This is a genomic window from Nostoc sp. CHAB 5836, assembly GCF_020829445.1.
GTDB lineage: Bacteria > Cyanobacteriota > Cyanobacteriia > Cyanobacteriales > Nostocaceae > Nostoc.
Window position 1 is genome coordinate 1 of record NZ_JAIVFV010000006.1, and the last position, 89,004, is coordinate 89,004.

Below are 89,004 nucleotides of genomic sequence, written 5' to 3' on the forward strand. Positions count from 1 at the left end.
GTAGTTTATATTACTATACCTTGGGGTTCTGGTGGCTATGCTTTTTTTTTGCTGGTAACTATAAACAAGATTAATCATTTATTCGCGTAATACATACGCGAACACTTCTTTTTTGTCCAAAGTCCAATAATGTAAATGGGTACTGCTAATAAAACCTATAGTTTAGGGCGAAAAATTTATCGGTTTACTGCCAGCGTTACTGGAGTCATTGCCCTGTTAATAATCCTGTGGGGTTGTACTGCAAATGATTTTAACGCCGGAGCGATCGCCTGGAAAACTTATAGCAACACCCGTTATGGCTTTGAATTTCCATATCCAAGTAACTGGACTTCTTTAGCAGCCCCAGCAAACAATGATGGCATTACGTTTATTTCGCCACAGGATAACTCCGTGGAAATTCGGGGTTGGGCAAGTCAGGAGTTACTAAATGATCAAGAATCTGTGAAAAAGATAAAACCCAACTTTCAAACCGCCCAAGGAGTATCTGGAGTGATGGTTGTAGAGGTTGATCAAAAAGCAGGTTCGATGACACTGACACTAACTCAGAGTCAAGTGAAATACTATTTGCAGGGACGAAGCAAAAGCCAAAATTTTCAATACTACTATCGTTTGTTTTATTACATTGCCCAGCAGTATCGGATTTCAAAGTTTTAATAAGGCATTGGGCATTGAGCATTGGTTATCCTCCTCATCTCCCTCATCTCCCTCATCCCCCTCATCTCCCTCATTCCCCCATCTCCCCCATCCCCACTTACCCAAAATCCACATATCCGCCAGAATAATGATTAACAGGGTACAGAAACCTGATAGATTTAGCTATCAGCGAGTAAAAACTGGTGAAGATGAAAGTCCTGGTTATTGGTGGTGATGGATATTGCGGTTGGGCAACTGCTCTTTACCTTTCCAATCGAGGTTATGAAGTTGGAATTTTAGATAGCTTGGTGCGGCGGCACTGGGATAATGAACTAGGTGTCGAAACTCTCACTCCGATCGCACCAATTCAGCAACGTCTCCAGCGCTGGCAAGATTTGACGGGTAAATCGATCGACTTGTTCATCGGCGATATTACGAATTACGAGTTTCTCCAGAAAACATTACAGCAATTTCAGCCAAATGCCCTAGTGCATTTTGGTGAACAGCGTTCTGCCCCATTTTCCATGATTGACCGAGAACACGCAGTTCTTACCCAGGTCAATAATGTAGTTGGTACGTTGAACTTACTGTACGCCATGCGGGAAGATTTCCCCGACTGTCATTTGGTGAAGCTGGGGACAATGGGTGAATACGGTACACCCAACATTGATATAGAAGAAGGGTATATCACCATTGAACACAATGGACGCAAGGATACCCTACCTTATCCCAAGCAGCCCGGTTCAATGTACCATTTAAGCAAAGTTCATGATAGTCATAATATCCACTTTGCTTGCCGGATCTGGGGATTGCGGGCAACTGATTTAAATCAGGGTGTGGTTTATGGCGTTTTAACCGAAGAAACGGGGATGGACGAACTATTGATTAATCGGCTGGATTATGATGGTGTGTTTGGTACAGCACTAAACCGCTTTTGTATTCAAGCAGCGATCGCACATCCCCTCACCGTCTATGGTAAAGGCGGGCAAACTCGCGGATTTTTGGATATTCGGGATACAGTAAGATGTGTGGAGTTAGCGATCGCTAACCCTGCCGAGGCTGGTGAATTCCGCGTATTTAACCAATTTACCGAACAATTCAGCGTCGGCGACTTGGCATTGATGGTGAAAAAAGCTGGTAACGCTATGGGATTGAATGTAGAAATTAATCACTTAGATAATCCCAGAGTCGAGAAAGAAGAACATTATTTTAACGCTAAAAACACTAAATTGCTCGATTTAGGTTTAGAGCCTCACTTGCTCTCTGATTCTTTACTCGATTCTCTGTTAAACTTTGCCATTAAGTATCAGAAACGAGTTGATCACAAACAAATCCTGCCTAAAGTCTCTTGGCACAGAAATTAGGATAAACCCCAGTAAATAGTGGGTCTAAAACTGGTCGTCATATCTTAGCACAATATGACGACCAATCAGTTATTTTGACTGTGCAGAATTGATTACAGCACGGGAAACAGTTTAGTCTGTGTTTGATACCGAAACGCAACAAAAGCTGGGATTATCTGCTTGTACTGAATAGTTTTATATGAGAATTGCCCTATTCACCGAAACCTTTTTACCCAAGGTTGACGGCATTGTAACGCGCCTGCGTCATACTGTTGACCATCTACAGCGCAGTGGTAATCAAGTGTTGGTGATTGCCCCTGATGGAGGCATCACAGAACACAAAGGCGCTAAAGTTTACGGCGTTACTGGCTTTCCTCTGCCATTGTATCCAGAATTGAAAATGGCTCTTCCCCGCCCAGCCATTGGTTACGCCTTAGAAGAGTTTAAGCCTGATGTTATTCATGTGGTGAATCCAGCAGTTTTGGGTTTAGCTGGCATATTTTATAGCAAAATCCTCAAAATACCCTTAGTAGCGTCTTATCATACGCATTTGCCCCAATATCTCCAGCATTACGGCTTGGGGATGCTGGAAGGTTTTCTTTGGGAACTGCTGAAAGGCGCTCATAATCAAGCTGCTTTGAATCTGTGTACCTCCACAGCAATGATAGAGGAACTGACAGCACATGGTATTGAACGTGTAGATTTATGGCAGCGTGGGGTAGATACAGAATTATTCCACCCCGATTTAGCTAATGTAGAGATGCGATCGCGCCTATCGCAAAATCATCCAGAAAGTCCATTGCTACTTTACGTTGGGCGACTTTCTGCTGAAAAAGAAATTGAGCGCATCAAACCAATTTTAGAGGCGATTCCGGCAGCGCGGTTGGCATTAGTTGGGGATGGGCCCCACCGTCAAACATTGCAAAAGCACTTTGCTGGCACAAACACTTATTTTGTTGGGTATCTCATGGGGCAAGAGTTAGGTTCTGCCTTTGCTAGTGCTGATGCCTTTATGTTTCCTTCCCGTACAGAAACACTAGGTTTAGTACTACTAGAAGCGATGGCTGCTGGCTGTCCGGTAGTGGCAGCCCGTTCCGGGGGAATTCCTGATATTGTGACGGATGGGGTAAATGGATATCTTTTTGAGCCAACAGCAGATATTCAAGGGGCATTAGCTGCTACTGTTCGCCTCTTAGAACAAAAACAACAACGAGACATCATTCGTCAAAATGCTCGCCAGGAAGCAGAAAGTTGGGGTTGGGCAGCTGCTACTAGGCAGCTACAAGATTACTATCAAAAGGTGATATGTTCTCAACAGTTGGCAAAATAGGGAGATGAGGGAGATGAGGGAGATGAGGGAGATGAGGGAGATGAGGGAGATGAGAAGAATTAATAACCAATGCCCAATGCCCAATGCCTAATGCTCAATGCCCAATGCCCAAAATCTAAAATCTAAAATCTAAAATCTATAGGACTTACGCAATAACTCCCTGAAACTCTTATTTCTTTGTGTCCTTTGCGCCCTACCCTGCGGGAAGCCGCTTTGCGTCTATGCGGTTCGTTTTTTCATTACTTTGCGTAAGTCCTAATCTAAAATCTAAAATCTAAAATTACCATGACACTTCCCAATCCTGGCAGCGTCTTGGCTACATTAACTGAATTAACTCAAGTTAATCGTACTCACGCCCTACTACGTCGCGTAAAAGACTTATCTGTTAATGAATTTATTTGTTTACTCGACTTCATAACTGCTGAGTTCCAGCAATTTCTTAGAGCTATTGAATTGATCAATAATGAAGCTCTAGAAACTATGTTAGAGAAGGTACTAGAAGCTATCACACTCAAAATTGGTCAAATTCTTCAAGCAGAACACACGGCCATTTTTTTAGTTGACTATGACAAAGGTCAATTGTGGTCAAAAGTTCCTCAAGATAATACCCAAAAATTCTTAGAAATTCGTACTCCTATTACAGTAGGTATCCCTGGTCATGTTGCCAGTACAGGTCAATATCTAAATATATCTGAAACTTATACTCACCCTTTATTTAGCCCAGAACTTGAAAAACAAATGGGCTACAAAATCCGCAATATTTTATGTATGCCTGTTATCAGTAGCAAAAACCAGACTGTAGCGGTGGTGCAACTGGCTAATAAAACCGGGAATATTCCCTTTAATCATGATGATGAAGAACGTTTTCGAGACTTTGCTGCTTCTATTGGTATTATCCTGGAAAGCTGCCAATCTTTTTATGTAGCCGCTCGTAATCAAAGAGGAGCAACGGCTTTATTGCGAGCAACTCAGACACTAGGGCAAAGTCTGGATTTAGAAGCAACTTTGCAGATGGTCATGGAGCAAGCTCGAATTCTAATGCAAGCAGACCGCAGCACACTGTTTTTATATCGTAAAGAGATGAGCGAACTCTGGACGAAGGTGGCCGCTGCGGCGGATGGCACAAACTTAATAGAAATCCGCATTCCCGCTAACCGTGGTATTGCTGGATATGTAGCCTCCACTGGTGAAGCCTTAAATATCTCCGATGCCTATAAAGACCCCCGCTTTGACCCGACTACAGATAAAAAAACTGGCTATATAACTCGCAATATCCTATGTTTACCAGTATTTAATTCTGCAAATGAGTTGATTGGTGTCACGCAATTAATTAATAAGCAACAAAGCAGTTTTACGGCTTCTGATGAAGAGTTTATGCGGGCTTTTAATATCCAGGCAGGAATTGCCTTAGAAAATGCTCGCCTGTTTGAAAATGTGCTGTTAGAAAAACAGTATCAAAAAGACATTTTGCAAAGTTTGTCAGATGCTGTGATTTCTACAGATATGGCAGGACGGATTGTCACGATTAATGATGCGGCTCTGGAGTTGCTGGGTTGTCCGATAACAGATGCTAATAGCAAGAACAACAAGCTCTTGTGGGAACCAAATTTGATTGGTCGCCTAGTTTGGGAAGTTGTGCCAATTGAAAATCTTCAAATGCGACTAGAAGATAGTTTAAAAACGGGAGCTAAACATTATGTGCCAGAGCAAAGTTTGATGGTGGGAGTGTGCCAAGTTATGAGTGAGGAGTTAGAAATTCAAAGTGAGATTCAACAACGCCAGTCGCCTCAACGGGAGGAAAATATCTACACGCCTGGTTCCTCAATCTTAGCAGTGCGCGATCGCACTAACCCCGATGTTTTCATTCCCTGGAATCTACCCCTGACTCCCCAATCGGAATTTTTCACTGTTGATCAGGTGCGAAACTTAGAGCGCAGTATCAATCTCACTGTTAATCCTCTAACTAACCCAGAAGGCGATGTACGCGGTGGTTTGGTGGTGTTGGAAGACATCAGTCAGGAAAAACGGATGAGAACTACCATGTCCCGCTACCTAACACCCCATGTAGCTGAACAAGTGATGGCTTTGGGAGAAGATGGCTTAATGGTGGGTGAACGAAAGGAAGTAACCATCTTGTTTTCTGATATTCGGGGCTACACAACACTTACGGAAAATCTCGGTGCATCTGAGGTGGTATCGCTACTTAATCAGTATTTTGAAACAATGGTGGAGGCGGTTTTTAACTACGAAGGCACTCTCGATAAATTTATTGGTGATGCTTTAATGGCGGTATTTGGTGCGCCGTTACCACTTACAGAAAATCATGCTTGGAGGGCTGTACAGTCAGCGTTAGATATGCGAAGCCGCCTAGAGGAATTTAACCAACGGCAAATTATCCAGACCCAGCCACAAATTCATATTGGCATTGGCATTAGTTCTGGGGATGTGGTTTCAGGTAATATTGGTTCGCGCAAACGGATGGATTACACCGTAATTGGGGATAGCGTAAATTTGAGTTCGCGTTTAGAAGCAGTAACTAAAGAATATGGTTGTGATATTCTTTTAAGTGAATTTACTTATCAACTGTGCAGCGATCGCATTTGGGTGCGCCAATTAGATAAAATTCGTGTCAAAGGCAAACACCAGGCTGTGAATATCTACGAATTAATTGGCGATCGCAATACTCCCCTAGATGCCAAAATCCAAGAGTTTCTCTTTCACTATCATACTGGACGCTCGGCTTATTTATCCCGCAACTTCTCACAAGCGATCGCCTGTTTTAAAGCGGCCAAGTCCATCCAACCTCAAGACCAAGCTGTTATTCTACACTTAGAACGTGCGCGTAATTATCAACAAGCGCCGCCTCCAGATTCCTGGGATGGTGTCTGGACAACGGTTACTAAATAGTCATTTGTCATTTGTCATTTGTCATTTGTCATTTGTCATTTGTCACTTGTACTGCCCTTTTCTACGAGAGGCTGCGCCAACGACTACGCTCAGTAACCGCGAACGCGAGTGCGTCTCGCAGAGAAGTCGAAGTATTTGTCATTTGTTATTGGCTATGCTTGTTCTCCTTGTCCACCTCGTCTCTGTTATTTTTCCTTCAACCATGAGACTCCCTTTGATCGTCCTGAAACGGGTCTTCGCCGATTCTTAGCTCTTTTTTTGAGCGTTTCAACTGTTTCCATAGATCCTTTATTTGTTCGTAAGCTGCACCTGGAGGCAGTTTCCCACCTGTTTCTAGGTTGCAAATGTAGCTTACTCGTTGGGCAAATTCTTGCAGATTTGCATTAAAAACCAAGTTTTCTGGCTTTACCTGACCGTAGTAGCGACCACGAGGATAGAGAAAATCATCTTTGTTCACTATATTTGTTGTCCAATTTATCGAATAGAATTCACGAGTTAAGTAAGTCGGTGATAATAAATCAAACTAGGTTAAGTAATGTAAAAAATCTTGATATTAGTTTGTAGTGAGGGCTACCCTACGGGAACGCTCCGCGAACAGCCCTCAAATGAGGACTAAAGTCCTGACTACAAACCTTTAATTATTTACGCCGCTCTACTTAGGAGTCGGAATTCAGAATGAATTATGTAGGAAAAAGCGGATAGCGCAGCGTTAGCGAGTCATCGAGCGTCTGAATAATCGGCGTTTTTGCACCCCCACTAAATTGAAAATTTAGTGGTCTTCAATCAGTGGCGGGTCTGAATCCCCGACTGATAGCGCAGCGTTAGCGAGTCCGCGAGGGTCTTGATTCTGACTCCTAAATTCTTCAATTTCCTTCAGTTTGTTCATTTATTTTATCTTAATTTATGAATTTAGATTGTAATTAACTTCCGTGGAAACCCTGATTTACAAACGATTCAAACATACTTCATCTATGAAATACAGTTTCTTACTGGTAAATAATTACAATCTTTTTTGGTGAAAATACGTAGTACAATTAACATACACCAAAGCCAATTGTCCTCTGTTAAAAGTTAGAGGATGTTTTAAAAGTGGTTGGCTGTGATTTTAGGTACTTATTGATCCCCCCAACCCCCCTTAAAAAGGGGGGCAAAACCTTTCAAAGTCCCCCTTTTTAAGGGGGATTTAGGGGGATCTAGAACGTTTTGCTACCGATAAAAAGACTTTTAAAACATCCTTTTAGAGATTCAGTTGTCAGTCTTTGCTAACCAAATACATTGGTGCGAAAAAACTTAAGTATGTTACGAAGCATAAATAAGCTTAAAACCCTTACTAATGACGAATGACGAATGACAAATGACAGCCTTAGCCAGTTAACTTTAATTGCGCCGACCTACTTACTGATTCTGTTACTAACAAGAGGGCATTGGGCATGGGGCACAAGTGCGGTTTTCTGCCCAATTATCGGCAGCCCCGCTTCCTCTTCAATCATTAGTAATGGCTAATAGTTGATAACTAAAGATAAAATGGTGAAACCTCAAAGGACAATTTTTGTCCATCGCCTAGAACTTTACCTGTCACCATGTCTGTTAATTCCAAGTTATACGAAGGCAAAGCGAAAATTCTTTATACAACGGACGATCCCGAAGTCTTGCTAGCTGATTTTAAGGACGATGCCACAGCGTTTAACGCCCAAAAGCGTGGCAGTATCCAAGGTAAAGGAAAAATTAATTGTGGCATTTCCAGCCAACTTTTTAAACAGTTGGAGAAAAATGGTATAAAGACTCACTTTATCGACAGCCCTGCCCCGAATCAGATGCGGGTGAGGGCAGTAAAGATTTTACCCTTAGAAGTAGTTATCAGAAATATTGCTGCTGGCAGTCTGTGTCAGCAAACAGGATTACCAGTGGGTACAATTCTGAAACAGCCAATGGTTGAGTTTTATTACAAAAACGATCAGTTAGGAGATCCCTTGTTGACGCGCGATCGCCTGTACCTGCTAGAACTAGCTACTGCGGAACAAGTAGACGCAATTATACATCTAGCATTGCAAATCAACGAATTTCTCAATAAGTTCTGGCAAAGGTGTGGCATTACTCTAGTAGACTTCAAACTAGAGTTTGGTTTGGACTCACAACAGCAGTTGCTCTTGGCAGATGAGATTAGCCCCGACACCTGCCGTTTGTGGGATACCGCAGAAGAGGACTTAAATCGGCGGGTAATGGACAAAGACCGTTTTCGCCGAGACTTAGGAAATGTAGAGGATGCCTACCAGGAGGTTTTACAAAGAGTGCTAAAAGCGGTACAGAGTAATAACTAAATGGGCAAAAATCAATTAAACTCGTTTGGATTGTCATTTGTCATTTGTCAATAATGCTCAATGACTAATGACTAATTTGTGATGGTGTGTGGTCGTGAAGAGGAATTATAAGTAAAATGCGTTTATCTCCCGTATTGGTGGCAGCAGTAGCAATTGCAGTCCCTTTGGGCGGCTCATTGAGTGCAAATGCAGAAACCGCCAACAGTTCAAAACAGACAACAGAAGTTTTGACACTACAAACAAATCAGCAGCCAGAAAAGGACACTGGTCAGGGTAACTCTAGTAAAAGTCTAGAATCTCGACTTAAACCCACAGAGGTTACAGAGGGGGAACATCTACAACCTGGCGTTGTCAAAGTTTACTCTGCCAATCTAGCAGCGATACCTGGGTTGGGCTACGCGTACGCGGCCCCAGAGGTAATACTGCCAACCTCCACAACCCCAACAACTGCACAAACCCCTCAAATCAACCCCAACCCTACTCAACAACCGTCCCCCAGCCCAAATATTCCACCGCCAGCGAATCAGCAACCAACGCCTTCCCCAACTCTTGAGACAACTCCAGTTCCAGAGAATGTCAATCCACCGACAACGGAACCTTTATTACCCACAACTCCAGAACCATCAGCCGCTCCAGACCTTCCATTCCCAGATAGTCAACAACGAATACCTACCCCACGCCCAGGTGCTACTCCCAGTCCACAGAATGTTAACCCACCGACAACTCCGGGAAATACTCAACCCAACGCAGCCCCAGAAGCCAATGATCCTCGCGTACTGGTGTCGGAAGTAGTAGTTAGACCACAGGCTGGGCAACTATCACCAGAACTGGAAGACCAAGTTTATAGGGTAATTCGTACCCAACCAGGACGAACGACAACCCGCAGCCAACTGCAAGAAGATATTAACGCCATCTTTGGTACTGGCTTGTTCTCCAACGTCCAAGCAGCCCCAGAAGATACCCCCTTGGGAGTGCGGGTGAGCTTTGTTGTGCAGCCTAACCCCGTCCTGAGCAAAGTAGAAGTGCAAGCCAATCCTGGCACTGGTGTTGCTTCTGTACTACCAACTAATACTGTAGATCAAGTATTTCGCGAACAGTATGGCAAAATTCTCAACTTGCGTGACTTGCAAGAAGGTATCAAGCAGTTAAACAAACGGTATCAAGACCAAGGTTATGTACTAGCCAACGTGATTGGAGCGCCCCAAGTCTCTCAAAACGGGGTTGTTACCTTGCAAGTAGCAGAAGGTGTAGTAGAAAACATTAGAGTCCGGTTCCGCAATAAAGACGGTCAAGAGACAGACGAAAAGGGACAACCAATTCGCGGACGGACACAAGATTACATCATTACACGAGAATTGGAGTTGAAGCCAGGACAAGTATTCAATCGCAACACAGTGCAAAAAGACCTACAGCGCGTGTATGGACTGGGACTGTTTGAAGATGTAAATGTCTCCCTTGACCCTGGTACTGACCCCAGCAAGGTCGATGTAGTAGTGAATGTAGCTGAACGCAGCAGTGGTTCTATTGCGGCTGGCGCAGGGATTAGTTCTGCTAGCGGACTTTTTGGAACAGTAAGCTATCAACAGCAAAACCTGAACGGTCGGAACCAAAAACTGGGAGCAGAAGTGCAGGTAGGAGAACGGGAACTGCTGTTTGACGTGCGGTATACAGACCCCTGGATTGCGGGAGATCCCTACCGGACTTCCTACACAACCAATCTTTTTCGCCGCAGTTCCATTTCATTGATTTTTGATGGCAAAGACCAGGATATTAGAACCTTTGACCCAAATAATCTTACTAATACAGATTCTCAAGATCGCCCCCGCATTCTCCGTCTAGGTGGTGGTGTCACCTTTACCCGTCCTCTTTCTGCCAATCCTTACAAAACTTCCGTCTGGACTGCCTCAGCAGGTTTACAGTATCAACGAGTTTCCGCCCGTGATGGCGATGGCAATCTCAGAAAAACAGGAGCAGTGTTTGACGATAATGGGAACCGCACCAGCGAAGAAATTCCACTTACCTCATCTGGTTCAGGTGAAGATGATTTAGTACTATTGCAATTAGGGGCACAGCGCGACCTCCGTAATAACCCATTGCAACCCACTAGCGGTTCTTATCTTCGCTTCGGGGTAGACCAGTCAGTACCTGTGGGACAAGGCAATATTTTTCTTACCAGATTGCGTGGTAGCTACAGCCAATATTTACCCATCAAGCTTATTAGCCTCAGTAAGGGGGCACAAACTTTAGCATTTAACCTGCAAGCAGGAACCATCCTTGGTGACTTGCCTCCTTACGAAGCCTTTACCATCGGCGGTAGCAACTCCGTCCGGGGTTATGAAGAAGGAAGATTAGGTAGTGGACGCTCTTACGTGCAAGCATCAGTTGAGTATCGGTTTCCAGTTTTTTCAGTAGTCAGTGGCGCATTATTTTTTGATCTCGGCAGTGACCTAGGAACTAGTACCAGAGCGGCTGAAGTATTGAACAAAAATGGTAGTGGCTACGGTTATGGTCTTGGCGTTCGCGTCCAGTCTCCATTAGGGCCAATTCGTATTGACTACGGTATCAACGATGACGGTGATAGTCGGATTAATTTCGGTATTGGCGAAAGGTTTTAGTTTGTCATTAGTCATGAGTCATTGATCATTAGTGAATCACAAAGGACAAATGACAAATGACAATTAGCTTGCTAATTTTTACATTTACCTCAATACTGTTCCGATAAAGGGATTAATGACATTTTTAGGGGAATATCAGGGACTTTACCAAAACAGACGATGAACAATACTAAAGAAAATATATTGACTTTTCGGCTATGCAACAGCACACTCTAGCAGCCGAAATCACCCAAATAGGGGTGGGATTGCATAGCGGTGTGAATACCCAGGTGCGGATACTACCAGCTGAAACGGGAAGTGGACGCTACTTTGTGCGAGTGGATTTGCCGGATTTGCCGATCATTCCAGCCCAAGTTGCGGCAGTTAGCCACACTGTTCTCTCAACTCAGTTGGGCAAGGGTGAAGCTTATGTTCGCACGGTAGAGCATTTGTTGGCAGCGCTTTCGGGTATGGGCGTGGATAATGTCCGGATTGAAATTGATGGGTCAGAAGTCCCCCTTTTGGATGGTTCAGCAAGTGTGTGGACAGCCAACATTGCCCAAGTAGGCTTAATATCACAACCCGTTAACAACCAAGTTCCTTTGGCTGTTACAGAGCCAATATGGGTCTATCAAGGGGATGCCTTTGTATGTGCCCTCCCAGCACCAGAAACCCGCTTTAGTTACGGGATTGATTTTGATCTACCTGCCATTGGTAATCAATGGTATAGTTGGTCACTAACCACTGAACTAGAAAAAGCTTCTGCTAGCTTTGCGGCGGAAATTGCTCCTGCTCGTACTTTTGGGTTACTCCATCAAATTGAACACTTACAAAAAACAGGCTTAATTAAAGGTGGCACTTTGGATAATGCACTCGTTTGCGGGCCAGAAGGCTGGCTAAATCCACCATTGAGATTTGCAAATGAGCCAGTCCGTCATAAAATCTTGGATTTAGTAGGAGATTTAAGCTTACTAGGAACTTTTCCTCGTGCCCATTTCTTAGCGTATAAAGCCAGTCATAATTTACACATCCAACTGGCTCAGAAAATTTTAGATTTGGGATTTTAGATTTGGGATTTGCTCTAAAGTTTAAAATCCAGGATTATTAAAGCTTTCGATATACGCCTCCCTGCTAAACTTTCAGATAAAAAATTAACCACACGGCCAATGTCAATGGTTACCGAAGTGAATACCACAGATCCTACTGCACCTACATCTACCGAACAACAGGCCACAAATCAGACTACAATCACATCTGAGATTAAAACAACTTTCACATCTGAAGAAATTCAGGAATTGCTACCCCACCGCTACCCATTTTTACTTGTAGACAAAATAATTGACTACGTTCCAGGTAAAAAAGCTGTTGGCGTTAAAAATGTCACTATCAACGAACCCCATTTTCAAGGACATTTCCCCGGTCGTCCACTGATGCCAGGGGTGCTAATTGTCGAAGCAATGGCACAAGTTGGGGGCATTGTTTTAACTCAAATGTCTTCAGTAGAAGGCGGGCTGTTCGTCTTCGCTGGTATCGATAAAGTTCGCTTTCGCCGCCAGGTTGTACCGGGGGATCAACTAGTAATGACGGTGGAACTGTTATGGGTAAAACAACGTCGTTTCGGTAAGATGCAAGGTCGTGCCGAAGTTGACGGTCAACTTGCTTGTGAAGGGGAATTAATGTTTTCTCTAGTTAACTAAAAGTTTGCTTTCGTGGTATTGGCATAGCCGTGAAATGCCCTCACTGAATCCTAAAAAAGGATGAAAGTTAAAAAAAATCCACAACAGCATCTAATAATTTCTTGATTTTCGACGCCCTCTTTACGAGATGCTACTCGAACACACTTAACTTGCTTTGCCCGACACTTTCGTTCACTGAAATACTTCACGCTCTACCAGTCGCCTCGATGGGACGGTAGTCTGTACAACTCTCTTAACCAGAGTTAGACGCTGCCTCAGAAACCCTACCTGGCGCTGACTTATCAAGACAGTTCTGGAGATTCACCCTTGAAAACGCTAATTCATCCAACTGCTGTAATTGATCCGAAATCGGAACTCCACCATACAGTGCAAGTCGGTGCCTATGCTGTGATTGGAGCGCATGTCAAAGTGGGCCCTGAAACAATAATCGGCGCTCATGCAGTGCTAGAGGGGCCTTGTGAAATTGGGGCGCAAAATCAGATTTTTACAGGTGCAGCCATCGGTATGGAACCACAGGATCTCAAGTTTGTGGGAGAACCAACTTGGGTTAAAATTGGAGATAACAACTTAATTCGTGAGTACGTTACTATTAACCGCGCTACCGGTGCTGGTGAAGCAACGGTGATTGGCGATGGTAATTTGCTGATGGCTTATGTCCATGTAGCTCATAACTGCGTAATTGAAGACCAGGTAGTGATTGCTAACTCTGTAGCGTTGGCAGGTCATGTGCATATAGAGTCACGCGCTAGGCTAAGTGGAGTTTTAGGTGTGCATCAATTTGTGCATATTGGTAGACAGGCAATGGTCGGAGGCATGGCACGGATTGACCGAGATGTGGCCCCATATATGCTAGTAGAAGGAAATCCGGCGCGAGTGCGAACCCTCAACGTTGTGGGACTCAAACGGTCTGGTATGGACTCAGCAGATTTACTTGTGCTGAAAAAAGCCTTCCGCATTCTCTACCGTTCTGATTTGTCCTTTAAGGATGCCTTGGAAAAACTCGAACTGTTAGGGGATAGGGAACAGTTGCAGCATTTGCGACGCTTTCTGCTACTTTCTCAGATGCCGGGAAGGCGTGGCTTGATTCCCGGTAAAGGGAGAAAAGGCGTGAGTGATGAATCGTGAATTATTAAGTTAGGAGTTAGGAGTTAGGAGTTAGGAGTTGATCAATGAAATTTTTAACTCCTCACTGCTGACTCCTCACTGCTAACTATTTATTCCCTAACTTCTAACTTTAATTATCAAATTAAGTTATGAGTTATGAGTTGATCAATGAAATTTTTAACTCCTCACTGCTGACTCCTCACTGCTAACTATTTATTCTCTAACTTCTAACTTTAATTATCAAATTAAGTTATGAGTTATGAGTTGATCAATGAAATTTTTAACTCCTCACTGCTGACTCCTCACTGCTAACTATTTATTCCCTAACTTCTAACTTTAATTATGAAATTAAGTTATGAGTTGATCAATTAAATTTTGAACTCCTCACTCCTAACTCCTCACTCCTAACTATTTTAACTCCTCACTCCTAACTATTTAGTTTCTAACTTTAATTATAAAATGCGGATTTTTATCAGCACTGGTGAAGTCTCTGGCGATTTACAAGGGTCGCTGCTAATTACAGCACTGAAGCGTCAAGCTGTGGCGATTGGGTTGGAATTAGAGATTGTGGCGCTGGGTGGCGAAAAAATGGTGGAGGCTGGAGCAATTCTGCTGGGAAATACTAGTAGTATTGGCTCAATGGGTATTTTAGAAGGGCTACCTTATATCTTACCGACTCTCCAGGTGCAACGTCAGGCGATCGCTTCTCTAAAAGAAAATCCACCGGATTTAGTGGTGCTGATCGATTATATGACTCCCAATCTGGAAATTGGGACTTATATGAAACGGCAGTTACCAGATGTGCCTGTGGTGTATTACATTGCTCCCCAAGAGTGGGCTTGGTCATTAAGTTTACGCAGAACTAACCGGATTGTTGGTTTTACAGATAAGCTGTTGGCAATTTTCCCACAAGAAGCGCGTTATTTTCGCCAGCAAGGGGCAAAAGTTACTTGGGTAGGGCATCCTTTGATTGACCGAATGCAAGATGCTCCCAGTCGCCAAGCAGCGCGTGTGACACTGGGAATTGCACCAGAACAAATTGCGATCGCACTCCTCCCCGCTTCTCGCCGCCAAGAACTAAAATATCTTTTACCAATTATTTTTCAAGCTGCCCAAACTATTCAAGCTAAATTGCCGGAAGTTCATTTCTGGATTCCCCTGTCGCTGGAAGTCTATAGACAGCCAATTGAAGAAGCTGTTGAGCGTTACGGTTTACGGGCGACAGTTATATCAGGTCAACAAATGGAAGTTTTTGCTGCGGCTGATTTAGCCATCAGTAAATCTGGTACTGTCAATTTAGAACTTGCTCTGTTAAATGTGCCGCAAGTTGTAGTTTACCGCCTAAGTCGTCTGACTGCGTGGATAGCTCGTAAAATCCTCAAAGGTTCTATCAGCTTTGCATCGCCACCCAACTTAGTAGTGATGAAGCCGATTGTGCCAGAATTTTTACAAGAGCAAGCCACAGCAGAGAATATTACCCAAGCAGCGATGGAACTGCTACTCAATCCCAGTCGCAGAGACCAAACTTTGCTAGATTATGAAGAAATGCGGCAGAGTTTGGGAGAAGTTGGAGTGTGCGATCGCGCTGCTCAAGAAATTTTGCAAATGCGAGCAAATATATTGGGGTGTCATGGCTTATGAGATGAAAAAACAAAGGGCGATCGCAGTTGATTTGTTCGCTGGCGCGGGTGGTATGACTCTTGGCTTTGAACAAGCTGGTTTTGACGTGCTGGCCTCTGTGGAAATTGACCCGATCCACTGTGCAACACATGAGTTTAACTTCCCTTATTGCTCAGTGTTATGTCAAAGTGTTGTGGATACAACAGGGGAAGAAATTAGGAGTCGGTCTAAAATTGGCGATCGCGAAATTGATGTGGTAATTTGTGGCTCACCCTGTCAAGGATTTTCTCTAATTGGTAAACGGGTTGTTGACGATCCGCGAAATTCTTTAGTATTTCACTTTCATCGGCTGGTTTTTGAGCTAAAACCGAAATTCTTTGTCATGGAAAATGTTCGGGGAATCACAGTTGGCGAACATCAACAAATCCTCAAATCTTTAATTAGTCAATTTAAAATTTACGGTTATAAAGTAGAAGAGAATTACCAAATTCTCAACGCTGCAAATTACGGAGTACCACAGTCACGTGAGCGATTGTTCCTCATAGGTGCAAGAGAGGATGTAGAGTTACCAAAATATCCTCAGCCGATTACTAAACCAGCATTACCAAATAATTTAACTTCTAAAAAAATATCTAATATCCCATTGAGTCCTACAGTATGGGATGCAATTAAAGATTTACCTGAAATAGAAAAATATTCTGAGTTAGTAATAAGAGATTGGGTTATAGCAGAATACCAAAAGCCTAGTAACTATGCTCGTGTACTTCGCGGTCTTAAATACCTTAACGATGATTATTCTTATAAACGTGAATATGATTTGCGAATACTTTCTTCAAGTTTAAGAACAAAACATTCTGCTGAAACTATTCAACGTTTTCAGGAAACTCTACAAGGCGAGAGAGAAAAAATTAGTCGTTTTCATAAGCTACATCCTGCTAGTGTCTGCAATACTTTAAGAGCTGGAACAGACAAGTATAGGGGTTCTTTCACATCTCCTAGACCGATTCATCCATTTACGCCTCGTTGCATCACAGTCAGGGAAGCGGCGAGATTACATTCTTACCCCGATTGGTTTAGATTTCATGTAACTAAATGGCACGGTTTTCGGCAAGTTGGTAACTCTGTACCACCGCTACTAGCAAAGGCTGTGGCGGGTGAAATTATTCGTAGTTTGAATATTTCGCCTTTTAAACCGAGATTGCGATACAAGTTGGGAGATGAGAAGCTATTACAATTTAATATATCGCAAGCGACACAATATTATTACGGCGATTGTTAAGGAGAGCATCTCAATGAGTGTAAAAACACCCTTGCCCTGGCGAAGGTCATTCGCGGCTACACAAACTTTCGTCCGCCTACGCAAACTCAAAGAATTTGAAACCCAGGTCGGTGGGTTTTGTCTGTATAGCCCAATACAGTTCAGTATCGGGAGGGGAGTATTGGGCATTAGTCACTGTCAATGATTTTTGACTATTCCCCATTTCTCACTCCCCATTCTCTTACAGATTACTTTCAATCAACTGGCGGTATTCGCTCTTTTGCTTCACACCTTTAACTTCCTTCACCAGTTCCTTATTTTTGAACAATTGAACCGTTGGCGTTCCTGTCACACCAGCATTTTCAGCAATATCTCGGTCTTTGTCGATGTCAATTTCCACAAAGTGAATAATGCTTTCAAATTCATCCACTACTTTATTTAAAATTGGCTTCAGGGTATGACAAGGGCCACAACCAGGAGAGACGTATTTAACAAGGAGTAAGCGATCGCTTTCATGGAACAATTTCCGTAAAGCATAACCTCCCTCATGGCGCGTCCCATGTAAGTTAAATCCAGCTTCTTCCTCAGCTTCGGTCTTTTTGGCTGGCTGATGTTCTAATTCATTAACGGCTGTTTCTGGCTGTTGATGGAATTCTTGAATCAAGCCAGTAGATGACAACCAACGTTCTGCTAACATCGCCGCCATACAACCAGTACCCGCAGCCGTAATTGCTTGCCGAAATTCATGATCTTGGACGTCGCCAGCAGCAAAAACGCCTTCTATACTGGTTTCTACAGAACCATGTTTGGTGACAACGTAACCGATCTCATCGAGTTCTAGTTGCCCCTTAAATAAAGATGTATTGGGAGTGTGACCAACGGCATAGAATAAACCTTTAGCGTGCAGTTTGCTTTCTTCACCAGTTTTAGTATTGCGGATTTTCACCCCTTCCATGCGACCATTACCGAAGATATCCACGGCTTCTGTGTTCCAATGCACTTGGATTTTCGGGTTACTCAAAACGCGGTCTTGCATGGCTTTAGAAGCCCGCATTTTATCGGTGCGTACCAACATATTCACTTTAGAACCGTATTTGGTGAGGTAAATAGACTCTTCCGCCGCCGAGTCGCCAGCACCAATTACAGCCAATTCTGCGCCGTGAAAAATTGGTGTTGCACCATCGCAAATTGCACAAGCGGAAATACCCCGACTCCAAAATTCATGTTCGCTGGGTAAACCTAAACGCTTTGCTGTTGCACCAGTAGCAATAACGATGCTGTTGGTTTTTATTTCCCTTTCTTGCGATCGCACTGTAAATGGACGCTGACTCAAGTCAACTGACATAACATCTTCAGTATATAGTTCAGCCCCCCAGCGCTCCGCCTGAGCCTTCATCTGATCCATCAGTTCCGGCCCCGTAATCCCTTGGGGAAATCCTGGAAAGTTCTCAACTTCCGTCGTGGTCATTAGTTGTCCACCAGGTAATCCCCCGGCTTGGAAACCTTCAAATACAACGGGTTTTAGGTTAGCGCGTCCCGCATAGATGGCGGCTGTGTACCCTGCTGGCCCAGAACCGATAATTACCAAGTTTTCTACAGTTGGGTTAGTCATGCAAATATACAAACTCATAACGACTACGCTTAATATAGCATAACAAACTGTGATTGGGTATGCCAGATGGTAAGCGATGGGAAAACGCCTACGGTACTATGCCAGGGCTATTTCATTCTAGACATAAACTCTTCTTGGTAGCAAAACGTTTTAGATCCCCCTAAATCCCCCAATAAATTGGGGGACTTTGATTCTTCCCCCTTTTCAAGGGGGGTTAGGGGGGATCTAAAAGTGCAAAGATACAGCCAACCACTTTTAAAACATCCTGTTAACTGCTAGGACTGTTCTTGCAGATATTTCCTGATAGTTTCAGCATCTAGTTCTAAAAATTCTGCTATTTCTTGAATGCTCATACCTTTCTCAACACATTTCGGGACTAATTCTAATTTTGCTTCTAGTTTTGTCTTTGTTAAGATACTCTGGTACAATCGAGTTTTTGTGAATGGATCTAAATCAAGCATGGCTTCAATTTCCTCTAAAGTAAGATTGGGAAACTTATAAAATACAATAGCTTGGATAAATGCTAGCACTTTTTTTTGAAGATTTTCATCGAGTAAGTTTTCTTTAGCCTGATTGATTAGCTGCCGGGCTAAGGAAGTAGCTTTTGTAGGTGATTCTACAAATAGTTTGGCAATTCCTATCGCCAAGGAATCTTCAGCCCTAGTAGAAAGTTCATTTAGATAAATGCAGCGTAGATGTTGTTCTACTAAAGCCTGATAGCGTGGGTGAGGTGCGGTTTCATGAATGCGGCGATCGTAGATAACAATTGCGTACCAGTCTGAGTTTGCAGGTTTATATTGACGGAAGTAAACAAAAATTTCCCCAAAAAGTCGTTCGTAAAATTCTTCATCTTTGTAGGTTTGTAATTCCACAAAGTATAAAGGTTCATTTTCAAATCCCTTGATAGTAGCAAATAAGCCGTCTAAACGAAATGATTGTTGTTTTATTTCAGGTGCAATAAATGTGTAGATATTGGGATTAGTGTCAGGTTTTTCAATAAGTTCAAAAAATATTTGTGGCAGTTCCTTGATAAGTTCATAAAAAATTACATCTGTTTTCATTAATGCTACGAATTGCAAACTATACAGCCGTTTTTATTTGAATACAATACATTGTAGCTTTCGTAGGTTAGGGTACGTATGATAGATATAAAAGCGTTATTTAGTATATTATGTCCTTTGCAATTACCGATTTAGAGCAGCTACAAACCGAGCATCCAGAATGGCAGATGGAGTTGGTAGAGGGGAAAATCATAGTTATGGGGCCATCAGATTACGAGTCAGAGGAAATTGGCGCTCGTCTAATTACCTTCTTGAATAACTGGGTCATGTCACGCAAGCTAGGACGTATAACTGGTTCTAGCGCTGGGTTTATCCTGCCGAATATAGAAGAGGACGACTCAGAAAAAAGAAACCTTCGTGCCCCTGACGTGTCTTTTGTTAAGGCTGATCGGCTGAAGAAGACCAAGCGCGACTTTGTAGAGTTAGTTCCAGACCTAATGGTTGAGATTAAATCGAAAAGCGACAGAATTAAACCGCTTGAAGAGAAGATTCAGTTATTTTTGCAACTTGGGTCTACAGTCGGCATATTGATTGACCCTGACAAATTGACAGTAACGGTTTATCGAATAAACCAAGCTGCGGTGGTATTGCAGAATGGGGACACACTAACACTACCAGACTTGCTACCAGGTTGGGAATTGGCGGTATCAGAACTGTGGCCACCTGAATTTGAATAAGTTGCTCTGACTTGTGTGGAAAATTAGATTTTTCGTAGGTTAGCACAGTTGTGTTACCCCAGTGTGCATATCGTCCGAACTAAAACCACTATATTTGGTCATAAATTTTTTTTAGCTGGTGTGATAGGAAACTAATCGCCACTGGGTAAGTTACATATAGAACACACAAGCGCTTCCTATCCCCCGGAAAACACTTATGAAAACTGAATTGAAAGCAAAGTTTCTCCAACACATCCTCGGCAAAAAGAAGGAAAACGAAGGTTTTACACTTATTGAATTACTAGTAGTAATTATTATTATCGGGATTTTGTCAGCGATCGCACTACCTTCTTTCTTAAACCAAGCTAACAAAGGTAAGCAATCAGAAGCAAAACAGTACTCTGGTTCCATGAACCGCGCTCAACAAGCATATTTCCTAGAAAATGGTGAATTCACTACTGACTTGAATAAATTAGGGATGGGTATTAGAAGCCAAACAGAGAACTACAAATATGAAATTGGTAGTGCAACCACTAACAATGGCGTTGCTAACAATGGTATCTCTCTGAAAGCACCACTGAAATCTTATGTAGGTGTGGTAGCTTTATCTACACAACAATCTACCAGTGAAGCAACTACTTTGGCAGTTTTGTGTGAGTCTATTAACGTTGGTATTGGTACAAAACAGAACGCAGCATTTACTTCTACAACCCCACTAGAACCAGCTTGTCCGACAGGCTACGAACAACTTAAGTCTAAATAAAAATGCTTAGTTGTATCAACTTTGATTGAATATTTCATGAAGTGGGTAGTTTACACTACCCACTTTGATTTTATTTTAAATTCGCCTAATAATACTCTTCTTGCATTCCTCGCTATGATTTCTGTACAAATTCCTACTGATATCACCCTTTCAGAGCAGCAAGCTCAACAATATTTCATCAAAGGTAACTACAATTATGCTGCTAGATATTATGAGCAAGCTATTGAAGTAGAACCAGAAGTGAAAACCCACTACTGGAACTTAGGATTAATGCTGCTCTTGCAGGAGCAAGAAGCAGAAGCGCAGATGATTTGGATGCTGGGTATGGCTGAGGGAGAAGTCCAACAAGTTGAACAGTGGACAGTTGATTTGTTAGAGGTTCTGGAAACTGAGGCTGAACGCAGGGAAACGCTAACAGATTATTCAGTTTCTTGGGCAATTCGTCAACATATGCGGGAAATAAGTCCCACAGATGTTAATAATCTATTGTATTTAATTTATCTCGCTATCCAACTAGAAACATTTACGGGTGAGGAATTAAATTCTTTAGGCGTTATTGAGTTACTTCAGTCAGAAAAAATTGTAGATGTTCAACTATTATTACAAGTGTTTGAGAGTATTATCAATTTTGCTCCTTTGCATCACTCAGTTTTGGAGTTTACAGAAGCTTGTTTAGGTCATATTTGTGAACCTAAATCTTTTATTAATATTTTGATTCCAGCTACAGTTAAAATTGCTCAGTCAATGTGGGAACCACAAATTGCGGCACATCTAATTAAGTTAGGTTTAACACTGGAACCTAAAAATTTGGAGATTTTGCGGCATTTGACTGCTTTTTATCTCAAGGCTGGTGATTATACTCAGGGTATAGAAACAGCTAAGTTATGCTATTCCTTATCTACTACATTACTGGATCAAACATTTGCAACACATCTGCTACAACGAGGATTAATGGATGCTCCTGGTTATTGGCAGGAAGCTTGTGGAGTTTTGCAGGAGCAAGAAGATTTACTTAAATCTTTAATAGCAGAACATCCTACAAATATTGTAGCAGCTAGAGTTCTTCGTCTATTTAATACTAACTATTTTGCACCATACTTACAAGATGATCCTTATAAAAATAGACAAATTCAGAATGAAGTGGCACAACTTTGTCAACTTAATGTGCAAGAGTATGCCAACGAAATAATACAGAAGTATAAACAATCTAATTCACAAAAAATAAATAAGTCGATAAAAATTGGATATCTATCTCATTGTTTATCTAGGCATTCAGTGGGCTGGTTGGCGCGGTGGTTAATTCAGCATCATAACCACGATAAATTTGACATACATGGCTATTTTATAAATTATAAACAGAGAAACGATACGCTCCAGGAATGGTATGTTCACCAATTTAATCAAGCTTATAAAGGTGGAATTTATAGTGAAGATATCGCTGAACAAATTTACCAAGACAAAATTGATATCTTAATAGATTTAGATAGCATCACTCTAGATATAACTTGTGAAATCATGGCACTAAAACCTGCACCTGTACAAGCAACATGGTTAGGTTGGGATGCTTCAGGAATACCAACAGTTGATTACTTTATTGCTGATCCTTATGTTTTGCCAGATAATGCTCAAGAGTACTATATAGAGAAAATCTGGAGATTGCCTCAAACTTATATAGCAGTAGATGGTTTTGAGGTGGGTGTACCAACTCTACGGCGGGATTCTCTAGATATTCCTAATGATGCTGTCATCTATCTCAGCGCTCAGAGGGGATTTAAACGCCACCCTGATACAGCGCGATCGCAAATGAAAATTATCAAAGAAGTTCCCAATAGCTATTTTTTGATTAAAGGATTAGCCGATTCTGAAGCTGTGCAGAAATTTTTTATGCAGCTAGCAGAAGAAGAGGGTGTAGAATGTTCACGACTGCGTTTTGTACCCCAAGATTCCTCTGAAGCTGTCCACAGAGCAAATTTAGCGATCGCTGATGTCGTATTAGATACTTTTCCCTACAACGGAGCTACGACAACCCTAGAAACACTCTGGATGGGTATACCCCTAGTAACCAGAGTTGGACAGCAATTTGCGGCTCGTAATAGCTACACCATGATGATGAATGTAGGTGTCACAGAAGGTATCGCTTGGACTGATGAAGAATATCTAGAGTGGGGTGTGCGCTTGGGTAAAAATGAAGCTTTACGCCAGCAAGTGGCTTTGAAACTGAAAGCATCTCGACAAACATCACCCCTGTGGAATGGCAAGAAATTTACTCGTGAGATGGAGAAAGCTTACCAACAGATGTGGCAAAGGTATATTGAAAAAAAATAAGATCGTAGTGAGCGCTTGAGCGATCAAAATAACCTCTTACAGCAATTTCCAGGTAAATAAACCATACATTATCGTAAGGGCTTCAGCCCCTAAAATAGGGGTAAAGCCTTTACTATTAGTCTTTCTTCACTCTAATTACAAGCAGAAGCTATTGAGCAATTTTATTGCAGCACATATAGTTGATTACTCAAGCTATCAAGTTGACGAGATGCCAGCTTTTCTGCTTGTATTTGTGCTATTGCTTGTTCATCTTCGTATTGCAAAACAATTCGAGCATGAATACGAGGTAGCAAAGCTTCCCACTGAACATCAGCCAAATTTGTCACCAAAGAAATTTCTAACCCTTCAGTAATATCTAAATCTTCTTCCACCAAAAGATTCATTGCCACACTAGATAAAAATAGTTCAGCATCCTCAGCACGAATGTTACCAGTATTGATAAGTAGAGTAGTTTTTTCACTACTAATATGAGTTGCTAGCGCCCTCATCACTCGTTGCAATTCTAAACCGATTAATTCTTCTGGCTGTGACCAATCGGGAAAAATAATTACATTAATTTCTTTGAGATTTAAAAACAGAAGACTAGCATTAATCAAAGCATAACTTACAGTTTGCGCCATTTTTGACCATGAAAACTTTTTTGCCTGTGCCAAACCCGCAGCAATTAATGAGTTACGAATATTAGGCTTTTGCACATCGCAAAGTGCATTTGTAAGTTCATCTATATTACTATCATCAACATATATTGCTGATTCTCCTGCCACTTCTGGAATTGAAGCATTAGGACAAGTGATAACTGGACAACCGCAAGCCATTGCTTCAATAACAGGCATACCAAAACCTTCGTATTTAGAAGGATAAACCAGTGCCACAGCACCAGAATAAGCTGTTGCTAACTCTTCATCACTGAGTTGCAGTATATGAACAATACTACCTGATGTGTAGGCTCTAAACTCAGATGCTAATAAGCCACCGCTTCCTGTACAAACAATATCAAATCCATAGCTACTAGTAAGTTGTGAAAGAGCTTGGAAGAACAAAATACTATTCTTATAAGCACTCCCAACACCAACTAAAATAAAGTATGGTTTTGTAATACCGTATTTTAACTTGAAAGCATTAAATTCTTCAGATTTGCATGGTGAAAAAGTGCTTTTTACTCCACACTGAGCAACAGTAACAGACTCTATAGATATATGATTAAAATACTTTTTCAAGTCATGTGCTGTATGTTGGGAAATTGCTATGTAGGCTGATGCGTATTCGATACCATGATGTTTTTCTTGCCACATGGGATTATTCATATCCCATTCCATAACTTCTGGAATCATGTCATATGCCATGAATACAGAAGGCGTTATAGTCGGGGTAGTATAGTAAGAAGAGATAAACAAATTTGCACCTTCTTCATCACACACTTGCTGTAGTATTTCCTTATCAGCAACAGTGTCATTATAGTTATAGGGTAGTATATTACGATACCTAATACCGGGAATTTTGGGAGCAGTTCCAGCACGGTCAAGTACAACAATATGCTTTGCAAAACCATTATTAACCCATTCTTCTAATAAGGATTTCCAAACACGAGCAATACCAGTTTGGTAGAGTTGGAAGAAGACGGCATCAACTATGATTTTAAAATTTGAGCTTTCAGGTTGTGAGAATTGGTTGAGTGTACCAGAGTCTATATCTGTAGAATTCTTGATTAATTGTATTTTTCTACATCTGTTGACAGTGTGACAATCTAAAAATTTTGATTCTAATTGATTATTAATCCAATTTAATATTGTGTCAATTCGACATTCAAGTGTATGTTGTTGATAACATAGTTCGTGTCCTTTTTGAGCAATATTTTCAGTTAATTCAGCATTGTAAATCAGATAATCGATATTATTAAGTAAATCCTCTGGGTTGTCAGCGTCATAGTAGACAATATTTTCCCAATTTTTAAATAGAGCATTAGATTGTACACCCAAAATTTCATTTTGAAGCAACAAGCCACCACATGCCATTATTTCAAATGGACGAGATGTTAACGTCTGCGAATTTGATGGCAAGTTCAAAAGTATTTTATAAGAACTAAGTTCTTTGACATACTCTTGCAAAATCTCAATTTGCTGCTTTGAGTCATTGAGATTACTAGAAAAAATATCTATATTTTTAGATTGGCCTAATACTTCTATCAGCTTTTGCCGCTGCTTATAACTATTTTCAGTAAAGTAACGGGGCGCATTACCTCTAAATAATGCACGGTTTAATCTTTCTGAAAATTTCTGATGACTTCTCAAGTATTCAGTGTCAATAGCAAATGGTAGAAAAATTACAGGTAAAGATATACCTACTTGCTTTTGTAAAAAGTCAAGATCAGGTTCATGATGGCAAATTAAAGCATCCACACAAGGAACTATATTTGTAATCGCTTGGTGCATTTGGTACTGCCATGTACGAGTGTTTTGTACAACTTCTGCTGAGTAACACTCTTGAAGTAGTGCTATTTTAATTGTTTGAGATTGATGCCATCTTTCTTGCCATTTAATAGTTTTATGTAGTGGTTGAGAATGCCAGTCAAAACCAGGCATTAATATAATGTCTGCTTGTGGATTTTTGAGATATTCAAACAAGCCATCGTCATGTATTGGTTCTTCTGCTCCCCATCCTGCAATAGGTGTAAACACACGGTTCAACAAGCCTTCTCTCTCTAAAACATTTACCCAACCATGAGAACAAGACCATCCATGAATTCCTGTTGCTTGTAAAACCACATCTATGTGTAGATTATCATATCGATAATTGTTCATAATTAATCTCTCGATTCAGCTTAATTATTCTTAGATTGACTAATGCTTTAAATAGCTAGTTTAATATTTCAATTTTTCTTAACCTAGCTATAGATTAAATTGATCTAAAAGAAAATTTTTTAATTCTTGAACCTCTAACGCAAAAATCTTATCAGCCCCTACTTTGGTTATTATTTTTTCGTCTTGGCTTGACAAAATAATCCGTGCATGTAGTTTTTCTAAAATAACTTTCGATTGCCTTTCACTAAGATTACTTATCAAAGAAATTACTGGGTCGTGGTCTGTAATATCTAAATCACCTTGCTGGACTAAATTGAAAGTAACGTCAGATATAATAAAATTTGCGTCTTCATCAGAAGTACTGCTATTATATATTAACAGACATATATCAGAGCAATTATTGTTATTAATAACTGTTTTAATTATGTAAGTTAAATCTTCGTAGAGTAATTCTTCGGGTTGCTCCCAGTCGGGGAAAATAATTAAGTTAATGTCTTTGAAATTAAATTCTTCATATAAATCACCTTCATCTTTTTTAGAAACGCAAGCAACAAGCTGCTGTTTTTCAGTGGACAGTAAAAACGAGCCAAATAAATGTAGTAAAGGATTAGCTTCAGATATGGTTAATAAAGACGCTAGTGAAGCCATTACTTGAGAAGAGTTGCTGCACTTTAGCCCCTCTCGAATTAGAGCAATAGCAGCAGCTATATCTTGATTATCTAGCATCTGCCTTGCTCTACTCAAAGCATCAAATGCATAATACTCCCTAGCTTTGGCAGATAAATCAGCAGCAGTTTTTTCAGGTAAATAGAATTGGGAAATGTCTATAGCCTTACGCGTATCAGCAATATTTGTACCAGTTACGTTCAATCTAGAGGACTCTGAAGCAGAATGTAAACGGAAACATGCTAAAATTTGAGGCTCATACCAAATTGGGTAGTGTGCCGCGATTCGTTTCCACATCTCCCAATCAGCAGCAGAACCTGCTTCTGAACAAAATCCTCCTAATTCTTCATAGGTACTGCGCCTGACTACAATAGCGGGAAATTGAACGCGTTGCATTGTAGCGATTAACTCTAGCCAGTTAGAAAGGATACCGGATGTCTCCCTTTCTAGCAGAGACAAAAATAGCCAATTACTATTTTTATCTATATAACTGTGGCGGCAAAATGCTGCTCCAATACTAGTTTCTTTTTCTAAACTTGCTTGTAAACGATTATAAAACCCAGGCATGACTATATCATCTTGGTGTAATATATGAACCCAATAACCACGCGCACGTTGGATACAAGCATTCCAATTACCAATTAAGCCTAGATTTTTAGGTTGTCGATAAAAATCAACCCTGCCTTTACCTACCAGGTGAACAATTTCCTCTACATTACCTTCCGTAGAACAATCATCAACAACCTCGATTTGCATTAGCTCTGATGTTGGTGCTTGCTCTAGTACACTTTTTAGAGTGTGTTCTAAATATTTTATGTTGTTATATGCAGGAATCATTACAGACCACAATGGTCTATCAATCTCTGTAATTAATTTAGGGACAGATGAATAATCAATACGTTTAAAAGTTGAACTTTTCTCTACAAAACTACTGTCAACTTGTATTATTGAACTTGCTGTCTGAGCTACCTGCAACTGCCAGCTAAGTTGTTGTATTTGTTGATGTAGAGCTTGACTTAACTGTTTATAAAATTGTAATTCTGCAAAGGTTGCCTGACGAACGTTCTCTTGAGACTTTGAATGTTGTCTATACTCTAGGATTGGAAATGGTACTCGTAATGCATTCCATCCTGCCTTTACAATTCGTAAGAAAAGATTATAGTCCTCAGGTAAATTTGCCTGATCGATATAACCTCCAACTTCATCAAATGCTTGTCGCCTGTACATGGAAGAGCCATGTATAAAGTTAGCTTTTGTTAATAATTCGTGTTTGGCAGTATCATTGAAATCTGGAAAGTTAACTATAAAAAAACTATCCCCTTTGATAGAGCCGCGCTGATGTTCTGGGAAAGAATCGTATACTACCTTAGCTCTAGAACCAAACAAGGCAAAATCAGAGTAAACTATTGCTACATCCGAATATTCATCCAGAACAAGTGAAGTTTTTTCAATAAAATCACTTCTATATCTGTTATCAGCACCCAAAAATGTAATGTAATCTGAGTTAGTTAAGCTTATAGCTTTATTAAAGTGTTTTACAATGCCAAGATTTTCCTGATTTCTATTAACTTTAATTAGATGAGGATATTTACTACGATAAAATTCAGCTATTTCATATGTATTATCTTCAGATGCATCATCTGTAATGAGGATTTCATCAGGCATTCTAGTCTGACGTAATACTGACTCTATTGCCTCAACTAGGAATGAACCATAGTTATATGATGCAATAATAACACTGATGGTAGCCTTCTTAAATATAGTTTCATTAGTTACAGTTATCCGATTCAAACAATAAATATTTGTATCATTACCTTGATGACAAGATAATGCTCCTCTAAACCTTTTCTTAACCTCTTCAACAACTATTTGATTAAAGTTTCCATAGGGATAAGCAAACCAATTAAACCCTTTTGGATCTAATTTTTTCAAAACAAGGGGAACTTCCAATTCAAATATTATCTTTGAAATATCTTTCTCTTCTGTGAGATCTGGATGTGACTTGGTGTGCCATTGCAATCTACCATTCATATTAACCAGTAGCTCTAATTCCTCTAAAGTAACAAATTTGGATAAAGGTTCTGGCTGGTCAAAAGAATTATCTATGCCAATGTAATCACTTGATATAAACAATTCAAATCGATAGTTAAAATTGCGTAGTATAGGGACTGCGTAATCTAAAATATTTTTGTAAATTCCATCAAATGTAATGACAACCTGATTGGGATCTTTGGGATTATATTCATCTAAATAAACGACCTTTCTATATCTTAATTCGAGCATTTGTCTGTAGAATTCATCAACAAATACCCACCACATCGTCTGGCTATCTAAAAAAACTTTGTGATACATTAAAATAGTCATTTTATATAAATCTCCAATCTTTGAGTGTATTGTCTGTATTCAAATAAGTAGTATTCAAGCATTAAATAAGGAAAACGAGCTTTATACCACTCATCAATATGAGAGCATATAAGAATACCATTATCTACAATTAGTTGATCTAGAAGTAGATAAATGAGATTATGCGATTTACCAATATACTGAGAGTATAAAACACCTGTTATAACTATTAAATCATATTTTTCTTTTGTCTTTTGAGGAATATCAAAAATGGAAGATTGAATAAATTTAAGTTTACTAGTTTCGTAGGTTTTTGCTTGATGTATGGCATTAAATGAGATATCTACTCCCAGTACATTTTCCCCAGGTAAATCTCTTGTAATAAAACCATGTCCAGAACCTATATCAAGAACATTCTTATAATCTCTATGAGGAATTTCACTCAATATTATCTCTTTCCGTTTGTTGTCATCTGGAGTAGTTTCATACTGCCAGGGGTCAAACTGGTCATAAAAAATATCTATTTCCTTAATTGTTTGTAGCATTATCTTATTGTTTCACTCATTTAGGTAAAAAAATCACAAACAAATACCTTTAATAAGGCTTATAGAAATTGAATAACCTAAAATAGACTTGATTATTTAACTGCTTAATATTATCTCCCAAAAATTTTCTAACAATAGTTAATAAACGTGTATCTGTGCGGATAGCATTTAAGTACTTATTAATCAAAAAATGCCAAAAAATCAAAGTTGGAAACTGATGCTTACCGACTTTTTTACTTTCCAGGGCTTTATGAGGATAAGCTATATTTTCATGAATTTTTGCTAAGGACATGAAGGCGGCTGCCCTCATAAAATTTACCTGTTCCTGGTTAAAAACTTGTGGGATAATTGCCACACCATTTTTGTTATAATCCTCCTTGACATTCACACTATTTGTACCAAAATTACTAGTCTTATTTTTCCTCTTGCTTCTTAATCTGCTCTAATACAACTTTGTAATCTTGCCGATCAGGATGTAACCTCACTAGCTTCTCTAAAAGTTCCATAGCACCCTTGGTATCCTTCAATTTCAACCGCACCAAAGACAGTTTCTCTAAAGCAAGTTGGTTTTCTGGTTCCCGTTGTAAAACCAGCTCGTAACCTCGCACCTGTTGCTGTAATACTGACTCAGCAGAAGGAGACGCGATCGCTGACTTAGGTTGGCTAGCCTGTTGGATTGCTGGAATTACTGCAAACACCGTAGAACCAACAAAGGACACTAACGACACTATCGTTACAATCTTTTGTCGCCGTTCAATCTGCTTCTTACGGGTAATTACGTATTCTTCCCCGGAACCAGCCATACCTCACATACTTGCTGTGGTAAATACTTAGGTATCAGCAAGCCTCCCGTTCTGAGGATACCCATCTGCCCAACAGAAACTAACATCTTCGCTAGAAATTTTTTACACAAACTTCAAATGCTAACTCTCAAGACAAGGGAACTTTATGGTAAGCCCATGCTGTACCGACAATTTTGCCGTGCGATCGCCCCGATAATTTCAAAGCCAAACCCTCTCCTACCCCTAAACAGAGCCAACCCTCCAGATATGATTATTCTCTGAGTGAAATATTAAAGTTATATAAAGATTTGCAATTAATTTGCCTAACGCTAGATGTTTGCGATATTCTAAATAACGTTTAAAGAAACAGAAACAGTAGACATTTCTACTAAATTGCAAATTTTCCTGTCAGTCAAAAACTTTCAAACTAGCCCACATCCTAATGGGTTACTCAACAACCACACATATTTTTCGTGATTCAAACAAATAGTAGTCTTTAAAAAAAACACAGTCGGGCAGGACACCCACCTGACCATAACCTGGCCTAGCAGGAAACAATTGGAGTACTGCTTCATAAGTTCTGGAAAGATAATTTTTGCCAAAAGCCTACACCATATTGCTTGCAACCTGTGTATGAGTGTTATTGCAACTTCTGTGATGACTAATTATTTTGCTCGGCGTCCACAAGAGATATCTTACAAAAGATACTGTTGCACTCTTGTGTAAAAATGTTGAGGGTTAAAATAAAAAAGAAGACGGGAAAGGTTAAAGGTTGAAGGGGAAACATAACCATCCCTTACCCCTTCATTCCTTAACCCTTTCCCCAGAACCTTTGCCTGACTTCTGCAAAAAGTTTAAGGACTACTTGGTGGAATTGGAATTTTGTGGTGGTAATTACCGTACAAAAGCGAATTTACCAGTAATTTAGTAGAGTTTGTTATGGTATAGTAAGGAAGTTAAGACTAGCTTTACCAAAATTACACCACTCTACGACCCAGCAACAATTGCAGAATGGGAAGCAGTTTTAATTAAGCATTTACCAACAAATATCTCAATTCAATCGAGGTTATGACTCAGCAAGTGATTCACCCAATGGTGAAATTGCAGCGCAACGTGCAATCACTCATAGAATCGAATATTATCAAGCCAAGCGATAGCATCTGGAAAATCGCTTTGCTCTACGGTAATGAATGGCAGCACTGGAAACAGGAACTGCTCGACTTCGGATTTAGTATGCAAGATCCAGTTAGTGAATTGCTAGCTGTAGAAACTTGGGATGAGGAGTAGTAGTCTGTCAAGTTTCAATTGATGGGTAAGTAAGTTCGTAGTAAGGACTTTAGTCCTTATTTTCTAAGCACCCTTTGTGCTGACTACAAACCCTCAAAACTACGGCTATTTCATTCTCATCTAGCCCGCCTCAGAATGAATTCTGAGTCCAACAGCGAAACTCGTCTAAAGACGACTGAGAAAAGGTTACAGTCCGTTAAAACGGACTTTAGCTATAAGAGAGGAACTTCAGTTCCGGGTGGTTTATGTCCAATACGGTTCACTTAAGGCTAAAACTCTTTTTCGGTTCAATCGTTTTTGGATGGAACGAGGGGCAAAAAGACAGCGCTAACATCGGCAAGAAAAATAATCACTCATTTTATTCAGATACCAACAGCTAAACTCAAAGGACGTATCGCCCAACTATGCGAACAATACGGCATTGAATTTGTTGAAACAGAAGAAAGTTATACTTCTAAGACATCATTTCTCGATAATGATGTTCTGCCTACAATCGGTGAAAAACCCGACGGGTGGAAAAGTAGCGGAACTCGGATAACAAGAGGTCAATTTCAAACCTCAACTGGAATCAAAATAAATGCAGACTGCAATGGGGCAGTCAATATAATCAGAAAAGTAGCTGCGATATTTAAGTTTGACTTAAGTGGAGTAGGTAGAGGCATTTTAAGTATGCCTAAGAAAGTCTACTTGTGGACTCTTCAGAAATCCCCGCGTCTTCAGACCGGGGAAGCTTAACTACTCCCTAAACTTGGCAAGCAGCTAAGGCCGGAGCTAATTCCTTTGCAGTTTGATAGCGATCGCGCGGCAATGGTTCTGTAACGCGATCAATCACATCTCTTAATTGGGAACTAATAGTAGGAACTTTTGCCACATCAAACCTGAAGTTTCGTCCTCGTTGGCGGTAATACTTGAAAGGATTTTCGCCTGTGAGCAGAAAAATCAGCGTTGGCCCAATTGCATACAAATCAGATTGAGTCAAAGGTTGTCCGCGTTCTTGTTCAGGAGCGCAGTAACCTTCTGCACCAATTCGAGTACCGGGCGCTGTGCCAATTTCCTTAACTGCGCCAAAATCTAGCACTACTATGCGATTTACTGAACTTCGCACCATTAAGTTGGCGGGTTTAATGTCGCGGTGAATCAGTGGAGGTTCTTGGCTATGAAGATAGTCTAAGATATTGCAGGTTTGGATCATCCAAGCGATCGCTTGGTTTGGTGTCACTGGGCCAGTGGTATAGACACGTTTCTCTAAATCTTCTCCGTGGATTAGTTCCATTGCCAAGTATTTCTTGCCGTCTTCTACAAAGAAATCGTAATATTTGGGAATTCCAGGATGGTTAAGAGATTTGAGAGTGTACGCCTCCCGCTCAAATAACTCTTGAGCTTTGGCAATTCTCACCATATCAGCATTCATTTCCTTCAACACCAGCAGTTGTGAGATACCCGCAATCTGAGCAGCCGCATCCCAAGCGAGATAAGTAGTACCCATACCTCCCTGTCCGAGAGTTCGCAACACCTGATAATGGCGAATTGTCTGTTGCACTGAGAGAGGTTGACCGCAGTGGATACAAAATAGATTGTTCGGGGAATTGCCTTCGTGTGTGCAAGTAGAGGATGAATTTGCTCTACCTTGGGCTGAGTAGAGCGTCTGGGCGGCGTTTTCTTCTGTCCCTTGCATTTGCAAACCGGTTTCCAGTACTGTTATATCCTGAAGTTGGAATTGCAGTATTGGCCCTCCCTGTGCCAGTTGCAAAAGGGAGTTATCTGGTAACAGACTCTGAATTACCAGGATACCGTTGAGAAAAGTCCCATTTGTACCCTGACTAGTCAGTTGCCAAGCACCGCCATTGTTAGGGGAACCGACTTGTCTAAGTTCTAGATGATGCCGCGAAACTAAACTATCAGTTAAAACAACGTGATTATCTGCCGCTCGACCAATCCGAATTATGGAAGAGTTCTCAAAGCACCACTGCTGGAGGGGCGTTTTCTTTTGCGGTTCTAACAGGGTCAGACTAACCACAATGTAACCTAAAAGGTAAGAGGAACAGGGAGTGGGGAGTGCGCAGTGGGGAGTGGGGAGTGCGGAGTGGGGAGTGCAACTTATTCTTAAAACCCCACTTCCATTCCTCTCCCCGTTTCGGGGAGAGGCTTTGATTCTTGCTCCCCAACGCTACAAGGGTTGGGGTTGGGGGTTAGGTTTGAGAGTAAAGTTGCACATGGCGTAAAGTAGATATTAGGAAAATTATTTCTCACTCCTGATGCCCGATTACCGATTCTCAATTCTCCATTGCCCATGCCCCATTTATTTTTAACTTTCGAGATTTGGGCGGACTTTTGCCCGAATAAGTATACCAGTAATGTTGTCATGACCATTGTGTTGGTTCGCCAAATCAATTAAGTCTGTAATACCCTGTTCTAAGTTAATGCCAGAACTAAGTAAGGGTTCTAAGTGAGTCTGCCAATGGGTTTCTAGTAAATCATTATCTGACAGACCGTCCGATACCAACAGCATAAGAGTATCTTCATTGATCTGGAAAAAGTCTACATTGGGATCAATTGAGTTTTGATCACGAGGCCCCAAGGCTTGGGTAAGTTGGTAGGCATCCGGGCGGCCGTAAGCTATGCTTGCTTCTACTCCGCGCGTAATTTCCCGTTGCCCAACTTCGTGATCTACTGTGACTTGTTCTAGTCCCCGCTTACGTGTCAAGCGATAGAGACGGCTATCTCCCACATGAGCAACTGCTGCTTGAGTATCTTGAATTAACAGCATTGCCAAAGTTGTACCCATACGCCCCACTCCAGAACGGGCATCTTGTTGATTGAGCTTGTAAATCGCCTCATTAGCTAAATACACTGCCTCACGAATGCTCTCTTCTGTTGGCAGTTGGTTAGCAATCCAGTGTTTTTGAAAGTATTGCCGTAGGGTGTTAACTGCTAACTCACTGGCGATCTCGCCGCCAGCGTGTCCACCCATACCATCACAGAGAATATACAACCCACGCCCTTGCAGAACTCGACTTTTGGGCAACTCCAGCTTGTCAATTTTGGTTTCAATGCCATAGTAGTCTTCATTATGATGACGTTGATTCCCCACATCTGTGCGTCCTGCATCTTCCAAGCTACTTAACTGCATCGTTAGCACAACAGTTGGCATATCATCAGTTTTGCTAATGCTATCTTCTGGCTCATCTGATAGCGGGATAGTGGGCACAGCAGTATTTTTCTCGTTTATTGGGGGCAAATTTGCACTTCCTAGTGCTTCCAGTTCAACAGAGATTTCCTCCAAACGCGATCGCAACTGTGCGATCGTCTCAATTTTACCTAACTCTAAATCCCCCAACATCTGGACTATAGAGCCAAATTGAGTGCGTTGAGACTGCCTAAATAACCCTTGCCAAACCCGCCCCAAAGCTTGAATAGTTAACGGCTCCTCTGAAATAGCAGATATTTGGACTTGGGTATCTTCTGGCGACTCTACGACGGGCTGAGAATTTGATGATTCCACATACAACCTTTGTAGTGCCAGCGTTTGGTCTTCATCCAATCGCAAATTCGACAAATTTAAAAGGCTTTGACAACAATTTACTGGTTCCAATACTGCCCAAAGTTGGGTCATTTCATAACACCAGTGTAAAATTTTTAACGAACTCGTCGTCTCTTCTTGCCACAGGTCGAGTAAATGCTGCCAATTTGAACGGTCTTCGATGATTACTACCTGCATATCACCCTGCTGCCATGCATCGTGAATCGGCGGTATCCCCCGCTCACCTTGGGATTGTAAGGCAATATAAAGTTTAGCAATGGGAGGAATTCTACCTGCTTCCACTGATGGGGTTAGCAAATCTGATTCCTGACTTGCTAGCATTGCCTCAATGGGTGATATTTGATACGGCTGGCAGTCTAAAACTCTGGCACTTACATCAGTAATAGTCACAGGTAGCGTTTGGGTAGGTAGCGGATCTAACAATTGATAGCGCCCTTGGGAGTCTAAATAGGAGCCTAATGCAATCTGAGAACTAGGGCATAGAGGAGATGAGGAGGATATTGCTTCCTCATCTCCCTCATCTCCCTCATCTCCCAAATCTCCCTCATCTCCCCCATCTCCCTCATCTCCCAAAGCTTCCCCAGTCATTTCCTTAGCAATAATTGCCCAAAACACTGTTCCACATTCCGTGCCACAGTTATAACAACGTAGTGCATTCACGGGTACATCATCGGTACTGCATTCAGGACAAACCTTGTGAGTCAGGGATGTGCCACAGTTTTGACAGAATTTGTTGCTATTGGGGTTTTCAAATTTACACTGAGGGCAAATCAGCATAGTGGAAGTTCCTTTATTCCCGTTCCAAGGTGCTTCTAGCCACTATAAGAGGATGTTTGAAAAGTTGCAAAGTATACTATGAAACCCCGCTTCTATTACTCTCTCCGTTTCGGGGAGAGGGTTTGAAACCCCCATTTCCTTCAAGGGTTGGGGGGCTAGGGAGGTTGGGTTTGGGAGGCTTATATGTTAGCAATAATACTTTTCAAACAACCTCTAAGATCCAAGGTGCCACAATTGGCTGTCCCTGACTAAAGTAGACCTACAAAAGATTATAGTTTTTAAACCTCGCATGACTAAAAGTCACGCGATTCCTGCTTCGCAAGTGCTTAAGTTACCCTAAGTCTTACCCGATGTCCACAGGCGTTTAGAGTCTCTGACGCACCGACAGCGACTTGGAACATAGTAAAAAGATACTTGTTCACCTCCGTACCTTGAAAATTTTACCTACCAGAGGTTGTAATGATCACTCACTACATTCCTAGTAGAACCCCATATTTTCAGTTGTCGTGGTTCGGTTGAGCTTGGTTTTTGCTATCTGTATGTTATACCACAATATGGAGCGCCTAACTATGATGTCAGGAACCCCACGCCTAAAGGCGGGGGCTTGAAAGAGCCTTAAGCTGACCAGACTCAGTACGACTCAGTACTACGTTAGAGGCAAGAGTTCAAGACCTACCAGGGTATGCGTTCGCGTAAGCGTGTCGTCAGACAAGCTAGTTCCCTGCTCTAGAACCGAACGATTAAACAGGCTTAAGGGGTTAAACCAGTGTCGCGCGTGAAAGTACCGACCTCTAACATTGTCGTTCGCGCAGCGTCTCCCCTTGGGAGAAGCTAACTTTACCCCGAAAGGGAGGCACTTTATGTGCAAAACATTATGCGTACAGGGTTGTCAAGTTTGAAACGGTAACTGTCCCGTTGAAAGTACATTACAAAAGTACACCAAGCCAAGCAACCCCAAGGCGATAATGTGACGGCGATTTCAATCGCCGTCACATTATCGCCATGCATGAATGCAGGGGCTTCTACGGCGCGAGGACTTTGGTGAAGTCACGGATGGCGTAGGGCAGAAATCAAGGAATTTTGGTGGCAGTATTAACCGTAGACTTTTAAAACATCCTCATAAAATATTAGCCAAACTTTACTTAGAAAACATGGTATGGCAGTTCTCAGTTGAGTAGATATTGAACCCCACCCCCAACCCCCTCCTCGCAAGGGAGGAGCTTGCGAGGATAGACCTCATGTGATTAGGAAACGCTGTAGCATTATTCGGATTTAGAATAATGCTGACTATCAGTATTTCTTCCCTAAAATGCTGATGTATTCATAAACCTAGAAGACAACTCGCCCTCTATGGCTCTCACCACTTCTGCTTACCAAATTGTTGATTTGTTTGCCGAACGAGCTAGAAACCTTGTGCTACCAACTTACGGCACTGAGTTAACCAAAATTATCACTGTTAGCTTTGCCTACGGTCTCGCTGACCCAATTCTCTTTCCTCACGCCGACTTGGCTGCTGCAACTGGAGCTGTGCTGGCAGAAGAGGCTCCGATCGCCCTCAATTATGGGCCACCCTCAGCTCAATTATATGAGCAAATTATCCTCCGGTTACAGGCTCAAGGCATCCCTGCCGATCGCGATCGCGTAATTATTGGCTACGGTTCTGGTCAGATTTTGGGCTTGCTACCAGATGTGTTTGTCGAACCTGGCGATGTAGTAATTGTGGAAGGGCCAACCTTCTTGGGAGTAGTTAGTAGATTTGTCCACGCTGGGGCACGTCTAATTACCATTCCTGTGGATGATTTGGGGATGGATGTGGATGCGTTAGAAGTAACATTGAACGACTTGAAGAAACAGGGTATCCGACCCAGGTTTATTTACACCATCCCCACCTTTCATAATCCCACAGGCGCTACTATGCCGTTATTTCGCCGCCAAAAACTGGTAGCGTTAGCGGCTGAGTATGGCGTGCTAGTGGTGGAAGATGATGCTTACAGCGATTTACGCTTCCAAGGGGAAGCTGTGCCACCCTTGGCAACCCTCGACAAGGAGGGGTGGGTATTATACGTGAGTACCTTCTCGAAAATTATTGCGCCTGGTATCCGACTAGGCTGGGCTTGTGGCGCTCCAGCAATTATTGAGCGGCTGGCAATGTTCAAAAGTGAGGGGACTGTGGGGCCCTTTGTCAGTCATGTAGTCGCCCGCTACTGTGCTACAGGGAAACTAGATGATCACATTCAGGAGTTAATCGCCTGCTACAAGCATAAATGTAATTTGTTGTTAGAAGCGATCGCTCATGAGTTTCCCAGTGATCTAGTTGCTTTACGACCAGGTGGGGGCTTTTTTGTGTGGTGTAAATTGCCGCCCGACATCAGCGCCAAAGCACTGCTAATGGCTGCCAACGAACACGGTGTCAGTTTTCTGCCAGGGACTCACTGCTATGCCAATGGAGAGGGAGATGATGCCATCAGGTTAGCTTTTAGCTTTCAAACAACCGAGAAGATTGTTGAGGGAATCGCTACCTTGGGAGCAGTGTTGCGCGGATGGCAACGATGATCGTACCAATTTTAGATTTTGCAGAAAGTCTGAATCAAAGGTTTGCTTCCATCAGACTTTCCAACTTAAGTAAGTTGGCGCGAAAAAATCAAAGTATGTTACGAAACGTAAATAGCCTTAAAATCTTTACTAGTGACCAATGACAAAGGACAAATGACAGCCTTAGTCAGTTAGCTTTAATTGCGCCGACCTACTTACGAGCCGTAGCTTCGCTAACCACTCTTCTCTTAGTACAGATGCAGCGTAAAATCATGGCCAATTGAGGGTTGAAATTTCAACGCATAGGCGCCTCGCCTTCCCGCAGGGTAGGAACGCAAAGGGAAGCGCAAAGGAACGCAAAGAGAATTCGTTACGAATTTATGAAATATTGTACTTAGTAATTAACCCTCTTAAAAAATTTGCTCCAAGCGCTGGAAATCGCGCTGCACTTCATACCAGAGACTTTTATTATGAGGATCTGTTTTCAAAGCTTTTTTGAGATAAATTTTGGCTTTGAGCAGTTGTTTTTCAGAAATTAGCGCCCGTCCCCAAATTTGATAGGCGATCGCTAGCCATTGGCGAACTTCTGCATCGGTTGACAACCGATCTGCTAAAGCTTCCGCCAGGGCGATCGCTTGCGGAAATCGTCTTTCTTGCAAAAATCGCTGCAATTGGTCATAAGTCTTCCACTTCAGCCGTTCTTCTATTTCCAACACATTAGGCGGCTTTGGTTTCCCTGATTCTTGGCTTGTCACCGTTGTTACTGGTGTTTTTTGCCGTTGCGTTGTCTTGCCATGATCACGCCCAGTTCTTGACACCTGACTTGAATCTGCCACAGCCTCCTCTGGCAGTACTACCGTCAGCAGGAGTTTGTAAGCCTCTGTCAAGGCAATAAACTTATCTTTGGCTTTGTTGTCATCTGGGTTGATATCGGGATGATATTGCTGTGCCAGTCGTCGATAAGACGCTTTAATATCAGCAAAAGAAGCTCCCGACCTTAAACCCAATAAACGGTAGCAATCTCCAAGATCCATCTTGAGCTATGAGCTATCGAATACCCAGCTAGAGGCTATCAGCTTTATGCCTGAACTATTAATAATAAGGGCTAATTTGCTATTTTAAAGTTCAATGTTGACAGTTTGTTTAAAGAAGGGGAGTTAGGAGTTAGGAGTTAGGAGTTAGGAGTTAGGAGTTGGGAGTTGGGAGTTAGGAGTTGGGAGTTGAGAGTTAGGAGTTGGGAGTTGGGAGTTGGGAGTTAGGAGTTGGGAGTTGGGAGTTAGAATTCTTCCCCCTCATCTCCCTCATCTCCCTCATCTCCCTCATCCCCCTCATCCCCCTCATCTCCCTCATCCCCCTCATCCCCCTCATCTCCCTCATCCCCCTGTTATTACCGAGGTTCGTTCTTCAATCACACGGTCAATTAAACCGTATTCTTTTGCTTCCTCAGCAGACATGAAAAAGTCACGATCCATGTCTTTTTCAATCTTTTCTATGGTCTGACCCGTTTTATCGGCATAAATACCATTGAGCTGGTGACGAATCCGCAGAATCTCTCTAGCTTCAATTTCGATATCGGTTGCTTGTCCACGGGTGCCACCTGAAGGCTGGTGAATCATAATCCGCGAATGAGGCAATGCTAGTCGTTTGCCTTTGGTGCCAGCCGCTAGCAGGAAAGATCCCATTGAAGCAGCTAATCCCACGCAAATAGTCACTACATCTGATTTGATATGTTGCATGGTGTCAAAAATAGCCATGCCAGATGTAACCATCCCACCGGGGGAATTGATGTATAAATAAATATCTTTACCTGGATCATCTGAGTCCAGATAAAGCATTACAGCAATAATTTGATTGGCAATTTCATCATCAATGTCTCGCCCTAAGAAAATAATCCGTTCCCGGTAAAGGCGATCGTAGATGCTAATCCAATCTGTATATTGTCCACCGGGCATCCGGTAGGGAACTTTAGGAACGCCTATAGGCATAACTTACTCCGTTTTTAATTAGTCATTAGTCATTGGTCATTGGTCATTAGTCATTGGTCATTAGTCATTGGTCATTAGTCATTGGTCATTAGTCATTGGTCATTAAGAGCTAATTTGTAAACTCAAGTAAAGTACTTGTCTAGTAAGGGTTTCAGTAATTTAAGTCAATAACGCACTTATTCGCTGAAACTCCGACCTAGTAAAGAGTTGAGTACTCTTAATATTTTCTTTACGAATCAGCTCTAATAATTTTTGATTATTAACAATTGGACTTTGGACAAAGGACAAATGACAAATTAAAGAACACTGGCAGGAAGTGGGGGATTTGCAAGTTCTTCTTTCTCAAAAACTCGGTCAATCAACCCGTATTCCTTCGCTTCGTAGGGTGTCAGATATAACAGCCGATCCATGTCTTTAGTAATTTTTTCTGGAGGCTGTCCAGTGGTGCGATGTAAGATATCAACTAACGCCCCTTTATTTACCAAAACTTCCCTGGCGCGAATTTGAATATCCGTTGCTTGACCTTGGGCGTAGCTTTTGGGCTGATGTAGGATAATCGAGGAGTGAGGCAAACTAGCGCGGCAACCTCTTGTACCAGCACTGAGTAGCATTGCTGCCATACCCATCGCGGAACCGACGCAGATGGTGTGGATAGGAGGTTTGATATATTTCATGGTGTCATAAATGGCGAAGGCTTCGGTTTCAAAGCCAATGGGTTCGCCACTGTAACCGGAAGTGCCGGTGGAGTTGATATAGATTTTAATCGGTTTTTCGGGGTCGTCGGATTGCAAAAACAGCAATTCGGCCACGATTAATTCCGTGACAGCAGGTACCAGTGGCATCCCAATATAGACAATTCGCTCCTTCAATAAGAGGGAAGGTAAATCTGGCGGTGGTGTCCGGTAAAAGTTATCGCCGTAATATGGGGCTTGAACAGCCTTAATTGGGGAAATGTCCATAGCAACTGATCGCCTGAAACTATGCCGTTAACTGTAATACATCCTAGCGCGATGCCAGCCTGACTCAAGGTGTGGATTTCTCCCTAATGGTGAAGGTGGCTTCGCATCTACCAATGGGTGGCTTCTAAGATATTCTGATTATATTAGTGTATTTGTGTTGGATAGGTTTTCCGTAGAACGAAAGTGGTGCTTTGAAGTTATTTATTAATATGTAATCCTGAATAAGGACTTTGATTTATGAAGGTTAGCTTGCAGCCTGCCTTGAATGATGGTAATTTGGACGCCAATCAACTGAATAGTCAACGTCAGTTGGGAATTTCGATTTCAGCGATGCCTTCGGCGGGCTTCGCCAACGCCGAAACTCAAGACCGCGATGTGCCCCTGAATTTATGTTTAATTCTCGATCACAGTGGTTCCATGAATGGGCGATCGCTAGAAACGGTGAAAAAAGCAGCGAATAGTCTGGTAGATAGACTCAATCCTGGCGATCGCCTCAGTGTTGTAGTTTTCGATCACCGTGCCAAAGTATTAGTACCCAGTCAAGGTGTTGAAAATCCAGAGAAAATCAAACAGCAAATTAATCGCCTAGCCGCCGATGGGGGAACTTCAATTGATGAAGGACTACGCTTGGGGATTGAAGAGTTGGCGAAGGGAAAAAAAGATACTGTTTCCCAAGCCTTTTTGCTAACCGACGGAGAAAATGAACACGGTGATAACAATCGCTGTTTGAAATTCGCCCAACTGGCTGCTAGCTATAATTTGACTTTGAACACTTTGGGATTTGGTGACAATTGGAACCAAGATGTTTTAGAAAAAATTGCTGATGCTGGCTTAGGTACTTTATCTTATATTCAAAAACCCGAACAGGCAGTGGAAGAGTTTAATCGCCTGTTCAGCCGTATTCAAACTGTGGGATTGACTAATGCTTATCTGTTATTCTCCCTCATGCCCAATGTCAGGCTAGCAGAACTTAAACCCGTTGCCCAAGTTTCCCCAGATACAATTGAGTTACCACTACAACAAGAAGCTGATGGACGTTTCGCTGTGCGGTTGGGAGATTTAATGAAAGATGCACAACGGATAATCTTAGCTAATATTTATTTGGGACAATTGCCAACTGGTGAACAAGCGATCGCTCATGTGCAAGTCCGCTACGATGATCCAGCCGCCAATAAAGTAGGTTTAATTACACCAAATATCCCAGTTTATGCTCATGTAGTCAAAAATTACCAAGCAGACCCAAATCCTCAGGTGCAACAATCTATTTTAGCATTAGCGAAGTATCGCCAAACCCAGCTAGCCGAAACGAAATTGCAACAGGGCGATCGCTCTGGTGCGGCGACAATGTTACAAACGGCTGCGAAAACTGCGCTGCAAATGGGAGATACTGGGGCAGCAACGGTGTTGCAAACTTCTGCCACCCAGCTACAATCTGGTGGAGATTTATCCGAAAGCGATCGCAAGAAAACCAGAATTGTCTCCAAAACAGTTTTGCAAGATACCCCTTTGCAATGAAAGTTAAATTGCTATCGGCGTTAAATGACAATAATGTTGATGTGGCTAAAACTTGTAGCCAACGTCAATTGGCAATTACAATTTCGGCGATTGCTGGTGAGTTTGACCAAAATCTACCCCTTAACCTCTGCTTGATTTTGGATAGAAGTGGTTCCATGCATGGACAACCGATTAAAACGGTGATTCAGGCAGTGGAAGGATTAATAGACAGGTTGAAAGTAGGCGATCGTATCTCAGTTGTGGCTTTTTCCGGTACTGCGTCAGTCATTATCCCTAACCAAGGGATTGAAGACCCCGAAAGCATCAAATCTCAAATAAAAACCAAACTGACTGCTAGCGGCGGCACTGCCATCGCTGAGGGTTTGGAACTGGGAATTACAGAACTAATGAAGGGTACAAGAGGCGCTGTTTCCCAGGCGTTTCTGCTGACGGATGGGCATGGTGAAAGCGGTTTGCGGATTTGGAAATGGGATATTGGGCGAGATGACAACAAGCGCTGTCTTAAACTGGCGCAAAAGGCTGCCAAGCTGAACTTAACTATTAATACTTTCGGATTTGGCAATAGCTGGAATCAGGATTTGCTAGAAAAAATTGCCGATGTCGGTGGTGGAACTTTAGCACATATTGAACATCCTGAACAAGCTGTAGATCAATTTAGCCGACTGTTTGGAAGGATTCAGTCTATTGGGCTAACTAATGCCTACTTGCTGTTATCTCTAATGCCCAATGTCCGATTAGCAGAATTGAAACCCGTTGCCCAAGTTGCCCCGGACACAATCGAGTTACCAGTGGAACCCGAAGCTGATGGTAGCTTTGCTATCCGTTTGGGAGATTTGATGCAGGATATAGAACGGGTAATTTTGGCGAACATTTATCTGGGAGAATTGCCAGAAGGTAAACAAGCGATCGCTCATTTGCAAATCCGTTATGATGACCCGTTGGTTAACCAAGAAGGCTTACTTTCGCCCGTCGTGCCAGTGTATGCAGATGTAGTGCGGGCGTATCAACCGACTTCTAATCCCCAGGTACAACAATCTATTCTAGCATTAGCGAAGTATCGGCAAACCCAGTTAGCTGAGGCGAAATTGCAACAAGGCGATCGCGCTGGTGCAGCCACGATGTTGCAAACAGCTGCTAAAACCGCTTTACAAATCGGGGATAAAGGGGCGGCCACAGTGTTGCAAACTTCCGCCACTCGCTTGCAAGCTGGAGAAGAACTTTCGGAAGCTGACTTGAAAAAAACTAGAATTGTATCAAAGACTGTTTTGCAGGAATAGTAAAAATTCAATTGTGCTGATTAACGGTATTAGAAAACTTTAAACAAAATCTATTCAGATATAGCCAATAAATGGCTATAATCTCTACTGAGAGCAGTAAGAAGCTACCTCAGACTGATTAAGAAGACCTTAATCAATAAAAAAAGTAATCCCGTCAAGGGATAGGGGATGTCTGGTAGTACATCCAAGGCCACTAATCCCAATATCCAAGGATGTCCATCCTGAATTTGGGGTAGCTTAAACCTAAATTTCAAACGTCTGACTATATTTGACTATGAGATTTGGAACTATTAATCCTTAGAATGTAAATGATAGAGTGTACTAAGTAAATAGACCCTAATGATCTGGAGAGCCACTTGGGTTGCTCTCCTTTTTTGTTTTTATCTTTCGTCATAAGAAAGGTAAAAAGAATTATGTTAATCGCCAACTGGTGCATTATTATTACCATGAGCAAATAAACTGGCAATAAGAGGGAGTGGGGAGACATAATTCTAGTTCCCCGAATCTCATGTTTGGGATTCGGGGTTAGGGGATGAGGCCTATCAAGGGAATGGCACATTTGGTATGCTCCCATGACTAATAACTCCTAAGTCGTAACTCAAAACTCAGCACTTTTGTAAAGCACAAATTGATCTATCCAACCTGATAGTTGTAAGGAAGAATAATGGCAGATTGGCAAGAAATAACAGGTGGTATCACAGCACCAAGGGGGTATCAGGCGGCGGGAATTACCGCAGGGTTGAAACCTTCGGGGTTGCCAGATTTAGCTTTGATATTCTCAGAGGTGGAAGCGATCGCAGCTGGTGTATTCACCACTAGCCAAGTTAAAGCTGCCTGCGTAGAATATTGTCGCCAACGCTTGCAAGCTAAACCTAGCGTTCGTGCCATCCTTTGCAACGCTGGACAAGCAAACGCCGCTACAGGAACTCAAGGCTACCTTGATACCCTAGAATCTGCTCTAGCAGTAGGTCAAGCACTAAACATCCCATCTGAATCTGTATTATTGGCTTCCACTGGTGTAATTGGTCAAAGAATTAAGATGGATGCTTTGCGAAGTGGGATTCCCAAGGTAGTAGCAGCACTATCAGAAACAGGCTCAGATGCCGCCGCCGGAGCGATTATCACTACAGACTTGGTAACAAAATCCATTGCCCTAGAGACAACTATAAGCGACCGCCCGGTACGAATTGGCGGCATTGCCAAAGGTTCCGGTATGATTCACCCCAACATGGCAACTATGCTGGCATTTGTGACTTGTGATGCTGTGGTTTCGCCTCACCTTTGGCAGCAGATGTTAGCAAGGGCAGCTGATAGAAGCTTTAATTCCATTACTGTAGATGGTGACACCAGCACCAACGACAGCTTAATTGCCTTGGCAAACGGTCAATCTCGCACCCCCGCAATTACAGAATGGGGCGCAGAAGCAGAGAAATTAGAGGCGATGTTAACAGCAGTTTGCCAGCATTTAGCCAAAGCGATCGCTCGTGATGGTGAAGGCGCAACCTGTCTCATTGAAGTGGAAGTAACAGGGGCCCATGATGAACTCTCAGCCCGACAAATAGCTAAAACCATCGCTGGTTCATCCTTAGTTAAATCTGCAATCTTTGGACGCGATCCAAATTGGGGACGCATCGCCGCCGCCGCCGGACGTGCAGGTGTGCCCTTTGAGCAAGAAAACCTGCAAATTAAGCTAGGGGATTTTTTAATGTTAGAAAATGGGCAACCTCTAGAATTTGACCGTGCAGCAGCAAGTGCTTATTTGAAAAAAGCAGTTGTTGATTCTTCTTTACCCAAAGACTTCATTGCCACCAATAATAGTAATGATTTATCCTTTGACAGAAGCACTATCAAGGCTCAACGACTAGATAATCCAGTGATCATTGCAGTCAGCGTTGGCAATGGTTATGGCTCAGGTAAAGCTTGGGGTTGCGATTTAAGCTACGACTATGTGAGAATTAATGCCGAATATACTACGTAACATCTAAGTAGCTCGGCGCAATTAAAGTTAACTGGCTAAGGCTGTCATTTGTCATTTGTCATTTGTCATTTGTCATTTGTCATTTGTAAGGGTTTTAAGCTTATTTACGTTTCGTCACATACTTGAGTTTTTTCGCACCAACGTACTTAATTTGAGGTTGATACAAATATGTTGGTAGGGGCGCATAGCTACCTGTTGTGTTGTTTCAGGCTTTTCTTAATTATCGTGCCATCGACAAGTGTTATTTGACCTCTCCCCCAACCCCTCTCCGACACGGAGAGGGGAGCAAAAGCTGAATTTTTCGTTGCTCCTCCCTTTCCGTTTCCCAGAGGCAGGCTGGGAGGGAGAGGTTCGTCGAACTCACGTTAATTACGTGCGATCGCAAATAAACCATGCTGTGCCCTTACGAAAGATGTGGTTTTTAACCCAATACAGTTCAGTTAAGGCTAAAACTCTTTGTCAAAGTCAATTTTGTTAACGAACCGCAAAGGCCCCATTCGCGCAGCGTCTCGTAAGAGTTGGACGCAAAGGAAGAGAAGAGAGAAGGAAGAAATGCTTAACCCAAGTGTATTGGGCTATCAAGATTTTTGCACATTTGAGATGCTCTGTTACGAAGAACTTGCTTACCCATCAATTTCAACTTGGGAGATGTACAGCAGATTGACACTCCCCTGCCTAAAGGCGAGGGGATTCTTAAGACCTCACGGCCAAAATATCCTGTTTACACAGGTTCCCAGGCTCACCACGTTTGCACTCGTCGTGCGTAGTGATATCTCCTCAAGGTTTTTCGGGCGTAGACTTTCCCCCAGCCCGGGGGTAGGTTTTTAAATCTTGTACTGATTGAATTATTCTAACATGGCTGAGTCCTAAAGGACTCAATTAGCCTTCTCCCAAAGGGAGACGCAAGCGCGAACATCACGCAGCCTAAAGTACGGAATACGCAACTAGGTTGCTGTTCCTCAAGGGTTTTCGGCATATTTTCTATAAGCCGAAATAGCAAATAGTAAAAAAAATAATAGTCTCCATAGATAAAAATTTATACATCGAGACTATTCATATCCTTCAGGAAAATAGATAAGTTTTTCCTTATATATCCAATTTAATATTTTTAATATTTATTTAATAAATCCAGGTTCCGAGTGAACAAATTAGGCTTCAAAGGCTGTAAACTGATTTCAACAAGGTGAATGAGATCTCTGCATCACACTAGAAAGCAGAGCCAATAAGTTAGCCTTTTGTATAGGTAGCCATATCATTTATGATACGGCCGCGTTGGGGATGCCAAATCTAGCTTGATTAATCATTAATAGCGCAATCAACATAACGTTTTTTGCCCGAATTTTCATAGCTATAAAAATAAAAGTTGCGTTTTCAGGAGATATTATGACAGAATTTTTTCATCAAATTTCCCGTCGCAAATTCATCCTCACAGCCGGAGCATCTGCTGGTACTGTATTCCTCAAAGGCTGTTTCGGCAATCCCCCTGAAAATCTGACTGGCGGAAGCACTCCAGCACAACCAGCAGCTCAACCGATTGCTAATATTAGTCCTGAACAAGCACCAGAAACTACTACAGTCCAACTGGGATATATCCCCATTGTAGAAGCGGCTCCTTTAATTATTGCGAAAGAAAAAGGTTTTTTTGCCAAGTATGGTATGACCGAGGTTAACCTTTCTAAGCAAGCCTCTTGGGGTTCAGCACGAGACAACGTAGAAATTGGTTCGGCGGGTGGTGGTATAGATGGCGGTCAATGGCAGATGCCAATGCCACATTTAATTACAGAAGGTTTAATTACCAAGGGGAATCAAAAAATTCCCATGTATGTCTTGTGTCAATTGGTTACACATGGAAATGGAATTGCGATCGCAAACAAGCACCTTGGCAAAGGTATTGGTTTAAAACTCGATGGCGCCAAGTCTTTATTTAAGGAACTAAAATCCTCCACACCCTTCACTGCTGCATTTACATTTCCCCACGTTAACCAGGATTTGTGGATTCGTTATTGGTTAGCTGCTAGTGGTATAGATCCGGATGCAGATGTCAAGCTAGCAACAGTTCCTGCGGCTCAAACTGTTGCCAACATGAAAACGGGAACGATGGATGCTTTTAGTACTGGCGACCCGTGGCCTTATCGCATCGTCAAGGATAAAATTGGCTTTATGGCAACATTAACCGCAGAAATTTGGAAGAATCATCCTGAAGAATACTTTGCGATGAAAGCCGATTGGGTTGACAAAAATCCCAAGGCCACAAAAGCGCTACTCAAAGGCATTATGGAGGCACAGCAGTGGTTAGATAACTTTGATAACCGCGAAGAAGCAGCGAAAATACTGGCTGTACGAAATTATTTCAATCTATCTTCACCTGAGATCCTTTTAAATCCATATCAAGGCAAGTATGACATGGGTGATGGTCGCCAAATTGATGATAAATCAATGGCAGCTTATTACTGGAAAGATGAAAAAGGCAGTGTTTCTTATCCCTATAAGACTCATGATTTGTGGTTCATCACTGAAAATGTTCGTTGGGGATTTTTACCAAAAGATTACCTAGCCAATAATGCTGCCAAGGCTAAGGAACTTATTGATAAAGTGAACCGCGAAGATATTTGGAAAGAAGCAGCTAAAGAATTGGGAATTGCTGCTGCTGACATCCCCACAAATACATCCCGTGGTGTAGAAGAGTTTTTTGACGGCATCAAATTTGACCCCGAAAAGCCAGAAGAATATTTGAAGAGTCTCAACATCAAGAAGGTCAGTATTTAGTCATTGGTCATTAGTCATTGGTCATTGGTCATTGGTCATTAGTCATTAGTATTTACAAAGGACAAAGGACAAAGGACAAAGGACAAATAAAAAAATTTGAGGAGAACACAGCATCATGACAGTCGCCCAAAAACGCCCTACAAGCCCTGGATTGAGTAATAGTTTTATATCTGGTCTGCAAAAGCAATTTCCTGACCTGATACCGCCAGCGATCGCTATTCTGATATTTCTAGTTGTGTGGCAATTATTTGCCTTTACTCCTGGCGCGACACTACCGGGGCCCATACAGGTTGTGCAAGATACTTGGATCTTGATTTTGTATCCTTTTTATGACAAAGGCGGCACTGATAAAGGACTTTTTTGGCAGATTTTAGCCAGTTTGCAACGGGTTGGAATCAGTTATAGCCTAGCAGCAATTGTTGGTATTGCTTTGGGCATTTTGATTGGGGTTAATCAAACAATGTCCAAGGCATTAGATCCCATTTTCCAACTACTGCGGACAGTACCGCCATTGGCTTGGGTGCCAATTTCCTTAGCAGCACTGCGACAAAACGAACCAGCAGCCCTATTCGTGATTTTTATCACCGCAATTTGGCCGATCTTAATTAACACTGCTGTGGGTGTAACTCAAATTCCCCAAGATTACAACAACGTCGCCAAAGTTCTGCAACTCAGCCGCAAAGAGTATTTCTTTAATATTCTCATACCTGCCGCCTTACCCTACATTTTTACTGGCTTGAGAATTGCCATTGGTTTGGCTTGGTTGGCAATTATCGCAGCAGAAATCGTCATGTCTGGTATTGTCGGCATTGGCTTTTTCATCTGGAACGCCTATCAAAATAACAGCGTGAGTGAAGTGATTTTGGCTCTAATTTATATCGGCGTTGTCGGTCTTGTGCTAGATAAAATCATGGTTTGGCTTCAAAACAAGATTTTACCAGCAGAACAGAAGTAGGGATGGAAAATTCCTAACCCCAATCCCTAATCCCCTCCAGGGGGCCCACCTTCCCCACTCCCCACTCTAATCCCCACTCCCTATGTCTATATTTGTTGCTGTCGATCAAATTGATAAAGTTTTTGAGTTAACCGGTGGTGGTCAATATATCGCCCTGAAAGGAATTGACCTGCAAATTAAAAAAGGAGAATTCGTTTCTCTGGTTGGTCACTCCGGTTGCGGAAAATCCACGCTATTAAACATGATTGCCGGTTTGGATTTGCCTAGTGAAGGTGTTGTCACCCTAGAAGGACAAAGAATTATCAAACCGGGGCCAGACCGGATGGTGGTATTTCAAAATTATTCCCTATTACCTTGGCGGACGGTACGAGAAAATATCGCCCTGGCGGTGGACTCGGTAATGAAAGGTCTACCCGATCCAGAACGCAAGGCAATTATCAATAAACATATTGATATGGTGGGTTTGCGTCCCCATGCTGATAAACAACCAGGAATGTTATCAGGTGGACAAAAACAGCGAGTTGCGATCGCCCGCGCCTTAGCAATTCGTCCCAAATTACTCTTGCTAGATGAACCCTTTGGTGCATTGGACGCACTTACACGGGGCAATTTGCAAGAACAGCTGATGCAAATCTGCGAAGAAAATGAAGTTACCGCGGTGATGGTAACACATGATATCGATGAAGCGGTGCTGTTATCTGACAGAATTGTGATGCTGACCAACGGCCCCGAATCTAAAATTGGGGACATTTTAGAAGTCGATATTCCCAGACCCCGCAAGCGGATGGAAGTAGTAAAACATCCTAGCTACTACAGCTTGCGCAGTGAGATGATTTACTTCCTCAATCAGCAAAAACGGGTCAAAAAAATTCGGGCGCGAAAAACTGCCGACATTGCCCGTCATGGATTGGAAAAAGTTAACGTAGAAATTGGCTTTTTACCTCTGACAGCTTGCGCCCCCTTAGCAGTTGCGAAAGAAAAAGGCTTCTTTGTCAAGCATGGTTTAGATGAAGTTAACCTCGTGCGGGAAAGTAGCTGGCGGGGTATAGAAGATGGCATGAGTGGTGGTTATTTGGATGCGGCTCAAATGCCTTCAGGGATGCCGATGTGGCTAACTTTGGGAGGACACAATAACCAACCTCTGCCCGTTGTCAGTGCCCTCACCATGACTCGCAACGGTAACGCCATCACCTTGGCAAAACGCTTTTACGACCAAGGCGTACACACTTTATCAGACTTCAAAAGATACCTGCTTCGCACCCGCGAACAACGGCATACAATGGGGGTAGTCCATGCTGCATCTATGCACAACTTGCTGCTGCGTTACTGGTTAGCAGCTGGTGGAATTGACCCCGATAGCGATGTGGATATAAAGACCATTCCCCCAGCGCAGATGGTAGCTGACCTAAAAACCGGAAGCATTGATGGTTACTGCGTCGGCGAACCTTGGAACTACCGCGCTGCTGTGGAAAATATCGGCTTTACCATCGCTACCGACTTAGAAGTTTGGTTCGGACACCCCGGTAAAGTTCTTGGTGTGCGGGAAGATTGGGCAGAAAATTATCCAAATACGCATATCGCCTTAACCAAAGCTTTGCTAGAAGCTTGCCAGTATTGTGCAAATCCCGAAAATGCCCAAGAAATTCGCCGAATTTTAGCAGGGCGAGAGTATGTCAGCACTGATTTAGAATACATTCAACTCGAAGATCCAGATAGTCTTACCTGTGATTTAAACCATCCGTTGCGAGACTATGCCCATCACCAGTTTTATTCTGAATCTGCCATTAACCGCCCCAGTCGCACCGAACAAATTTGGATTATGAGTCAATTGGCGCGTTGGGGTGATACTCCCTTTCCTAGAAATTGGGTAGAAGTTGTGGAACGGGTGTGTCGAGTGCGTGTTTTCAGCACCGCCGCACGGGAATTAGGTTTGGATATTAGCTATATTCGCCAACCCATCAAACTGTTCGATGGTACTCCCTTTAACGCCGATGATCCGATCGCCTATCTCAACACTTTAGATATTAAACGTGATTTTTCAATCGCCGAAGTTGTTCTTGATGCACCAAGAAGAAAACTCGCGTCATGAAAGGGAACTCTTAGGAAACTAAGCCACCCACTAACTCCATTAACCACCCTCTGAACTCCATTCATGATCTGATTTTTCACGCCATGTGGAAAAACCAACAAAAGACCTAACCCCCTACCCCCTTCCCTTGTAGGGAAGGGGGAAAATTCAAAGCCTCTCCCCTTCTAAGGGAGAGGAATGGAAGTGAGGTCAGAATATTCAGTTGCACATCGCCTACATTAAGCTTTTTAATCGCCAAATCGCTATGCAAAACCGCAACTTGACAGCTACAACCACACTAGGAAAACCATTAGACAGTACAACCAGCAGCCGTAGACCTTTCCTAGAAATTAAAGACGTTACCAAAGTTTATCCGACAAAGAAAGGCCCCTTCACCGTACTCGACGGCGTTAACCTCAACGTCGAACAGGGCGAGTTTCTTTGTGTCATCGGTCACTCTGGCTGTGGCAAATCGACACTACTAAATATGGTATCTGGTTTTAACTTTCCTACCTCTGGTCAAGTCTTGCTGGAAGGAGAACCCATTATCAAGCCAGGCCCAGACAGAATGGTTGTCTTCCAAAACTATGCCTTGCTACCTTGGCGGACTGCTTTTGAAAACATTTACTTAGCTGTTAACGCCGTTTATCCCAACAAACCACAAGCCGAAAAAAGAGCGATCGTGCGCGATCATTTGGCAATGGTGGGACTGGGTGATGCAATGGAAAAGAAACCAATGCAAATGTCCGGTGGGATGAGACAACGGGTTTCCATCGCCCGTGCTTTGGCGATTCGTCCGAAAGTCTTAATTTTAGATGAACCTTTTGGGGCGCTGGATGCCATCACCAAAGAAGAATTACAGGAAGAATTGCTCAAAATTTGGGGCGATAACCGTTGTACAGTATTGATGATTACTCACGACATCGATGAGGCACTATTTTTAGCAGACAAATTGGTAATGATGACCAATGGCCCCCATGCGAAAATTGGCGAAGTCCTGGAAATTCCTTTTTCTCGTCCGCGCGATCGCAGCCGGATCATGGAAGATCCGCAATACTACCAACTGCGTAACTATGCCCTAGACTTCCTCTTTAACCGCTTTGCCCATGATGATGTAGGTTAAGCTAATCTCCTTAATTTTTGCAGAATAGTTTTTGTTCCTCCCGCCACCATCTGGTATGGTAGCGGGAGAAATGCGTTGAGCTTCTAGCTAATGTTCTTGACATAGGCGATCGCACCCCATACTTTAGGCATTTAGAAAGTAAACCAAAAGGAAGCTCAAACTAACTGCGTCCACAAGTTATAAAGTATGTGTAGAGAAAACAGCGAGTATGTTGAGAAAAAAATCTGTATGACTAGCTACTCAGAAACCCTAACTAGTAACGAATCCATTGATGAGTTAATCGCCGAGACAACAAGCATTAATCATTTGGAGGTAATTGAAAATGTCATCGACTCTTTGGAACAAGATAATAGTGCGATGGTTAGCCACACTCCAGAAAGTGGTTATCTCTGGAAATTTAAGTATGGAAGTGTGGAAGTATTTGTCCAACTCAACGGGACAACCGATGAAGATACTATAACGGTTTGGTCTACAGTGCTAAATTTACCTGCCAAAAATGAACCTAAATTGATGCGGTATCTTTTGGAGTTAAACTGCTCTAGTACTTTTGAAGCGCGTTTTGGTATTATCGAAAACCAAGTGGTTGTAATATCGACACGCACCTTAGCGGAGTTATCTCCTGGCGAAGTGTCTCGGCTAATTACCATTGTGGCAACGATCGCTGATAATAACGATGAAGCTTTACAGACTGAATTTGGTGTGAGTTAAGGAATTTTCGATTTTGGATTTTAGATTGGGCTATTGCTGCATCGGATGCGTAATAATCAGGTTTGGCGACTAATTCCTTTGCTAGAGGCGGCTGGTAATGTGCAGATGGCCATTGACCGATGGTTGCTAGAACAGCACTATTGGGGAAAGCATCCGCCAACCTTACGCTTTTATACCTGGTCGCCACCGGCCATTTCTCTCGGCTATCATCAACGCCAATACCCTGAATATTGGCAAGATTTGACTTGGAAAGGCCAAAAACTAGATTTGGTGCAGCGTCCTACTGGGGGACGGGCGGTGCTACACCAAGGTGATTTAACTTACGCTGTAGTCACATCTGGACTGACGGGTAGTCGCCTCCAGGTATATGAAAAAATTTGTGAGTTTTTGATTCAAGGGTGGCGATCGCTTGGCATAGAATTACATTATGGTACGGCTGGGCGAGGTTACATCCACAACCCTAACTGTTTTGGCACAGCAACTAGTGCAGATTTAGTTTTACCAGATGGTGGCAAACTCATTGGTAGCGCTCAATTGCGACGTGGTGGGGTAATTCTGCAACATGGTTCCATCCGTTTGCAACCTGATGCTGAACTGTTTACTCAAGTATTTGGTGCAGAATCTTTTACCAACGTAAAACTGCATCCAACTTTGACTGTGGAAAAGATTATTGCAGCTTTAGTTGCCGCAGCTAGTAATTGTTTTGATATGCAGATAGAGGTGAAACCCCTGTCGCAATGTGAGTGGGAAGCAGTCCGCAACCCAAAGCCTATAGTTTAGCTAAACCAAAAATTCATTTCGCCCCACACGCCCTGACAATTCAGGTCATCTGGAAAACCTCACTTCTCTTTCTTCTCTTTCTTTGCGTCCTTGGCGTCCTTGGCGGTTCGTTAAAAAAATTGACTTTGGCAAAGAGTTTTAGCCTTAACTGAACTGTATTGGGTTAGGGGGTTAGGTTTTTGGTGGACTTTTCCACATAACCGTGCCCCTACCCCGTAGTCTATTTACCTGAAAATAGCTGTAAATCCCCGTTCGGCTGACGCTCACGAAACGCCTAAATTTATTTATGGAGATTCCTCCTAGCTTCTACGTCCTTAAACAACAATAGGGTTCAGTTAGCGTCAAAAACCTTGTATTGCGTAGGTTGGGGAGCCACTGCGTTGGGCGGGTTCCCCGACTTGAAGCACGTGGCGTTTGAGGAACGAAACCCAATCGAAGAGCGGGGTTTGTTGGGTTTCACGACCTTCAACCCAAGCGTATTGCCTTAAACAATTCGAGTTACTTGCTGATTCACGCGGGGACGACCAAAGCGTTCCCAAGCACTTCCTCCTCGTAGAAACAACTCTAAAAAGCGCAATGGTTCTCCGGAATCGCCTCTTGACCAACCGGAACTACCAGGAGCAAAAGCTAAAGTTCCTTCAGACACCTTGAAACTGCCATCAGAATACACTGCATCACTGACCACATCTCCAATTCGGATCACGATCTTGGTTTGAGGCTTCAAGTTCAGCGTATGCGCCCCAATAGTTGTTTTGATGTTGCCGTAGCCATCAACCCAGGCAATTTGATCTGGTGGAACATCTGGGATTTGCTCACTCTGAAGACTATCTCCCAGAAGGCTAAAATCTTCACTCATAATGGCAGATGCAGCCGGAGGAAAGACATCCCGTGAGCGAAACTGCGAACCACCACGAGAAACGTTGACCACTCGCAACTCCTTTGTATAATCTTTGATAAAGGAGAGTGTGTAGCCCGCATTTACACCCACTACTTTTACACCATTGGATAAAAGGGCATAAGTTAGTCCTTCACCTTCATTATCTCGACGGGCTTCAGGATCATCTTTACGAGGGGCGCAATTGTGATAAATTAGGCGATCGCTAGGGCCTGGGTTGAGTCCTAGTTGGGCAATCCAGAATCCCGTTGCCAAGGTACTAAATGCTGGAACCGAAAGCAAATGAATTTGGGCATGGGGAAAAGTCATCAGCAGACGTTGTGTGACTTCAGTAAATGCCGGATCTCCTGTACCGTAGTCTGCAATGACGCAGATAAACATTCTGCTGCTCCTTCTGATGGATAGTAATTTGCAATCAATGGTTAGGCAATGGGTGGTGTTAAAACGCCCCAGTCAACCTGCCTCATCAGCAGTTTAGGTGTGATCTCAACTATATGCAAGATTTCTATATAACATTAAGTGCAATTTTCTCGTAAAAAGATGCTGGAACCATACAACTTACAGCGTTTTTTCGGTAAGTAAGGGCACAACAATGTTGTGCCCTTACAATAAATTTTGCATAATTTTGATCCAATAGCGGTGATATGTGGTAGTAAATTAGGCATCTCTCCTTGCACAAAAACTTTTTGGTTTATTGAACAATGGAAACATTAGAAAATTATCAGTTAATTTTGAAAATGGGTAAAACTACGACAGAAAAAGCTTTAGAGTTGTTTGACGCTCTTGAACCCGTAAACTTAGACTTTATTTTTGGTTGTTGGCAAGGATCTGGACTACATACAGATCATCCAATGGATGGTTTATTAGAAATTTCTAATTGGTATGGGAAAAAATTTATAGATTCTGAAAATGTCCAGCCGTTGTTATTTTTAGATAGTCAGGGGAAAATTTTTCAGGTTGCGCCTAATCCCACTTTAATGAACTGGGTTTTGAAATTACCGATCCCCAAAAATAATTCTCTGAAACCGTTAGTGGTGTCTATTAATTCTTTACTTAAAACAGAGAAAAGTCAAGCCAGGCTGCGAATGATGGAGTATAGAGGAAAAGTGACTGCTACAATGATTTATGATTATTTGCCGATCAATGATTCTTTTAGAAAAGTAGATGAAAATACTGTGCTAGGAATTATGGATTATAAAAACCTACCTCAACCTTTCTTTTTTATTCTCAAGCGATGCTTTTAGCTTTTAGAGCCTATTAGCCTTACTAATATGCCGCTCAATTGGTCACTTATTTATGAAATGCTGTACTTAGTTGTGGGTATAGAGGCGTACTAATATAAAAAAATACTAGTACGAACATCAAGTGCCGCGAGATACAAAGCGCAAATCAAGTACGTTGGTGCGAAAAAACTAAAGTATGTTACGAAACGGAAATAAGCTTAAAACCCTTACTAATGACAAATACCTCGGCTTCGCTCAGTACAAGTGACGAATGACAAATGACAGCCTTAGCCAGTTAATTTTAATTGCGCCTACTTACTTAGTGCCATTGCCAACTAAACCTTTGCTTCCAAAGATTTGAGTAACTCGGTATTCACACCCGACTCACGAGTCAGGGCAATTTTGCCAGTACGGGCAATTTCTCTCAAACCAAATTTTTGCAACACCTGGACGATCGCTACCATTTTACCTGGATCTCCCACAACTTCTAAGGTGAGGAAATCTTCCGCCACGTCCACGACTCGCGCCCGGAAAATCTGAGACAGTTCGATCACTTCTGAGCGATTGCTGCTACTAGCATTCACCTTCAAAAGCATCAATTCCCGCTCGACGCAAGGAGTTTCGGTAATGTCCTGTACTTTCAGGACATTGACTAACTTGTATAATTGCTTGGTGAGTTGCTCGATGACGCGATCGTCACCAGGTATAACCATTGTAATTCGGGAGACTCCTCCTTGTTCAGCAGGGCCAACAGCAAGGCTTTCAATATTAAAGCCGCGACGGGCAAATAAACCAGAAATGCGGGAAAGAACACCCGCCTCATCTTCTACGAGAACTGAAAGGGTATGTTTCATCTTCGCCAACAGAGGCTAGAGCAGGAATTGAGTAACGCAGACACTACCTAACGGCTACGCCAGACGTACTACCGCACTAAAAAAGTCAGTGCGGCCTTCTATTTTAAACTTAATAGTTGCACTGATTGCATTCTTTAGAGAGAAATTGTCTGGAAATCATACTACTAGCACGAATTTTATTGAATGTATATCTTTTTGTTGGCAGATGCAGGATTTTTCTAAAGCTTTTATACTCAGATTTAACCTAACGCACAAGTCCCCACCCTCAAAAGCGATTTTGCCAAGGAATTATTCTCCCGCAAACATCGCGCCTCTTAGTAGGGTGGGGATAGAGAGATCTCGATGAGGATTCGATCCAGAATTTGTTTTTACTTGGTAAAAGCAAATTCTGCATCTAATCCCCAGGATTTTCTGGTAGGATAGCTAATGTCTTGACCATCAATGCCATAAGCGAAAACCAAGCTAGTAGGTATATGTTGCAAGAAAAAGTTTGGGTCTTGGGAACCAAGACTCCTGACAAGAGGAGGGAATGTCAGACTTTCTAGAACTACGAAGTTCTGGAGGCTGTTCCCGATCAATTGGGAAGCGCCGTCCGTCTTACGGCGCGGTAGTTCACTGAGCCTCTAATAGGAGAAAAGCATATATGGGTTGGTTAAAAAGACTATTTGGATTGGAAAAACCTGAAAATGCAGAAGTAAATCCGACTGCACAGGCAATACGGCAAGCTCCTAGTTCTAATGTCGCTACTGCTACGCAATCAATACCCCCAGAACGTCTGGGATTAAGCGGAGAATATGATCAAAGTGGTTTAGCAAAGCGGGTAGCGTTGGCATTTGATCAAGACCCCCAACTCGAAGATGTTGATACCCTTTGGGTTGCTCAGACAGGAAGCACTGTGGTATTGAAAGGTAAAGTTCCCAGTCAAGAAATTCTTAACAAAATGATTTCTGTGGCGCGTTCTGTGAATGGTACTACAGATGTTGACACTAACCAAGCCACTATTGGCTAGGTGTTAATACCACTTCTTTGTGAAGCTGCATATATTTACCCCCCGGCTACGCCGTCCCCCCAAAGCATCGGGGGGTATTATTATGTGCATTTTCATCCAGAATTGGTATAAAGAATTCAATTGTCTGTTCGCTAGTCCAATCCTTGCTCAACAAAAAGTAAAAAATAACTTTTAAGCTATTACTCCTGAAAGCGGGTGCAGTAGTGTTAAATGAAAACTATGTCTGGTTTCAGTTTTCAGATACCGTTCTTGCAAAGGTTGCCACTGCTGCCACGACTGGTAACGATTTTCAGTTAACAAATTAGCAAGGGTGGGTAAGTGGGTCTGAATTTCTGACTTGAAGACATCTGCAAGCCAGTCAGTTAATACGGCACTATCCTGCATCGTACCCAAAATCTCTTGGATACTTTTCACTTCTGTAAGATAAGCTCCGTAAGACTCACCATATAAGTCAGTAAATAACTCCATCTGGTAGCGTATACGTTTAGATTCTTTTCGTAAACTATGAAGAATTTCACCTTCTGTTGTCAATTGTTTTTCTATCTTTTCTGGTTTCCAGTTTTTCTGGATTTTCACTTCTGATTCCACAAATTCGGTGCCAACTAGCCAACCCGGATGCAGTAAGAAGATACTCACTTCTGGTAAAAGTAAGTCTGGTAGTACTTGCCCAATGGTAACAGATCCCAAAGGTTGATAACTGGGTTTCTCTAACCACTTGTCTAATGCATCTTTTAAAGACTTATAAGATTCAGCTTTTAATGTTTTCTGTACACTCGATAGGACATCTTCACGTTGTTTAGCCAAAGCTGTGAAAGCTGTTTCGAGAGATTCCTGCTCTTTGCGGGGTAAGTTCGGTTTGTAATTGTTTTCCAAACTTTCTTTAAGTACGTCTAAATCTCGCAGACTACCAAGACGACGAGCTATTTTACCAATATTTTTATCGCTGATTGGTTTGGGCACATCCAGCGCTAGCGCAAACCGGGTTATAGCTGTCCGTAGGCGGCGCATTCCCACCCGCATTTGGTGCAGGGCTTCTGGATCTTCATCTTTCTTCACTGATTTTTCCCACTTAAAGGTTTTCTTAAAGTGTTTTTCAATCCCTTGGTAGGCGTAGTCCCCTAGAGTTTTTACCGTGGGTTCTGTGGCTAATTTCATAGTTGATCTTAATGACTACCTCTTGAGGTTATTGTATAATAACAACATTGGGCCAGAAAATTTTGCAGTGTTGCGACAGATTGCAGTAAAAAATTTAAGTTTGACAAAGAGTTTTAACCTTACAGCAGTTTTCATGTATTTGAACCACAAATAGACCTCTCTCCAAACCTCTCTCCTACGAGGAGAGAGGCTTTGATTTTCTCCCCTTCCCTTGTAGGGAAGGGGCTGGGGGTTAGGTTTCATAATTGTGGTTCATTTACCTGAAAATCGCTGTAACCCAAGCAGATTGATGCTGATCTAGCTAAATCAATTCCTCAGAATCGTTACCACCAGAACGATCAGCATCGAAGAATATCCCAAGACCAGAAACACCATTTGGTCATTTGATTCTTCTAGCTTATATTCACTATAGATTTGTAGAGATTGCCTGTACGGGACAGCTGGGGATACACTGTTCGCAGACGATACAGCGCGATCGCGTGAATGTCAACTTGTATGTCTCTGGGTGCAGGGTGAGGGCTTCGGTAGGACAAACCCCAGTACATAAGCCACAGTGGACACAGATATCTGGGTCAATAGCAATTTCGCCTAATGTATGAGAAACGTTAACATGGCGCGATCGCATCCAGTCGATCGCCGCATCTAATTGATCGATGTCTCCCGATAGTTCCACTACCAGTTTACCAATTTGATTTGGAGCAACTTGGGCGCGGATAATATTGGCGGCGACGTTGAACTCTTTGGCCAGTAGGTAAGTGACTGGCATTTGCACAGCGCGTTTCGGGAAGGTGAGTGTTACTCGTTTTTTCACAGGTTTAGCAGAGGGTTTATTCTCTTGTAGCGTATTGAGAGTGTCGATTTTAGATTAACGCAAACCTAAAATTTCCGAAATTGCCCTGACAATATCCAGATAGAAGTTGCCTTTCACCGCCCGAAACAACTCAAATTGAGAGTCAGGGGCACCAAAAAATGGTCTGAGAAACCATCCTAACTGCATACCAACAAAGGCATAAAGCAATAACCAGGATCTTAAAATAGTGGTGCGGGTTTTTTTGCCAACTTCATCTTGTTGAGAAAGTAATTGCATTCCTTCATAAAGAAATCAAACGCCAAAAATGCCTGTAATGCCAAAAATTAACACATTTAAAAGTTTAAAAAATTGATAAGAATCGGGTGTAGTGATCAGAAAAAATAGCGTAACTGGTGCCAAGCTGAATAAAAGCACACTAATCACGGATACAGATGTGAGCAACACAACGAAATGTTGTTGAATACTACTGCGAGAACCAAACAAAACATTAAAAAAGAACAAGGTCGGAAAACAAATAATCAGTGTGATTAAATAGAATGCTGGAAGTTTAATCGCACCAGATAATGCTTGTGCCCAACTATGGGATGCACCGATAATTGCTCCATAAATGGCAAAGAAGATAGAACTAGATACAAACAGAGAACTGATTTTATTTTGTAATCGTACTCCCTGACGAATTTCTTCTAAAAAGGACTGGCGATCGCGCAATAAATTAATTAAAACACCAAATTGTTGAATTCCGCGATTTTGTTTTTTCAGCATAATTTTCTACCTGGTATATTTGTTTGAATTACTAATGACTAAGTACGTTGGTGGGAAAAAAGTCAACTATGTTACGAAACGTAAATAAGCTTAAAACCTTTACTAATGACAAATGACCAACGACAAAGGACAAATGACAGCCTTAGCCAGTTAACTTTAATTGCGCCAACCTACTTAATTAACGAATTCCCAATAGATAGCTAATAGCTTTAATGACACTCAAATAAAAATTACCTTCTCTTTCGCGGAATAGTTCAAACGTAGAACCAGGCGTGCCAAAAAACGGTCTGAGAGTCCATCCTAACTGACTGCCTACGAAAGCGTAAAGAAATAGCCAAAATTGTAAAATCTTCTGGCGTGTCTTACTACCTTCATCATCTTGTTCTAAAACTAAACTCGTGGCTTGATATAAAGACGAAACACCAATAAATCCAGTCAATGCAAATATGAATACATTTAACAGAATTAGAAATTGGTAATTATTGGTGGTAATCAAGAAAAACAGTGTGATTGGTGCAAAGCTAAATAAAAGTACACTAGTCACTGAAACCGCAGTTAATACTAATGCTAAATGCTGTCCAAAAGTTCGCTTGGAACCAAAAATAATGTTAGCAAAATACAACGTAGGAATACAAATTATGAGTGTGATTAAATAAAGGGCTGGGAGTTTAATGGCGGAAGATAAAGCTTGCATCCAACTATGATATGCACCAATGATTCCGCCATAAGCAGCAATAAATAAAGAACTGCAAACCAGCAAAGAAATGATTTTATTTGGTAATCTCGTACCTTGGCGAACTTCCTCTAGAAATCCTTGGCGATCGCGCAAAAATCCAATCAGCACTGCAAAGTATTTGATTCCTAAAGATTTGCGTTCAATCATATTATCCTCACACAGCTAAAATTCTAAGTTTCATCTGAGTAATCACCGCCAGAACCATACTTCCAGGCATCAATCAAACGATGCCAATAATATTGTTGTTCATTTGGTTGATTCTTAATCCATGTTTCTAACATTGGACTTAACCAAAACAAGGCAGTATATACACCTAAATTACTGTAATGCACCATCCAATCTAGCAAACTTCCCAAACCTACTTGCGGAATTATCTTGGCAACTAATAGCGGATGAGACAAAGCAGTTTTTAACAATGTTTGCGTTAGTCCCGAAAACTGCACTATATCCTGTAAAAATGGTTTTAGCACTGGTGTACCCAACTGCTGCATTTCCTGAAATACTGCCGAGAGTAGTTGGTTAATTTGGTCTGGGGCAATTTTCTGATTTACACCAACACTCATCGCCCTTTGAAACAACCAGGTAACAGTTAAACTCGGCTGATAGGGTTGTAGCAGTGCTAAGGATTTTGCAGATAATTGTTCTGTTTCTAGCGCTTCGTAAATGCCATAAGTTAAATGCTTCAGGTGACGCACCATAGCCCCAAAACCACCAAAACTCAAGGGAGATTGATTACCACTGCTATCTCCTGCTGGTAGAATGCGATTCCAAGGGGTTTTTAACGGACTTTGACGATAGGTAGGAAAGAAACCAAATAGCGATCGCTGAAATTTCAGCTTGCTCAATTCCACTCCCTGATATTCTGGTAACAGACGCAGATATTCTTCAAACATCGCTTCTAAACTCAAACGTTGAGGATGTGCATCCATGTAGGTAAACAAGTAGGTGGTTCTGCCATCCCTAGCTGGAAAAGCTTCCCAAAAGTATTGACATTGATTTTGCAAAGATGTGAATGATAATATTAAATCGCCTGAGTTATTTTCGGGAAAACCTTGGGCGCAACTTCCGACAACTAAGCAGAGGGCGTCTGGTTTTTTGCCTTGGCGTGCTTGTCGGGTGATGGGTGAAAAATGTCCCATCGCGTCGATTAATAACCGAGTTTTGAATTGGTTATTTACCATCACCCCATCTGGATGAACCACGGCTTCGGTAAAGGGTGTATTTTCTAACAACTTTCCCCCAACGGCGAGAAATCGAGTTTTCAAAGTAGCCAGTAGATAAACTGGATCTACACCGATATTCAAGACATCCTCTACCCAAACTTCTGTACCGCCATCAAAAGTAACTCGCGCTGGGTTATATTGAGTGGCGATCGCACTTGCTAATTCTTCCTCTGTTAGCAAATTCAATTCCACAAACACATCTAATTCTTTGCGAGAAATATTCCACTCTTGTTCCCTCCCCCGTAAAATACCCCGTTCCATCAACGCCACCCGCAGTCCCTTCACCGCCAAGGCGCAACCAATTAAAATGCCCAAAGTGCCACCGCAGATAAGCAAATCGAAGTCTACAGCGCCTAAAGGCTGTAGACTTTCTTTAACTAACGTTGGGATAGGTGCGGAGTTTTCGCGCACAGATGTTAAAGTGCGATCGCTTTGGCGCAATCTTTGTAAAACATCGCCGGGTAATTGGGAAAGAATTTCTTCAGTTAAAGACATTTTGGGGAAATTTAACTCTACATTACTCTACATTCCCAAAGTTACCTGAGAATGAAGAAAGTAGATACGATATTATTTATTGCGAATGGGCGAAAAAGCGAATTGCGAATTGGATTTATGGAGAGCTACGAGCGTGTTTAAAATTCAACCCTCAATTCGCCACGATTTTATGCAAAGCTGTACTTAGAAGGTTTGTTCTTGGTACTACCAGATATACCTGAGATTTATCCAGAGTGGAAGCGATTAATTTTACAGTATGGGGTAATTGGCGTAAATGTGCATGATGCTAGGCTTGTAGCCTCAATGTTAGTCAATAGGCTAACCCATATCTTAACTTTCAACGTTAGGGACTTTAACCGCTACGCTTCTGAAGTCACCCCAGTAAACCCAACGAGCTTTACACGACTATCTTCTGAAAGCTAATTACGAACTCGTACTGAGCGACTTGTACTGAGCGTAGTCGAAGTAAGCCGAAGTATTACGAATTACAAGAGTATGTCCACTACAAAACCTGTAGAACGTCTGTATACTTTTGAGGAATATCTCACCTACGATGATGGCACTGAAAAGCGCTATGAACTTGAGGATGGGGTACTGCTAGAAATGCCTCCAGCCTCAGATTTGCATGAAGCTATCATTACTTTCTTGTTAATCCGCTTCTATCTGGAAATTCAACGACTAGGGTTAGATTGGGAGGTTCGCCCTAGTGGTACTGGCGTTCGTACCTCCGTGAAAAAATCCCGTCTCCCTGACTTAATTGTGATGACTGAAGAACAGCGACAATCTATTCAGAGGATGTTTGTAAAGTCTAATTTATTACTAGTCTTGGCGATTAGAAATCGCGGCTACACAGGCAAAACCCACCTCCGTGGGTTTAAAACTTTTGATTTTTTCTTAGTCCACGGAGGTGGACTTTGTTTGTCTAGTAGCGAATTCTATTCGCCCAATACTTTTCAAACATCCTCTAAGCGTTGCGACAGATGGAGTAAATCAGTTCACTTTTTTAAAAGTACCAGTAAGTACTGAACCTGGATTAGTTTGGATAAGAAAGATTTCCTTGCCACCATCAACAATAGCACCGCTTAAAAAAGCAGTGCCATTACCACCTGTGAATACTATCTGCACCGTACAATCTTGTCTAACACTATAGGTTCCTGACACTATCCTGTTTGGAGATACAGCACCGTCACTGCTAAGAGCATCTATTCCTTGAAAATTTCCGTTTCCATCAAACTGGACTAAACCAACTACAGCTATAGGCGTTGCTGCAAACGTCCCAGTGAATTTAGTTCCATAGCTACCTTTTATGGTTGCATTATTACAAGAAGGGGTAGCTTGGGCGTTGACCTTTTGAGAGATAGCATCTGAAATGGTCAATGCTGACACAGTACCAATTATTAACGTCGTAAAAAAGCCTTGGATTTTAAAGTTCATCATATTCCTGAAATCAAGACCCTCTTACGTAAATATTCACACTAGAAGATTACTATTGAATGACTTAACTTGTAAATCCCACTAGAAAGTAAAATTTTTTACACCAAATTTATTTAGACTTGCAATTTAATTCCTACTCAAAATTCCATAACAGTTTACAGATGGGATTTCTGTTATGATAGCGATCAATACTTTTTTACTTGTTGCGGGTCTTCATCAGGTGGATGCCAACCACCTTTGATCCAAAGACGACGAGCTTTGACAATAGAGCCTTCATTATGACGTTCATCATTGACGTCTAAACGATTACTTGTAGCTCGTCCTATAGAAGTAATGCCAATAATTTTTAGACCATCTGCTGACCAAATAAAGTGGTCAGACCAGTTTTGCTGGCGTGGATTAAATAGAGGTAGCATCTGTGCTGTATCTGGATCAATTCCAGTGGTGAAATTGTAGCGATATCCATTGCAACGCTGACAGGCTAATGCCAAGTTATCAGGGTCATCCGAACCCTTAAGAGACTGGGGTACAATATGGTCAATAGAAAATAGAGCAGCACTTGCTTCTTCTGAAGAATGACAGTATTCACAAAGAAATTTAGCTCTTTGTCTGACTAATTTTTTGGTAGAATCATTAACTGTCATGATTGAGAAATGATTTTGGCATTAAGCAAGGTAAAAATTCTATCAAGTTCCAATATGCCTGCCAATTCAGCATCTTCCTCTCTTGTTAGCAATCTAGCTTTCTTTTTCTCAGATAATTCTTCGAGTCGAGACTGTAATTCTTCAGTAAATTTAAACAAATATATGTCCCTAACTTTACTGAGTTTGATTCCAGAATCTACCCAGAATGAGGGTTGAACCATCATTTGAGTAATCATAAGTTGTATGTCTCGTTTAATTTAGCGGACTGGTGGTATTTTAACAGCGAATCTTCCTTAGTTGCTTTAGTTTGAATGTCAGGTAATGCGGTAAACCTGGATTTGGTGAAAAATCCGGGTTTAGTTGTCATGGCGATCGCTCAATGTCGCTTTCAGCTTGCTAATATTTTATGTGCTAATACCAATTTTTTGTGAAGTTGCATAGAATTTGACCTCACCCCTAGTCCCCGAACGAAGAGCAAAGAGGGAAAATCCAGTTCCCTCCCCGATTTCGGGGAGGGTTAGGGTGGGGTTCTTTATTATGCAGCTTCATATTAAATTGGTATGAGTCTGTCAAGTATTAATGTGGAGATAAGCACAATAACTTGCATTATAGGAAATACTGATGAACCGCTCGAAAATAATTGCCATTCTTACAGGTGCGATTTCGGTCATTTTAGCGATCGCCTATCTCATCTTAGTTCAACTCCTGGACTATCGCGACATGAAACCCGCCCCCATCAGCCAATTTGAACAAGAGACTGTGATTATTTCTGGCTGTTGGCAGATTGACAAAATTGCCAACGTGTAAATTACATTTAGTTAGTCTCAAATTAAACCCTGGCGAATAGAATTCGCGGCTATACAAAGGTTCGCCCTTGTCGTTCCTCATCGCTGACAGTTTAAGATAAAGAGCATTTTGTCAATCGGTTAAAATACTCAAAATAGTCTTATAGCGGTTCTCGCTTGGGTGGAGTAGAGTTTTGACCTCTCTCCTAAGAGGAGAGAGGCTTTGAATCTTACTCCCCAACGCTAGAAGGGAAGGGGCTGTTCTTGTTAGGTCTGTATTCCATGCAATTGAGAACCGCTATAATAAGTTCGCCCACAACTTTTCAAACATCCTCTAAGACATTGCAGCAGCGATCGCCAACAAAATTGCTAAATTAACCTAAGGAAATCAAAATCCAGGCCAGCTAGCTGCAATCAACAATGGTATCTATTGCTACTTCATTCTCCGATACTCAAAACCATTGGGCACGCTTATTTATTACAGCCTTAGCCCAACGTGGTATTGTTAATGGGTTGCCGAACGGGATTTATCGCCCCGACAACTCTGTCACCCGCGCTGAATTTGCTGCCATCATCGCCAAGGCGTTTGCGAAAGTTACTAAGAAGCGACAGTATGTTCCATTTGTTGATGTACCCGCTAATTATTGGGCAGCAGCAGCCATTCAAGCAGCTTACGAAAAAATATTTCTTAGCGGGTTTGGTGATAAAACTTTCCGTCCCGCTAACCGAATTACTAGGGCGGAAGTTTTAGTTTCCTTGGTAGCAGGTTTAGAAATTGGCACCAAGATAAAACCTGACATCCTCTCAGCACTCCCACAAATTTATCAAGATTCTGCCCAGATTCCTGCGTATGGTATAAATCATGTAGCTATTGCCACAAAAGCTGGACTGGTAGTTAGTTTTCCAAATGTGAAATTACTTAATCCCAATCTCGCAGCCACCCGTGCAGATGTAGCAGTGATTATTTATCAAGCTTTGGTGTATCTAGGTGAGGCAGAAAAAATTACCTCTAGTTACTTAGTGCAGCCGCCAGTACCCATCCCAACGCCGATACCGACACCGACGCCGACACCAGTACCCATCCCAACGCCGACACCGACACCAGTACCCATCCCAACGCCGATACCGACACCAACACCGATACCGACACCAACACCGACACCGACACCTGTCGGTAGCGTTAGGGTAAATCATAGTCGGGAATTCCGGGGGGCGTGGGTAGTATCTGTGTGGAATGGTGATTGGCCTTCCAAAGCGGGACTTTCTGTTGCCCAACAAAAAGCTGAACTTAGCGAGATTATTAGTAAATTACAAGCGTTAAACTTCAACGCCCTGATTTTCCAGGTGCGACCGGAGGGAGACGCATTATATGAATCGCAATTAGAGCCTTGGAGTGCTTGGATTACCGGAACTCAAGGTCAAGCACCAGAACCATTTTATGATCCTTTAGCGTTTGCGATCGCAGAATGTCACAAGCGCAATATTGAACTTCATGCTTGGTTTAACCCCTACCGCGCTAGCACTTCCACTAACCCAGCCAAAACAGTCCCTCCCCACATAGCAGCTACCAATCCAGAAAGCGTTTATCTGTGGAAAACTCAACGCTGGATGGATCCAGGACTAAAAATAGTTCAAGACAGAGCTTACAACGTAATTATCGACGTAGTGAAGCGCTACGATGTTGATGGCATTCACTTAGATGATTATTTTTATCCATATCCCATTGAGGGACAGCCTTTCCCCGATGACAAAACCTACGCTGCATATAAAGCAGGCGGTGGTACACTCGGCCTTGGCGACTGGCGGCGGGACAATGTTAACAGAATGGTACAGCGCCTCTGGGAGGGAATTAAAACAACCAAACCCGACGTAAAATTTGGTATTAGTCCCTTTGGGATTTATCGCCCCGGACAACCTGCTGGTATTACTGGGTTGGATGCTTACAACGTGCTGTATGCTGACTCGAAGAAATGGTTAGAACAAGGCTGGATTGATTATATTGCGCCTCAACTTTACTGGCGCACAGACCAACCACAACAAAGTTATTCGGCGTTGCTACAGTGGTGGACACAGGTAAACACAAAGCAAAGACACGTTTACGCTGGTAATAATTTGACAGAACCAAGCAACAAGAGTCGGGAGAGTGATGAGATTGAAAAGCAGGTGAAAATTAGTCGTAGCCAAGCTGGACAGTTGTCACTGGGGAATATCTTTTTTAATGTCGGTGTTTTGACAGAAAATAGTCAGGGCATTGCTGATAAATTTCAAAGTCTGCTTTATAACAAACCTGCGCTACCGCCAACTTTGTCTTGGCAAAATACAACACCACCCCCTCCACCGACTAGACTACAAGTCAATAACCGCAAACTGAGTTGGGAGCCTGGAGATGATCAGCCAGTTCGTTCTTGGACACTTTATCGGCAAACTGGCGATACTTGGACAATTGGGCGAATTTTATCTGCCGGCACAACCTTTGCTACCGTCCAACAAGCGGGAACCTATGCCGTGTGTGCGGTGGATAGATTGGCGAATGAGAGTTTGGGAACAGTGATTACAGTTAGTTGACAAAAGTGCTGCTAAGTGCATAAGTGCAGCCCACCGTAGACATCGCCTTTAGCGTTGGCAAGGCCATCGCTGTTATGCTTTTGTATAGTATTAAATGCTTAGGCGTAGCCCGTTGTAGACATCGCATCTTTGAAAAATAGTGCAAAGTAATCAACCTGAACCAATTAAGGCCGATTGGATAGTCAGCCTTTTAGGAAGAGTGAAAGCTCTGGAAGTAAATTCCCATGAAGAAGCATTAACCTCCATTCTGGTTGAGCAAGCTTTGGAAAATGCCAAACGCACTGCTACCAATCCTGGTATATCATTGGCAGCAGCTTTTGATCTGATTATAGCTGCTGAGTACTATACAAAACTAACCAATAAAGGATGGCTTTATTGTCCAGTAAATAATATTCCTCTATTAATTTATCCGTACACTAATGCTTGCCCAAGATGTGTTTTACAAGGGAATTTTTACTATCATCAGGCAAACAAATTACCATCTGGAACTATTGGCAAAACCACAAGTCGTTTGCTGTGTGTATTTCTAAAGCATTTATTTAAAATTAATTCGAGGAATTTAAAAATTTATCATGGTGCTGAACCAGTTGACGTAATAATTCATGATGAAAAGGAGAGTGTAGTCTTACTTGCAGAAGTAAAAGCCGCACCCTTGACAACACTTGCTCTAGCGGCGAAGGTTGAGGTACAAACCGAAATGGGAGAAAATGGAGAACCAATACCTTGTTCGCACTCTCCTACAGACAATTCATTTCTGGCATCATCTAACTTGCATATAATTCTGCCCAAGTTAGAAGAAGATTACTGGAACTGTCAACAACCCAGCCCTAAAGGGACTGAAGCTCTGTAAGAGCTATGTTGACCCGACCACCTAGAAATAGGTAGCCGTTATTTGAGTCACGACACCTTGGGATACGCAGCCAGTCCCTCGCTCTGTCGCTTGTAATTAAACAAAACTAAGGTCACTGGTTTAGTGTTGCAAGCATAACAAGCTCTTATAACAGGTCAAGGCTAACATTACCCCGTAAGGGAGGCTCGTTTGAGCAAAACATTATGCGTACAGGGTTGTGAGATTTGAAATGGTAATTGTCCCATTGAAAGTACATCACAAAAGTACACCAAATTTCCCAACTCCAAGGCGGTAATGAAAAAAGATTGAAGGCGGTTAAAACCGCACGAGTCGTTTCCCTCTCAGCACTAAAGTGGCTGAGTTTCCCACTTACCGCGAGGTCTTATGAAAAAATTCACATCTTTAGCCACGTTAATGCTTTGCGTTTCATCAGCATTCGGCACTTCAGTTATTCTCAATACCCCACAGGCAAGAGCAGAAAAAGTCTGTTCAAATAAAAGTTTACAAGGAGCCTATGCAATTCAAGGTGGTGGATTTTTGAATAAAACCGAGCCTGCTGCATTAAATGCTTTAAATAACTATGATGGCAGGGGAAAGGTAACAGGAACTATTCTGGTTAGAAGTGTTGCAGGAACCATAACGACCAATATTGCCACGCAAGGTACATACCAAGTGAAAAGTGATTGTAGTTTTACAGTAAGCTTCACTAGAGTCGATGGAACGACTGCTAATTATAGCGGTCTTGTCTTTGATAACGGCAATAAAGTAAGTTACACCCAAACAGACCCCAATACCATCATTAACTTAAAAGGTGAAAAAGTTTATAACGCTCGACATATGGATAGATGACGGCAATAACTAGTACAGCAAGGCGAAAGTAAACTACCCATTCCAAATCAATGAAACGCTTATGCTGTATTGATTTGGAATTTGGAATTACGCCTTGCTGTACTACCTCACACCCAGGGCTATTTTAGCCTAGAGATCAAACCAATTCGCGATACCTCTCTTCTCTACGAGAGGCTACGCCAACGAGACGCTCCGCGAACGACTTCGTTCGGCACAAGTTCGCTTTTTCTTAATTCGCAATTGAATCAAACAAGAATTTTAAACACCTCACCAAATCGGATTGCTGCTCGAATATAACACAGAATTGTGCATCGACTGGGATATTTGTAGGCGGTACATTGGCTGGAAGTGTGTTTGTGCCTGGTTGTAGTGTGCCATTAGCACTTGGAACGGGTACGAACCTTGAATCTGTTTGTGGTAAATCTATCGCGTTTAGTTGAGCTAGTGGGATCTGGGTATCTGTTCGCAAGACTCTAGTGTTAGATATGCTCATTGGAGGGTTTAAAACATTATTACTAAAGCTTAATCGCGGTGTTTGACCAGGCTCGATTGGGAATTGAGTCCAGTTAGCCATAACCACACCAGGCTCTTGAGGATCACTCTGTTCGCTGTAAACCACTAAATATCGAGTTGAACCAGCTTGTGAAATAGGAGAGTTTTGTAAAGGTTTTTCCGTCTTGGATCTTAAGCGCTTTATTTGATTTGAACTAACTTGTGAAACTACAGATGGTAAAGGAGAACTTAAATCCACTTGGGGAGACGACATCGGGTATTGGAATAGATACTGTACATTAGTGTTCCTACTGTCTTTTAACTGAATAACTGTTCGCGAGAACTGGGGATTTAGTTGATTTTTGTTAGTCAATGTTTGGTTGTATCCGTAATGAATTGCCACACATTTCGTCGCTGCACTAGCGGCACTACAAGTTGTACCACCACTTAAGGTTACTACACCACTCATGGGAAAGGCTGGAGAATTAGTGCCGCCAGTATTAAGATCCAGGCGTAATGGTGGATTTGTTGGTAACGCATTAAATATACCAACTATTTCGGTACTAGCAATTTGTCTAGGTAAAAAACGAGATCCACGACTAGTGCCAATCCGTACATCCCGATTATTATAGAGAGACGTTTCAAATGGACTGTAGGAGCCCGTTTCTTGAATCCCTATCATCCCCAAAAAAGGGTTAATAGTAACAATCCCGCCAACTTGGAGAACATCTAGTTGGGTAGCACCGGGAAATATACTTTTTAAGTAAGCGGGAGTCATAACCACATCAGTATTGACCATGATTGTGGATACAACATCTTGCGCGATCGCTGAAGGTGCGGAAAACATCGCAGAACCGATTAAGACCACAAAACCTAGTGGCTTGCCTAACTGTTTGATAAATTGCATCGCTTAATCTCCATTAAAAACAAAGATGAACTGTAGAGTTTCGCTATTGAGGATGTTGATTTTTCCGAACTACTTAAGAGGATGTTTGAAAAGTCGCAAAGTATACTAAAAACCCCGCTTCCATTCCTCTCCCCCACAGCGAGAGAGGCTTTCAAACCCCCCTTTCCTACAAGGCAAGGAGGCTAGGAGGTTACGTTTGGGAGGTTTTGATGTTCCTAAAAATACTTATCAAACATCCTCTAAGACTTACGGACAAGGTAAATACACTACAATATCAGCTAGTGTAGTCATACTTTATACCTTTAGTTCTTTTAATTGATGGCTTGTAGCACAGAATTACAAGCGCGTTTCAACTTGATATTAGCAGGATTAATTTATTTAGGATAGTACTTAAAGTAAAGAAATATAACTTTTCCAACAAGTATTTGCTCTGTCCTTACTCAGCCTTAATTCCAAGATTATTTAAATATACTAAAAAGGAGAAATGCTAAAAAATTAGCAGAAAACTAGAAAAAGTAGGTTAAAAGTACTATTTTTACTTCATTCTCAACACTTGAGCAAAAATATCAACGTATCCAAAAGGAGTTAATGGCTGGGGCGATCGCTCTTGGCGGTGTTTTTTTCATTGTCAACAGATTTACCAAGCCAAAGTTTGCAAAAAGCGAGATTGCGATCGCAGTGTAGAGCATTAGTTCTGAGATTCTTCAATGTATCTCATATTTTCTTTCACCTTAAAATGGGATAGACATGATCTGATTAACCCATTCCTCAACAGTAGAAGCTTCCCAAACAAGGATGAGTGCTTCAATTGCATCACTGACTGACAAATTCTGGGAAAGAATCAAAACTCCACAACTGGTTTTTGACATTATGAACTCACCAAACTCAGCAGGCATGGTTTTACGGTCATGAGTCACGAGGACTCTATCATTCTGTGCAGCGATCGCCAATACCTCTGAATCTTTCTTACCTTCGAGCAATGCTGTATAGGCTGATTGAAAATTAAGATTTGGTTGCCTACGTATCGTGCCAGTTACAATCGCTTGGCGTAGATCAGCATCTGCTTGAAATCGAACTGTCGTCATGCCTTGCTGTGCTTCTGTATTTGAGCAGCTTTTAACTTTTGATAGAGAGGGGGATTTTTCTCTCTAAGAGACTGTTGCAATTTCTCAAACTCTTTTTCACCTTCTTCTAAATACGCATCAATTAGCTCTCGGTTGGCAAGATAAAAGGTAATAGCACCATAAACCTGCTCCAGCGAGAGGAATGGAAAGTTTTGGGCAATGCTTTCAGGAGACTCACCATTCAAAAAGGCATACACAACTGAATCAAGAGAGATGCGAGTCTCTTCGATCCAATATCCTCCATCTCGTTGTTCGATATATGGCCTTGTTCTCTTCAGTGCTGCTGTCATAAAACTGCTGGCTACTCTTTACTCTGATATTAAGCGATCGCCCATCTATGTAACGCTGTCGTATCTAATAAATAGCCTCTAAATAAGGATTTCAGGCATTTTGAGCTTTTCAAAAATGCTCTTTAGATATTACCAGCATTAAAAATCTGCTCTGCGGTTAGCTTTAATTGCGCCGACCTACTTACTAAAAAGGACGAATGCGATAAAGTTAATAGAAAACTAGAAAAAGTAGGTTAAAAGTACTATTTTTACTTCATTCTCAACACTTGAGCAAAAATATCAACGTATCCAAAAGGAGTTAATGGCTGGGGCGATCGCTCTTGGCGGCGTTTTCTTCATTGGTACTTTGTGGTATTGGCTAGTGGAGGGCTGGTCATGGGAAGATGCGGCTTACATGACAGTGATCACTCTTGCGACTGTGGGATATGGAGAGACGCACCCACTAGGTAATCGAGGACGGTTGTTTACAATTGCCCTAATTTTGTTGGGTGTAATCAATATCGGTTACATTGTCAACAGATTTACAGAAGCGATTATTCAAGGCTACTTTCAAGAAGGAATTCGGCTACAGCAACAGAGGCGGTTAATGGAATCCCTGACAGAACATTACATTATTTGTGGATTTAGCCGGACTGGTCGTCAAATTGCCAAGGAATTTCGGGCAGAATGTGTACCTTTTGTGGTGATTGATTCAGACATGGAATCTGTGCAAAGAGCGCAGACAGAAGGTTATACAGCATACCAAGGTGACGCTACCCTAGATGACACACTCCTGAAAGTTGGTATTGAACGGGCAATGTGTATCGTTGCAGCACTCCCTTCCGATGCCGAAAATTTATACATCGTTTTATCAGCCAAAACACTGAATTCGGCAATTCGAGTGATCGCCCGCGCCAGTACAGAAGAAGCTTTGCAGAAGTTACGACGCGGTGGTGCAGATGAAGTGATATCTCCCTATATTACTGGTGGGAAGCGCATGGCTGCTGCGGCTCTCAGACCCCAAGTGTTGGATTTTGTAGACGGAATTTTGACAGGTGCAGACCGTCAGTTGTATATGGAGGAATTTTTACTCGATCCGGTTTTTTGTCCTTTTGTCGGTCAAACTTTACAAAAAGCGAGGTTGCGATCGCAATCTGGGGCATTAGTTCTGGCAATTCGCCGCCTTGATGGGACTTTAATCGGCGGCCCTACTGGCGATACAGTCTTAATGCCAGGCGATCGGCTGATTGGGATGGGTACAGCTGAACAGTTGCGTAGCTTGAACCAAATTCTTGGCCCAATTGGTTCGCAGAAATTGCGTAAACCTAAAAATAGCTAATAGACATCTCCGAAAATGAATGTAGAGACGTAGCACTGCTACGTCTCTACAAGGGTTTCAGGTGACGCATATTTAATTTCACCAGATGTCTAATGAAGGCGAGTAACAATTAAAATTAGCAATCAAAAAGGTGGCTATGCTTTTAGTAACCCATTCGATCACAATTTGAGGAGGTTTTGAAAATATGATGAATTTAACTGCTTGTATTTTGCTCAAGCCAAGTGACTAAATCAGATACATTTGAAAAATCTAAAAATTCTTCTCCCAATCCCTCCAATTGTTCAGTAGATAAGACTTGGAGACGTTCAATTATTAATGAATCTATCTCACCAAAGCGTCTATTTACAAGGCGTAAAGTATATTTCAATGCTTCCTTCTGCTCTCCCTGATGCAAAATATCCTGATAAATCACTGACTCTTGCATAATTTCCTCCCGGAATAATTGACGAATAAAATCTTTCCCAAACTTCAACCCTTAAAATTTCAATTGTTTGTGGTTCTTGATTTAATAACCAACGAGTAAAATCACGGGGATACTTTTCTGCGAGTATTTTACAAAGGTTGTCGTATTCTGCCATCTGGCATGATTGCACCTGATTTTATTAATTAAGTAAGTCGGCAACAATAATAGGACTTACGCAAAATCATGAAAAAACGAACCGCCAAGTACGCCAAGTACGCCAAGAAATAGGAGTTTCAGAGAGTTATTGCGTAAGTCCTAAATAAATCAAACTATATTACGAAACGTAAATACACCTAAAACCCTTATAAATGAATAAGGACAAATGACAAATGACAGCCTTAGCCAGTTAACTTTAATTGCGCCAACCTACTTACAAGTCACCAATGACAAATGACTAATAATCAATTTCTTTCCACCCATGCATAGCTGCGATGCTTTTTGTAACCCATTCGATCACAATTGGGGGAGCTTCTGATATCAATATGCTAGGATAAACTGCCGCACCCCAATCGGGATGAATTAATACACGGCATTGATTTTTAATCACTGGATAGTTGAGCAAAGCTTTGACAACTGCTGTGTCATCGTGGGGGATTGCTCCGGGATGAGATAGTAAAGGATAGCCTGTGCGAGGGTCGATTAGGTCTGTTAAATAGCCGCGATCGCGCAGATTAAATGCTAAATCACAGCCAAATCTCATAAACTTTTCTCGCAGGCGTTCTTTCTCTGTCTCTACTTCTGCTGTATTTTCGACTAATTGATAACGCGATCGCTGTAAAACAATCACTACTCGTAAAAATGGCTGCCGTTTCCAATCTGGTAATATCCGTTCGCAGTTGGCACAGATATATTGACTGGGAGGATGAATTGAAACTTGAACCGCTTGTCCTGTTTCGCCAACTAAATTAATCGGACAGGCTTGCTCCGAAGTGTAAACTTTGGGATAGTTCACTAAATTGATTCGGTTTATGCAATTTTTTTAATTTAATCTCCGGTATAGATAATAACTCTTAAAAGTTCCAAAAAATCATCAGTTTTATCTAATATGTTGCTTTTTTGGGAAGCAGTTGCGAAGAATTTGAGAATTTTAATCCGAATTTTAACCTTTATTAACCTGTTGTAATGGAATTTGCGGCGATCGCTGTAGGCTTTGGCATAGGTGCAGGTGTCGTAGACAAGCGATGTGCCTAGGTTGGGCTACGCCTACGCTCCTACAAATATCTTCGATTAAAATCCCCAAAAATGACCCTCAATTAATTGAGTTTTAAAGAATTTACTGGTACTTCATCCCAAGAATCGACTGTCCGCAATCGCGCTACCCAACCTGCTGTCTTTTGCGTCTCGGTCAAATTATTCTGAAACGAATCATGACACTCTTTAGCTTGAGATTCATTACAAGTGGCAATACAGGCATGAATCATCCCAGACGGGTCAATTTGCTCATTTATCCAAATAGTCATCGAATATTCCCTCAAAAACTGTAGCGGAAAAAGCTATTTGTTATTTTAGAATATTATTAGGGTCAAAAATTGGAAAGCAAAATCGGTAATAACTAATAGACATCTGGTGAAAAAGAATTGTTTTGACATAGCACTGCTACATCTCTACAAGAGTTCTGGGTAACGCATATTTAATTTCACCAGATGTTTAATGAACTAATCCCAATTACCGATTACTGATTTACAATTACTCAGTTTTGCGTCATTTCGTAGGCACTAGGATTTATTTCCTCTTTCATAGCGACGGCGGTAAGTACGTTGGTGCGAAAAAATTCAAGTATGTTACGAAACGTAAATAAGCTTAAAACCTTTACTAATGACCAATGACAAAGGACAAGTGACAGCCTTAGCCAGGAGAGTGTCAAAGAGATATACCCTAACGGTAAATGGAGATACATCGGATGAGCAAGCCTAATTTTCATGGAATGAGTCAGAAAGAGTTACATGATTACGTTCTTGCTCATCGGGAAGATCAGGAAGCCTTTTACGCCTACGTGGATAAGCTGCATCTCGAAGGTAATTGGATTAAAATGCCACCATTACAGTCAGAACAAGATTTAGAAAATTATCCTCAGTTCATTGAGCGTATTCGCAGCAGTTCTGAGCCACGAGATGGAGCAGTTTAAGGTTGCATTGCAGTTACAGCAGCTTTTGAGCTATCCTCAGTTTGGCCGATCGCGATCGCGGATTCTTCCCAATTTCCTCTTCTTGAGCAATAATTGGTTTTTTTGTCAAGACTTTTAATAAAGGTGAATTTCTTAAACTATGTTTTACCGGGCGGTCTTCCAGGCTGTGAAAACTAATAATCGCAATTTTGCCGCCAGGGACAAGGGCATTTGGTGCTTGATCCAAAAAAGTTTCTAAAGATTTTAACTCATCGTTGACGACAATTCGCAGAGCTTGAAAAACACGGGTAGCGGGGTGAATTCTGCCATAACGGTATTTTGGAGGAACAGAAGAAGCGATCGCATCAGCTAATTCTGTAGTCGTTTGCAACGGTCGTCGTTCGACAATACGACGAGCAATGCGCCGCGATAATCTTTCTTCACCGTACTTAAAGAAAATATCAGCTAATTCTGCTTCATCCCAATTATTAATCACATCAGCAGCAGTTAGCGATCGCCCCCGATCCATTCGCATATCTAAATTTGCAGCTTGGCGAAAGCTAAAACCCCTTTCTGCTTGATCTAAATGGTAAGAACTTACCCCCAAATCGGCTAAAATACCATCGAAAGTATTAGGGGGAAATTCGTAGTCAGCAAAATTGCTATAGATAAATTGTATGCGATCGCCAAACTCAGCTAAATTCTTCTGCGCCGCCGCTAAAGCATCTCCATCTTGGTCAACTGCTGTTACCCGCACATCTGCCGCAACCTCTAAGATTAGGCGACTGTGACCACCACCGCCTACCGTCACATCTAAATAATGCCCACCTGGACGAACCGCCAAACCCTCAATTACCTCCCGTCCCAAAACGGAAATATGAGAAAAAGCCAGTTCTTCTAAATCTAGCGGTGTTTGTAAATCTGATTTCATCTTGAAATTTTAATTTTATTTTTGCTTCTATTTGGTAAGACTTACACCAAAAACCTCTTAAACTCTTATTCCTCCGTGTCCTCTGTGTCCTCTGTGGTTTGATTTAAGTCCTGCTTAACACCCAATCTCAATCCCCAACATCAGGATTTTAAATGCAAAAACAGATTAGATGAAAAAAAAGCTGTGCCTCAATCCCTTGCATATCAAGCTTCCCTATAATAATTGAAGAGGTGCAACAAAATGAAACATCAATTACAACACCTGCGCTGCTATCCTCTCTCCAACATAACCCTGTAGAGTCAAAATTATATAGATTGCCCCTACAAACCTCATTTTGGCAGACTAGATAAATCGGCTGTGGTTGGCATCTAGGCGGTTCAATTCAAAATTTTCACGAACGGAGAACACGAAATCTATGACCAGACTAGAAACCCGCACTGAACCAATGGTGCTAAACATGGGGCCACACCACCCCTCAATGCACGGGGTTCTGCGGCTAATCATGACTCTGGATGGCGAGGATGTCGTTGACTGTGAACCAGTTATCGGCTACTTGCACCGGGGAATGGAAAAAATCGCCGAGAACCGCACTAATGTAATGTACGTCCCTTACGTCAGTCGCTGGGACTACGCTGCGGGAATGTTCAACGAAGCCGTCACTGTCAACGCCCCAGAAAAACTTGCAGGTGTCGCTGTTCCCAAACGCGCTAGCTACATCCGCGTCATCATGCTGGAGTTGAACCGCATCGCTAACCACTTGCTGTGGTTTGGCCCCTTCCTCGCTGACGTCGGCGCACAAACTCCCTTCTTCTACCAGTTCCGGGAACGGGAGATGATTTATGATTTATGGGAAGCTGCCACAGGTTATCGGATGGTGAATAACAACTACTTCCGCGTTGGTGGAGTAGCAGCCGATTTACCTTACGGTTGGGTAGATAAGTGTTTGGAATTCTGCGACTACTTATTGCCTAAAGTTGATGAGTACGAACGCTTAGTAACAGATAACCCCATCTTCCGGCGACGGGTTGAGGGGATTGGGACTATCACCCGTGAAGAAGCAATTAACTGGGGACTTTCTGGGCCAATGTTACGCGCATCTGGCGTGCAATGGGATTTGCGGAAAGTTGACCATTACGAATGCTACGACGATTTCGACTGGGATGTGCAGTGGGAAACCGCCGGTGATTGCTTTGCGCGTTACGTAGTGCGGATGCGGGAAATGCGCGAATCGGTGAAGATTATTCGCCAAGCAGTTAAAGGACTTCCTGGGGGCCCTTACGAAAATTTGGAAGCCAAGCGTTTAGCTGCAGGTAAAAAATCCGAATGGGACGCATTTGATTACCAATTCATCGGTAAAAAGGTTTCTCCCACTTTTAAGATTCCTAAAGGTGAAATCTACTCTCGTGTAGAAAGTGGCAAAGGTGAATTGGGAATTTACTTGGTTGGCGATGATAACGTCTTTCCTGCACGTTGGAAGATTCGCGCCGCAGATTTCAATAACCTCCAGATTGTTCCACATTTACTACGGGGTATGAAGGTTGCAGATATTGTGGTGATTCTCGGTAGTGTTGACGTAATCATGGGGTCTGTGGATAGGTAGATAATATTTATCCAAGTAATTTTTAGAGCAGTTGTATTATAGTGCAACTGCTCTATTTTTTTAGGGGCGGACAAGCTATCATTGGTGTCAACTTAGAGCCAGGGCGAATAGAGTTCGGGGCGATACAAACGAAGTCCGCCTACGCAAACTAAAAGAAAATTAAGGTTTATTAACCCGCGCAGGCGGGTTTCGTCTGTGTAGACGCGGTTTCTAACCGCCCTTTTAAGTTCTTTGCTTTAGTTAGAACCGCCCTGGCTAAGATATTACAAGAAGATTGTTATTTAGAAACGCTGATTATTTACCCAAAAAACTTAGTTTCAATGTGGCAAGAATATAAAGATAACTATCGGTTACTTGCCGAAATTATGCCAATTAGTCAAGTACAAAATAAATTACCAATCACTCTCGATAACGATCCCTCTCGATGACGATCCCTCTCCAAAGTGAAGAGAGCCAGTCGAACTCACGTTAATTTGATTACTTCAGTCCTTGGATTTTAGAGGAAAGATAGAAATGCGTCCTCTTTGTACCCCCTGAACGGTTACTTATTTACACTGTTTAACTTCAAAGCAGATAACAAGTGTATAGATTCTTCATGCATAGATGAGGGGGAGAAAAGGGGTTGCCCTCGGCAACCCCTTTTCTCCCTGTTAAAATGATTATCATTCTTAAAAAATCCTGCCTCTTATTTTTCTTGGAATGATTTATTCTTTGGAAGTCCCTTACTTAATGAGCATTTGAGTTGGAGAATACCAGGGATAGAGCCGCTTACTACAAGGGAATCAGTGATGCTATTTGCAGTTTTCGGTCGATATTCTTGATAACCACTGCTAAAGTTGATACAGCACACAACTATGATGTTAGATGTTGCAAGTGCAGAATTTGAATCTGTAGGAACTGCAATCAAAATTCAGTCAGTAAATCAGGATTTCCAAGTCAATATTATGGAGCAAAGTCAGCCACAACAGCGCCGCGCCGCTGATCAAGTGTTTCAACAATCCCTCGATCAGTTGGAAGATATCTTGCAAGAAAGTTCAACCGAGGAAGAAGAGATCCCTCAACTGCATACTAGTAGTCTCAGTGAAGTCGAACTCGATCAAGATTTGACAAATATTGATTTAGCGGCTCTTGAGGACGCAGTTGCTGATATTGAACAATATCTCGAAGAAATAACAAAAACCAAATAGGGGTAAAAAGGTGAACTACTCCGCCGTAAGACGGACGTAGCTCTCTTAATTCATCGGGAATAGCCAAGAGAACTCCGTAGTTTTACTGGTCTGACATTCCCTCCTAGGGCCAGGGCTATTTCATTCTCATCTAGCCCGCCTCAGAATGAATTCACGAGTCTAATAGCGAAAGTCGTCTCAAGACGACTGAGAAAAGGTTATAGTCCGTTTTAACGGACTTCAGCTATGAGCCTGGAACTTCAGTTCCGGGTGGTTTATGTCTAGAATGAAATAGCCCTGCTCCAATGGCAGGAGTTCTGGTTCCCAAGACCCAAATCTTTTACCCTGAGGGTAGTCGTTCGCGCAGCGTCTCGTAGAGAAGGGTCTTCTTGCAACATATACCTATTAGCTTGGTTTTCGCTTATGGCATTGATGGTGAAAAACGCGGTCTTGAGGGTTTCCGTCAAAGAGCGATTTTGAACCCGGAGGGTCAAGACTAGGTAATTATATCAGAAAAACAAGCGGGATTCGTCATACATCCAGAAGAAAGTTTTTACCAAGTAAAAAATTTACCCTGAGCGTAGCCGTTCGCGCAGCGTCTCGTAGAGAAGGGTCAATTCCAGATGTAATCCTCATCAAGAACTCACAATCCCCACCTGATGAGTACATTGAAAGTAGGGACTTTTGCGTTACGTTAAAATTTATTACTGACAAATCAATTGCCGTTGAGCTTCGTACAACATTAAAGCGGCTGCGATCGCCACATTCAAAGATTCCACCCCAGGACTCAAAGGAATTCTGACTTGTTTGTCTGCGATCGCGGCTAAATCTGGCGACAATCCCGCACCTTCATTTCCCAGTAAAATCAGACTGGGTTTTCGCCAGTCCACCTCCCAATAAGTTAAAGTCGCACTAGGTAAGGTTGCCACTACCTGCATTCCTAGCTGCTGACTTTGTTGGACTGTTGCTTTGAAATCTTCGGTTACGGCTGTTGCTAGGCGAAACCATTGCCCTGCTGAAGCACGTAAAACTTTCGGACTATCTAAATCTACACTATCTCCAGTTACCCACAACCCTGATGCTCCAGCAGCAGCAGCAGTGCGGATCATTGTACCCAGGTTACCGGGATCTTGCACTGTTTCTAAAGCTAGCACTAAACCGGTGAATGGTAGTTGAGTTTGGCGTTCCCTTCGTTTTGCCGTTGCGACCACACCGTCGGGTTGGACTGTGGTCGCGATCGCATTTAAGACTTCTCTACTGACAATTTCGGCGCGATCGCATCGACTACACGCTTGCTCCCACAGCGAAGGGTGGGCTGCTTGCCATTCTGGAGTACAACACACTGTTTCTAAGGGGTAATTCACCGCACAAGCTTCCTCTAACAGGTGCGTCCCTTCCAATAAAAATAACTGCTGCTTGTGCCGCTCCTTGGTGGAGTGTAGTTTGCGAATCTGCTTGACTAGGGAATTTTGTAAACTGGTCAACATCAAAAAGTTAGCAATTAAGAGTTAGCAGTTAGCAGTTAATTTATTTTTTTTCAACTCATAACTCTTCACTTCTAACTCCTAACTGAATAATATGCGGAACCCGGGACTTGAACCCGGAAGCCTTGCGGCACTAGAACCTGAATCTAGCGCGTCTGCCAATTCCGCCAGTTCCGCTGGCATTTGTTTTTATTCACAATTTCTTATTATTGCGTGATGTTTTTACCTTTGTCAAGTAAAAACATCACACCTCGTTAAAATAATTCGTAATTCGTAATTCGTAATTTGTAATTCAGTTTTGCGTTAGCGAGTCCGCGTAGCCCTCCGGGGAAGTAAAGTACGCTTTTAGCGTCTCGTAGAGAGCGTCTGAGGATTGGTTATTGACCGACTTGTACTGAGTTTACGGTGAGCGCAGTCGAACTGCGTAGTCGAAGTAAGCTAATCGTCATTCATTTTTCCAGAATGATTCGCTTGTAGTAAGGGCTTCAGCCCTGCTTTTATGCAACTTAAATGCCGATTAGCTTAAGTCGAAATATAACCCCACCGCAAAACGTTCTGCCGTCGTTAGCCAGGGGACTTAAACCCGCAAACTTAGTTAAAAGTCTCAAATTTGAAACGAATTTTCAACGGATAGGTCGAATCAAAATACTAACTCAGCAGTAGACATCTGGTGAAAAAGAATTGTTTTGACGTAGCAGTGCTGCGTCAAAACAAGGGTTCTGGGTAACGCGTATTTAATTTCTGGAGGTGTCTAGTATAGCATTGATTTTTAGAGAACACTTAGGTTATTTTACTGAGTATTTAATTTTGCTTCAAACTACTATTCATTCGTTCTTTTTTGTTAAATTTTTCCAAAGCTCAAAAAGCTTGCTATTGCTTACTTTCAGCCCGCAAATATCACTCAAAAAACAATTTTTTTATGGAAGACGTTGCCCGAAAACGTGGACAATTTGAATCTTTACTGTAGAATCAAAACCAACTTCAAACATATAAAATACGTATTACTTTTGGAGGTAGGCTTATTAATCCTTCTAGCAGCTTACCAGATGCTAAATTTGCTCCAGAAGCAGACTCCTCAGTCTTGCAAATTTGGGGTGGGCATCCTTTGCGAGGTCATGTGAAAATTAGCGGGGCAAAAAATTCAGCATTGGTAATCATGGCTGGAGCCTTGCTGTGTCCGGGTGATTGTCGTATCCGCAATGTCCCTTTATTAGCGGACGTAGACCGGATGGGTCAGGTGTTATCAGCTTTGGGTGTAAGTTTAACACGACAAGGTGATATTTTAGACATCAACGCCAGCGAGATTAAAACATCAAGAGCTCCCTACGAACTAGTTACCCAATTGAGGGCAAGTTTTTTTGCCATTGGTGCAATTCTGGCAAGATTAGGAGTAGCTCAGATGCCCTTACCAGGTGGTTGTGCTATTGGAGCAAGACCAGTTGACTTGCATGTCCGGGGACTGCAAGCAATGGGGGCTGAGGTGCAAATTGAGCATGGCATTTGTAATGCCTACGTCCCTGGCAGCAGCCGGAGATTAAAAGGTGCGAAGATTTACTTAGACATAGCCAGCGTTGGGGCGACGGAAAACTTGATGATGGCAGCTACCCTGGCAGAGGGTGAAACGATTATCGAAAATGCTGCCAGAGAACCGGAAGTAGTCGATTTGGCTAACTTCTGTAACGCGATGGGAGCCAAGATTAAGGGAGCGGGGACTAGCAGGATTATGATTGAAGGAGTCTCCAAGTTGCATTCTGTTGACTACAGCATTATTCCCGATCGCATTGAGGCCGGGACATTCTTGCTGGCAGCAGCAATTACCCGCTCAGAACTTACCCTCTCGCGGGTGGCTCCAGAACATCTTGTACCAGTGATTGCCAAGCTGCGGGATATTGGGGTGACAATAATTGAGGAAAAGCCTGAATACTTACATATTCTGCCAGCAGAAACCCTCAAGGCAACGGATATTGAAACTCAATACCATCCAGGTTTTCCCACAGATATGCAAGCGCCGTTCATGGCTTTGCTGACATTGGCAGAAGGCGACAGCGTGATTAACGAATCCGTCTTTGAAAATCGCTTGCGTCATGCCTCAGAGTTGAATCGCTTGGGGGCAGATATTCGTGTCAAAGGCAACGCTGCTTTCGTTCGGGGAGTATCGAAATTGTCTGGCGCACCAGTCTTAGGCACAGACTTACGAGCATCAGCAGCGCTAGTCATCGCAGGATTGGCAGCAGAAGGACAAACCACAATTCAGGGTTTACAGCACCTCGATCGCGGCTATGATCGACTCGATGTGAAGTTGCAGGAATTGGGGGCTAAAATCCTCCGCGTGGGCGAAACATCAGCAGATGCAGAAATCGCTACCAGCATCAGTAACCTGTCAAGTTGAAATTGATCGGTTGAGATTGACGGCAAGATAAGGGAGATAAGGGAGATAAGGGAGATAAGGGAGATAAGGTAAAATTTTCTCTCTCGCCTCCTCTATCTATACCCTGGGATCTGCGGAATTATCTTCATAGATAGAAGCTTTTTGAGCTTTGTTAATATCTTTTTTTGATGAATATTCTAAAAAAATCTGTGTTGGCTGTTACAATCTTGTTAAGAAAAGTTGCTCGTTGCATTTTGGGAATGCGCAATTGGGTTTTAACTCTCTTGAGAAGACAACGCAAAAAAAGATTTTCTAGGCCAGCTGTGGGAAGCTGGTCTTTTTGTATTTAAAGAACCCCACCCCGCTTGCGGGGAGGGGAGCTAAAGCTAGCTGTGCTTTAGCGGAGTGGGGTTCTTTTAAGATTTTGAGAATTAGAAACTGAATGTGGTTCTCAGTGCCCCAATAACAACATCATCATTGTTGTTGTTGTGATCTGGGGATGTTAACCAGATGACTCCTGGAGTAATGGTGATATTGTCACTGAGCTTATACTGGTAGAATGCCTCAAGATGATAGGATGTATCAGGATCACTATTCAATCCTGCGATGTTAGAGCTTGTCAGTTTCGGCTCTACACCAGCAATGATACCTGCTAAGTTACCTTTTTTACCGAGGTCAGGGAAGGCAAGGGTAACGGCATAGTTCCAAATGTCAACTTCTCCACGGTTCCCTCTCAAGGTTTGGCTGTTAGTGTATCCAGCCCAACCACCCAACACTATGTTATCAGTGATGCCGATGGATGCTTGGATACCGTAAGAATTACTGGAAAAGGCTACTTGATCTTCCGGTAAGCCCTGTATAGTTGCTATATCCTGGAAAGTCGCTGCATTGCTACCAGTGAGTAGTGGTTGGTTGTAAGAATTGATGTAAGTAAAACCAACAGAAATGCGATCGCTTGGTTTAACTGTCAACTGTGCCAGCGCACCGTAAGAACCATTAAACAAACCATTATTAGGCGTAGGGTTGTTAGCTGTACCACTCAAATACCCTAGACTTAATGCCAATTTATCATTGAACTCGTGTGTTACTCCCAAGCCCGCGCCGCCTATTTGGTTATAAATTGGGTTACGTGTGCCAAAGGTAGACAAAGCACCAAAAGCGCCATCACCATCAAAGAGATTAACAGTGCTGGTAAGATCGTCTGCTGCACCTGCATTGGCAATAGCGATAACCTGTGTATTTTTGCCCAGAGGGAATTTGTAATACAACGCATCGATCGCAGCATTAGTATTACCATCCTCGCCAGCAAAGAATAAGTTACCTTCTGGTGTGCCAATATCAGGGCTGAGAATATTATTAGCCTGGATTCTGGTAAACAAGGTATCTTGCCCTGTGAAGCTGGTAACAAGTTCTATGCGCGCTCGTACCCCTAAAGTTGTATTCTCGGCGGTAATTTCTTCACCGTTGACTGTATTTCCTGACAATACATCGCTAACGACTGCAACAACTTGTCCTTGCAGTTTGGTTGTGGTTGAAAACTGATTCGCCTCCAATTCAGTAGTGCGTGCTTCTACGGAATCTACACGACCTCGGAGTGTCGCAAGTTCTGCTGAAAAATCTTCTTGCAGCTTTTGTAATGTGGCTAAATCTTGTTTGTTAACTAAATCGCCAGTGGCTGTAGCAATAAGTTCATTAACCCGATCAAGACAAGCATTCAAACCAGCAGCAAACTCATATCGCGTTAATGCCCGATTACCGCGATACGTGCTATTTGGGTATCCAGCAATACAGCCATAGCGCTCAACTAAAGACTGCAATGCTTGGAATGCCCAGTCAGTGGGTTGTACGTCAGAAAATTGAGACACAGAGGTAACTTGACCTGTTATCTGATCTTTATTAGCTAAAACTTGTGGTTGGTTGATTTCAGACGCATTGGAAGTCTCACCTGCAAATGTAGCAGTATTCACACATAGCATTGCAGCGCATACTGCTGGACTAACTAGCAGATATTTAAAGAATTTTTGCATTTTTCTCCTCACACTGATCTCCAATTCACACCCAACTCACGTTTTTTTTAAACGTGTATTTTATAAGAATATTTCTCAGTAATTTTATCAGAAGTTAGCAAAATTTTTCACGAATAAGTGAATAGATCCTAATTATTCAGGGAAAACTAAATTGCAGAGGGCTGTACCATCTGATAAAGTTTTGTTATTAGGGACTAACAAAAAATAAATTATACCGATTCTCACTTGGATGCAATACGCCCTGACTCCATCCCTAACCCCTCCCCGCTCTTCGGGAGGGGAGCGTTTGCTTTACTCAAATGCGGGGTTGGGGTGCATTGTGTTGCAATCAACTTAGAAGCGCCATATCCAAAATTTAAGTTGAGGTTGAAACCTGCATAATTATTTTCTCCAAGGCCTTGCTATATTCTTTTATCTTTGCTATATTGATTAATCGTGGCTCACAAAAGCCCCAGCCGGGATAGCTCAGTTGGTAGAGCAGAGGACTGAAAATCCTCGTGTCACCGGTTCAAGTCCGGTTCCTGGCATAGTTAACAACGCAATATCAAGGAATTTTGACCAAAAGTCATAAATTCCCCTAGTCAAACTTTAGTCAAAAAATTTTACCGCTTTTTGATGCCCTAAAATGCAGCGAACCTGGGGACGAACGCTATTGGACGCCATCAGATCAAAGGCTCTTTGTGTAAGTATTACTACAATGCATCGTACAGTAGAAAAATTAGGCTTACGGTGTAAAAAAAAGAGTCGTTAGCCAGCGAGCAAGATACCCCAAGAGTACAAGATTTAAGACATGACTATCGCCGAACTTTAGATAAAATTGATGTTAGAAACGCTTTGGGGGCAGTTTTCGGCGTCTTGTGCCCAAATTGGAGCGCGAAAAAATTGTCGGCGGTGTAGACGGACTTTCGAGGGGTTATCGGCAATGTATTGAGCCATGAAGTGGACAGGCTATTGGGTGTCGCACTTAGGACAAACTCACCTGTAAAGCCTTGCCTAGAGGCTGTAGACGGACTGTAGGCAAACTGTAGGCATTACTTTGACCACCTCCAGCCCAGGCGATCGCCATTTCCTTCCACTTCCCCTAATCCCCGATCAGCCATGAACCTATCCCACTATTCTAAAAATCCCTACTTCTTTTTGTAAAATGTGCTTGAAAACCTTAATTTTTCGTTTTCAGTTCTCAATAAGCTTAAGCTTCATAGCACAAAATTATTAGTGGGATAGGTTCATACACCATCTACGCGGATCACCTCAGAAAATGACTCAAATGCTTACCAGTCAAAGTCAAACAGCGAAACCGACGACGTGTATAAAAACAATGAATCACCTGTGATCACCTCTATGATCACCTTACCAACCACAATACCAACCATTGTCCAGAAAGTATTTCAGCCAAAAACTCCTCAGAGAATTCTGAAGGTGATCATCCAAGTACATCAGAAAATGCAGTTTTAGCAAATCCCGAATCAGAAAAAAAGTCAGCATCAATGATGATCACCTGATCACCTTTGGCGAAAACGTAGAGGTAGTAAGCAATCCACAAGGTGATCCGGTAAGGCGATCGCGATCGACAAGTATCGCGATTTAAGTTCAACGCGACTGGATTCTCCTGCACCCAATGCCCAAAAAAAAGCGATCGCGAAAAATTATAGATGTAGAAATCTAGACTATCCTTACAAGTATTATTTGTCACAAATTTGGGTAGATTCGCTCGACTTCATCCCATGCCTGATTAGCGAGATTCTCCAGTGCCATAGCCAAAATCAGGGGATGGTCATAAACGCCTTCCTGCAAGCGCTCAAAGAATATCTCGATTTGCAAGAATAGGAGATTG

General features: G+C 42.2%; 73 protein-coding genes, 2 tRNA genes and 1 pseudogene. 41 read left to right on the top strand and 35 right to left on the bottom strand.

Annotated elements, in window-relative coordinates; all coding sequences use genetic code 11:
* The first annotated feature begins 135 nt into the window (after nucleotides 1-135).
* The 5 genes from LC605_RS02215 to LC605_RS02235 all read left to right on the top strand — a co-directional run bounded on the left by LC605_RS02215 (nucleotide 136) and on the right by LC605_RS02235 (nucleotide 6,213).
* Entirely contained in the window at nucleotides 136-654 is a 519-nt protein-coding gene (locus LC605_RS02215; RefSeq protein ID WP_229545947.1) for a hypothetical protein, read from the top strand.
* A 7-nt stretch (nucleotides 655-661) separates the two neighbouring features.
* Nucleotides 662-868, top strand: a complete 207-nt coding sequence (locus tag LC605_RS02220) for a hypothetical protein (protein WP_229545948.1) — start codon at nucleotides 662-664, stop codon at nucleotides 866-868.
* A complete protein-coding gene (locus LC605_RS02225; protein WP_229545949.1) occupies nucleotides 843-1,997 on the top strand; it encodes an NAD-dependent epimerase/dehydratase family protein in 1,155 nt (384 codons plus the stop codon). The genes LC605_RS02220 and LC605_RS02225 overlap by 26 nt, the downstream gene beginning before the upstream one ends.
* Nucleotides 1,998-2,175: 178 nt before the next feature.
* Nucleotides 2,176-3,306 carry a glycosyltransferase family 1 protein gene (locus tag LC605_RS02230; protein ID WP_229545950.1) on the top strand — a complete coding sequence of 377 codons (1,131 nt, stop codon included), beginning with the start codon at nucleotides 2,176-2,178 and terminating at the stop codon, nucleotides 3,304-3,306.
* A gap of 285 nt (nucleotides 3,307-3,591) precedes the next feature.
* Entirely contained in the window at nucleotides 3,592-6,213 is a 2,622-nt protein-coding gene (locus tag LC605_RS02235) for a GAF domain-containing protein (RefSeq protein WP_229545951.1), read from the top strand.
* 196 nt (nucleotides 6,214-6,409) lie between these two features.
* Here the strand turns inward: LC605_RS02235 and LC605_RS02240 are convergent, their stop codons facing one another.
* Entirely contained in the window at nucleotides 6,410-6,670 is a 261-nt protein-coding gene (locus LC605_RS02240; RefSeq protein ID WP_229545952.1) for a hypothetical protein, read from the bottom strand.
* A gap of 890 nt (nucleotides 6,671-7,560) precedes the next feature.
* Here LC605_RS02240 and LC605_RS02245 point away from each other — a divergent pair.
* From LC605_RS02245 to LC605_RS02280, 8 genes are all read left to right on the top strand, one after another.
* Entirely contained in the window at nucleotides 7,561-7,716 is a 156-nt protein-coding gene (locus tag LC605_RS02245) for a hypothetical protein (RefSeq protein WP_229545953.1), read from the top strand.
* Nucleotides 7,717-7,793: 77 nt separating this feature from the next.
* Entirely contained in the window at nucleotides 7,794-8,531 is a 738-nt protein-coding gene (gene purC, locus LC605_RS02250) for a phosphoribosylaminoimidazolesuccinocarboxamide synthase (RefSeq protein WP_229545954.1), read from the top strand.
* A gap of 116 nt (nucleotides 8,532-8,647) precedes the next feature.
* Nucleotides 8,648-11,146, top strand: coding sequence for a BamA/TamA family outer membrane protein (locus LC605_RS02255; protein ID WP_229545955.1), 2,499 nt, complete (start codon nucleotides 8,648-8,650; stop codon nucleotides 11,144-11,146).
* Nucleotides 11,147-11,343: 197 nt separating this feature from the next.
* Nucleotides 11,344-12,192, top strand: coding sequence for a UDP-3-O-acyl-N-acetylglucosamine deacetylase (gene lpxC / locus LC605_RS02260; RefSeq protein ID WP_229545956.1), 849 nt, complete (start codon nucleotides 11,344-11,346; stop codon nucleotides 12,190-12,192).
* Between the two features lie 99 nt (nucleotides 12,193-12,291).
* Nucleotides 12,292-12,822 (top strand): 3-hydroxyacyl-ACP dehydratase FabZ, encoded by a 531-nt coding sequence (fabZ, locus tag LC605_RS02265; protein ID WP_229545957.1) that lies wholly within the window; start codon nucleotides 12,292-12,294, stop codon nucleotides 12,820-12,822.
* A 306-nt stretch (nucleotides 12,823-13,128) separates the two neighbouring features.
* Complete coding sequence (gene lpxA / locus LC605_RS02270; protein WP_229545958.1) at nucleotides 13,129-13,947, top strand: acyl-ACP--UDP-N-acetylglucosamine O-acyltransferase; 819 nt, start codon at nucleotides 13,129-13,131, stop codon at nucleotides 13,945-13,947.
* Between the two features lie 438 nt (nucleotides 13,948-14,385).
* Nucleotides 14,386-15,567, top strand: coding sequence for a lipid-A-disaccharide synthase (gene lpxB / locus LC605_RS02275; protein ID WP_229545959.1), 1,182 nt, complete (start codon nucleotides 14,386-14,388; stop codon nucleotides 15,565-15,567).
* Nucleotide 15,568: 1 nt separating this feature from the next.
* Nucleotides 15,569-16,825: a DNA cytosine methyltransferase gene (locus tag LC605_RS02280; RefSeq protein WP_229545960.1), complete on the top strand. Its 1,257-nt coding sequence runs from the start codon at nucleotides 15,569-15,571 to the stop codon at nucleotides 16,823-16,825.
* Between the two features lie 220 nt (nucleotides 16,826-17,045).
* Here the strand turns inward: LC605_RS02280 and trxB are convergent, their stop codons facing one another.
* A complete protein-coding gene (trxB, locus tag LC605_RS02285) occupies nucleotides 17,046-18,416 on the bottom strand; it encodes a thioredoxin-disulfide reductase (RefSeq protein WP_229545961.1) in 1,371 nt (456 codons plus the stop codon).
* Between the two features lie 275 nt (nucleotides 18,417-18,691).
* Entirely contained in the window at nucleotides 18,692-19,477 is a 786-nt protein-coding gene (locus LC605_RS02290) for an Rpn family recombination-promoting nuclease/putative transposase (protein WP_229545962.1), read from the bottom strand.
* Between the two features lie 110 nt (nucleotides 19,478-19,587).
* Between LC605_RS02290 and LC605_RS02295 the strand changes: the two genes are divergently transcribed.
* The 3 genes from LC605_RS02295 to LC605_RS02305 all read left to right on the top strand — a co-directional run bounded on the left by LC605_RS02295 (nucleotide 19,588) and on the right by LC605_RS02305 (nucleotide 23,221).
* Nucleotides 19,588-20,154, top strand: a complete 567-nt coding sequence (locus tag LC605_RS02295) for a Uma2 family endonuclease (RefSeq protein ID WP_229545963.1) — start codon at nucleotides 19,588-19,590, stop codon at nucleotides 20,152-20,154.
* A 196-nt stretch (nucleotides 20,155-20,350) separates the two neighbouring features.
* Nucleotides 20,351-20,896 (top strand): type IV pilin-like G/H family protein, encoded by a 546-nt coding sequence (locus LC605_RS02300; RefSeq protein ID WP_229545964.1) that lies wholly within the window; start codon nucleotides 20,351-20,353, stop codon nucleotides 20,894-20,896.
* Between the two features lie 114 nt (nucleotides 20,897-21,010).
* A complete protein-coding gene (locus LC605_RS02305; RefSeq protein ID WP_229545965.1) occupies nucleotides 21,011-23,221 on the top strand; it encodes an O-linked N-acetylglucosamine transferase, SPINDLY family protein in 2,211 nt (736 codons plus the stop codon).
* Between the two features lie 161 nt (nucleotides 23,222-23,382).
* Here the strand turns inward: LC605_RS02305 and LC605_RS33240 are convergent, their stop codons facing one another.
* From LC605_RS33240 to LC605_RS02335, 5 genes are all read right to left on the bottom strand, one after another.
* A complete protein-coding gene (locus tag LC605_RS33240) occupies nucleotides 23,383-26,019 on the bottom strand; it encodes a glycosyltransferase (protein WP_306426835.1) in 2,637 nt (878 codons plus the stop codon).
* 87 nt (nucleotides 26,020-26,106) lie between these two features.
* Nucleotides 26,107-29,049 carry a glycosyltransferase gene (locus LC605_RS02320; RefSeq protein ID WP_229545966.1) on the bottom strand — a complete coding sequence of 981 codons (2,943 nt, stop codon included), beginning with the start codon at nucleotides 29,047-29,049 and terminating at the stop codon, nucleotides 26,107-26,109.
* On the bottom strand, nucleotides 29,046-29,573 hold the full coding sequence (locus tag LC605_RS02325) for a bifunctional 2-polyprenyl-6-hydroxyphenol methylase/3-demethylubiquinol 3-O-methyltransferase UbiG (RefSeq protein WP_229545967.1): 528 nt from the start codon (nucleotides 29,571-29,573) through the stop codon (nucleotides 29,046-29,048). The genes LC605_RS02320 and LC605_RS02325 overlap by 4 nt, the downstream gene beginning before the upstream one ends.
* Nucleotides 29,574-29,622: 49 nt before the next feature.
* Entirely contained in the window at nucleotides 29,623-29,961 is a 339-nt protein-coding gene (locus LC605_RS02330; RefSeq protein WP_229545968.1) for a hypothetical protein, read from the bottom strand.
* Between the two features lie 25 nt (nucleotides 29,962-29,986).
* On the bottom strand, nucleotides 29,987-30,376 hold the full coding sequence (locus LC605_RS02335; protein WP_229545969.1) for a tetratricopeptide repeat protein: 390 nt from the start codon (nucleotides 30,374-30,376) through the stop codon (nucleotides 29,987-29,989).
* Nucleotides 30,377-31,423: 1,047 nt separating this feature from the next.
* On the opposite strand from LC605_RS02335, the gene LC605_RS02340 reads away from it, so the two are divergent.
* Entirely contained in the window at nucleotides 31,424-31,642 is a 219-nt protein-coding gene (locus LC605_RS02340) for a DUF4327 family protein (protein WP_012407469.1), read from the top strand.
* A 297-nt stretch (nucleotides 31,643-31,939) separates the two neighbouring features.
* On the top strand, nucleotides 31,940-32,377 hold the full coding sequence (locus tag LC605_RS02345) for a zinc ribbon domain-containing protein (RefSeq protein WP_306426836.1): 438 nt from the start codon (nucleotides 31,940-31,942) through the stop codon (nucleotides 32,375-32,377).
* 7 nt (nucleotides 32,378-32,384) lie between these two features.
* On the opposite strand, the gene LC605_RS02350 is transcribed toward LC605_RS02345, so the two are convergent.
* A complete protein-coding gene (locus LC605_RS02350) occupies nucleotides 32,385-33,659 on the bottom strand; it encodes a protein kinase (RefSeq protein ID WP_229545970.1) in 1,275 nt (424 codons plus the stop codon).
* 288 nt (nucleotides 33,660-33,947) lie between these two features.
* Nucleotides 33,948-35,960, bottom strand: coding sequence for a serine/threonine phosphatase (locus LC605_RS02355; RefSeq protein ID WP_229545971.1), 2,013 nt, complete (start codon nucleotides 35,958-35,960; stop codon nucleotides 33,948-33,950).
* A gap of 1,350 nt (nucleotides 35,961-37,310) precedes the next feature.
* Between LC605_RS02355 and LC605_RS02360 the strand changes: the two genes are divergently transcribed.
* A complete protein-coding gene (locus tag LC605_RS02360; protein ID WP_229545972.1) occupies nucleotides 37,311-38,513 on the top strand; it encodes a PLP-dependent aminotransferase family protein in 1,203 nt (400 codons plus the stop codon).
* A gap of 389 nt (nucleotides 38,514-38,902) precedes the next feature.
* On the opposite strand, the gene LC605_RS02365 is transcribed toward LC605_RS02360, so the two are convergent.
* The 3 genes from LC605_RS02365 to LC605_RS02375 all read right to left on the bottom strand — a co-directional run bounded on the left by LC605_RS02365 (nucleotide 38,903) and on the right by LC605_RS02375 (nucleotide 41,436).
* The gene (locus LC605_RS02365) at nucleotides 38,903-39,526 is read right to left on the bottom strand and encodes a J domain-containing protein (RefSeq protein ID WP_229545973.1); all 624 of its coding nucleotides are present in this window, start codon (nucleotides 39,524-39,526) and stop codon (nucleotides 38,903-38,905) included.
* 339 nt (nucleotides 39,527-39,865) lie between these two features.
* Nucleotides 39,866-40,477: an ATP-dependent Clp protease proteolytic subunit gene (locus LC605_RS02370; RefSeq protein ID WP_229545974.1), complete on the bottom strand. Its 612-nt coding sequence runs from the start codon at nucleotides 40,475-40,477 to the stop codon at nucleotides 39,866-39,868.
* Between the two features lie 296 nt (nucleotides 40,478-40,773).
* A complete protein-coding gene (locus LC605_RS02375) occupies nucleotides 40,774-41,436 on the bottom strand; it encodes an ATP-dependent Clp protease proteolytic subunit (RefSeq protein WP_229545975.1) in 663 nt (220 codons plus the stop codon).
* 237 nt (nucleotides 41,437-41,673) lie between these two features.
* On the opposite strand from LC605_RS02375, the gene LC605_RS02380 reads away from it, so the two are divergent.
* From LC605_RS02380 to LC605_RS02420, 9 genes are all read left to right on the top strand, one after another.
* Nucleotides 41,674-42,951 (top strand): VWA domain-containing protein, encoded by a 1,278-nt coding sequence (locus LC605_RS02380; protein WP_229545976.1) that lies wholly within the window; start codon nucleotides 41,674-41,676, stop codon nucleotides 42,949-42,951.
* Nucleotides 42,948-44,228, top strand: a complete 1,281-nt coding sequence (locus tag LC605_RS02385; RefSeq protein ID WP_229545977.1) for a VWA domain-containing protein — start codon at nucleotides 42,948-42,950, stop codon at nucleotides 44,226-44,228. The genes LC605_RS02380 and LC605_RS02385 overlap by 4 nt, the downstream gene beginning before the upstream one ends.
* A gap of 664 nt (nucleotides 44,229-44,892) precedes the next feature.
* Nucleotides 44,893-46,206 carry a bifunctional ornithine acetyltransferase/N-acetylglutamate synthase gene (gene argJ, locus LC605_RS02390; RefSeq protein WP_229545978.1) on the top strand — a complete coding sequence of 438 codons (1,314 nt, stop codon included), beginning with the start codon at nucleotides 44,893-44,895 and terminating at the stop codon, nucleotides 46,204-46,206.
* A 1,383-nt stretch (nucleotides 46,207-47,589) separates the two neighbouring features.
* Nucleotides 47,590-48,972 carry a CmpA/NrtA family ABC transporter substrate-binding protein gene (locus LC605_RS02395; protein WP_229545979.1) on the top strand — a complete coding sequence of 461 codons (1,383 nt, stop codon included), beginning with the start codon at nucleotides 47,590-47,592 and terminating at the stop codon, nucleotides 48,970-48,972.
* 115 nt (nucleotides 48,973-49,087) lie between these two features.
* Complete coding sequence (gene ntrB / locus LC605_RS02400; protein ID WP_229545980.1) at nucleotides 49,088-49,927, top strand: nitrate ABC transporter permease; 840 nt, start codon at nucleotides 49,088-49,090, stop codon at nucleotides 49,925-49,927.
* Between the two features lie 82 nt (nucleotides 49,928-50,009).
* The gene (locus LC605_RS02405; protein ID WP_229545981.1) at nucleotides 50,010-52,016 is read left to right on the top strand and encodes a nitrate ABC transporter ATP-binding protein; all 2,007 of its coding nucleotides are present in this window, start codon (nucleotides 50,010-50,012) and stop codon (nucleotides 52,014-52,016) included.
* 244 nt (nucleotides 52,017-52,260) lie between these two features.
* The gene (locus LC605_RS02410) at nucleotides 52,261-53,118 is read left to right on the top strand and encodes a nitrate ABC transporter ATP-binding protein (protein WP_229546012.1); all 858 of its coding nucleotides are present in this window, start codon (nucleotides 52,261-52,263) and stop codon (nucleotides 53,116-53,118) included.
* A gap of 228 nt (nucleotides 53,119-53,346) precedes the next feature.
* On the top strand, nucleotides 53,347-53,826 hold the full coding sequence (locus tag LC605_RS02415; protein WP_229545982.1) for a YbjN domain-containing protein: 480 nt from the start codon (nucleotides 53,347-53,349) through the stop codon (nucleotides 53,824-53,826).
* 45 nt (nucleotides 53,827-53,871) lie between these two features.
* On the top strand, nucleotides 53,872-54,606 hold the full coding sequence (locus tag LC605_RS02420) for a biotin/lipoate A/B protein ligase family protein (protein WP_229545983.1): 735 nt from the start codon (nucleotides 53,872-53,874) through the stop codon (nucleotides 54,604-54,606).
* 484 nt (nucleotides 54,607-55,090) lie between these two features.
* Here the strand turns inward: LC605_RS02420 and LC605_RS02425 are convergent, their stop codons facing one another.
* The gene (locus LC605_RS02425; RefSeq protein WP_229545984.1) at nucleotides 55,091-55,882 is read right to left on the bottom strand and encodes an S-adenosyl-l-methionine hydroxide adenosyltransferase family protein; all 792 of its coding nucleotides are present in this window, start codon (nucleotides 55,880-55,882) and stop codon (nucleotides 55,091-55,093) included.
* A gap of 320 nt (nucleotides 55,883-56,202) precedes the next feature.
* Between LC605_RS02425 and LC605_RS02430 the strand changes: the two genes are divergently transcribed.
* Nucleotides 56,203-56,745, top strand: coding sequence for a DUF4334 domain-containing protein (locus LC605_RS02430; protein ID WP_229545985.1), 543 nt, complete (start codon nucleotides 56,203-56,205; stop codon nucleotides 56,743-56,745).
* A 314-nt stretch (nucleotides 56,746-57,059) separates the two neighbouring features.
* Here the strand turns inward: LC605_RS02430 and ilvN are convergent, their stop codons facing one another.
* Complete coding sequence (gene ilvN, locus LC605_RS02435; RefSeq protein ID WP_229545986.1) at nucleotides 57,060-57,578, bottom strand: acetolactate synthase small subunit; 519 nt, start codon at nucleotides 57,576-57,578, stop codon at nucleotides 57,060-57,062.
* 643 nt (nucleotides 57,579-58,221) lie between these two features.
* On the opposite strand from ilvN, the gene LC605_RS02440 reads away from it, so the two are divergent.
* A complete protein-coding gene (locus LC605_RS02440) occupies nucleotides 58,222-58,587 on the top strand; it encodes a BON domain-containing protein (RefSeq protein ID WP_229545987.1) in 366 nt (121 codons plus the stop codon).
* A gap of 171 nt (nucleotides 58,588-58,758) precedes the next feature.
* On the opposite strand, the gene LC605_RS02445 is transcribed toward LC605_RS02440, so the two are convergent.
* The 5 genes and pseudogenes from LC605_RS02445 to LC605_RS02465 all read right to left on the bottom strand — a co-directional run bounded on the left by LC605_RS02445 (nucleotide 58,759) and on the right by LC605_RS02465 (nucleotide 63,769).
* Nucleotides 58,759-59,742 (bottom strand): CHAD domain-containing protein, encoded by a 984-nt coding sequence (locus tag LC605_RS02445; RefSeq protein ID WP_229545988.1) that lies wholly within the window; start codon nucleotides 59,740-59,742, stop codon nucleotides 58,759-58,761.
* A gap of 406 nt (nucleotides 59,743-60,148) precedes the next feature.
* Nucleotides 60,149-60,553 carry an NIL domain-containing protein gene (locus LC605_RS02450; RefSeq protein ID WP_229545989.1) on the bottom strand — a complete coding sequence of 135 codons (405 nt, stop codon included), beginning with the start codon at nucleotides 60,551-60,553 and terminating at the stop codon, nucleotides 60,149-60,151.
* Between the two features lie 54 nt (nucleotides 60,554-60,607).
* Nucleotides 60,608-61,315 (bottom strand): annotated as a pseudogene (locus LC605_RS02455) (actin-binding WH2 domain-containing protein).
* Between the two features lie 178 nt (nucleotides 61,316-61,493).
* Nucleotides 61,494-62,198: an actin-binding WH2 domain-containing protein gene (locus tag LC605_RS02460; RefSeq protein ID WP_229545990.1), complete on the bottom strand. Its 705-nt coding sequence runs from the start codon at nucleotides 62,196-62,198 to the stop codon at nucleotides 61,494-61,496.
* Between the two features lie 23 nt (nucleotides 62,199-62,221).
* Nucleotides 62,222-63,769 carry an FAD-binding oxidoreductase gene (locus tag LC605_RS02465; RefSeq protein ID WP_229545991.1) on the bottom strand — a complete coding sequence of 516 codons (1,548 nt, stop codon included), beginning with the start codon at nucleotides 63,767-63,769 and terminating at the stop codon, nucleotides 62,222-62,224.
* A gap of 495 nt (nucleotides 63,770-64,264) precedes the next feature.
* Between LC605_RS02465 and LC605_RS02470 the strand changes: the two genes are divergently transcribed.
* Nucleotides 64,265-64,795 (top strand): Uma2 family endonuclease, encoded by a 531-nt coding sequence (locus LC605_RS02470; RefSeq protein WP_229545992.1) that lies wholly within the window; start codon nucleotides 64,265-64,267, stop codon nucleotides 64,793-64,795.
* On the opposite strand, the gene LC605_RS02475 is transcribed toward LC605_RS02470, so the two are convergent.
* From LC605_RS02475 to LC605_RS02485, 3 genes are all read right to left on the bottom strand, one after another.
* Complete coding sequence (locus LC605_RS02475) at nucleotides 64,760-65,206, bottom strand: hypothetical protein (protein ID WP_229545993.1); 447 nt, start codon at nucleotides 65,204-65,206, stop codon at nucleotides 64,760-64,762. The two genes, LC605_RS02470 and LC605_RS02475, sit on opposite strands and share 36 nt — an antisense overlap.
* 182 nt (nucleotides 65,207-65,388) lie before the next feature.
* Nucleotides 65,389-65,847 carry an HNH endonuclease gene (locus LC605_RS02480; protein ID WP_229545994.1) on the bottom strand — a complete coding sequence of 153 codons (459 nt, stop codon included), beginning with the start codon at nucleotides 65,845-65,847 and terminating at the stop codon, nucleotides 65,389-65,391.
* A complete protein-coding gene (locus LC605_RS02485; RefSeq protein WP_229545995.1) occupies nucleotides 65,844-66,083 on the bottom strand; it encodes a hypothetical protein in 240 nt (79 codons plus the stop codon). The genes LC605_RS02480 and LC605_RS02485 overlap by 4 nt, the downstream gene beginning before the upstream one ends.
* Before the next feature lie 385 nt (nucleotides 66,084-66,468).
* Here LC605_RS02485 and LC605_RS02490 point away from each other — a divergent pair, with 385 nt between their 5' ends.
* The 4 genes from LC605_RS02490 (at nucleotide 66,469) to LC605_RS02505 (ending at nucleotide 70,896) form a co-directional block, all read left to right on the top strand.
* The gene (locus tag LC605_RS02490) at nucleotides 66,469-66,654 is read left to right on the top strand and encodes a hypothetical protein (protein ID WP_229545996.1); all 186 of its coding nucleotides are present in this window, start codon (nucleotides 66,469-66,471) and stop codon (nucleotides 66,652-66,654) included.
* Between the two features lie 398 nt (nucleotides 66,655-67,052).
* Nucleotides 67,053-69,197, top strand: a complete 2,145-nt coding sequence (locus LC605_RS02495) for a family 10 glycosylhydrolase (RefSeq protein ID WP_229545997.1) — start codon at nucleotides 67,053-67,055, stop codon at nucleotides 69,195-69,197.
* A gap of 139 nt (nucleotides 69,198-69,336) precedes the next feature.
* Nucleotides 69,337-70,047, top strand: coding sequence for a hypothetical protein (locus LC605_RS02500; protein ID WP_229545998.1), 711 nt, complete (start codon nucleotides 69,337-69,339; stop codon nucleotides 70,045-70,047).
* Between the two features lie 384 nt (nucleotides 70,048-70,431).
* Complete coding sequence (locus LC605_RS02505) at nucleotides 70,432-70,896, top strand: hypothetical protein (RefSeq protein WP_229545999.1); 465 nt, start codon at nucleotides 70,432-70,434, stop codon at nucleotides 70,894-70,896.
* Nucleotides 70,897-71,125: 229 nt separating this feature from the next.
* Here the strand turns inward: LC605_RS02505 and LC605_RS02510 are convergent, their stop codons facing one another.
* From LC605_RS02510 to LC605_RS02520, 4 genes are all read right to left on the bottom strand, one after another.
* Nucleotides 71,126-72,295, bottom strand: a complete 1,170-nt coding sequence (locus LC605_RS02510) for a hypothetical protein (protein WP_229546000.1) — start codon at nucleotides 72,293-72,295, stop codon at nucleotides 71,126-71,128.
* Nucleotides 72,296-72,880: 585 nt separating this feature from the next.
* A complete protein-coding gene (locus LC605_RS32745; RefSeq protein WP_267868383.1) occupies nucleotides 72,881-73,003 on the bottom strand; it encodes a hypothetical protein in 123 nt (40 codons plus the stop codon).
* Between the two features lie 23 nt (nucleotides 73,004-73,026).
* Entirely contained in the window at nucleotides 73,027-73,380 is a 354-nt protein-coding gene (locus LC605_RS02515) for a DUF5615 family PIN-like protein (protein WP_229546001.1), read from the bottom strand.
* Nucleotides 73,377-73,709 carry a DUF433 domain-containing protein gene (locus LC605_RS02520; RefSeq protein ID WP_229546002.1) on the bottom strand — a complete coding sequence of 111 codons (333 nt, stop codon included), beginning with the start codon at nucleotides 73,707-73,709 and terminating at the stop codon, nucleotides 73,377-73,379. The genes LC605_RS02515 and LC605_RS02520 overlap by 4 nt, the downstream gene beginning before the upstream one ends.
* Before the next feature lie 301 nt (nucleotides 73,710-74,010).
* Here LC605_RS02520 and LC605_RS02525 point away from each other — a divergent pair, with 301 nt between their 5' ends.
* Nucleotides 74,011-75,027 (top strand): TrkA family potassium uptake protein, encoded by a 1,017-nt coding sequence (locus LC605_RS02525; RefSeq protein ID WP_229546003.1) that lies wholly within the window; start codon nucleotides 74,011-74,013, stop codon nucleotides 75,025-75,027.
* A 193-nt stretch (nucleotides 75,028-75,220) separates the two neighbouring features.
* Here LC605_RS02525 and LC605_RS02530 read toward each other — a convergent pair whose 3' ends face one another.
* The 3 genes from LC605_RS02530 to LC605_RS02540 form a co-directional block, all read right to left on the bottom strand.
* Nucleotides 75,221-75,451: a DUF4351 domain-containing protein gene (locus LC605_RS02530; protein WP_306426837.1), complete on the bottom strand. Its 231-nt coding sequence runs from the start codon at nucleotides 75,449-75,451 to the stop codon at nucleotides 75,221-75,223.
* Between the two features lie 433 nt (nucleotides 75,452-75,884).
* Nucleotides 75,885-76,442: a methylmalonic aciduria and homocystinuria type D protein gene (locus LC605_RS02535; RefSeq protein WP_229546004.1), complete on the bottom strand. Its 558-nt coding sequence runs from the start codon at nucleotides 76,440-76,442 to the stop codon at nucleotides 75,885-75,887.
* Nucleotides 76,443-76,743: 301 nt separating this feature from the next.
* Nucleotides 76,744-76,950 (bottom strand): glycogen debranching protein, encoded by a 207-nt coding sequence (locus tag LC605_RS02540; RefSeq protein WP_229546005.1) that lies wholly within the window; start codon nucleotides 76,948-76,950, stop codon nucleotides 76,744-76,746.
* A 440-nt stretch (nucleotides 76,951-77,390) separates the two neighbouring features.
* On the opposite strand from LC605_RS02540, the gene LC605_RS02545 reads away from it, so the two are divergent.
* Nucleotides 77,391-77,615, top strand: coding sequence for a hypothetical protein (locus LC605_RS02545; RefSeq protein ID WP_229546006.1), 225 nt, complete (start codon nucleotides 77,391-77,393; stop codon nucleotides 77,613-77,615).
* Nucleotides 77,616-77,628: 13 nt separating this feature from the next.
* Here LC605_RS02545 and rsmH read toward each other — a convergent pair whose 3' ends face one another.
* Entirely contained in the window at nucleotides 77,629-78,525 is an 897-nt protein-coding gene (rsmH, locus tag LC605_RS02550) for a 16S rRNA (cytosine(1402)-N(4))-methyltransferase RsmH (protein ID WP_229546007.1), read from the bottom strand.
* A 415-nt stretch (nucleotides 78,526-78,940) separates the two neighbouring features.
* On the opposite strand from rsmH, the gene LC605_RS02555 reads away from it, so the two are divergent.
* Together LC605_RS02555 and LC605_RS02560 are read left to right on the top strand one after the other, a co-directional pair.
* Nucleotides 78,941-80,125, top strand: coding sequence for an NAD(P)H-quinone oxidoreductase subunit H (locus LC605_RS02555; protein WP_229546008.1), 1,185 nt, complete (start codon nucleotides 78,941-78,943; stop codon nucleotides 80,123-80,125).
* 854 nt (nucleotides 80,126-80,979) lie between these two features.
* The gene (locus tag LC605_RS02560) at nucleotides 80,980-81,312 is read left to right on the top strand and encodes a hypothetical protein (protein ID WP_306426838.1); all 333 of its coding nucleotides are present in this window, start codon (nucleotides 80,980-80,982) and stop codon (nucleotides 81,310-81,312) included.
* A gap of 683 nt (nucleotides 81,313-81,995) precedes the next feature.
* Here the strand turns inward: LC605_RS02560 and LC605_RS02565 are convergent.
* Entirely contained in the window at nucleotides 81,996-82,778 is a 783-nt protein-coding gene (locus LC605_RS02565) for an RNA methyltransferase (RefSeq protein ID WP_229546009.1), read from the bottom strand.
* A 92-nt stretch (nucleotides 82,779-82,870) separates the two neighbouring features.
* Nucleotides 82,871-82,952, bottom strand: a tRNA-Leu gene (locus tag LC605_RS02570).
* Nucleotides 82,953-83,796: 844 nt separating this feature from the next.
* On the opposite strand from LC605_RS02570, the gene murA reads away from it, so the two are divergent.
* On the top strand, nucleotides 83,797-85,164 hold the full coding sequence (gene murA / locus LC605_RS02575; protein ID WP_229546014.1) for a UDP-N-acetylglucosamine 1-carboxyvinyltransferase: 1,368 nt from the start codon (nucleotides 83,797-83,799) through the stop codon (nucleotides 85,162-85,164).
* Between the two features lie 410 nt (nucleotides 85,165-85,574).
* On the opposite strand, the gene LC605_RS02580 is transcribed toward murA, so the two are convergent.
* Nucleotides 85,575-87,170, bottom strand: a complete 1,596-nt coding sequence (locus LC605_RS02580; RefSeq protein WP_229546010.1) for an iron uptake porin — start codon at nucleotides 87,168-87,170, stop codon at nucleotides 85,575-85,577.
* A gap of 454 nt (nucleotides 87,171-87,624) precedes the next feature.
* Between LC605_RS02580 and LC605_RS02585 the strand changes: the two genes are divergently transcribed.
* Nucleotides 87,625-87,697, top strand: a tRNA-Phe gene (locus tag LC605_RS02585).
* 896 nt (nucleotides 87,698-88,593) lie between these two features.
* Here LC605_RS02585 and LC605_RS02590 read toward each other — a convergent pair.
* Nucleotides 88,594-88,863, bottom strand: a complete 270-nt coding sequence (locus LC605_RS02590; protein WP_229546011.1) for a hypothetical protein — start codon at nucleotides 88,861-88,863, stop codon at nucleotides 88,594-88,596.
* Between the last annotated feature and the right edge of the window lie 141 nt (nucleotides 88,864-89,004).

Excerpts from the sequence above, each read along its gene's own strand:
- LC605_RS02215 (WP_229545947.1), top strand. The coding sequence starts at position 136 with ATGGGTACTGCTAATAAAACCTATAGTTTAGGGCGAAAAATTTATCGG.
- LC605_RS02225 (WP_229545949.1), top strand. The coding sequence starts at position 843 with ATGAAAGTCCTGGTTATTGGTGGTGATGGATATTGCGGTTGGGCAACT.
- LC605_RS02230 (WP_229545950.1), top strand. The coding sequence starts at position 2,176 with ATGAGAATTGCCCTATTCACCGAAACCTTTTTACCCAAGGTTGACGGC.
- LC605_RS02235 (WP_229545951.1), top strand. The coding sequence starts at position 3,592 with ATGACACTTCCCAATCCTGGCAGCGTCTTGGCTACATTAACTGAATTA.
- LC605_RS02245 (WP_229545953.1), top strand. The coding sequence starts at position 7,561 with ATGACAAATGACAGCCTTAGCCAGTTAACTTTAATTGCGCCGACCTAC.
- purC (WP_229545954.1), top strand. The coding sequence starts at position 7,794 with ATGTCTGTTAATTCCAAGTTATACGAAGGCAAAGCGAAAATTCTTTAT.
- LC605_RS02255 (WP_229545955.1), top strand. The coding sequence starts at position 8,648 with ATGCGTTTATCTCCCGTATTGGTGGCAGCAGTAGCAATTGCAGTCCCT.
- lpxC (WP_229545956.1), top strand. The coding sequence starts at position 11,344 with ATGCAACAGCACACTCTAGCAGCCGAAATCACCCAAATAGGGGTGGGA.
- fabZ (WP_229545957.1), top strand. The coding sequence starts at position 12,292 with ATGTCAATGGTTACCGAAGTGAATACCACAGATCCTACTGCACCTACA.
- lpxB (WP_229545959.1), top strand. The coding sequence starts at position 14,386 with ATGCGGATTTTTATCAGCACTGGTGAAGTCTCTGGCGATTTACAAGGG.
- LC605_RS02280 (WP_229545960.1), top strand. The coding sequence starts at position 15,569 with ATGAAAAAACAAAGGGCGATCGCAGTTGATTTGTTCGCTGGCGCGGGT.
- trxB (WP_229545961.1), bottom strand. The coding sequence starts at position 18,416 with ATGACTAACCCAACTGTAGAAAACTTGGTAATTATCGGTTCTGGGCCA.
- LC605_RS02290 (WP_229545962.1), bottom strand. The coding sequence starts at position 19,477 with ATGAAAACAGATGTAATTTTTTATGAACTTATCAAGGAACTGCCACAA.
- LC605_RS02295 (WP_229545963.1), top strand. The coding sequence starts at position 19,588 with ATGTCCTTTGCAATTACCGATTTAGAGCAGCTACAAACCGAGCATCCA.
- LC605_RS02300 (WP_229545964.1), top strand. The coding sequence starts at position 20,351 with ATGAAAACTGAATTGAAAGCAAAGTTTCTCCAACACATCCTCGGCAAA.
- LC605_RS02305 (WP_229545965.1), top strand. The coding sequence starts at position 21,011 with ATGATTTCTGTACAAATTCCTACTGATATCACCCTTTCAGAGCAGCAA.
- LC605_RS33240 (WP_306426835.1), bottom strand. The coding sequence starts at position 26,019 with ATGAACAATTATCGATATGATAATCTACACATAGATGTGGTTTTACAA.
- LC605_RS02320 (WP_229545966.1), bottom strand. The coding sequence starts at position 29,049 with ATGACTATTTTAATGTATCACAAAGTTTTTTTAGATAGCCAGACGATG.
- LC605_RS02325 (WP_229545967.1), bottom strand. The coding sequence starts at position 29,573 with ATGCTACAAACAATTAAGGAAATAGATATTTTTTATGACCAGTTTGAC.
- LC605_RS02335 (WP_229545969.1), bottom strand. The coding sequence starts at position 30,376 with ATGGCTGGTTCCGGGGAAGAATACGTAATTACCCGTAAGAAGCAGATT.
- LC605_RS02340 (WP_012407469.1), top strand. The coding sequence starts at position 31,424 with ATGACTCAGCAAGTGATTCACCCAATGGTGAAATTGCAGCGCAACGTG.
- LC605_RS02355 (WP_229545971.1), bottom strand. The coding sequence starts at position 35,960 with ATGCTGATTTGCCCTCAGTGTAAATTTGAAAACCCCAATAGCAACAAA.
- LC605_RS02360 (WP_229545972.1), top strand. The coding sequence starts at position 37,311 with ATGGCTCTCACCACTTCTGCTTACCAAATTGTTGATTTGTTTGCCGAA.
- LC605_RS02365 (WP_229545973.1), bottom strand. The coding sequence starts at position 39,526 with ATGGATCTTGGAGATTGCTACCGTTTATTGGGTTTAAGGTCGGGAGCT.
- LC605_RS02370 (WP_229545974.1), bottom strand. The coding sequence starts at position 40,477 with ATGCCTATAGGCGTTCCTAAAGTTCCCTACCGGATGCCCGGTGGACAA.
- LC605_RS02375 (WP_229545975.1), bottom strand. The coding sequence starts at position 41,436 with ATGGACATTTCCCCAATTAAGGCTGTTCAAGCCCCATATTACGGCGAT.
- LC605_RS02380 (WP_229545976.1), top strand. The coding sequence starts at position 41,674 with ATGAAGGTTAGCTTGCAGCCTGCCTTGAATGATGGTAATTTGGACGCC.
- LC605_RS02385 (WP_229545977.1), top strand. The coding sequence starts at position 42,948 with ATGAAAGTTAAATTGCTATCGGCGTTAAATGACAATAATGTTGATGTG.
- argJ (WP_229545978.1), top strand. The coding sequence starts at position 44,893 with ATGGCAGATTGGCAAGAAATAACAGGTGGTATCACAGCACCAAGGGGG.
- LC605_RS02395 (WP_229545979.1), top strand. The coding sequence starts at position 47,590 with ATGACAGAATTTTTTCATCAAATTTCCCGTCGCAAATTCATCCTCACA.
- ntrB (WP_229545980.1), top strand. The coding sequence starts at position 49,088 with ATGACAGTCGCCCAAAAACGCCCTACAAGCCCTGGATTGAGTAATAGT.
- LC605_RS02405 (WP_229545981.1), top strand. The coding sequence starts at position 50,010 with ATGTCTATATTTGTTGCTGTCGATCAAATTGATAAAGTTTTTGAGTTA.
- LC605_RS02410 (WP_229546012.1), top strand. The coding sequence starts at position 52,261 with ATGCAAAACCGCAACTTGACAGCTACAACCACACTAGGAAAACCATTA.
- LC605_RS02415 (WP_229545982.1), top strand. The coding sequence starts at position 53,347 with ATGACTAGCTACTCAGAAACCCTAACTAGTAACGAATCCATTGATGAG.
- LC605_RS02420 (WP_229545983.1), top strand. The coding sequence starts at position 53,872 with ATGCGTAATAATCAGGTTTGGCGACTAATTCCTTTGCTAGAGGCGGCT.
- LC605_RS02425 (WP_229545984.1), bottom strand. The coding sequence starts at position 55,882 with ATGTTTATCTGCGTCATTGCAGACTACGGTACAGGAGATCCGGCATTT.
- LC605_RS02430 (WP_229545985.1), top strand. The coding sequence starts at position 56,203 with ATGGAAACATTAGAAAATTATCAGTTAATTTTGAAAATGGGTAAAACT.
- ilvN (WP_229545986.1), bottom strand. The coding sequence starts at position 57,578 with ATGAAACATACCCTTTCAGTTCTCGTAGAAGATGAGGCGGGTGTTCTT.
- LC605_RS02440 (WP_229545987.1), top strand. The coding sequence starts at position 58,222 with ATGGGTTGGTTAAAAAGACTATTTGGATTGGAAAAACCTGAAAATGCA.
- LC605_RS02445 (WP_229545988.1), bottom strand. The coding sequence starts at position 59,742 with ATGAAATTAGCCACAGAACCCACGGTAAAAACTCTAGGGGACTACGCC.
- LC605_RS02460 (WP_229545990.1), bottom strand. The coding sequence starts at position 62,198 with ATGATTGAACGCAAATCTTTAGGAATCAAATACTTTGCAGTGCTGATT.
- LC605_RS02465 (WP_229545991.1), bottom strand. The coding sequence starts at position 63,769 with ATGTCTTTAACTGAAGAAATTCTTTCCCAATTACCCGGCGATGTTTTA.
- LC605_RS02470 (WP_229545992.1), top strand. The coding sequence starts at position 64,265 with ATGTCCACTACAAAACCTGTAGAACGTCTGTATACTTTTGAGGAATAT.
- LC605_RS02475 (WP_229545993.1), bottom strand. The coding sequence starts at position 65,206 with ATGATGAACTTTAAAATCCAAGGCTTTTTTACGACGTTAATAATTGGT.
- LC605_RS02480 (WP_229545994.1), bottom strand. The coding sequence starts at position 65,847 with ATGACAGTTAATGATTCTACCAAAAAATTAGTCAGACAAAGAGCTAAA.
- LC605_RS02485 (WP_229545995.1), bottom strand. The coding sequence starts at position 66,083 with ATGATTACTCAAATGATGGTTCAACCCTCATTCTGGGTAGATTCTGGA.
- LC605_RS02490 (WP_229545996.1), top strand. The coding sequence starts at position 66,469 with ATGAACCGCTCGAAAATAATTGCCATTCTTACAGGTGCGATTTCGGTC.
- LC605_RS02495 (WP_229545997.1), top strand. The coding sequence starts at position 67,053 with ATGGTATCTATTGCTACTTCATTCTCCGATACTCAAAACCATTGGGCA.
- LC605_RS02505 (WP_229545999.1), top strand. The coding sequence starts at position 70,432 with ATGAAAAAATTCACATCTTTAGCCACGTTAATGCTTTGCGTTTCATCA.
- LC605_RS02510 (WP_229546000.1), bottom strand. The coding sequence starts at position 72,295 with ATGCAATTTATCAAACAGTTAGGCAAGCCACTAGGTTTTGTGGTCTTA.
- LC605_RS02515 (WP_229546001.1), bottom strand. The coding sequence starts at position 73,380 with ATGACGACAGTTCGATTTCAAGCAGATGCTGATCTACGCCAAGCGATT.
- LC605_RS02520 (WP_229546002.1), bottom strand. The coding sequence starts at position 73,709 with ATGACAGCAGCACTGAAGAGAACAAGGCCATATATCGAACAACGAGAT.
- LC605_RS02525 (WP_229546003.1), top strand. The coding sequence starts at position 74,011 with ATGGCTGGGGCGATCGCTCTTGGCGGCGTTTTCTTCATTGGTACTTTG.
- LC605_RS02530 (WP_306426837.1), bottom strand. The coding sequence starts at position 75,451 with ATGCAAGAGTCAGTGATTTATCAGGATATTTTGCATCAGGGAGAGCAG.
- LC605_RS02540 (WP_229546005.1), bottom strand. The coding sequence starts at position 76,950 with ATGACTATTTGGATAAATGAGCAAATTGACCCGTCTGGGATGATTCAT.
- LC605_RS02545 (WP_229546006.1), top strand. The coding sequence starts at position 77,391 with ATGAGCAAGCCTAATTTTCATGGAATGAGTCAGAAAGAGTTACATGAT.
- rsmH (WP_229546007.1), bottom strand. The coding sequence starts at position 78,525 with ATGAAATCAGATTTACAAACACCGCTAGATTTAGAAGAACTGGCTTTT.
- LC605_RS02555 (WP_229546008.1), top strand. The coding sequence starts at position 78,941 with ATGACCAGACTAGAAACCCGCACTGAACCAATGGTGCTAAACATGGGG.
- LC605_RS02560 (WP_306426838.1), top strand. The coding sequence starts at position 80,980 with ATGATGTTAGATGTTGCAAGTGCAGAATTTGAATCTGTAGGAACTGCA.
- LC605_RS02565 (WP_229546009.1), bottom strand. The coding sequence starts at position 82,778 with ATGTTGACCAGTTTACAAAATTCCCTAGTCAAGCAGATTCGCAAACTA.
- LC605_RS02580 (WP_229546010.1), bottom strand. The coding sequence starts at position 87,170 with ATGCAAAAATTCTTTAAATATCTGCTAGTTAGTCCAGCAGTATGCGCT.